Source organism: Arthrobacter sp. NQ4, from assembly GCF_029077345.1.
Taxonomy (GTDB): Bacteria; Actinomycetota; Actinomycetes; order Actinomycetales; family Micrococcaceae; genus Arthrobacter.
Genome location: NZ_JARETC010000013.1, coordinates 1 through 105243 on the forward strand (window position 1 = coordinate 1; position 105243 = coordinate 105243).

Genomic DNA, 105243 nt, shown 5'->3' on the forward strand with positions numbered 1-105243 from the left:
CAAAGGACATCGCCCCCGGGTCCTTCGTGAACCTCGGCATCGGCCAGCCCACCCTGGTGTCCAACTACCTCACCGAGGACCAGAACATCACCCTCCACACGGAGAACGGCATGCTCGGCATGGGCCCCGAAGCCAAGGGCGACCAGATCGACGAGGACCTCATCAACGCCGGCAAGATCCCCGTCACCGAACTCCCGGGCGCGTCCTACTTCCACCACGCCGACTCGTTCGCCATCATGCGCGGCGGCCACCTGGACATCTGCGTCCTGGGCGCCTTCCAGGTCTCCGCCACCGGCGACCTCGCCAACTGGCACACCGGCGCACCCGGGGCGATTCCCGCCGTCGGCGGTGCCATGGACCTGGCCACCGGCGCCAAGGACGTCTTCGTGATGATGACGCTCCTGACCCGTGAAGGCGCGTCCAAGATCGTGGACGCCTGCACCTACCCGATCACCGGCGTCGGCTGCGTCACCCGCGTCTACACGGACAAGGCCGTCTTCCTCACCGGCCCGGACGGCGTCACCGTCCGTGAAACCTTCGGCTGCACCCTCGAAGAACTCCAGGACCTGGTGCCCGTCCCGCTGAAGGCCACGCCCGCCGCCGGATGAGCCTGCGCCCGTCACCGCACCTAGGATTGGTAACCATGATTGACGCCGCAGGCACAGATACCCAGGCCGCCCCGCAGGCCAGCGACCAGTACGTCCAGTCGCTGGCCCGGGGCCTGGCCGTGATCCGCGCCTTCGACGCCGAGCGCCCGGTCATGACGCTCACCGAGGTGGCCTCGCGTACCAACCTGACCCGGGCCACGGCCCGCCGTTTCCTGCACACCCTGGTGGAGCTCGGCTACGTACGCACCGACGGCAAGACGTTCGCGCTCACGGCCAAGGTCCTCCAGCTGGGCTACGCCTACCTTTCGGGGCTTTCGCTGCCGCAACTGGCGCAGCCGCACCTGGAGGAGCTGTCCCTCAAACTGGGCGAATCCACGTCCGCGGCCGTGCTGGACGGCACGGATATCGCCTACATCGCGCGGGTGACCAGCCGCCGGATCATGACCGTCGGCATAACGGTGGGTACCCGGTTCCCGGCGTATGCGACGTCGATGGGCCGGGTGCTGCTTGCCTACCTGCCGCCGGCCGACCTTAAGGCGTACCTGGCGGCGGCCGAAATCAAGCCGCTGACGCCCCGCGCCCTGGGCACCGTCCCGGAACTGCTGAAGGTGCTGGACACCGTCCGGGCGCAGGGCTGGTGCCTCCTGGACCAGGAGCTGGAGCTTGGCCTCATGTCCGTGGCCGCCCCGGTCTATGACGGGGCCAAGGTGGTGGCGGCGGTGAACGTTTCGCTGCAGGCCCAGTCCGTGGAGGCCAAGCCGGATCCGCAGGCGTACCTGGCTTCGGTGGCGCAGGAGATCGTGGCCACGGCCAAGCTCATCTCCGCGGACCTCACTGCCCGCGGCTGACTTTATCCGGAGCTTAACTGAAGAGGACGACGGCGGGTGCTTCCCGCCGTCGTCCTCTTCAGTTTTGCGGTGTGGCTGCGAAGGCCGTTACTTTACGTGGTTGCCCAGCTCGCGGAGCGGGGTCTTTGCAGTTTCGCGCGCCCACCAGGCGCCCGCCACCGCGAGGATCGAGGAACCTGCCACGATCCAGGCTGCCGGTCCCCAGTTCGCCTTGTCGGCACCCACCAGGGCGGTGCCGAGCAGCGGGGTGAAGCCGGCGCACAGGATGCCGACCTGGAGTCCGATTGCCATGCCGGAGTACCGGACCTTGACGTTGAAGAGCTCGGAGAACCAGGCCGGGTAGATTGCGTTGGACATGGAGTAGGTGCCGGCGGTGATCAGCGTACTGGTCAGGAAGATCATGGGGATGTTTCCGGTGGAGATCACCCAGAAGTAGACAAAGATCATGGCGCCGGAACCGAGCACACCGCTGATGAAGATGGGGCGCCGGCCAAAGCTGTCGGACCAGCGTGCCATCAGGGGCTGGCTGGCGATCGCCAGCACGTTGCCCAGGATGCTGACCCAGAGCATGGTGGAGGCGGGGACGCCCACCGACACCGCATAGGCCAGGCCGAAGGACTGCATGAACGTGTTGGTGACGGTCTCGAAGGACATCAGCGCCACCTGGAAGAACTGGGCCGGGTGCGTCTGGAACATCTTGGCGAAGGGGAGCTTCACCAGTTCCCCGTGGTCGTGCTTTTCCTCAAAGACCTCCGGCTCCTCCAGCGAGCGGCGGACCAGGTAGGCGACGATCAGGACCACCAGGGAGAGCCAGAACGGGATCCGCCAGCCCCAGGCGAGGCGGTCCGCCTCGCTCATGGCGGCCACGGGCAGGAAGGCCAGGGACGCGAGGACGATGCCGGCGGAGATGCCGCTCATGGCGAAGCTGGCGAAGAAGCCGCGGCGGCCTTCGGGGGCTTCCTCCGTGGACAGCGCGGAAGCACCTGCGGTTTCCGCTCCGGCGGACAGGCCCTGCATCAGGCGCAGCACCACCAGCAGTGCCGGGGCCCAGTAGCCGGCTGCGTTGAAATCGGGCAGGGCGCCGATCAGGAAAGTGGCACTGCCCATGAGCACCAGGGTGAGCACCAGGGTGTTCTTGCGGCCGATCTTGTCACCGAGATGACCGAACACCACAGCTCCGAAGGGCCGTGCGACGTAGGCGACGCCGAACGTCGCGAAGGAGGCGATGAGGGCCACCGTGGGATCGCCGGCCGGGAAGAAGATCTTCGAGAACACAAGCGACGCGGCGGTGGCATAGATGAAGAAGTCGTAGTACTCCAGGGCGCCGCCAAGGAAGGCAGCCAGCGCGGCTTTCCGGGCGCGCTTGAGCTGGCGTTGTGCTTCAGGCGTTGACTGCGCCTGGGCTCCTGCTGCGATGTGGGTCATGGTGGGGTTCCCTTCCACGCTGAAGGTGGGGATCTGTCATTATTTGTACGCAATGCGAACAGGTGTGCGGAATGCGCCTAGAAAGAGGATACTAGGCCGTGACGCCAATCACAACGGCAAAAGGAAAGGTGCATCATGGCCGAACGACGCGGGCACGCATCCCGGCTGGTCCTGATCGGTTCCGCCGCCTCACAGGCCATGTCCCCCGGCCTGTGGAATCCGGTCCTGCAGGAACTCGGCAGCGGATGGACCTATGAGGCCTGGGACGTGGCGCCGGACGCCGATCTTGGCGCCGTCCGGCGCAGGCTCCTGGAACCGGACATCGTGGCGGCCAACGTGACCATGCCGCACAAGCACTGGGCGGCGGAAACCGCTGATGAAGCCACCGGGCCCGTCCAGCTCAGTGGTGCCTGCAACCTGCTGGTACGGCAGGACCGCCGGCTGGCGGGGCACAACACGGACGTTACCGCCGTGGGCGTCCTGCTGGAGGGCCGGTACCAGCGGCACGCGCTGTTGCTGGGTGCCGGGGGAGCAGCCCGGGCTGCCTTGGTCGCGCTGAAGGACACGGTAGGAAGAGTGTCCATTGCGGACCGCGATCCCCACGCGTCGGAGGAGCTGCTGGACCTCGCCAACGGCTTCGGCATCGAGGCCCAGGCCGTCACCTGGCAGGAGGCGCAGGACCTGGCGCCCGGGGCGTCCCTGATTGTCAATGCGACTCCTGTCGGGAAAAAGGCCACCGACGGTCCGGTCTGGGGCGGAGCCCGGCTGGCCCCCGATGCTGTGCTCTACGACTACGTCTACGCCGGCCATGCCACTGCCAGCGTGGAGCGGGCCATGGAGCTGGGGGTCCGGTGCACCGATGGGTGGGACCACCTCCGTGCGCAAGCCGTGGCCATGGTGCCCCTCCTCGGCCTGGACGGGCGGGCCCGCCAGCTGCTGGAGCAGACCCTGGGAGAGCTCCGGGAAAAGCACTGAAAGGCGGACGCGCCGAACGATAAGATCAAACAGGCACCGCAGGCCGGCAGGCCGGCGCAGGCACGCCAACCGTTCAGAGAGGAACAGCAACGTCAATGGAGGAGCAGGCAGCCTACTTCGTGAAGTCGGTTGAGAAGGCATTCGACGTCCTGCTCGCTTTCACTCCGGACCAGCCCCGGCTGACCGTGTCGCAGGTGGCTGCCCGGACGGACATGACCCGTGCCTCCGCCCGCCGCTTCCTGCTGACCCTGGCGGACCTCGGGTACATCCGCGCCGAGGGGCCGGCCTTCGAACTCACGGCCCGGTCCCTGGACGTCGGCCGTTCCTACCTCGCGGGCCTGACCTTGCCCAGGGTGGCCGAGCCCCATCTCAGGGACCTGGCGGCGGAGCTCAATGAAACAACAGCCCTGTGCATCCTCGACGGCGGCGACGTGGTCTACGTGGCCTGCGTGCCGTCTCCGGGGCTGCTCAGCGTTTCCATCACCGTCGGGACCCGCTTCCCGGCGTGGGCAACCTCCATGGGCCGCGTCCTGCTTGCCGGGCTGCCTGGCCCACAGCTGGAGGAGTACCTCCGGTCGGTCCAGCTGCGCCGCTTTACCGACCGCTCAATCGGCAGTGTGGAGGACCTCAGGGCAGAGGTGGAAGCGGCGCGGACCAGGGGCTGGTCCATGGTCTCCCAGGAACTCGAAGAGGGCCTGCGCGGTGTGGCCGTCCCGGTCCGCCGCGGAAACGAGGTTGTTGCCGCGGCCAATGTGTCCCTGCAGACACACCGGGCAGCGGCCCGGGATATCGAGGCAACGGTCCTCCCGCAGCTGACGGAGGCCGCGCGGCGCATTGCACTCGATTACGGCGGTCCTGCCGTCCGCGCCGTTTAATCCACGTACCGCAGCCCCGCCGCTTCAAGCGGTCCGCGCATGTTGTAGATGTCCAGGCCGAGCTCTCCTGCTGCGAAGCGCCCGCGCTTGGCTTCTTCGTTCTCTTCGCGTTTCCTGGCGGCTGCCGCTACTTCGGCGGCGCGGGCGGCGGGCACCACCACCACGCCGTCGACGTCGGCAATCACCACGTCCCCGGGGGTGACCAGTGCGTTGGCGCAGACCACCGGGACGTTCACGGAACCGAGCGTTGCCTTGACAGTGCCTTTGGAATTGATGGCGCGGCTGAAAACGGGGAAGTCCATGGCCTGGAGTGCTGCGACATCGCGGCAGCCGCCGTCGATGACCAGGCCGGCTGCGCCCTGTGCCCGGAGCGACGTTGCCAGCAATTCGCCGAAGAAGCCGTCCTCGCATTCCGTGGTGCACCCTGCCACCACCACGTCTCCGGGCCGGAGCTGTTCGGCTGCAACGTGCAGCATCCAGTTGTCGCCGGGCTGGAGCAGGACGGTGACAGCGGTGCCGCACAGGGTGGCGCCGGGGTAGACGGGGCGGATGTAGGGGCGCATGAGCCCCAGGCGGCCCATGGCCTCATGCACAGTGCTGACGCCGAACGCGGAGAGGGCCTTGACGGCGTCTTCCCCGGCGCGGGTGATATTGGTGTGGACCACGCCGAGTTCCTGCATCATTGTTCCCTCCGAAGGCATGTCACCGGCCCTGCTGCGTGAGCAGGGCGTCAAGGCGTGGATAAACGTTGCGTGCGTTGTGTTCCTGGATGGCGCCCAGTTCGGCCTCGTCAAGGCCGGCGTCGTCGATGTAGCGTGCCGTGTCGTCGAAGTGGTGGCCGGTCCACGGGTCGATGTCCCGGACCGCGCCGATCATCTCGGAGGCGAAGAGGATGTTCTGCGTCGGGATGACTTCCAGCAGCAGGTCGATTCCGGGCTGGTGGTAGACGCAGGTGTCGAAAAAGACGTTCTGCAGGAGGTGTTCTTCCAGTGCGGGCTTTCCCAGTGCCATGGCAAGGCCGCGGAAACGTCCCCAGTGGTACGGCACTGCGCCGCCGCCGTGGGGGATGACGAGTTTCAGGGTGGGGAAGTCCGCGAACAGGTCGCCCTGGATGAGCTGCATGAACGCTGTGGTGTCCGCGTTGAGGTAGTGCGCGCCGGTGGTGTGGAAGGCTGGATTGACGCTGGTGCTGACGTGGACCATGGCGGGGATGCCGTACTCCACCATCTTCTCGTAGACCGGGTACCAGTACCGGTCCGTCAGGGGCGGGGCAGTCCAGTGGCCGCCGGACGGGTCCGGGTTCAGGTTAAGGGCCACGGCCCCGTAATCCTCCACGCAGCGGGTCAGTTCAGGGAGGCAGGTCGCCGGGTCCACGCCGGGGGACTGCGGAAGCATCGCGGCCGGGACGAACCGCTCCGGATAGAGCATGCTGACCCGGTAGCAGAGTTCGTTGCAGATGGCAGCCCACTCGGCGGAAGTTTCAAACGACCCGATGTGGTGGGCCATGAAGGATGCCCGGGGCGAGAAGACGGTGAGGTCGATGCCGCGCTCGTCCATGAGCCGGAGCTGGTTCGCCTCGATGCTCGCCCGCAGGTCGTCGTCGGAGATCTTCACATCGGCACGGGATGGGGGCGGCGAGGCATCCTGCAGCGCTGCCACCTGGCGCTCGCGCCACTCCCCAAGGGCGGCTGGGGCCGTGGTGTAGTGGCCGTGGATGTCAATAATCATCGCGCATGCTCCTGGCAGGGGCGCCTGCAGAACGACGCCGTGCTAACTCGATAACCGCACAAGCAAATGTTGTCAGCAATATAGCTAACAATCAATGGTCAGCACGGGGTCCGGGCGGCCGGGTCTGGAGTACGCTGAATCCGGAAAATTGTCAGCAAAATTGGCAACCGGCTGAACAGGGAGATGGTGGGCTGTGGAGACCATGGACGGAACGGGCCGGACCCTCACCGCCGCCGAACTCGCGGAGCTGCTGCGCACCGCCATCGTCAGCGGCGAACTGGTCCCCAACCAGCGCCTGGTGGAAGGCGACCTCGCCGCCGAGTATGGAGCCAGCCGGGGAAATATCAGGGTGGCGCTCTCGGAGCTGAGCGTTGAAGGCCTCGTGGAACGCGTCCAGAACCGGGGCGCCAGGGTGCGCGCCGTCTCGGTGGACGAGGCCGTTGAGATCACTGAGGTGCGCGCAGCCCTGGAAGCCCTTTGTGCCCGCAAGGCAGCCGAACGGGCCACGGACAGCGACATCGCCGAACTGCAGGAGCTGGCAGCCCGGATGAAGGGCGCCGTGGACCGCGGAGACCGCGAGTCCTACTCGGAAGGCAACCAGGCGATGCACGAAAAGATCATTGCCATGAGCGGGCAAAAGACCGCCGCGGCAACCATCCAGCGGCTGCGCGGACAGGCGGTCCGCTTCCAGTTCCGGCTGGCGCGCCAGCCGGGGCGCCCGGCCGTCTCGCTCCCGCAGCACCTTGCCGTCATCGATGCCGTCTGCGCCCATGACGCGGACGCCGCCGCCGAGGCCATGCGCGTCCATCTCGAAAGCGTGGCGGACGCCATCCGCGCCAGCAACAAATAACCCGCCCGCCGCGCCAAGGGACGCCCAGCCCCGGGAGGACGCGCGCTGACAGGCGAATCGTTACCCACAAGCTCCCCGCCGACTACTCCCGCCGAGGGCCGCCGCGCTCTAGACTCAACCCAACTGCGTGCAGCAGAGCCGCTGCACAGCTCGTCAGGAAGAGGAGTCGGCGGGTGAAACTGGGGATTCCGCGGGAACGCAGGGAGGGCGAGCGGCGTGTCGCCGCCACTCCGGATACTGTCAGGGAGCTGGCGGGGATGGGACTGGACGTCCTGGTGGAAACCGGGGCAGGGGACGGCGCGGGACATGCCGATCCCGCCTACCAGCAGGCCGGCGCCACCATCGTCCCTGTACTGGACACCTCAGCCTTGGATGTCCTGGCCCACGTCCGGCCCCTTGACCCGCACACTGCCGCGTCCCTGCCAAGGGGAGCCGTGACGGTGGGCCTCGCGTCGCCATCGTCCGAACTGCCCGCGGTGCAGGCGCTCGCTGACACCGGAGTGACTTCCTTCGCCCTGGAACTGGTGCCCCGCATCTCCCGCGCCCAGTCCATGGACGCCCTGACCTCCCAGGCCCTGGTAGCCGGTTACCGGTGCGTCCTGGAGGCAGCCATCAGGCTTCCCCGGTTCTTCCCGCTGTACATGACCGCGGCGGGAACCATCCCGCCGGCCCGCGTCCTGGTGCTCGGCGCCGGCGTGGCAGGGCTGCAGGCCATCGGCACCGCCAAGCGGCTCGGGGCACGGGTCTTCGCCAACGACATCCGCCCCGCCTCCGCCGACGAGGTCGCCTCGATGGGCGGCACCTTTATCCGGCTGGACCTCGAAACCGCTGAAGCGGCCGGCGGCTACGCCAGGCAGCTGAGTTCCGACGCCGGCACGCGGCAGCGTCAGCTGTTGGCACCCCACGTGGCGCAGTCGGACGTCCTGATTACGACGGCGGCCGTCCCCGGGCGCCCGGCGCCCCTCCTGGTGACCCGCGGGATGGTGCAGGGCATGCGCCCGGGGTCGGTCGTCGTCGACCTCGCCGCCGAGTCCGGCGGCAACGTGGAGGGCTCCGTGCCCGGCCGGGACATCCCCATCCCCACCGCCGACGGAACGGGCCACATCACCCTGGTGGGGCTGAAAGACCCCGCCTCCGCCATGGCATCGGACGCCTCACGCCTCTACGCCAAGAACGTGGCCAACCTGCTGGCCCTCCTGGTCCGCGACGGGACCCTCGCGCTGGATTTCAGTGACGAAGTGGTGGCCGGCGCATGCCTCACCCACGCCGGGGAAGTGCGGCACCAGCCCACCGCGGACCTGCTGGCGGCACGGACGGCCACGGCTGCGGCCGGGCAGGAAGGAGCGCGCTGATGGACGGGATCGCGCTGCTGACCATCACCGTGCTGGCGGTGTTCGTTGGCTTCGAGGTGGTCTCCAAAGTCTCCAGCACCCTGCACACGCCCCTGATGTCCGGTGCCAACGCCATCCACGGGATCATCCTGGTGGGGGCCATCATTGTCGCCGGCCAGGCAGCGGACCCCTGGGTGCTCGCGGTGGCGCTGCTCGCCGTCGTCCTTGCCACGGCCAACCTGGTGGGCGGGTTCGTGGTGACGGACCGGATGCTGCACATGTTCCACGGCAAAAAGGACGCCGTGAAGGCGGGCGCCCAGCCCAAGGCAGGCAGCAAATGAGCCTCCTCGACCCCGTCTGGACTTCCCTGCTTTACCTCGCCGCTGCGGTCTGCTTCATCCTGGCCCTGCGCGGACTCAGTTCCCCGCGGACGGCCCGCCGCCGAAACCTGGTGGGGGCACTCGGTGCGCTGATCGCCGTCGTCACTGTCTTCCTGTCCGCCCGGCTGGAGAACATCCCCTGGATCCTGGCCGCCATCGCCGTGGGTTCCGCGGTGGCGGCGCCCGTGGCCCGGCGGGTGAAGATGACGCAGATGCCACAGCTGGTGGCGCTCTTCAACGGGGTGGGCGGCGGCGCGGCAGCCCTGGTGGCGCTCCTGGAGCTGGGGCATGCGGACAACCCCTGGATGCGGGTGGCGATCGTCTTCACGCTCCTGGTGGGGGCTGTGTCCTTCGCCGGATCAGGCATCACGTTCGCCAAGCTGCAGGAACTGATGACCACCCGGCCTGTCGTCTTTCCGGGCCTTCCCGTGGTGATGGCTGTGGTCCTCCTGGCCGCTATCGCCGCCGGCGTCGCCGTGGTCCTCACCGCTTCGCTGCCGCTCGCGGCGCTGTTGCTGGCCCTGGGCCTGGCCGCCGGCGTGCTGCTGGTGCTGCCCGTGGGCGGCGCCGATGTGCCCATCGTCATCTCGCTGCTGAACGCCTTCACCGGCCTGGCCGTCGCGGCATCGGGCCTGGTGCTGGGCAACGTCCTGCTGGTGGTGGCCGGCACCCTGGTGGGAGCCTCCGGCACCATCCTCACCCGTGCCATGGCGGCTGCCATGGGCCGCAGCGTGGCGGGCATCCTGTTCGGGGCTTTCCGGGGAGGTTCGACGGCGGGGTCCACGGCTGTGAGCGGGCGTCCGGTCCGCTCGTCTTCACCGGAGGACGTGGCAGTCCTGCTGGGGTACGCCCAGCGGGTGATTATCGTCCCCGGCTACGGGCTGGCGGTGGCACAGGGCCAGCACACGGCCGCGGAACTGGCGCTGGCCTTGGAAGCCCGGGGCATCGAGGTGGACTTCGCCATCCATCCCGTGGCCGGCCGGATGCCCGGCCACATGAACGTCCTCCTCGCGGAAGCCAACGTGCCGTATGAGTCGCTCAAGGAGATGGGCGAGATCAATCCGGAGTTCAAGACCACCGATGTGGCCCTGGTGGTAGGCGCCAACGACGTCGTGAATCCGGCCGCCAAGACGTCCTCCGGGTCGCCGATTTACGGCATGCCCATCCTGGAAGTGGCCCAGGCGCGGCAGGTGGTGTTCCTGAAGCGCTCCATGCGCCCGGGCTTCGCCGGCATCGAGAACGACCTGCTGTACGAACCCCAGACCTCCCTGCTGTTTGGTGATGCCAAGGACTCCCTGGCCCAGGTGCTGGGTGCGGTCAAGGCGCTGTAGGCCGCCGCGCTGCGCCGGACCGCCCCCGCGGCGGGATACCCTTCTTTCAGAAGCCTGCTTTCCATTCGCCATTAGAGGACGCCATGACTGAGACCAGCTCCACTTCGCCCAAACGTGCCGCCATCATCGTCAATCCCGCCAAGCCGGTGGACATCGACGTGCGCGGCCTGGTGGCCAAGCACTGCGTGGAAAACGGCTGGGGCGAAGCCATCTGGCTCGAAACCACCAAGGAGGACCCCGGGGTGGGCCAGGCCAAGGAAGCGCTGGCGCAGGGCGCGGACATCGTCATCGCGGCCGGCGGCGACGGTACTGTCCGTTGCGTCGCCGAGGTGCTGTCCGGCGGCGACACCCCCATGGGCCTGCTGCCCCTGGGAACCGGCAACCTGCTGGCCCGCAACCTGGGCATGGACGTCACCGACTACGACGGTGCCATGGCCGGCGCCCTGATCGGTACCGAACGGAAGATCGACGTGGTCCGCGCCCGCCGCAGCGACCCGGATAAGGACCAGCTGTTCCTGGTCATGGCCGGCATGGGTTACGACGCCACCATCATGGCGGACACCAATGAGGACCTGAAGGACAAGGTGGGCTGGCTCGCCTACGTGGACGCCGGGATCAGGAACCTGCCCGGCAAACCCGTCAAGGCCACCGTGGTGATCGACGGCAAGCAAGTGGTGCACCGGGGCGTCCGCAGCGTGATGGTGGGCAACTGCGGCAAGGTCCAGGGCGGCCTGGAGATCTTCCCGGACGCCAAGGTGGACGACGGCCTGCTGGACATTGCCGTCCTGGCGCCGCACCACGGCAAGCTGGGCTGGCTGTCCGTGCTGGCCGGCATCATCGGCAAGGGCAAGAACAGGGACACCGCCGTGGAGTACTTCCAGGGCAAGACCGTTGAGATCACGCTGGAGCACAAGGACGACTACCAGCTGGACGGAGACCACGAGGGCGAGGGCAAGCACGTGCTCATGACCATGGAGCCCGGTGCCCTCACCCTGCGCGTGTAGGGGCCTGCTGCTTCAGGGAGGTTTTGGGGCAGGTCCGCTAGGCCAGCAGCGTGCCCCAGCGTGGGTCCAGCAACGGCGCGCCTGCCAGTTTCAGGGCGTGCCAGAGGGTGACGGCCACGGAGTCCAGCACGGGAATGCCGGTGGCTTCCTCGATCTCTGCGGTGATGTTGGCTCCGTAAAGGTTGGTGCACAGGTACACCAGCGCGTCCGGTGCCGCGGCGGCGAGTTCCAGGGAGCCGGGGCGCATCTCGTCGTCGGTAACCCGGGCAAAGGACTCGTTGTCGGTGAGCCCCAGCGCCCGGTGGTCCACGGTCTTGATGCCTTCACGCTCGTAGGACGCGATGACCTGGTGGTTCACGTCCCCGGTATAGGGCGTGAAGAGGCCGATCCGCCCGGTGGCGAAGGCCCGGAAGGCCTCAAGGTAGGCCAGCGTGGAGGTGGTGGCCGGGATCCCGGTGGCGGCAGTGATCCCGCCGGCCAGTTCCTGGTCGTGGGCTGACCCCAGCCATGAACCCGAGGTGCCGTTCCAGGCAATCACGTCCACATCCGCCGTCGCCAGCAGCCTGGCTGCCTCCTCCATGACGGCGGGGTCGAACTGCCGGTTGGAGGAATCGTCCAGGGCGATGCGGGTGACCGGGATCCTGGTGAAGTGCACCGTGACATCGGTGCGGCTGCCCAGGATGCGGTAGGTCTGAGGTTCCAGGCAGGTGTTGGAGGACGGCACGATCATGCCGATCCTGCAGGGGCGTGTGGTTGCGGGCATGGGGGCTCCTAGAGGACGGCGGCAGGCAGGTGGGAGGCGTCGGCGGCGGCGGACTGGTGCTGCCGGAAGCCGTTGCGGTTGACGAAGCGGCCCACGGCGCCGGGGTCGTGGAAGCCGTCGGCGTCCAGGACCACGCGCCCGTTGGAGACCACGACGGCGGGCCAGCCCGTGAGTGCCTTCCCGTCGAAGGGTGAAAAGTCGGTTCCCATGTGCAGGGCGGCGCCGTTGACCGTGCGTTCCTCGGCAGGATCGAAGATGACCAGGTCGGCGTCGAACCCCTCGGCGATGCGGCCTTTGCCGGGGACGGCGTTGATCCGGGCCGGCTCCGCAGCGAATGCGCTGACGAACTGCTCAACGGTGGCGCCGGCGGAGGTCATGGCGGTGAACGTGACGGGCATCCGGGTTTCCACGCCGGGCAGCCCGTGGGGCATGGCGCGTACGTCATCGGTGCGCTCGCGCTTCTGGGAGAGGTCGTAGCAGGAGTGGTCGGAGGACATGGTGTGGATGGCGCCCGAGACCAGCCGCTCCTTGAGGGCGGCCACGGTTTCCGCGCTGCGCATGGGCGGGCAGCAGGCGAACCACTCGGGGAACGTGGAGGCGTAGACGGTGTCGTCCAGCGTGACGTAGTGCGGGCAGGTCTCGGAGTAGGCCTCGAGCCCGCGTTCCCGTGCCTGGGATACCAGGTCGACGGCGCCGGGCGTGGACTGGTGGACGAAATAGACCGGCGCGCCGGTGTATTCGGCCATGGCCAGGGTTTCCTTGACGGAGATCTCCTCGGCCAGTTCGGGCCGGGTCCGGTGCAGGTGTTCGATGCCGATCCGGCCGTCCTGGGCGTGCTGTTCGGTGCAGTCGGCGATGATGGGATCGTGCTCGGCGTGGATGTAGGCCAGGCCGTCCAGCCGCACCATTTCGCGCATCACCTTCAGGATGGTGCCGCCGTCGGCCATGGTGGTGCCGCGGTTGGTGGTGTACATCTTCACCGAACGGACGCCCTCGGCGGCCAACTGCTCCAGCTGCCACGGCACGGTTTCGTCCCAGCTGACCACGGCGCCGTGGAGGGCCACGTCGCAGCGTGACTGGGTGGCCAGTTCCTTCTTGTGCAGGACGGCGGCGAGCGGGGTTTCCTGGGCGTCGCGGGGGATGCCGAAGTCGATGATGGTGGTGGTGCCGCCCCACAGTGCTGCGGTGGATGTGGTCCGGTAGTCGTCGAGGGTGCGGAAGCGGCCGGTCACCTGCGCCACGTGGCAGTGTCCGTCCACGCCGCCGGGGATCACGAGCTTGCCCGTGGCGTCGATGGTGCGGTCTGCCGCCGGGGCGGGTTGGGCGGCGTCCACAAGGGCCGCGATCCGGCCTCCGGAAACCACGATGTGGGCTTCCTGGCGGCCGTCGCTGTTGACCACGGTGGCGTTGGCTATGACAAGTTCTGGCTGGTGGGACATCGGTGTCCTCCTAGGGTTTGGGTCGTGTGGTTCAGGCGGTGGGCTGGGGTGTGCCGGCGCGTTCCTGGCGGGCGGCGAGGGCCGCGTCCAGGTTGCCGGACAGGCCCTTGCGGTCCTTCGCCGGGGGCGGGGCGAAGGCTCCGGCGCGGTGGGTTCCGGACTGCAGTGCGGCCACGGCCTCCGCCATGCGGATCCCGGCGGAAATGCCGTCAACCACCGGGACGGGGATCTGGCCGTTGAGTTCGCGGGCAAGCCCGGCCAGCGGGGCGCCGGCGAGGATCACGACGTCGGCACCGTCCTCGGCCACGGCCTGCCGGCCCAGCGCCAGCAGGGTTTCCCGGAAATCCTGCTGCACGGAAGCGATGCTGGTGAGGGAGTCGTTGATGGAGCGGATGGAAGCCAGCCGGCCGGACAGGCCGAACCGCTCCACGCACTCGCGGTACCAGGGCTTGATCCGGTCCGAGATGGCGATGATGGAAAAACGGTGGCCCTGCAGGGCGGCTGCGCACAGTGCAGCCTCGGTGATGCCGATGACGGGGATGTCCGCCAGTTCCTTGAGGGCCGGCATGCCCGGATCCCCAAAGGCTGCCACCACCACCGCATCCACCGGGTCTGCTCCGGGGCGGGTGTGTTCGGCGATGATTTCGGCCACCGCGCCGGCGGCGATGAGGGATTCGAAGCGGGTCTCAATGTATTCGACGCCGTGGCCGGCCGTCCGGACAAGCAGTTCAGTGCCGGGGGAAGCGGATCGGAGCGCCTCGGATTCGATCAGCGCCGTGACATCTGCGCTGATGTTGGGGTTGATGACCAGGAGTTTCATTTTCTCTTCCGGTGGAATTCTGGTTCGGTCTTTTGGAAGTCCTCAGGGAACTGGTCCCGGTACTTTCCAATGTGGGAGGCGGACTGGGCGGCTGCCTTGTCCGGATCGCCGCTGGCGATGGCGGCATAGAGTTCGCGGTGTTCGCGGATGAGCTCGGGCAGGTCGCTGACGTGCCGGAACAGCCAGTGCATGCGGCCCTGGAGGGGCTCCAGCGCGGACTTGAGGAAGTTGTTGTCTGCGATGGCGGTGATGGCGTCATGGAATTCACTGTTGGCGCGGTGCGCCTCCATCACCGCCCCCTTGGCCAGGAACGCCTCCGCGTTGTCCAGCAGCCGCTCGAGGTAGGAAAGGTCGTCCCTGGTGGCCCGCTTGGCGGCGAGCCTGCAGGCCAGCACCTCCAGGGACTGGCGGACGTCGAAGAGGTCCTCCACATCCTTGGGGCTGAGGCTGCTGACTTCGGCGCCGCGGGCGCCGCGGTCACTGATGAGGCCTTCCTGGCGGAGCATGCGGAGCGCTTCGCGGACCGGCAACCGGGATACGGAGAATTCGGCTGCCAGGTCGCGCTCCACGAGCCGCGTGCCGGGAGCGTAGTGTCCTTCGAAAATCCGGGTGCGGAGGGTGTCCCGGACAGTCTCGCGGAGTGGGCGGTCCTTGTCCTGGGTCTCTTCTGCGGTCAGCATGATGCTCCATTCGGATTTTGTGCGGCACTGGTCCCGGCTGCGGGGGCATGTGTTTGCAGGTTTCCCTGCGAGGGTCAGCTTAGACAGGAAGCCGCTTGTTGTAGTTCAGGGTGAGCACTGATGCGCCCATGATCACGGCGGAACCCACAAAGTACAGCAGCGCCCAGGTGTAGGAGCCGGTGGCTCCCACGATCAGGCCGACGACGATGGGGGTGACGAAGCCGGAGATGTTGCCGCTGAGGTTCATGGCCCCGCCCAGGACGCCGGCGTTGGTGCGGCCGCCCAGGATGGAGGGGATGCTCCAGAACAGGCCCACCCAGCGCAGGAAGAACAGGACCACGGAGAGCAGGACCACGGCGGTGGTGGCGTCCGGGACAACGGTCACGCCCACCAGCCCCGCCACGACGATGGCGCTGGAGATGCCCAGGAGGGTCCGCATCACCAGGTTTGCGGAGGCGCCCGAGGCGCGCCACTTGTCGGCGATGGTGCCGCCGATGATTTCGCCGACGAACCCGGCGCCGAAGATCACCAGGGTGGACCAGCCGATGGTCTTCAGGTCGAAGCCCTTGGCCTGGGCCAGGTACAGCGGGCCCCAGGTCAGCAGGCCGTAAAAGACGCCGTTGAATCCCAGCCAGCCCAGGCACATGGCCCAGAAGGAGCGGAACTTCAGGTAGGGGAGCAGGCCGCGCTTGCCCTTGCTGCCGTCCATGGCTGCTTCGGCGTCCTCGGCAGCATGCGAGGCTTCGATGTAGGAGGCCTCGGCGTCGTTGACGCCGCGGTGCTGGCGGGGGTTGTCCCGGACGTACCACCAGACGGCCACGCCCATGAGGACGGTGGCGGCGCCGGCGATGACGAAGGACCAGCGCCAGCTGCCGGTGGAGGCGATAAGGCCGGCGATAATGATGCCGCCCAGCCCTGCTCCCAGGGGTGCGCCGGCGTCAAGGATGGTGGCACCGCGGCCCCGTTCGGACTTGTGCATCCAGATTGCGTTGAGCTTTCCGCCGGCAGGCATCACGCCGGCTTCGGTCACGCCGATTCCAAGCCGGGCGATGAACATGCTCAGGAAGCCGCCGGCCATGCCGGACGCCGCTGTGGCAGCACCCCAGCCGATGCAGGAAGCGGTCATGACCTTGCGGGGACCGAACTTGTCGATCAGCCAGCCCACGGGAACCTGCATCAGGGCGTAGGTCCAGAAGAAAGCGGACAGCAGCAGGCCCACCAACTCCGGAGCGAGGTTGAATTCCTTCTGGATGATGGGCAGCGCGACAGAGATGGAGCCGCGGTCGATGTAGTTGACGGAAACCAGAACGAGCAGGAGCAGGAACAACTTCCAGCGGACGGAGGTGCGCCGTTGCGTTCCGCCCTTTCCGGATTGTTCGGCGGTTTGGGGTGCGGCCTCGTCGGACGTGGCCGTTGTTTCGGTGTTTGGGATGGACACAGCTTCTCCTTCACGGGGAAGTTTACGGATGGGGAGGGTTCGAAAAGATGTGTGATGCGTCGCGGGCAGGATGGGGCCGGCCTGCGGAGGGGGAGCGGCCGCTGGACGATCCGGAGCGTGGAGCGGATACTCTTTTTGGGATCCCAATTTGGGATCCCAAAATCAAAGGTAGAAGTGACTCCCGCCACTGTCAAGGGGTTTCACGGTCCGATGAGCCCGGATGGCCTGCCAACGGATTGTGACTGCCCGTGGACCTAGGCGCGGGAGTCCTCGCGCCGGTGGGACAGGATCTCGGCAAGCTCCGCCAGACGGTGCGCCCGGGCCGACTCGGCCGGGGTGAACGGCTCGCCCGGCCGGGCAAAGGTGATGGGGCCATGCCAGGCCGTGGGGATCTTAAGCCGGGTGCCGTCGTCGGCCGCTTTGGTGCCGGCGTCCGACGGCGGCACAATCGTTGCGTGCAGCAGCTCGGCCACCGCCAGGGGCAGTTCCTCCGGTGCAGCCGCGATCCTCGAGGCAAGGCTCAGCGCCCTGGTCTGCCCGTCCGCCATGGCCAGCGCGGTGGTGGGCCAAACGTGCGAACGGCTCCCGCCGCCGTCGGCAAGCGCGGCCAGCAACTCACGCTCGCCCACGGTCCCTGGAGCCGAGAGCACGAACTCGTCCAGGACCCCTCCCGGCACCGGGTGGACGTGGATGCCGAGGATATTGGTATCCAGCCGGGACAGCGCCCGCGTGACCCGCTGCAGCGATCCCGGCTGGTCCTGGAGCATCGTCCGCGCCCGCCACAGCGCCGGGGCGGCGGCCAGCCGGCGGCGGTGCCGCAGCGCCGGGGCATGCAGCCAGCCGCGCAGGATCCGGGCGGCGGACGGCTCGGCCACCCAGATCACCAGGACCGTGGCGGTGAGGGTCAGCACCAGCACCTTCGCCACGTAAGGGAGGTGCGTCTCCACCACCAGCGCGTGCACCAGGAGCTCGATGGGCAGCATCGCTGCCACGTTCGCCAGGGTCAGCCGCGCCTTGGGCGGTTCCGGCATCCGGCCGCAGACTTCACAGCTCAGGTCAGCGGCGGGCGAGTTGTGCGGAGGGCGCTTCATGACTCAAGCATCATGGGGCGTTGTTTCCGCCGCATTGCCTCCCGATTCCGTTCATGGGAACGTGCCGGGCGGTCCCGGGGGTCTGGGCCGTAGGATTTACCAGGAACGTCAGCGCGGCCGCCACCCCGGAATCCACCCCCAAGGAAGGCGCTGCCCCCGTGAAGATGCTTGCTGAGATGTTCAGCATCGCCCCCGGCAACAAGGACCACCACCCGGCACTGAGGTGCGCCGTCGGCGTCTTCGTGCCCCTGATCACCCTGGTGCTGCTGGGCAGGCTGGACCTGGCAATCTTCGCGTCGTTCGGTGCCTTCACCGGAATCTATGGCCGCGGAGAGCCGCACGCCGTCCGTTTTGTGCTGCAGCTGCGCGCCGGGCTGCTGATGCTGCTGGTGATCCTCCTCGCCGCGCTCGCCGCCCGGATGGGTCCAGCCTGGGGCCTGGATGCCGCCGCGCACACCTGGCTGCTGGTCCTGGCCACCACCCTGGTGGCCGGCGGGTGTTCGGTGGCGATCTCCTGGCTGCGGCTGCGCCCGGCGGGCTCCCTCTTCCACATCTTCGCCTTCGCCGCCATCGCCTCCATTCCCAACCAGCCGCCGCTGTGGCAGGGCATGCTGGTCGCGGTCCTCACCACGGTGTTCGCCCTGCTCATCGGCTTCTCCTCCCGGATCCTTCCCAGTCACCGCACCCCTTGGGCCAGGCCTCCCCGCATCCGGCGGACCCCGGCGGAGAAGCGGACGGCGTGGCTTGAGGGTTTCGGCTACCTGGTGGCGGCAGGCCTGGCCGGCTCGTTGGCCACGTGGGCCGGCGGCCGGCTCGGCTTCGGCCACAACTACTGGGCCATGGTGGCCGCCGTGGTTCCGCTGGTGGGGCACACCACCAGGCACCGGGTGCGCCGCGGCATCCAAAGGATCATCGGCACGGTGCTGGGCCTGCTGGTCCTGGCAGCCGTCTTATTGGTGGGCCTGCAGCCCTGGCAGACGGTGCTGGTGATGGCGCTCTGCCAGTTCGGCGCGGAGATGTTCATCATCCGCCAGTACCTGGTGGCCCAGGTGTTCGTCACACCCCTCGCGCTGGTGTCCACGCTCCTGGTGGTCCCCGCCTCGGCGTCCATCCTGCTGCGGGACCGCATCATCGAGACCGTCATTGGCGCCGCCGTCGGCATCGCGGTGGTGCTCGCCCCCGGCGCGTGGCGGCGCCTGCGGCGCAGGCCGGAGCAGGGCCCGACGGCGGCCTGACAGCCGTCCGGTAAAAGCGCCTGTGGGTGCGCCCCGCCTTCGGTTCGTCCCGCCTTTGGTCCGCCGGGCGCGGTATGCTGGACTTCCCATTCAACGGAAGGGCGTGCGGCCGTGGCGAACTCAAGCTCGGGCGATTCGGTGGTGGACCGGATTGTGCGGCTGATCTCCGCCTTCCCCCAGGACGTCGCCGATCTCCGGTTGTCGGAGCTTGCGGAGCGGTCCGGCCTCCCCCTGACCACCACGCACCGGCTGGTGGGCCAGCTCGCCGGGCATGGCCTGCTGGAGACTGCCCCCGGGGGAACGGTCCGTCCCGGCCTCCGGCTCTGGGAACTGGTGAACCGCGCCTCTCCCGCTCTGGCGCTGCGCCAGGCCGCCATGCCCTTCATGGAGGACATCCAGCAGGTCCTGAACCAAAACGTGAACCTTGCTGTACTGGACGGCTGGGAGGCGCTCTTCGTGGAGCGGCTCTCCCGGCGCGGCTCGGTGGTCAACCGCGCCCAGGTGGCAGGCCGAATGCCTGTCCATATCTCGTCAGCCGGCCTGGCGCTCATGGCCCACCAGGACAGGGCGCTGCAGAACGAGTACCTCGGCCAGTTCCACGATCCCGACGGAAAGCTGACTGCCGATGACGTGCGGACCCTGCTCGCGGACACTTCGCGACAGGGTTTCGCGCAGCTGAAGGGCGTGGTTGACCCGGACACGTGGGGCATAGCCGTGCCCGTCCTTAACCGCCGCCGGCGCGCGGTGGCGTCTCTCGGCGTCGTGGTTCCATTGCGGGAAATGCGGCTGCAGGCGCTGGTTCCCGCGCTGCAGACGGCGGCCCGCGGCATTGCCCGCGGCCTCGCCGAGGCCTGATCCGGCCCCTCACACCACCCCCGGAATCCGTTGAACGGAATGCCTGTAACGCCGGTCACCCGGCCTGGCGCACACTGAACCCAGGCACCCATTCCGGCCCCACTCCCGGGCCCCGCAACGAAGCGAGACAAAGCCATGGCACGAAAAATCATCACCACCCAGGTAGCCATCATGGGAGGCGGTCCGGCAGGGCTGATGCTTTCCCATCTTCTGGCCAAGGCAGGCATCGAGTCCACGGTGATCGAGATCCGCAGCCACGAGGAAATCTCCCACACGGTGCGCGCCGGCATCCTGGAGCACGGAACAGTTAACCTGCTGGTGGACAGTGGCGTCTCGGACCGGGTGCTGCGCGACGGCGACCGGCACGACGGCATCGAGCTGCGCTTCAACAACGAGAGCCACCGCATCGACTTCAAGGACCTCGTGGGCGAGTCCGTGTGGCTGTACCCGCAGACGGACGTCTTCCTGGACCTCGCCGCACGGAGGAAGGACGACGGCGGCGACGTGCGGTACAGCGTCACCGACACCACCGTCCACGACCTGGAGGGCAGGCCGAAGGTCTGGTTCACCGATGCCGACGGCGTCGAGTTCGAAATCCAGGCCGACTTCCTGGTGGGCGCTGACGGCTCGCGCAGCCACTGCCGGTTCCAGATCCCCGAGGCCCACCGCAAGTGGTACTTCCACGAATACCCCTTCGCCTGGTTCGGCATCCTGGCCGAGGCGCCGCGCAGCTCCGACGAACTGATCTACGCCAACTCGGCCAACGGCTTCGCCCTGATCAGCCAGCGCACGGAAACCGTGCAGCGGATGTACTTCCAGTGCGACCCCAAGGAAAACGTGGCGGAATGGGATGACGACCGGATCTGGGCCGAATTCCGCAGCCGCGTCAACGGCAACGGCTTCGAGCTCAAGGAGGGTCCGGTCCTGGAAAAGATGGTCCTGCCGTTCCGCAGCTTCGTCCACACCCCCATGCGCCACGGCAACCTGTTCCTGGCCGGCGACGCCGCACACACCGTGCCGCCCACCGGTGCCAAGGGCCTCAACCTGGCCATCAACGACGTCAAGTTCCTCTTCGAGGGGCTGGACAGCCACTACAACTCCGGCTCGGACCGGCTCCTGGACACCTACAGCGACCGCGCCCTGGACCGGGTGTGGAAGGCCCAGCAGTTCTCCTACTGGATGACCACCATGCTGCACACCCCGGCCGATGCGGACGACTTCTCCCGCGCCCGCCAGCTCGGCGAACTGAACTCCGTGGTCTCCTCCCGCCATGGCAGGGCCTACCTGGCTGAGGCCTACACGGGCTGGCCCGCCTCCTCCTAGGGCATCCGGAGAAAGGACGACGCCGGCCGGCCGGGTGAGGCTTATATACCCACCAGCCGCCGGACAGCGGCGGCGATGGCGGCAGCGTCCGGCTGCTCGTCCCGCCTGACGGTGAGCAGGTGCAGCAGCACCCCGTCGCCGTAGTCGGCCACATCCCGTGCCCGCGCCCGCGCGTCCGGCACTCCCAGCCCGGCAAGCGCCTGTTCCAGGCCTCCCACCAGCTGGAAGTGGCCGGCCGTCACGGAGTCCGGCTTGTCCAGGGAAAGTGCCAGCCGGGCGCGGGTCAGGCCGGCGTGCCGGCCGGCAAGCATCACCACCATGGAGGCGAGCTGGCCTGCCAGTTCACCCACGTCCTTGGGCGGACCGGCAGGCCCCTGGTCCCGGAGGAGGGTGGCGTCCAGCTCCAGCAGCCGGCCCAGGACGGCGTCAACCAGGGCAGCGCGGTTCCGGTAGTAGTTGGACGTGGTGCCCTCCGACAGGCCTGCGGCGGTGTCCACGGCCCGGTGGGTGAGCCCCTTCATGCCCTTGTCCGCCACCACGGCCAGGGCGGCATCGAGCAACAGGGTGCGTCGGTCCGGCATGGATTCAGTGTAGTGGGACCCCTTCCGGATCACTACAAAAGTAGTAAAATGGCGCGCATGGAAACGATCACGATCGTTGGCGGCGGCATCGCCGGCCTGGCCCTTGCGGCAGCCCTGGATCCCAGCCGCTTCCACGTGACGGTGTACGAGAAACGGCCGGAACTGCCCACCGTCGGCAACGCCCTCGGGATGTGGCCCAACGCCCAGCGAGCCCTGGCCCGGCTGAGAATACTGGACCAGGCCCGGGCCGTCAGCCCGGTGCTGGGCAGCGGGTCGGTCCGCAATGCACAGGGTGAACCGTGGGTCACGGTCGATGCCGGGGAGATGTTCGGCATTTCCCGGATCGACCTGATCCGGCTGCTGGACGGCGCCGTGCCCGCCGCCGTACGCCGTGTCACCGATGCCGTGCAGTCAGTCCCCGCGGATGGCAGCCTGGTGGTGGGCGCTGACGGCGTCCACAGCATGGTTCGCCGTACGGGATGGGGCAGCGCCACCGATGCCCGCCTGACGCCCTACCTTGCCCTCCGGGGAACCCTCCCGACGCCGGTCGCTCAGGACGAGGTGGGCGAGTACTGGGGCCGCGGCGACCTGTTCGGCATGGCAGCCGCCCGGGGCGGGTCCTTCTGGTACGCCAGTTACCGGTCCGAACTTGGACCCTACGGAATCGATGTTCCGTTGGCGCTGGACCAGGCCCGGGAACGCTTCTCCGGCCACGCGCCTGCCATCCGGCGTGCCCTCGCTGCAGCTACCCCGGAGGAATGCCTCGTCCAGCGCCTGTGGACAGTGCCGCATCTGCGCTCCTACGTCAGCGGGCGGACGGTGCTCATCGGCGATGCCGCGCACGCCATGATGCCCACCCTTGGCCGCGGCGCCTGTGAATCGCTGGTGGACGCGGTGACACTGGCCGACCTCCTCAACAACGCGCCTCAAGGCCAGGAGCAGGCACTGCGCGCCTACAACAAGCAACGGAGACTCCGCACCCGCGCCGTGAGCGTGGCCTCCTCTGCACTCGGGCGTGTCGCCCTGGCAGACCGTGCCCAGCCGCTGCGCGACCGCGTGCTCAACCTGGCCCGGCGGCGGAACGCACGGACCGCCGTCGCCAGCGGTCCGGGGCGGTAGTCAGCGGACGGCGGCTGCCGGGCGCGTGGCGTCGTCCTCACCCGGCGCCTGTGCGCCGGGAAGTCCGGCGTCGGAGACCTGCAGGCCGGCCGGAGCTGCGGGAAGACGCTTCCTGCCCTTCCGCCGCCCTGACCTGCCGTACACGAGGTACATCGTCACCCCGGTGATCACCATCAGCAGCACCGTGTAGACAAAGGTGTTTGCGATGCCCTCCGTGCCCTCGGCACCGTCGGTGTTCGCCTTGATCACCAGGCCCAGGGGCTGCACCAGCGGATGGGCCAGGAAGATCGCCGTGTCGTAGTCGTCCAGCAGGCTGTTGAAGTTCAGGGCCGTGATGGCTGCCGCCGCCGGAAGCACCAGGGGCAGGAGGATCCGGCGGAAGACATACAGCGTCTTGGCGCCCATAATGGCGGCGGCCTCCTCCAGGGAAGAGTTCACGGCGGCAAAGGATGCCTTGAGCATCCGCAGGGTGAACGGGATCTTCACCGTGACGAAGGCGATGAGCAGGATCACCGTTGTTCCGGTGAGGACGGCACCGCCTACCAGCGGATTGGGGTGGTCGTAGCTGACAATCAGGCCCAGGGCCAGCAGCGCTGAGGGCAGGATCCACGGGATGTGCAGCAGGTACTCAAATGTTGAGGCCACCCAGTTTTTATACTTCTGCAGCAGCCGGGCCACAAAGAGCAGGCCGCCGACGGCGATGACGGCCGCCAGGGCGCTGTACACCACGCTGACGATGAACGGCCGCAGCCCGGACTGCTGAGTGAGGACACGGATGTAGTTGTCCAGTGTCAGGTTGGAAAACGAGAGCTGTCCGGTCTGGATGGCGGCGCCGTCGGCAAATGAATAAAGCACGATCAGCACCACGGGAAGCGTGTAGACGGCAAAGAGGAGATAGGCCACGGCGTGCACCGCCACGTTGGCTACGGGGTTGGCAATGTCCTGTTTCTGCAGCTCGGAAGACACCTTTGACACCGAAAAGTAGGTGCCGCCCTTCTCCAGCCGGGACATCACGGCGAGCATCACCATAGTGGCCAGGCCAAGGATCACGGCCAGCAGCGCCGCCAGGTCGCGTGAAGTGGGGCTGTTGGTGAACGTCAGGATCATCGGCGTGATGGTCTGGAAATCGCGGCCACCCAGCACCTGCGGGGCGCTGAGGGCGCCCAGGCCGGTGAGGAAGGACAGGATGGTGACGGCGAACAGCGTGGGCTTGAGCATGGGCAGGACGATGCGCCGCAGGATGGTCCAAGTGGAGGCGCCAAGGTTCCGCGCGGCCTCAATGGTCTGGTAGTCGATGCCTTTGAGGGCGTTGGCAACGAACAGCATGTGGTTGGTGGTGGTGGCAAAGGTCATGACCGCCAGCACGGCAAAGAACCCGGAAAACCAGCCGGGGTCCATGCCGGGGACAACCCGGACCAGCAGCGACGTGACAATGCCCTTGTCCCCGTAGATGAATTTGTACCCCGCCGCCAGCACGATGCCGCCATAGATGAAGGTGGAGGCATAGCCCAGGAAAAGGATCCTCGAACCCCGGATCCTGAAGTAATGCGTCACCAGGACGATGAAGACGCCCACCAGGTTGACGGTGACGGACAGCGCCACGGCCAGCAGGAAGCTGTTGGCCAGTGCCTTCATGGCCCGCTGGGAGGAGAACAGCTTCTCCGCGGCACGGCCCGAAAAGCTGCCGTCGGGGAAGAACGTGGCGATCAGGATGTTCACGTTGGGCCATACCAGGAACGCGGCGATGAACCAGGTAAGGATGACCCCCACCACCACGACGAACGGGGAGCGGACCATGCTGCGCACCGCGTTGTTGCCGCTCATGGCAGGGCAACCGCCTGGTCCTGTGCAAGCGCGGCACCGGATCCCGGATGGTACTGGAGGATGTGCCCGGGCTGGACGTAGACCGTTGTGGCCGTGCCGGCCTCAGGGTGCGCGGCGCCGTCTTCCCGGACCAGGAGGCGGATATCCGCGCCATGGCTGCGGACCACATACCGGCTGTGCAGGCCGTGGTAGGTCCGGGACACCACGGTGGCGGGAAGCCCGACGGCGGTCCCTCCGTCCGCCGGCCGGTCCAGGGAGGCCTTTTCCACGCGCAGGTAGGATCTGGCATCCGTGCTGAGGCCGGCGCCGGAGAGCCGGTTGACCTCCGCCACGAAGTCCGGCGTCAGGGCCGAGCTGTCACCAATGAAGTTGCAGACGAACTCCGTAGCGGCATGGTCGTAGATTTCCTGGGGCGTCCCAACCTGTTCCACCACGCCCTTGTTGAAGACCGCCACCCGGTCACTCATGGCAAGGGCCTCGTCCTGGTCGTGGGTAACGTACACGGTGGTGATGCCGAACTCGCTCTGCAGGTCCTTGAGCTGCTGGCGCAACTGGTGGCGGAGCTTGGCATCGAGGTTGGACAGCGGCTCGTCCAGCAGCAGGATCTTGGGCCGCAGCACCAGGGCGCGGGCAACAGCCACGCGCTGCTGCTGGCCGCCGGACAGCTCGGCCACGTTCTTCGCCAGCTGCTCGTCGCTGAGTTCCACGCGCCGTGCAATATCCCGCACAAGGCGGTCACTGTCGGCAGGTTTTTCCTTCCGGACCCGGAGTCCGAAGGCGATGTTCTCCCATACGCTCATGCTCGGGAACAGGGCATAGTTCTGGAACACCATGCCCACCTGCCGCTTGTCGCTGGGAAGGCGGGTCACATCCTTCCCGTCCACCCGGACCGTACCCCCGGCCGGCTGGATGAAGCCGGCCAGGGTGCGCAGCGCCGTCGTCTTTCCACAGCCGGAGGGCCCCAGGAGGGTGAAGAACTCACCCGGCTGGACATGCAGGTCCAGATGCGGAATGGCGGTGAAATCGCCAAAGGTAACTTCGATGTTTTCCAAGCGGATCATGGCAACCTGTCTGATGGAACGCGGGAACGGCGGCTGGCGGGACGGGTTACGTCATGTATTCGAGTTCGATCTTCTCCACCCAGGCGCCCATGTTCTTCTGGACGAAGTCCCAGTCGATGTCCTGCTGCTTGAGGCCGGCAAAGAAGTCCACCACCTCGGGGTTGGCCTTCGCCTGGGCGCTCTTGTTGACGGGCATGGAGTTGAACTTCTGCGCGAACTCGCCCTGGACGTCTGCGCTGCCGAACCAGTCGATGAACTTCTGCGCCTGCTCCTTCTTCTTGGTGCCTTTCACCAGGGCGATCTGCTCCACGGCAAGGGGGACCCCCACGGAAGGAATGACCGTGTCCACGTTCACTTTGAAGGACTTTTCGCGGTCGGCAATGATCGAGGACGGCATCTGGCCCATGTCCACGTCGCCGGCGGCGATCCGGGCGAACAGGTCGGTCTTGGCCACTGCGGGGCTGCCGTTCTTGAAGTACTGCTCAACCTGCTTCCAGCCGTCGTCGGAAATCCCCAGATCCCCGGAGTCGTCCCGGTACCGGGAGAGGATGCCGGCGAAAACCAGCTGCGCCGTGGCCGTGCCCAGGCCGATGACCCGCTCGTACCGGCTCTTGAACTCGTCCTTGGTCCACAGGTCCGTCCAGTCCTTCGGTGCGGCGTCCTTGGAGATCTTGTCCGAGTTGTAGCCCAGGAGGATGGCCTGCTTCACCAGGGGCCAGTACGTCTCCCCGTCGCCCAGGCCCTTGTCCACATCGCCCGCCCACGCGGGCTGGTAGGCCTCCAGCGCGCCCTCGTTCTTGACCTGCGAGAAGTACATGTTGTTCAGGCCGAATGCGACGTCGGCGATGGGGTTGTTCTTCTCCGCAATGAGCTTGTTGGTGGCATCGGCGCCCCCGGCCCCCACGATCTCGATCTTGAATCCGGCCTCGGCCGCCTTGGCGGCCAACCAGTCGCCCCGGCCCTCGCCGTTGGAGTTGGTGTAGATCACCAGGGTGTCCCCGGAGGCGCCTGCCGGAGCCCCGGAGGCTTCACCGGTCGAAGCGGGCGGGGTGGAAGCCCCGCCGCAGCCGGCGAGCAGGGTGGCGGCGACGGCGGCGGCAACCAAAGTCTTCAATGTACGCACGATCAGGACTCATTTCTGGACTGGAATCGGAGCATGTCCGCACAGCCTATAGCCGGGCATGACAAAAATCGGGCTGTTATAGCTATCGATTCGATAAACAGCCCGGCTGCTCACTTTGGTCCAGTCGGGGAAACGGCCGGGGCCCTCGGCGTGAACCGGGGGAAAACCTTGGCCGTGGGCGGCGTCAGTCCTTGACGGCGGTCACACTGAGGTGGTGGGTGGGGATCCTGTCCCTGTCGTAGGTGATTTCCGTATAGCCGTGCGGCTCGGGCTTGCCCTCCTGGTTCAGGTTCACGAAAACGATCTCCTCGATGGTGAGGATGCTCTGCCGGGTGATCATGTTGCGGACCTCGGCGCGCATGGTCAGTGAGGTCCGGCCAAACCGCGTGGCTGTCAGTCCCATTTCGATCAGGTCGCCCTGGACCGCGGAGCTGACGAAGTTGATCTCCGAAATGTACTTGGTGACTGCGCGGCCGTTTCCCAGCTGGAGGATGGCGTAGATGGCGGCTTCTTCGTCGATCCATTTCAGCAGGCTGCCGCCAAAGAGGGTCCCGTTGGCGTTGAGGTCCTCGGGCCGGACCCATTTGCGGGTCCGGAAGGTGATGTCTGCTGTTTCCATAGGCCGAGATTAGCCGAAGCCACTGCCCGCAATCCGAGTGTGACGGACCGGGTGCTAGGCCATGGCGGTCTGGGCGGCACTGTGGGCGTTGATGCGCTTGGCGTAACAGTGCGAGTGCTCCACGCCGATATAGGGCCCGAAGTTCGGGATGGGTTCGAACCCCGAATTCTCGTAGAAGTTCCGGCCGTCAGGCTGTGCCGATCCGGCTTCGGCTTTGATCCTGGTGATTCCCTGGCTGAATGCTTCTGCTTCCAGTGCCGCGAGGATGGAGCTGGCAACGCCGGAGCCCCGGGTGTACGGCAGCACGTAGAGCCGCTTGATTTCGGCCGTTGTTCCATCCAGGAGCCGGAGCCCGCCGCAGCCCACCGGTTGCCCCGATCCTTTGTCGTATGCCACCAGGAAGACAGCGCAGTCTGCTCCCGACGGCGGCGGCCCGGGCTCGTGGTCGGGCCGGCCAAAGCGGGCGTCGAGTTCGGCCTGCTGCGCGCGGCGAAGGTCCGCGCCAACGGGATTGGACCAGGAGACCTGCCGGATGTTGAGCCTGGGGTTGGTCTGCATATCTGCCTCGATTCGCCGGAGGGGTATGCCTGACAAGGCTAGGTGCGGGGAGTTACGCAGGTGTTTCCTGGCGGTTAGCACCTGGATAACGCCAGGAGCAGCCGTGAAGGGAAGTTACTTGGCGGTCTAGTTACCAGTTGGTCTAAAATGATCCCATGGCTTCTATGGGCAACGAGGGATCCGGCTACTGGTACGGACCCGACGGGCAACTGGACTACAGTGCGGCGGTACTCAAGGCCCTCCGGGACTACCGGGCGGCCGAGACCGAAATCCGCCGCAGCACCAGGGATTCCATGGGCATGGGTGAGACGGACATCCTTGCCCTGCGGTACCTGCTGAGGGTCCAGGCGTCCGGCAAGCAGGTTGTCCCCAAGGATCTCAGCCGGTTCCTCAATATTACTAGCGCTTCCACCACCTCGCTGATTGACCGCCTGGTGGCCAGCGGGCATGTCCGCCGGGAGGCGCACCCCTCCGACCGCCGCTCCGTGGTGGTGGTCCCCACGGTGGAGTCGGACAAGGAGGTCCGGGAGACCCTCGGTGCCATGCATCGCCGGATGATGGCGGTTGCGGAAGGCTTGACCGCAGAGGAGGCCCGAACTGTGGTCGACTTCCTCCAGCGCATGACCGAATCGCTCCAGGCGGCCGAAAGTGCGGAATTAAAAGTTCACTAGCCTGACTAGCTAGTTCGGCTAGTTATATGTAAGCTTACGATTGTTCCCAAAGTTGCTTCCCAACGGAGTCGTGAGTGTGTTGGTTTCTTCCACCGAAGTTTCACCGCGTGAGCCCGGCATGGCTGCGACCACCCCTGATGGGCTCCTGGACCTGACGCGATCCACCCTGGACGGCACCACAGCGCCGCAGGGAAAGGCCGCCGTCCATTGCGGTTCACCGATGCAGCTGGTGACCCCGGCACTCGGGTGGGAGCGCGCCAGCTACACCTTCGCCCCAACCAGTGCCGGAAGTACCGAACTTCCGCCTGTGTGGCGTTGCGCCTGCGGGTTCCAGCTCGATGCATGGACAACTGATTCCAGGGGCGCCCACCATACCGCAGCCTTTCCCGCATGAGCGCCACGGGGACGGCAGCGCCGGCGCTGCCGCATTCGTCGCTGAATGCCGCTGGGCCGCTGGCAGGCCGCTACCAGCTGAGGGAACGCCTGGGCAGGGGAGCAGCTGCCGAAGTCTTTCGGGCGGTGGACCTTGAGGGCGGTCCGGAGGTGGCCGTGAAGATCGCGGCAGCCAGCGGCCGGAAGCAGCATCAGCGGATCCGGAACGAAGCTTCCGTCCTCGCCGGCCTCACCCACCCATCCATCGTGAGGCTGCTGGGTCAAGGCGTGGTGGGCGGCGGCGGGACCCATGCGGGACGGCCCTATCTTGTGGAGGAGCTGGCCCTGGGGGCAACCCTGTCCGAAACCCTACGGCTGGAAAGCCCCACGCCCGCTGATGTGGCCCTCTGGGCCCGCGGCCTGTTCGGTGCGCTCGCGTACCTTCACTCCAACGGTCTTGTGCACCGTGATATCAAGCCCGCAAACCTGATGCTGAGCGGCCTGCGGAGAAGTCCTGTCCGGATCATCGATTTCGGAATTGCCACGGCCACCGGCTCGGCGCCCGAGCCCGGAATTTCGTCCGGCACAGTGCACTATATGAGTCCCGAGCAGGCATCCGGCGGGGCAGCGGCTCCGTCATGGGACGTGTACGCCATGGGGCTGGTCCTGTTGGAGCTCCTCACAGGCACCAAGGCGTTTCCCGGCACCGCCATCGAATCCCTCGTGGCCCGGACCCTGCGGTCCCCGGACGTCCCAGGCCACCTCGGCGGCTGGGTGCCCCTGCTGCGGTCCGTTACCGCCATGGATCCCCGGGAACGGCCGGCGGCGGCAGATGCCGCAGCGATGGCAGCCCGGCTTGTGCCCGGGGTGCCGTCCCGCAGCCCAAGCGTTCAAGGGGTCCGCGGGAGCCTGCCCGGCGGGATCGACGCCCGTCCGTGTCCCGCGCTGCGGGCACGTCCATCCCGGCGCCACCGGCAGCAGGCCTAGGGGGCGGCTACGTCCCGACCTGTCGGGTCCTCCGCGGTCGGGTCTGCCAGGGCAAGGCCGCCCACGGGGCTTCCGTCCCAGTGGAGCAGGGTCCAGCCGGTCGCCAGGCTGCCTTCGAGTGCCACGATTCCGGTGTTGGCCAGGACATGGCGGGCAGCGAACTCGTGGTCTGCGCCCTCGGCCCGCAGCCCCGCCCAGGTACGGATGGCGGCGCCGTGGCTGACCACTGCAACGGTGCCGTGCTGCTGGCGTTCCGCCCGCCCGGCCACCAGCGCGATGGCAGCATCGAACCTGTCGAAGAAGGCGTGGCCGTCGGGCCCCGCGGGCATGCGCCGGTCCAGGTCGCCCGCAGCCCAGGAGATCACGGTGCCCATGTAGCGCTTATGGGATTCGTGGTCGGTGAGCTTCTCCAGTGATCCGGCCTCGATTTCGTGCAGCCCTTCAAGCACCTCAACGTCAAGGGTGTGCAGGCGTGCCAGCGGTGCGGCCGTTATCTGCGTCCTGATCAACGTGGACGCGTACAGCGCTCCGATGCGTTCGTTGGCAAGGGCCCGCGCCATGGCTTCTGCCTGCCGTTCGCCGAGTTCGGTCAACCCGGGGCCGGGATGGTCGGTGTCCAGCTGGCCCAGCACGTTGCCGGGGGTTTCGCCGTGGCGGATCAGGAGCAACTTCATATTCCCAGTTTCCCACCCCCGGCTGGTAGCGGGCGCAAAGCGGAACTGTCCGTGGCGCTGCCGCTCCACAACGAAGGCGCCGGGCCCACATGAGCCCGGCGCCGCCGTCGTAAATTCCTGCCCTTCCGGCAGCCCTGCTGGCGCAGTGCCTACTTCAGGTGGTCCACCAGCTGGTCCGCGATGCCGGTGTACCGGCCGGGGGTGAGAGCCAGGAGGCGTGCCTCGGCCTCCGGGGAAAGGCCCAGGCCCTGCACAAACTCCTGCATGCGGGCGGCATCCACGCGCTGGCCGCGGGTGAGGTCCTTGAGGCGCTCGTACGGGTTTTCCATGCCTTCGACGCCTGCGATCGCCTCGGCCCGCATCACCATCTGGATTGCCTCGCCCAGGACCTCCCAGTTGGTGTCCAGGTCCGCTGCCAGGACGTCCTCGGCAACATCCAGGCGCTCCAGGCCCTTGGCCACGTTGGAAATGGCCAAAAGGGAGTGCCCGAATGCGACGCCGATGTTGCGCTGGCTGGAGGAGTCTGTGAGGTCGCGCTGCCAGCGGGAGGTCACCAGGGTGGCGGCCAGGGTGTCCAGCAGGCCGTTGGAGATCTCGAGGTTGGCCTCAGCGTTCTCGAAGCGGATGGGGTTGACCTTGTGCGGCATGGTGGACGAGCCGGTTGCCCCGGCCACCGGGATCTGCGCGAAGTAGCCAATAGAGATGTAGCTCCAGACATCGGTGCAGACGTTGTGCAGGATGCGGTTGAAGCGGGCCACGTCGGCGTAGAGCTCCGCCTGCCAGTCGTGGCTTTCGATCTGGGTGGTGAGGGGGTTCCAGGTGAGGCCCAGGCCTTCCACGAACGACTTGGAGACCTGCTGCCAGTCGGCGGCGGGGACGGAGGCCACATGGGCGGCGTAGGTGCCGGTGGCACCGTTGATCTTGCCCAGGTATTCGGTCTTCGCGATCCGATCCAGCTGGCGGGTCAGGCGGTGCGCGATCACGGCCAGTTCCTTGCCCAGCGTGGTGGGGGTGGCCGGCTGGCCATGGGTGCGGGACAGCATGGGGACCGCCCGGTTGTCCTCCGCCATCCTGCTGATCTGTGCCACCAGGGCGCGGGCTGCCGGGAGCCACACGTCCTCCACAGCACCCTTGACGCCGAGCGCGTAGGAGAGGTTGTTGATGTCCTCGGAGGTGCAGCCGAAGTGGACCATGGCGGTCAGGTTTTCAATGCCGATTGCGGGGAGGCGGCGGCCGATGTAGTACTCCACGGCCTTCACGTCGTGCACGGTCACGGCTTCGATGTCGGCGAGCTCCTGCACCGACGCTGCATCGAATTCGGTGACGATGGCGCGGAGCCGGTCCTGCTGTTCGGCGCTCAGGGGTCCGGCGCCGGGAAGGACGTTGTTGCCGGTCAGGTGGATAAGCCACTCAACTTCCACGGCCACGCGGTCCCGGTTCAGGGCGGCCTCGGACAGGTAGTCCACGAGGGGCGCGACGGCGGACTGGTAACGGCCGTCCAGGGGTCCAAGAGCGATTTTTTCCGATGACGCGGCGAGGGCCAGGCGTCCTGAGGGCGTACGGGTATCAGCTGTGGCGGCAGTTTCAGGCATGTGCTGATTCTTTCATGAAGTCCGGCAGCGCCTTAAGCGGATCGTCCACGTTACTTGTCCACATAGCCGACGGCGGCGCTTACGTGGGCAGCGGCGCGTGCCTAGCGTTGGGAGCAGCGCGGTTGGGGCGGATTGTCCGGCCGGGGAGGCCGGGACGGGCGGCGGGCAGGAAACCGGGTAGGAAGCTGGGACGGGGGGACGGTTTGATGGACGGGATATGGGGTGGCGGGCTGGGCATCAGCCTCGCAGTCCAGGAAGTAGGCAGGAAGGTGGCCCGGTCTTCGGACCGGACCGAAGAGGTGCTGTCGGGATTTCACCAGATCCAGCTGGAGGACTGGCAGTCGCCGGCCGGACAGGCATACCGGGATTCCGTGAGCCTTCAGGCGGTGGCAGTACGGCGGGCCCTGGACCGGATCCGGGAGGCTTCTGCCGCGGTGGCCGTCCATGCCCAGGCAGCCCTGACAGCCGATTGTCCAGCTGACGGACGGTTCTGATGGCGGACGCAACTCCCTCCGGCTCAGGCGGTCCCCTTCATGTTTCGCCGCCTCCTCCGGACGGGATCCTGACAATATCCGGAGGCGTGGGCGGCATTACGGTGCAGCTGGAGGAACTGGAGGCGGGGGCCGCGAAGCTGGATGGGCTCGCCAGGGGGCTCACCGCCGTTGAGGCGGAGCTTTTCGGGGCCTGGCAGGAGCTTTGTCCTTACCAGGACCAGCCCCGCGCCACAGGCTCCGCGGCGCTGATCGCGGTGGGGGAGGCGCGGGATGCGGTCCTGAAAGTCCGCCTGGAACTGCAGCGGATCAGTGGACAGGTGCGCAGCTGCAGGTGGGATTACGAAATGGCCGAATCCACTGCCCATATGCAGTGGATGCTCGGTCTGTCGGAACCGGACGTGGAACTGCAGAAGCACGTGGATTTCTGGCGGACAGGCTTCCTGAACGGTGATGCCACTGAATCAGTGCTGGCAAACGCCGTGACGGTCCTTCCCGGCATCAAACCGGCGGTTGGCTGGCTTGTCCCGTCGCTGCGCCCAGGCCCTGTAACAGTCAGGCAGGAAGAGCGCCTGCGCATCGACCTCGACGCCACCCCCGCCGGGCTGCTTGAGCGGGTCAGGCTGATTGAGGAGCGCGGCAGCGGCTACATCGAAGTTATCGAGGTGCATACCGGCGGCGGAAAGGCCTACGTCGTGGTGGTTCCCGGGACACAGATGAACGACGCCGACCACGGCACCAATCCTTTCGATCTTTCCGGCATTGTCGACGGGATGGGCAGCAACTCGGAACAGGTGAATGCCGCTGTCCTCCAGGCACTTCGGGCGGCCGGTGCGCAACCGGGAGCTGATGTGGTGGCGGTGGGATACAGCCAGGGCGGCATCCATGCCATGAACCTGGCGGCGGACGAGGACGTCCTCAGGGAGTACCGCATGAAGTACGTCCTGACTGCCGGATCTCCCGTTGCCCGCATCGCGCCCCCGCCGGAGGTCAGCACGCTTCACCTCGAACACCGCACGGACTGGGTGCCGGGCACTGATGGCCTGCCCAACCGGGACGCCCGGAACCAGGTCACCGTGACCGTGACCAATGACCTGTACGTGCGCGGCGGAGAAGACGCCGGCCTGGGGCCCGGGCACCGGCTGACCGGCTACGAGGAGGCGGCGGAGCTTGTGGGCGCCAGCAAGGATCCGTCGCTGGTCCAGTCCACCGCGGTACTGGGCGGGGTACTGGGCGCCGGCGGGGCGGCCACTGCCACCCGGTTTTCCTTGTCGAAGCCTCCGCCGCCCGCTCCGCCCATGGACCGGAGGGATCCCTTTTCCGGGCGGCCGCAGCCGGGGGCCAGGTAGGTGTTGATTCTCCTGGCTGTTGCCGCCCTTACGAAATCTGGGCGGCGTGCAATTCCACGCACCGGGTGGAGCGGGGCTGTTCGGGTTGCGGGGCAGGTGGGGAGGGCTGCGGGGCAGGCTGTGGAGGGGGTGCTGGAACGGGCGCCGGAGCGGGTGCCGGAGGGGCGCCCGGGCAGCGGTAGTTGTAGTCCAGGTTGTTCTCGGTGAACTGGGTTGTGGTGACGGTCCCGCCCGGGGTCAGGGGGTCGGACGCGCAATATTCCCTGGCGGACCAGGCCGAATCGGGGCCGGCCAGCCAGTTCCGGAGCGCGTATAGGTTGCTGCCAGGACTTACCCCGCCCACAATCTCGCCGAACTGGAAGGAAGTGGAATAGATCCCCACATCCGCGCCGGTCCCCTGCAGGTAGGCGGTCATGCCTTCCAGCTCAGCTGCATTGGCTGCCTTGTCCCATAACCAGCTGTTTCCGGTTTCAACATCCAGCCACCACAGCCGGCGTACCCCGCCGCCGTCCACCCCCTTCAGGATTGCGGCATCAACGGCAGCCATGGCGTAGCCGTGAACATAAGCGCAGGCCGGGGACGCGGTGCCGTCACACAATCCATACGGGTTGCTGACGGCGGCGCCACCGTAGGTGTTGTCTGCCGGCCACCATAACCCCTCCGCGGGCCCGGTTGCGGCCGTGTTCACATACACCGCCGCCGGCGTTCCACCGGCCGACTCCGCGCTCTGGTCCGCCCACGCCAGCTGGGCATCCAGGCACGGGTTGACCGTGTCCGGGCGGCCGCCGTTCACGCCCACGATCGCAAATGCCGGGGGCGCCGGAAGATCAGAGCCGCACTGCGGCCAGGAGATGTCATTGCCCAAAGGGCCGCCGCCCTGCAGGGCAGGGTCCGATTCTGCATGGGCGGGGTCGGCCTGCCATGTCATAAGCAGGCAGGCAGCGAGCAGCAACCTTATGGGCTTCATGGTGGGCCCCCGTTTTCCGGAACTGACAGCAACGGGCCTCTTGGGGCCCGGTTTGCAGCCTAGGCGGCTGGTCCCGTGGGGGTCATGGGTGGCAGGTACTGGAGTTTTTCCTGCTGTTCCGGGGAGCGGTACCTAGGGGGTACCTGTTCTCCGCCGTCCTCCTACTCGGGAGGGCAGGGCTTCCCGGGGGAGGGGCTCTTCGAAAGAGGGGCGATGCGCCGGGGAGTCAGCGCCGGCCGCCCGGCAGCAAACCCGCCACCAGGGACACCAGCGAGATGATGACCGCGGCCAGCAGCGCAGTCCAGAAGAAGGAATCGATCGTGAGGTGCACCGGCGTGTAAGTGCTGATCCAGGACGTCAGGTACAGCATGGCTGCATTGATGACGATGGCGAACAAGCCAAGGGTCAGGATGGTGATGGGAAGCGCGAGGAGCCGCACCAGCGGCCGCACGAAGGCGTTGACCACGCCAAAGATAAGGCCGATGAACAGGTAGGCCAGGACAATGCCGATCGTCCCGGTGTCCTGCGAAATGCCGGTCCTGGCTACGGCATCAGATGCCGCCGTGCTGGAGATGTCCATTCCCGGCAGCAGCCAGCTGGCCACCCACAGCGCTGCGGCATTGACGATGACCCGAAGGATGAATGAAGCCATGGCACCATGCTTCCATACCGTCCCATGGGGGAGGATGGCGGCGTGCCCCGATTTTTCGGGGACTGGCCCCCGGATTCCCACGGGACCTTGGACGTAGGCTAGGAGCCATGACTTCATCTGATACCAGGGCGGGCGGCATCGCACCCCGCCCGGTGCTGGACCGGCTGCCCCGCTACGCGGCAGGAAAACCGCCGGCCGCCGTCAGCGGTCTTGCCAGCTACAAGCTGTCCTCCAACGAAAACCCGCTGCCGCCCATCCCGGCCGTCCTCGAGGCCATCGCCGGCCAGACGGACTTCAACCGGTACCCGGACCCGCTGAGCAGCAAGCTCCGCGCGGCGCTCGCGGATTTCCTGGGCGTACCGGCGGAGGACATCGTCACTGGAGCGGGAAGCCTGGGTGCCCTGAACCAGATCCTGGCTGCTTTTGCCGGCCAGAACGAGGACGGCAAAGCGGACGAGGTCATCTATGCGTGGCGGTCCTTTGAGGCGTACCCCATCAGCGTGGGCCTGGCAGGCGCAGAGAGCGTACGCATTCCGGTGACCGCCGAGGGACGGCATGACCTCGAGGCCATGGCGGCCGCGGTGAGCGCCCGCACCAAAGTCATCCTGCTTTGCACGCCCAACAACCCCACCGGCCCTGCCCTTACTGCAGCCGAAACCGAAGCGTTTATCCGCTCCATCCCGGCAGACGTGGTGGTGGTCATCGATGAGGCCTATCAGGAGTTCGTCAGGGCGGAGGACGCCGTGGACGGGATCGACCTTTACCGGAAATATCCCAACGTGGTGGTGCTCCGTACGTTCTCCAAGGCGCACGGCCTGGCAGGGCTCCGCGTTGGCTACAGCGTCTCCAACCCCGGACTGACCCAGTACCTCAGGGTCGCCGCAACACCTTTCGCGGTATCCCAGATAGCCGAAAAGGCAGCAATCGTTTCCCTTGAGAACTACGCCCAGGTTGTGGAAAGGGTACAAAAACTCGTGGATGAGCGGACCCGGGTAACCGAGGGTCTCCGGGACCTGGGCTGGGCGGTCCCGGATGCCCAGGGAAACTTCGTCTGGCTCGCGCTTGGCGCCGAAAGTACTGCTTTCGCAGAGCTGGCGGGGACACGCGCCCTGTCCGTCCGGGCATTCGCCGGAGAGGGCGTGCGGGTCAGCATCGGAGAACCCGAAGCGAATACCCGATTCCTCCAGTTGTGTGCCGACTATACAAAGGCACCGGCAACTTCCTAGCACTTAACAAGTAGCCCTCCCGCTACTTACCGAAGATAAAGTTAGGATCAGTAAGCCAATGTATATGCCGTGCCGGGAATGTATTCCCCGTACGGCATATATCCCAGCGACATTGCATTGCATCCGGATGCGGCAAGCAAGGAGACGGTATGGGCACTCATCTGCCTTCCACCGAGTTCGACGGAACAGCGGTAGACGACCAGCGGGAAGCCGATGCTGAAGCCGTGATGGGCGAGCCCGCGGCCCAGATGGTGCAGCTACTCGGCCCCGACGGGAAACTGGGCACCGAGCCGGTCTTCAGCGACTACGCGGACAAGCTCACCCCTGAGGCCCTCCGCGGCCTGTACGCCGACATGGCCGCGATCCGCCGGTTCGACGTCGAAGCGACCGCCCTCCAGCGCCAGGGCCAGCTGGCGCTGTGGGTCCCGCTGACCGGCCAGGAGGCAGCACAGATCGGATCGGGCAGGGCCAGCCAGCCGCAGGACTACATCTTCCCCACCTACCGCGAGCACGGCGTGGCCCTCACGCGCAACGTGGACCTGGCCGAACTCCTGCGCCAGTTCCGCGGTGTTTCCAACGGCGGCTGGAACCCCAAGGACACCAACTTCCACCTGTACACGCTGGTCCTGGCTGCGCAGACCCTCCACGCCGTGGGCTACGCGATGGGGATCCAGCGTGACCAGAAGCTTGCCGCCGCATCTAACGCGGCAGGCAGGGAGCCGGATGCCGCCGTCATCGCGTACTTCGGCGATGGCGCCAGCTCGGAAGGCGACGTCCACGAGTCCATGGTGTTCGCTTCCTCCTACAAGGCCCCCGTGGTGTTCTTCTGCCAGAACAACCACTGGGCCATCTCCGTGCCCACCAACGTCCAGACCCGGGTTCCGCTGTCCAACCGGGCAAAGGGCTACGGGTTCCCCGGCATCCGGGTCGACGGAAATGACGTAATCGCCGTGCACGCAGTTACCGAGTGGGCCCTGGAGCACGCCCGCCAGGGCAAGGGGCCGGTCCTCATCGAAGCCTTCACCTACAGGGTCGGGGCGCACACCACGGCAGACGATCCCACCAAGTACCGGCAGTCGGCGGAGGAAGACGCCTGGCGCGCCAAGGACCCGCTTGCGCGCCTGGAGAAGTACCTGCGTGCCGAGGGCCTTGCGGACGACGCCTACTTCGCCAAGGTCAAGGCCGACGGCGACGAACTGGCCGCATACGTCCGGCGTACCGCCCACGACCTCGAAAACCCGGATATCCGGCAGGCCTTCGCCAACGTCTACAGGGAGGCCCACCCGCTGGTCGCCGAGGAACTGGCGTGGTTCGAGGAATACAGCGCAGGATTCGCCGGCGAGGAAGAGTCCGCCGGGCAGGCAGCAAAGGCAGGCCACTGATGACCACCATGACCATCGCGAAGGCCATCAACGAAGGCCTTCGCGCCACTTTGGCCGCACACCCCAAATCACTGCTGATGGGCGAGGACATCGGTCCGCTCGGCGGCGTCTACCGGGTCACGGACGGGCTGATCGGTGAGTTCGGCCCGGACCGCGTGGTGGACACCCCGCTGGCCGAGTCCGGGATCATCGGCACCGCCATCGGCCTGGCCCTCCGGGGATACAGCCCGGTCTGCGAGATCCAGTTTGACGGCTTCGTCTTCCCCGGCTTCAACCAGATCACCACCCAGCTCGCCAAAATCCATTCGCGCAGCAACGGAAACCTCAGCGTGCCCGTGGTCATCCGGATCCCATACGGCGGGGGCATCGGCTCCATTGAACACCACTCCGAATCCCCGGAGGCACTGTTCGCCCACACGGCGGGCCTGCGCATCATCACCCCGTCCAATCCGCATGACGCCTACTGGATGATCCAACAGGCCGTTGAATGCCAGGACCCGGTGATCGTCTTCGAACCCAAGCGCCGCTACTGGCTCAAGGGCGACGTTGATGTCGAGACACCCGGGCCGTCGGAGGATCCGTTCAAGGCCCACGTCCTTCGCGAGGGCACAGACGCCACCGTGGTGGCCTACGGCCCCCTGGTGCCCGTGGCGCTGGCAGCCGCGAACGCAGCGGAGGAGGACGGCAGGAGCATCGAGATCATCGACCTCCGGTCAATCTCCCCGATCGATTTCGACACCGTCACCGCCTCCGTCCAAAAGACCGGGCGGCTGATCGTCACGCACGAGGCTCCCACGTTCGGCGGAATCGGCGGCGAGATCGCAGCCCGGATCAGCGAGCGGGCGTTCCACTCCCTTGAGGCGCCCGTGATCCGCGTCGGCGGGTTCCATATGCCCTACCCCGTTGCCAAGGTGGAGGAAGACTACCTTCCGGACATCGACCGCATCCTGGAGGCGCTGGACCGCGCCCTCTCCTACTGAGGACACCATGACCCTGAACAAGTTCAACCTGCCCGACGTCGGCGAGGGCCTCACCGAGGCGGAAGTCGTCTCCTGGAAGGTCAAGCCCGGTGACACCGTCGCCGTCAATGACGTCATCTGCGAGATCGAAACCGCAAAGTCGATCGTGGAGCTGCCGTCCCCCTTTGCCGGAACCGTCACCGAACTGCTGGTGGAGGAAGGGGTGACTGTCGACGTCGGGACCGCCATCATCAGCGTCAGCGACGAAGTTTCCGGGGACCCGACCCCCGCCGATGTCCGCGCGCCGCAGGCCGTTCCCGCCGCCGGTACTCCCGCTGAATTTCCTGCCCAGCCGCTCTACGGCAAGCTGCCAGTGGATGCGGGGGAGGCCGGGAGCGCCGGTACCCCGTCCGCCGCTCCCCTGGTGGGGTCAGGACCCAAGGCCGACGCCGTCAAGCGGCGCCCGCGGAAGACTGCACCGGCGGCTGCCGTGACGGTCAACGCCCCCGAGGTTGAACCTGTCCAGCCCCGCACGCCCGCCGAGGTTTCCGCGGCGGAACCTGCCGCCGTCGACACCCGGCCAACCCTTGGCGGCACCATCACGGGCCTGGTCAACCGGGTGTTGGCCAAGCCCCCGGTCCGCAAAATTGCCCGCGACCTGGGCATCGACCTCGCCGACGTTGTTGCCACCGGTTCCCGCGGCGAGGTGACGCGCGAGGACCTGGTGAGCTACCAGGCGCAGCGTGACGCCGAACTGGACAAGGCGGACGGTTTCTGGGGCAAGGCCGGGAAGCCGCAGGACCAGCGCGTGGAAAGCATTCCGGTCAAGGGCGTCCGCAAGGCCACGGCAAAGGCGATGGTGGAATCAGCGTTCGCGGCACCGCACGTCAGCATCTTCGTGGACGTCGACGCAAGCCGCACCATGGAATTCGTCAAGCGCCTCAAGGCCTCCCGGGACTTCGAGGGCATCAAGGTCTCGCCGCTGCTGATCCTTGCCAAGGCCGTCATCTGGGCCGCCGCAAGGAACCCCAGCGTGAACGCAGCCTGGGTGGATAACGAGGACGGCAGCGCCGAGATCCAGGTCAAGCACTTCATGAACCTGGGCATAGCCGCGGCCACTCCGCGCGGCCTCATGGTTCCCAACATCAAGAATGCGCAGGACCTGTCCCTGAAGGAACTGGCCCTGGCGCTGAACGACCTTGCCACCACGGCCAGGGCCGGGAAGACCCAGCCGGCGCAGATGCAGGGCGGGACGCTGACCATCACCAACATCGGCGCCCTGGGCATTGACACCGGGACGCCCATCATCAATCCGGGCGAGGTGGCCATCGTTGCCTTCGGAACCATCAAGCAGAAGCCCTGGGTCCTGGACGGAGAGGTGATTCCCCGCTGGATCACCACCCTCGGGGGATCCTTCGACCACCGCGTGGTGGATGGTGACCTGTCCGCCCGCTTCATGGCCGACGTCGCAGCCATCCTGGAGGAGCCCGCGCTCCTCCTGGACTAGGGCGCCGGGTCAGGACGTGGCAATAGACAACGGGGCAATCCGGGTCAGGAACCGCACAGCCAGGTGGCTGACGGAGGTCTTCCAGCCTCCGGTGGTGGTTTCCCTGCAGCTGCTGATCAGCCCGCTGGCCCAGCCGGGTTTCCCGGGAACCATCGGCTACGGCGCGCTGGCGGCCCTCTTCGTGTGCGTGCTTCCGCTGATGGTGCTGCTGGTCCTGGTCAGGCTGGGCAAGGTCACGGACCACCATGTAAGCGACCGGAAGCAGCGTGCACCCGTGCTGCTGATGGCGCTGGGCTGCATCGCCGTAGGGCTGCTGGTACTGGGCGCCGTGGATGCGCCGGAGAGCGTCTTTGCGATGGTCCTGGCGGTGGTGGGCGGCGTGGCGGTACTGGCGGTGGTCAGTCCGTTTTGGAAGATGAGCGGCCACGCCGCTGCCGTGTCCTGCGCCGCCGTCGTATCCGTGCTGATGCTCGGCGCCGCGTGGGCACCGCTGCTGCTCCTGATCCCGGCAGTCAGCTGGTCACGTGTGGTTCTGCGGGCCCATTCCCTGGCCCAAGTGGTGGCCGGATCGCTCTTCGGGGGGCTGGTGATGGCCGGGATCTGGTGGGTGCTGCAGGGCTGGCTGGTGGCCTGAACGTTCAGGCTCCCAACCGGGCTTAGTAGGCGGCGTATGCGGTGAAAGCCTCGAGCATGGCCGGATCCGCGGTGGTTCCCAGCACAACAGCGGCGGCGGTCATCAGGCCACCCATGAGCGCGGCCATGCCGGCCCAGGCGCTCAGGAGCTTCCAGTCCTCGCGCAGGACGCTGCGCACGGTCTGCGGAAGCTGGAGCCCGGGGGTGATGAGGTTCGGTGCGCTGTCCAGGCTGCCGTCATCAAGGAGCGCAACCACCCGGTCATTGCTGCGGTCCACCCGCATGGAGCTGATGTGGTTGCCGTGGCGGGCCAGGAGGATGTCGTGGCCAACAAGCTGGCGGCGCTGCAAGGTGATCAAGGGGAGCCCTTCGCTGTGGGGTGGATTCGGCAGTGTCCACGCCTTTGGGGGCCCATCCAATTTTATCGTTGCGCCAGCAGCTGAATCGGTGATATTGCGGTGAGAACGGACACCCCCCGCAGCGATGTCCGCCACCACGGGGGGTGTCCTGCGTTACCCCAGGAGGGCTTCCGCGCGTTAGTCGGCGTCGTAGGTGTTGGCGATGTACACGTCGCACGGGGCGTTGTGGGCCACGCTGTTGGCCACGCTGCCAAGGACACGGCCGATGCCGTGCATGCGCCGGTTTCCCACGACGATCACGCGGGCATCCATGCGGACGGCTTCCTTGATGAGGGCGTCTGCGGGCCGTCCCCGGGCTGCGGAATAGGTGACCGGGACGTCGCGGCCCAGCGACTCAGCCACGGTCCGTGCCACCTGCTCTGCGGCGTCGGCATCGGACACGATCCACCGGTCGCTGCCGCTGCCGAAGACCTCGGTCCGGTCGCTGTCGAAGGCTGACACGACGTGCAGTGAAGCGCCCAGTCCTGCAGCCAGGTTCCTGGCCGACTCCGCCGCCCTCTTCGCGGTCTCGCTGCCGTCAACCCCTACAACGATGATTCCACCCATATGCATGCTCCTTTGCTCGGTTTTCGGCGTTCGTGTGGCTTACGCTACAGCGCCGCCATGGCTTCCTGCAGCACCGGCGCCAATCTGCGCACACCCTCGGCGATGGCGTCGGGGGGAACGGCGCTGAACGCGAGCCGCAGCTTGTTGGACGGTTCGTCCGACGGCGTGAAGGCGGCGCCGGGGATGAACACGACGCCGGCATCGATCGCCTTGTGCAGCAGCGGGTAGGTGTCAACGCCTTCGGGCAGGGTCACCCAGACGAAGAAGCCCCCCTGCGGGCTGGTCCAGGTGGTCCCCGCCGGCATGTACTCCTTGAGTGCTGCCAGCATGGCGCGGCAGCGTTCGGCATACAGCCCGCGGTAGGTTTCGATCTGGCCTTTCCAGTCGTAGTCGCGGAGGTAGGCGGAGACCAGCATCTGGTTCAGGGCCGGCGGGCAGAGCGTCACCGATTCCGCGGCGAGGTAATACCGGCGCTGCAGGTGTTCAGGCACCAGGGCCCAGCCGATGCGGAGGCCGGGGGCAAAGATCTTGGAGAAGGAGCCGAGGTAGATGACGTCGTCCGGGTTGGCGGCGCGCAGGGGAGGCAAAGGCTCACCTTCAAAGCGCAGCAGTCCGTAGGGGTTGTCCTCCAGGACCAGGATATTCGCCCTGCGGCATATATCGACCACCTGCTGGCGCCGTTCCCTGGCCAGCGTGATCCCGGAAGGATTGTTGAAGTTGGGGATGGTGTAGAGGAACTTGATGCTTTTGCCCGCAAGCTGCAGGGCCGCGATCCGCGCCTCCAGAAGCTCCGGGACCAGGCCGTACTGGTCCATCTCCACGGTCTCCACCCGCACCTGGTAGGCCTCAAAGGTGTTCAGCGCCCCCACGTAGGTGGGATCCTCCACCAGGACCACGTCTCCCGGATTGCAGAAGAGCTTGGTGGCCACGTCCTGGGCCGACTGTGAGCCTGCCGTGATCACCACGTTCTGCGGCAGGGCATCCAGGATTCCCTCGGCGGCCATGACCTCGCAGATCTGTGCCCGGAGCTCCGCGGTACCCTGCCCGGCGCCGTATTGAAGGGCCGTGAGTCCGTCGTCGGCAATGATTTTTGCCGCCGTCGCTGCCAGGCGGTCCAGGGGAAGTGACTGCAGGTACGGGCTTCCGCCCGCCAGGGAAACCAGTCCCGGCCGCATCGAGATGTCGAAAACATCCCGGACGGCCGACTGGCGGATGTTGGCCGCCCGCTCGGAAAACAGTCCCTCGTGGCGGTGGGCGGACGTGGCCGCGCGCTCGATCGCATCGATGGCTTCGGCGGGCAGAGTTCCGGCCGGGGCGTCAAGTGTTTCGTGGGTCACAGAGTCAGGATACAGCCCGTTGTTGCTTCCGAGGCAACATCTGTTTATACGCGATTTACGGCAGGCGGCGCGCTAATCCAGGCTCAGATAGTCCGACAGGCCTTCGCCGTTGATAAAGATGTCGGCCCTGATGGCACCTACGGCTTCGAGGGCGGTCTGGGTTAGCTGGGCCTCGATCCTGGGGAGGTCGCATGTTCCGCCCTGGTTCAGCGTTCCCGAAAGGTAAACGGTGACGGTGGTTCCGTCGAAGCTCCCGGAAAGGAACGTCAGCCGGGAAGAGCCCAGTGCGTTGTAGGCGTTCGCGGGCGGGCGGCCGCCACCCAGCAGGGCGCCGATTGCCGCCTTGAGCCGGGCGTCCCCGGAGCCTCCCGGCTGGGCGGAGCCAACCAGGCTGTCATTGCAGCCGAAGCGGACACCGTGCCTGCCGCCGTCGTCCACCATCACGAAATATGCCGTCACCGGGGGAGTCGCGGGCCCGGCGTTGGTGCCGGGGTCCGGAGGGGCCGTGGGACTGTCCGGATTTTCCCGCGCCGCTCCGGCCGTACCGGTGGAAGGGGTGGCCGGCGCCGTGGCGGGAAGGAGGGCCAGCGGGGCCCCGCTGGATCCGGCGCTGCCCCCGCTGGGCGTGCAGCCGGAGAGCAGGAGCGCCAGGCAGCCGGCGACCGCAGCCAGGGCACCGCGCCCACGCCCGTCCCCGCTCCATCTTTTTGCCATGCGGCACCGCAATCCGATCCGGTAGGTCCAGGGGATTAACGCTACGGCGGCGCCGGCCGGCGGAGATGTCCGCACGGTACCGGTTGAGACAAGAGTTGGTCACGGCAACACCGGATGCAGCAGCGCCCGGCACGCGGGCTGCGTGCCGGGCGCTGCGCCAGGGGGACTAGGCGGCGGGAGCTGCTGCGGCAAGGGTGTCGAAGATGCCCTTGATCTGCTCTACAACCTCAGCGTCGTCCTTGGGGTGGACTTCGGCGAAGCGCACCATGGAACCGGGGACGGCGAGCTTGACGTCCTCCAGGATCCGGGCACCTGCAATGCCGGCAGCCTTGCGGGCCTCATCCTGGGCCCAGACGCCGCCGTACTGGCCAAACGCGGTGCCGACGACGGCGGTGGGCTTGCCTGCCAGGGCGCCGGCGCCGAAGGGGCGGGACAGCCAGTCGATGGCGTTCTTCAGGGCGGCGGGAACCGTGCCGTTGTGCTCGGGGGTGACCAGCAGGACGGTGTCGGCTTCCTCGGCTGCGGCGCGCAGGGCTGCGGCGGCGGCAGGGACCTGGCCCTCGACGTCGATGTCCTCGTTGTAGAACGGGATGTTGCCCAGGCTCTCGTGGATCACCACGTCCACCTGCTCCGGGGCGTTGAGCTGGATGGCTTCGGCCAGCTTCTGGTTGGTGGACTCGGCGCGGAGGCTGCCGACAAGGGTAAGTACTGTGCTCTTGGTCATGGGAACTCCTGGCTAGGGGAGCGGCGGGGGCCGCTATCGGTCAAACTTCGGGCTCGCGGAGCCTTCACCAGACTAAACGGACCGTAGTCCGTTTATATTCCCCATGCTTACACTGTCTGTGTGAGTTCCATCCCAGTGCGGCCGGGAATGACCCCGGTAACGGCCGCGGAACGCAGCGATGCTGCCCGCAACCGGGAACGCCTCCTGCTGGCTGCCCGGGAACTGATCGAGCAGGGCGGAGCCGCTGCGCTCACCATGGACCGGCTGGCCGAACAGGCCGGCGTGGGCAAGGGCACCGTCTTCCGCCGCTTCGGCAGCCGGGCCGGGTTGATGCTGACCTTGCTGAACGACTCCGAGGCCGCGTTTCAAGCCCGGTTCCTGTTCGGACCGCCGCCACTGGGGCCAGGTGCTCCGCCGCTCGACCGGCTGATCGCCTTCGGAACCGAGCGGATCGCCTACGTGGTGGAATACGGGGACCTGGTGCTTGCTGCCGGAAATGCTTCCAGGGGAAAGTTCGAAGTACCTGCCGCCGCCCTCTGGGACCGGCATGTGGAGATGCTGCTGCGCGAAGGCGGGATGGATTCCCCGGAACCCTGGCTGATGGCCGGATCCCTCAACGCCACCCTCGATCCCGAGCGGCTCCTGCACCTGATCCGTGAACATGGCGTCACACGCGAACGGCTGGCAACATCCTGGCGCGACCTTGTGACACGGGTTGTCACGGGCGCGTAGGTTACGCGATGGCGTTCCCCCACGTCCAGTCATGCGGGCTTCACAGAACTATTCATAACGATCTGATACGGCGCGTCCAATTTCCGGGGATTCCCGCACTTTTCGGGTTGGGGCTTGTGATAGTTTCCTCTGGAATGTGACCCGCGACATAGTCCACCAGGACCTGCCCTAAGGGCTGCGGGAGGCCAGCTACCCGCTGGTGCAGGACCCGGTGAGGCGGCACAACCCGTGCTTGTCCGGGGAAGACGGAAGGATCCAGCAGCGCTCATGCTCAAGTACCTCGCCAAGCGCGGCATCACGTATGTGGTGATGATCTTCCTCACCACGTCCGCCGGCTACTTCCTGGCCGTCAGCTCGCTTAAGCCGGCGCTGCTCGAGCAGGAACGGATCCCCCGGCCCACCCCGGAGCAGGTGGCCAATTCCATGCGGCTGAAGGGCCTGGACCCGGACCTCAGCCCGTGGGAGCGCTACGTTGACTGGCTCACCGGAATCGTCACCCGCTGGGACTGGGGCCGCAGCCCCAACGGCGCCTACATCAACGCCGAGTTCGGGGACCGGGTCTGGATTTCCACCCGGCTTTTCCTGGCATCGATCATCCTGACCCTGGTCATCGGCGTCGCGCTCGGCGTCTATTCGGCGGCACGCCAGTACAAGTTCCAGGACCGGGTCATCACGTCCTACAGCTACCTCGCGTACATCGTGCCGGCGCCCATCGCCTACTTCCTGGTGCAGCTGGGCGCCATCAACATCAACGAATCCGTGGGCGACCGGATCTTCTTCGTCACCGGCATCTCCACCCCCGGCATCGCGCCGGGCTGGGCCCAGTTCGTGGACATGCTGGCCCACTATGCAGTCCCCACGGTTGCCATCACCCTTGTGGGGTGGGGCGCGTACCAGATTGCCCAGCGGCAATACCTGCTGGACAACGTGAACGCCGACTTTGTCCGCACCGCACGCGCCAAGGGGCTAACCCGCAACCAGGCCATTGCCCGGCACGCACTGCGCGTCTCCTTCATTCCGGTGGCCCAGAGCATCGCCTTCACCATCCCGGCCATCTTCGCCGGCGGCTTCTTCGCGGAAAAGATCTTCGCCTGGCCGGGTGTGGGGTCCTGGAGCATCGACGCCATCTCGCTGCAGGACGTCAACGCGGCCACGGCCACCTTGGCATACGGCTCCGTGATCTTCGCCCTGGGCGCCATCCTCGCGGACTTCGCCACCACGCTTGTCGACCCGAGAGTGCGGGTGCAGTAGCCATGACCAACCTGAACGCCGTTGACCCGGCAGCAGTGGCGCAGGACGCGCACCTGGAAAGCGCCGACGTCGTCATTGGCAAAACCACCATCATCTTCCGCCGCTTCCTGCGCAACAAGACCGCAGTGGCCGGCCTGGCCATCTTCCTGGCCCTGACCGTTTTCTCGTTCATCGGCGGTTTCTTCACCCAATGGGACAAGGAAACCATCGACCCCTTCAACATCGGCATGCCCCCGTCGGCCGACCACTACCTCGGGACGTCGCAGGCAGGGATCGACCTGTACGCCATGACCGTGGAGGGCACCAGGATTTCCATCCTGATCGGCCTGGTGGTGGGACTGGTGTCGGTCCTGATTGCCGCGGTCTACGGCTGCACCATGGCCTACTTCGGCGGCAAGGTGGACAAGGTCATGCTGTTCATCCTCGAAGCGCTGATCATGATGCCGGCGCTCCTGGTGGTTGCTGTAGCCACCAGCGGCGGCGGTGCAGGCCTGAAACGCGACCTGCCCTCGTGGCTTCTGCTCATCATCGTCCTGCTGGTGTTCAGCTGGATGGGCACCGCCCGCCTGATCCGCTCCATGTCCATGTCGCTGATGCAGCGTGACTTCGTCAAGGCGGCCCAGTACATGGGTGTCCCGCCGCGCCGGATCGTTTGGCTGCACCTGGTGCCGAACATCGGCTCGCTGCTGATCCTGGACATCACCCGCGGCGTCACCGCAGCCATCCTGGCCGAGGTCGCCTTCTCCTTCATCGGCATCGGCATCAAGGTCCCGGACGTGAGCCTGGGCGTGCTGATCGGCCAGGCCACCTCCCAGGTGCAGACCTTCCCCTGGATGTTCTGGGTGCCGCTCACCGTAATGTTCCTGCTGACCGGCTCCCTGGCCATGATGAACGACGGCCTGCGCGACGCCTTTGACCCCAGCTCAACTTCCAGCGGCAAGGCAAAGAAAGCCAAAACCCGGAAAATCACCGCGGAAAAGAAGGCGGCATGAGCAGCGAAACCACTACCGGAGCCACGGACCCATCGCGTCCAGCCGTGGAGCGCCTGCACGTGGCAGGGCTCCACGCCCCCGGCGACGCCGTCCTGTCCGTCCGCGACCTGAACGTCCGCTTCAATACGGAGAACGGCATTGTGCACGCCGTCAGGGGCGTCGACTTCGACCTGATGCCGGGCAAGACGCTGGGGATTGTGGGCGAATCGGGGTCCGGCAAGTCCGTCACCTCGCTGGCCGTCATGGGGCTCCTCCCGCCCACGGCCCAGGTCTCCGGCTCCGTCCGGCTCAAGGGCCGGGAACTGCTGGGCCTCAGCGACAAGGACATGTGCAAGTACCGCGGCAACGACCTCGCCATGGTCTTCCAGGACCCGCTGTCATCCCTCACCCCGGTGTTCACCGTGGGCACCCAGATCATCGAAGCGCTCACCATCCACCACCCCACCATGAGCAGGACGGCCAAGGAAGCCCGCGCCGTCGAACTTCTGGCCATGGTGGGGATTCCCAGCCCCAAGGACAGGCTGAAGGCCTTCCCGCACGAATTTTCCGGCGGCATGCGCCAGCGCGTGATGATCGCCATCGCCATAGCCAACAACCCCCGGGTCCTGATCGCCGATGAGCCCACCACGGCCCTGGACGTCACCATCCAGGCCCAGGTCCTGGAGGTGCTCCACACGGCGCAGGAGGAGACCGGCGCCGCCGTCGTCATGATCACGCACGATCTTGGCGTGGTGGCCGGGATGGCCGACGACATCATGGTCATGTACGCAGGCAGGCCGGTGGAAACCGGTGCCGTGGATGACATCTACTACAACCCGCGGATGCCCTACACCATGGGCCTGCTGGGCGCCGTGCCCCGCGTGGATGTGGCAGAGAAATCCTCGCTCGTTCCCATCGAGGGCATGCCGCCCAACCTGCTGCACGCCCCCACCGGCTGCTCGTTCGCTGCCCGCTGCCCCCTGGCCTCGGAGGCGTGCCTGGACGGTGAGCCCGCCCTGGCACCCGTTGACGACGGCGCCCGGCACCGCGCGGCGTGCATCAAGTCCGGCTCACTCGGCGGAACCGTGGATGTGCACGACGTATTCGCTGCGCCGCCCGTGCCGGTGTCCCGCTTCGATGCCATTCCCAGGGAGGAGCGGTCCACCGTCCTACAGCTCACGGACGTGCGGAAACACTTCCCGCTGACCAGGGGCGCCCTGATCAAGCGGAGGATCGGCACGGTTAAGGCCGTGGACGGCCTGAGCTTCGATATCCGCGAAGGCGAATGTTTCTCCATCGTGGGCGAATCCGGATCCGGAAAGACCACCACGCTGCTGGAAATCATGGAGTTCCACCCGGACCAGGACGGCGAGGTGGTCATTGGCGGCCTGAGCAACAAGCAGGCGGCCGATGCCCGGACCAAAGCCAAAATGCGGCGCGAACTCCAGATGGTGTTCCAGGACCCCACGGGCGCACTGGATCCGCGGTTCACGGTGTACGAAGTCCTTGCCGAGCCCCTGCAGAACGCGGGCATGGACCGGGCCGCGATCAGGAAGCGGATCATGGAGCTGATGAAGCTCGTGGGCCTGCAGCCGGACCACGTCAACCGCTTCCCCAACCAGTTCTCCGGCGGCCAGCGCCAGCGGATCGGGATAGCCCGCGCACTGGCCGTGAACCCCAAGCTGGTGGTCCTGGACGAGCCCGTCTCGGCCCTCGACGTTTCAGTTCAGGCCGGAGTCATCAACCTGCTGGACCACCTGCGCGCCGAACTGGGCCTGAGCTACCTGCTCGTGGCGCACGATCTCTCGGTGGTCCGCCACATCTCCAACCGGGTGGCCGTCATGTACCTGGGAAAGATCGTGGAGATCGGCGCCGTGGAACGGGTGTTCGACAACCCCCGCCACCCCTACACCCGCGCCCTCCTCTCCGCGATCCCCGTGCCGGATCCCCAGCTGGAACGCACCCGCGAACGCATCATCCTCCAGGGAGACCTGCCCTCGCCGCTGCAGGCACCGAAGGGCTGCAATTTTGCCACCCGCTGTCCCGTCTTCGCCGCACTCCCGCCGGCCAAGCAGGAGAAGTGCCTCACCCTTGAACCGCCCCTGGAAACGGCGTCCTCCGCCACGGACCAGCAGTTCGCCTGCTTCTTCCCGGACGGGGAGCTGGACGAGGACATGCTGGTGGTCCACGAACCGGTAGACCACCATGCGCCCTAGGATTTTTCGACCCCAAAGCACCACCACTCGCACCAATGAAGGGAAAACCATGAGGAAACTGAACAGGATCGGCGGAGCTGCAGCCGTTGCTGCGGCCCTGGCGCTGACGGCCTGCGGCGGTGGCGGTGCCAGCGGCCCCGAAACAGCCAAAGGACAGGAATCCGGAAGCGACCTGTCCAAGCTGATCAGCATCAACGAGAAGCCGGCGTCCGACCTCCAGCAGGGCGGCAAGGTCACCCTTCCGCTGGGCAACATCGGCCCGGACTTCAACGGATTCTCCAACAACGGCAACAGCGCGGACAACTCCGCCCTGCAGATCCCCATGAACCCGATCGCCATGAACAGCGGCGGCATCGGCGGCTGCTGGAAGGTTGACTTCAAGGGCAAGGTCACGCCCAACACGGACTTCTGCGAGTCGGTGGACAGCGTGGTCAAGGACGGCAAGCAGACCATCACCATCAAGGTGAACCCCAAGGCCACCTACAACGACGGCACGCCCATTGACGTCAAGGCCTTCAAGAACACCTGGAACATCCTCAAGAGCCCGGATGCCGGCTACGACATCGTCAGCTCGGGCGCCTATGAGTTCGTTGACTCCGTCGAGGCGGGCAGCAGCGACAAGGAAGTCATCGTCAAGACCAGCCGCCCGGTCTTCCCCGTGGATTCGCTCTTCTTCGGACTCATCCACCCGGCCGTCAACACCCCGGAGATCTTCAACGAGGGCTTCAACGGCAACATGCACCCGGAGTGGATGGCCGGCCCCTTCAAGCTGGACCAGTACGACACCGCCGCCAAGACGGTCACCATGGTTCCGAACGACAAGTGGTGGGGCCAGAAGCCGGTCCTGGCCAACGTGACCTTCCGCCAGCTGGAAACCAGCGCACAGATCGCCGCCTTCAAGAACGGTGAGATCGATGCCATGTCCGCCAACACCATCTCGCTCTACAAGCAGCTGGACGGCACCAAGGATGCGGACATCCGCCGCGGCCAGCGCCTCTTCGCCGGCGGCCTGAACCTGAATGCCCAGCGCATCACCGACGTCAACGTCCGCAAGGCCATCTTCGCTGCCGTGGACCGCGAAGCCCTCCGCAAGGTCCGCTTCAACGGCCTGAACTGGGAGGAGCCCAGCAGCGGTTCCATGATGCTCCTGCCGTTCTCGGAGTACTACCAGGACAACTACCCGGTCAAGGAAACCGGTGCCGATGCCGCCAAGAAGGTCCTCACTGACGCCGGCTACACGGCCAACGCCAACGGCATCATGGAGAAGGACGGCAAGCCCGCTGCCTTCAAGATCAGCAACTTCGGCGACGACCCCACCACCCTGGCCGTGGCACAGACCCTGCAGAAGCAGCTCCAGGCCGGCGGCATGGATGTGGGCATTGACCAGCGCGCCTCCGCCGACTTCGGCAAGGTGCTGGGCAGCCGCGAGTTCGACCTGAGCATCTCCGGCTACACCGTGGGCCCGGATGCCACCGACGCCGTCAAGCAGTACTACGACTCCAAGGTCAACGAGAACAAGCTGGGCGACGCCGAGCTGGACAAGAAGATCGCCGACCTCGCCTCCATCGAGGACAACGCAGCCCGCAACAAGGCAGCCATGGACGTGGAGAAGGAGCACATGGCCAAGTACTACTCCATGGGCGTGGTCTTCAACGGCCCGCAGATCTCCTTCGTCCGCACCGGACTGGCCAACTACGGTCCGTCCCTCTTCCAGAGCACCTCGCAGGTCCCGGACTGGACCACCATCGGCTGGGTCAAGAAGTAACCCCCCGCAGCCCGATCGACAAGCCGGCACCCCTGGTCTTCCAGGGGTGCCGGCTTCTTTTAGCCAGGCGTTTTAACCACGCGGGACCGGGGGTAGCGTTGCTTCCATGACCGGAACTGAAGGCGCCCCCCGCACCATCCGCACCGCCGTCGTCGGCTACGGGCTTGCCGGCAGCGTCTTCCACGCGCCGCTGCTGGCAGCCAACACCAGCTACTCGCTGGACGTCGTTGCAACGTCCGACGCCGGGCGGCAGGCAAGTGCCTCGTCCCGGCTTCCCGGGGTGGAGGTGGTGCGCGACGGCGCTGACGTCGTCAGGCGGGCAGCGGACCTTGACCTTGTGGTCCTGGCGACGCCGCCCATGACCCATTTCCCCCTGGCAAAGGCCGCGTTGGAGGCGGGGCTGGACGTGGTGGTGGACAAGCCGTTCGCGGTCACCAGCGCGCAGGGCGAGGAACTCATTGCGTTGGCGGGGCATCTGGGCCGGGTGCTCACCGTGTTCCACAACCGCCGGTGGGACGGGGATTTCCTGACCCTCCAAAAGCTGCTGGCGGCCCAGGCCCTGGGCCGGGTGACCCGGTTCGAGTCGCGGTTCGAGCGGTGGTCCCCGGCCATCGCCAAAGCCTGGAAAGCGCGGGCCACCGCTTCCGACGGCGGAGGCGTCCTGTTCGACCTGGGCAGCCACCTGATCGACCAGGCACTGCAGCTGTTCGGCCCGGCCACCATCCTCCACGCGGAACTGCAGGCGCGGCGGTCCGATGAGCGGGCTGACGACGACGTCTTCCTGGTCCTGCAACACCAGTCGGGAGTGATCAGCCACCTGGCCATGAACGTGCTGTGCGCCCAGCAGGGGCCGCGCTTCCGGGTGCTGGGTTCGATCGGCGGCTTCACCAAGAACGGCGTGGACCCGCAGGAGCCCTACATCGTGGCAGGTGGCAGCCCGCTGGACGGGGACTACGGCGTGGAAGCTCCGGAGTGGGCCGGGCTCCTGGGCCGCGACGGACACCTGGACCGTCTGCCCACCGAACGCGGGAACTACCCGGAGTTCTACCGCCTGCTGGCAGCCAGGATCCTCGACGGCGGAGCACAGTCATCCCTGCCCCTCCCCGTAAACCCGGAAGACGCCGTCGAGGTCCTCAAAATCATCGAGAGGGCCAGGGAGCTTGGGGTTAAATGACTCATCGATTGCTCCGTAGTTGTCGTTCCGGGGGTCCAAAACGACAAGTACGGAGCAATCGATGAAGGGGGGGCCTTAAGCGGAGACGAGCTCGTGCCAGTCAGCCACGAGGGGCAGGTTGTGGGCCTCGGACACGGAGTGGTGTGCCACGTGGCCCGCGGCGATGTTGAGGCCCGCAGCCAGGGCGGGGTCGCGGTCGAAGGCGGCCTTGACGCCCAGGTTTGCCAAGGACACCGCGTAGCGCAGGGTGACGTTGGTCAGCGCGTACGTGGAGGTGTTGGGTACGGCGCCAGGCATGTTGGCCACGCAGTAGAAGATGGTGTTGTGCACCTTGTACGTGGGTTCCTGGTGCGTGGTGGGGTGGGTGTCCTCGAAGCAGCCGCCCTGGTCCACAGCGATGTCCACCAGGACGGAGCCGGGCTTCATCCGGGCCACGAGGTCGTTGGTGACCAGCTTGGGGGCCTTGGCGCCGGGGATGAGGACGGAACCGATCACCAGGTCGGCGTCCACCACAGACTTTTCGATCTCGTACGTGTTGGAGGCAACGGTCTTCAACCGGCCCTGGTACTGGGCGTCCAGTTCGCGCAGGCGGTTGATGTTGATGTCCAGGATGGTGACGTCGGCGCCCAGGCCCAGGGCCATGGCTGCGGCGTTGGTGCCGGCAACACCGGCGCCCAGGACAACCACCTTGGCGGGGCGGACGCCGGGCACGCCGCCCATCAGGACGCCCTTGCCGCCGGCGGGGGCCATCAGGGAGGTGGCGCCGACCTGGACGGAGAGGCGGCCGGCAACTTCGGACATCGGTGCCAGCAGGGGGAGGGACCGGCCTTCCTGGACGGTTTCGTAGGCGATGGCGGTGACGCCGGAGTTGATGAGCTCCGTGGTGAGCTCCGGCTCGGCGGCCAGGTGCAGGTAGGTGAAGAGGATCAGGCCCTTGCGGAAGCGGTGGTACTCGGCCTTGATGGGTTCCTTGACCTTCATCACCATGTCGGCGCGGGCCCAGACGTCATCGGCCTCGTTGACGATCTCGGCGCCGGCGATCGAGTATTCCTCGTCGGTGATGCCCGAACCCAGGCCGGCCCCGCGCTCCACCAGCACGGTGTGCCCGTGGGTGAGGAACTCGTGGACGCCTGCCGCGGTGATGGCCACGCGGAATTCGTTGTTCTTGATTTCTTTGGGGACGCCGATGATCATCGTCTGCTCCAGTTTTTGGGGCCGGTAGGCCGAAAAGGCGGAAGGATTTTCGTGTTTCAACGATAAATCCCGCTGTGAGCCAGGCGACATGAACCCCATCGGATGCTGCACGCCAAACCGCGCCATTCCGCGGATTTCGGATCGTTCGCCTCGACACCTGTCGAGTCCTGAAGCGTCAGGTGTCGCCTCGTGTCCGTTCGTCCGCTGGGCCACCTGGGCAGTACTGTTGGCCCATGCAGCAGCAGGGTGTGGAACAGCTCGTCGAACAGGTGGCGCAGAAGCTGGGCCGTGGCCTTTCCCTTGAGGACCTGGACGGACTGCTGCTCGCCTACAGCTCCAACCAGTCCCATGCCGACCGCGTGCGGGTGAACTTCCTGTTGAGCAAGAAGGTTCCGGCGGACGTGAGCGCCTGGCAGCTCTCCCATGGCATTGCCACTGCCGTGCGGCCCGTGGTGGTTCCGGCCAACCCGGACCTGGGCATGCTGGGCCGGGTGTGCGTCCCGCTGATGGTGCGCGGCTTCCGGGTGGGTTACCTCTGGGTGCAGCAGGACTCGGCGGAGGAAAGCCCGACGGCGATCCTCACCCAACTGCCCGGCGTCAACCACGAGCTGGAGCTGCTGTCCGGGCTCCTGCTCGACTCGAACACGGCCGAATCCGAATTCCGGCGGGGCCGTGAGCGGGAATTCCTGGCCGCCTGTGCCGGAGAACCCAATGCCGTGGCCGCCGTGGCCGGGTGGAAGGAAGTCCAGGGCAGGGGTCCATGGCAGATGGTCACGGTGCTGGACGCGGACGGCTGGGCCAGCGGCCCGGACCCCATCGCGTCCACCCTGATCCACCGGTCCACCGCACTCCAGGCCACGGTGGGGGTGGACGCCGCCCTCTTCAGCGCCGGCACGGAGACGCATTCGGTGGTGCTGTTCCGCGAATCGACCGGCCGGGCCAACCATGCACAGGTCCTGGTGCACTACCAGCTGGAGCTGGCCAAGCGCTCCGGCCGCCCGGTGCACCGGATCATCCTGGGGATCAGTGAAGGCTTCGCCAAGACCCGCCAGCTCTCCGAGGCATACCGGCAGTCACGGATGGCGGCCCAGGCCGCCGCGGTGGATCCCCAGCTGGGCGAGCTGGTGGACTGCAGGGCCACCGGCGTGTACCAGTTACTCGCGTCCGCCGGGGGAGGGGTGGGGGCGTGGGCTGATTCCGGGTCGGTGTACTTCCGGATGCTCGAGGACCACGACCGCAACGGCGAGCTGATTCCGGTCCTGGAGCTGCTCTATGACAATGACGGCTCAGTCCAGGATGTGGCCACCAAGCTCCACCTGCACCGCAGCAGCATCTACAACAGGCTGGGGCGGATCCGGCAGCTGCTGGGGGTGGACCCGCTGAAGGGGATGCCCCGGCTGGAACTGCACGCCGCCCTCAAGATGCGGCGGTGGGCGGCGCGGCCCAGGATTTGATGGCCTCCGCCACCTGCCGCGGACGCAGGTGCTGGACCACATGTCCGGCGCGTTGGATCTCCACGAAGCTTCCCTCCGGCACCACCTGCGAGAGCCGGAGCGACCAGTCGGCGCCGGCCACCTGGTCGTGGTTGCCGCGCAGCACCAGGACGGGCACATTGATGCCGGCCAGCCGCCGCTCCGTGGGGTAGGCCATCATGACGGGGAGTTCGGTGAAGTACCAGCGCGGTCCGCAGCGGAAGTAGTCCGAGAAGACGAGCCAGTTGGAGGACGCGTTTTCGCGGAGGAGGGCGTCCAGGAAAAGCGCCAGCCCCTGCCGCTGCACGCTCCGGTACCGGGCGTCCACCACCGGCCCCATGAGCACCAGCCGGTGGGCCTGCCCCGGGGCGTAGAGGGCGGCTTCGATGGCGAACTGCACGCCCATGGAATGTCCCACCAGGATGTAGGAGCCAATGCCGCTTGCCTTCAGGGCCTGGGCGATGAAGGCGCCGTAGTCTGCAATGGACAGCGGCCGCTCCGGCCTGGGCGTCCCGGCGAAGCCCGGCAGGTCCAGCGAATACGTGGGGGCAACGGCGGAGAGTTCGCCGTGGAGGCGGCGAAGGTAGCGGTGGGAGACGCCGATGCCGTGGATGAGGACATAGGCGGGCGCGGCGGGGGCTCCGGCAGCGTCCGGTCCGGGAGGCGGCGTCCCGTGAGCCCAGAAGATGCGGCCATGCAAACCGTTTGCTTCCACGTCGGCAGAGTGAAGCGAAACGTCTTTCCGTCGCCGCGGCCACGTCATGCGGGGCCGCACTACCCGGCCGTGCCGGCGTGATCGCCGGCGTCCTTTTCGTGCTTGCGCTTTTGCTCCGCAAGCTTCTGCTTCCCAAGCCACGTCATGATGTCGGCCGTCCGGATCCGGCGGTGCGATCCGCGGTACTCCACCGGGATCTCGCCGCGGTCCGTCATGTTGCGCAGGTAGGTGTGCGAGATCCCGGCCAGTTCGGCCGCCTGGGAGGTGGTCAGCATCTCCTCCACGCTGCTCACGGTCACCGTTTCGCCGCGGCCCAGCCTGGCGAGGAGATCCACGACGGCGTCCCTCGCCTGTCCGGGCAGCCGGTGGACCGTTCCGTCCACGAACACGGTGATGTCATTGCTGTCCTCGAGGGCGCGCGTCAGGCTGCGGGCCTCGCCGGCGGGCAGGCCGGCCGTGACGCGGGGGGCTATCAGTGCCATGGACGTAGCCTATCCCGGGTGTGGCCGGCATGCCCGCGGGCGTCAGAGCCCCAGTTCCTCCAGGACCGGCAGCTTTTCCCGCACCCAGGCGCGGGCTTCGGTGGCGCTCGGCGCGGACAGGGCCAGCTTGGCCAGTTCCTGGGCCTCGGACAGGGTCACGGTCTTCAGGACCGCGGCCACCGCGGCAAGGGACCGCGCGGTCATGGACAGGGTGCTGACGCCAAGGCCGGTAAGGACGACGGCGAGGGCAGGATCGGCGGCAGCTTCACCACAGACGCCCACGGGCTTGTCGTGGCCCTCCGCGCGGGACCCCTCGACGGTCAGTCCCACGAGGCGCAGGACCGCGGGCTGCCAGGGGGTGTTCAGGTTGGCGAGCGGGCCGAGCTGGCGGTCGGCAGCCATGGCGTACTGCGTGAGGTCGTTGGTGCCCAGGCTGGCGAAGCTGACTTCGCGGAGGATGGCCTCGGCGGTCAGGGCCGCGGAGGGGACCTCCACCATGACGCCGGGGGTCTTGATGCCGGCGTCTGCGCACATGGAGGCGAAGCGCGAGGCTTCCTCCGCGGTGGAGATCATGGGGGCCATGACCCAGACGTCGGCCTGGGACTGCTGCTGGGCCAGGGCGATGGCTTCGAGCTGCCGGTCCAGGACGCCGGGGGTGGTGAAGTCCGTGCGGTAGCCGCGGACGCCGAGGGCAGGGTTGGGCTCCGTGGAATCGGTCAGGAAGGGCAGGGGCTTGTCCGCGCCCGCATCCAGCGTGCGCAGCACCACCTTCTTGCCGGGGAAGGCATCGAAAACGCTCTTGTAGGCAGCCGCCTGCTCTTCAACGGAAGGTTCGGTGTCCCGCTCCAGGAAGCAGAACTCGGTGCGGAAGAGGCCTACGCCCTGGGCTCCGAGCTTGGCGGCAGCTTCGGCGTCCTTGCCGCCACCCACGTTGGCGAGCAGTGGCACCTGGTGGCCATCCGCCGTCGTACCCGTGCCGGTGAACTCAGCCAGCAGCGACGCCGTGGCTGCCCAGGCTTCCGCCGTGGCACGGAGGGTCTCGTCAGGTTCGGCCGTGATGCTGCCGGCTGCGCCGTCCACGTAGACCTCGGTGCCGTCCGGGAGCTCGTCGACGCCCACGGCGGCAACCACGGCGGGCAGGCCGAGGGAGCGGGCGATGATCGCCGTGTGGGACTGGGGGCCGCCGCCGGCGGTGACCAGCGCCAGGACCTTGTTCGGGTCAAGGGTTGCCGTGTCCGCGGGGGCAAGGTCCTCTGCCACCAGCACGAACGGGGTGTTGGAGGCGGGGATGCCGGGTGCGGGGACGCCCCGCAGCGCGGCGACAATCCGGGCACGGACGTCCAGGACGTCGGTGGCCCGTTCGGCCATGTAGCCGCCCAGGTTGTGCAGCATCTCGGACACGGAGGAGCCGGATTCCCAGATGGCGCGTTCGGCAGAAACACCCCGGGCCACCAGCTTGGCCGCCCCCTTGATCAGCATGGTGTCCTTGGCCATCAGTGCAGTGGCTTCCAGGACAGCCTTGCCGTCACCGATGGCGTGCGCGGCGCGCTCCTTCAGTTCGTCGTGCACCGCCTGGGAAGCTGCCTTCAGCGCTGCGGTGGCTTCCTCGGCAGTGGTGTCCGGAGCCAGCTGTTCACCGGCGGGAGGCTCACTGATGGGTTTGGGCATCTGCCGGATGGTGCCGATGACGCGGCCTGGGCTGACGCCTACTCCTGGGAAGTTCTGCACTGAAGGTCCTCATTCTCTGCCGGTAGACAGGCCCGCCAAGTTCTCCGGCGCCGTGCCGGGTCCGCCGGAGGACTGCTACGTCCAGGGGCGGGAAACGTGCCTGAAAAAATTGTATGTGATTCAGTTCATATAGCAACGCTATAGGTGCTAGGGTAGCGGTTATGAGTTTGGATGGCCAGCTTCCCCCCAAAATGCGGCTGCTCCGTGCTGCCGCGGAACTGCTGGCAAATTCGGCGGGAGCTCCGGTCTCCACCCGCCAGATCACCCAACTGGCAGGGGTTTCGGCTCCCACCCTGTACCACCACTTCGGTGACAAGGAAGGTCTGTTCGACGCCGTCGTCGCCGCAGGGTTTGAGGAATATGTCGCGGGCGAAAGGGATTTCGCCCCCTCCGGACAGCCCCTTGAGGACATCCGGAGAATGTGGGACAACCACGTCCAGTTCGGCCTGAACCAGCCCGAGCTGTACCTGGTCATGTTCGGCAACATCCGTCCGGAAAGCCGTCCTGCCATCGTGGCGGATGCCGAGGCGCTGATGGAAGAGATGCTGAACAAGGCAGCGGCGGCGGGCCAGCTGAACGTCCAGCCCAGGGAAGCGGCCAGGTCCATCCTGGCGGCCAACGTGGGCGTGACGCTGATGCTGATTGCGGAACCCGCCACCGAACGCAACCTCGAACTGTCCACCATGACCCGGGACGCCATGATTTTCGCGGTGTCCGCCGAGCCCGCCAGCGGCCCGGCCCCGGGCGGCACCGGGAAGTCCTCGGTGGTGGTGGCAGCGATCGCCCTGAACGCCGCACTTCAGGCTTCGCACTCTGACCAGCTTTCCAGCTCGGAACTCAAGCTTTTCCTCGAATGGCTGCACCGGATCTCCACCAGCCCGGCCGGATAGCCCTACAACCCCGCATTACCCAGCAGTACGTCGTCGTAATCATCGGACCAATCCTGCGGAGCAGCAGGAATGACGGTTAGGAAATCACATGGCAACAGAGACAGTTGCAAAACCCCGCACCAGCGCGCGCGTGCACGTCCAAAAGTTCGGGACATTCCTGTCCGGCATGATCATGCCCAACATTGGCGCGTTCATCGCCTGGGGCATCATCACCGCCCTCTTCATCGAGAAGGGGTGGCTGCCCGTTCCGCAGCTCGGTGGTTTCGGCGAGACCGGCGGGAAGCCCAACATCGGCCTGGTAGGCCCCATGATCACCTACCTCCTGCCGCTGCTGATCGGCTACACCGGCGGCAAGATGGTCTACGACGTCCGCGGCGGCGTGGTGGGGGCCATCGGCACCATGGGCGTGATTGTGGGCGCCGGCATCCCGATGTTCATCGGCGCCATGATCATGGGCCCCCTGGGCGGCTGGACCATGAAGAAGATCGACTCCATCTGGGACGGCAAGATCCGCCCGGGCTTCGAAATGCTGGTGAACAACTTCTCCGCCGGCATCTGGGGCGCCCTGCTGGCACTGCTGGGCTTCTACGGCATCTCGCCGCTGGTCACCGCCTTCAGCACGGCCGCCGGCAACTTTGTCCAGTTCCTGGTGCAGAACGGCCTCCTGCCGCTGACCAGCATCTTCATCGAACCCGCCAAGGTCCTGTTCCTGAACAACGCCATCAACCACGGCGTGCTCACCCCGCTGGGCGTCCAGCAGTCCCTGGAGCAGGGCAAGTCCATCCTGTTCCTGCTGGAGGCCAACCCCGGTCCCGGCCTGGGCCTCCTGCTCGCGTACGCGTTCTTTGGCCGCGGCGCCGCCAAGGCCTCCGCCCCCGGCGCTGCCATCATCCAGTTCCTGGGCGGCATCCACGAGATCTACTTCCCGTACGTCCTGATGCGCCCGCTGCTGATCCTGGGCACCATCGCCGGCGGCATGACCGGCATCGCCACCCTGGCCATCACCAATTCCGGCCTCGTGGCCCCGGCCGCGCCTGGCTCCATCTTCGCCGTCCTGGCGCAGACCTCCCGCGACAGCTACTTCGGCGTGATCCTCTCCGTGGTGCTCGCGGCTGCCGTCTCCTTCCTGGTCTCCTCCGTCATCCTGCGCACCACCAAGCACAGTGACGAGGCGGACCTGGGCGACGCCACCGCCCGCATGGAGGCCATGAAGGGCAAGAAGAGCTCCGTTGCCTCCACCCTGACCGGTGCCGGCGCGGGAACTGCCGCTGGTGCGGCCGCCGGCCACGGCGGAGTGGGCATGCTCGCCGGCCCGGTGCGGAACATCGTGTTTGCGTGCGACGCCGGCATGGGCTCCAGCGCCATGGGCGCCTCGGTGCTGCGGAACAAGATCAAGGCGGCGGGATTCCCTGACGTCAAGGTCACCAACGCCTCCATCGCCAACCTCAGCGACACCTACGACGTTGTGGTCACCCACCAGGACCTGACCGAACGCGCCAAGCCGGTCACCTCCAGCGCCGTCCACTACTCGGTGGACAACTTCATGAACAGCCCCCGCTACGACGAGATCGTCGAGCTGGTCCGCGAAAGCAACACTGAAGGGGAAAAGTCCGACGCCGGCACCTCCCACGGTGCCCACGCCGCCGATGCCCCGGTGGACGCAGCCCCCGCTGCCGCGGGAGCGACGGCAGGCGGCGCAGCAGCCGCCACCGGAACCTCCGAGATCCTGGCCCGCGAGAGCGTGGTGCTGACCGGTAAGGCCACCACCCGCGACGCCGCCATCGACGAGGCCGGACGGCTCCTGCTGGCCCGGGGCGCCGTGGATGAGGGCTACATCGCCGCCATGCACGAGCGCGAGGAATCCGTGTCCACCTACATGGGCAGCTTCCTGGCCATCCCGCACGGCACCAACGCCGCCAAGGACCACATCCGCAAGTCCGCGGTGTCCGTCATCCGCTACCCGGAGGGCATCGACTGGAACGGCAAGGAAGTGAAGTTCGTGGTGGGCGTGGCAGGCATCAACAACGAACACCTGCACATCCTGTCCTCCATCGCCAAGGTATTCACCAACAAGGAGCAGGTGGCCCGGCTGGAGGCTGCCACGTCCGAGGACGAAGTCCTGGAGCTCTTCGGAAAGGTCAACGCATAGTGAAGGCAGTACATTTCGGTGCCGGCAACATCGGCCGCGGCTTCGTGGGCCTGCTCCTGCATGACGCAGGCTACGAGGTGGTGTTCGCGGACGTCGCGGAGGAACTCATCACCCGGCTTTCGCAGGCGGACAGCTATGCGGTGCACGAGGTGGGGGAGAACCCCGCCGTACGCACCGTGGACAACTTCCGGGCGCTGAACTCCAACGCCCAGGAAGCAGAGCTGGTCCAGGAAATCTCGACGGCGGACATCGTCACCACGGCGGTGGGCCCGCACATCCTGAAGTTCGTGGCGCCCGTGATCGCCAAGGGCATCGTCGCCAGGGAACCGGGGCTCGCGCCCCTCCAGGTGATGGCCTGCGAGAACGCCATCAATGCCACGGACATCCTGGCCAAGGAGGTTGCCTCGCAGCCCGGGGTCACCGCCGCAGTGCTCGACGGCAAGGCGGTCTTCGCCAACACCGCCGTGGACCGGATCGTGCCCAACCAGGAGGCCGGGCAGGGCCTGGACGTGACGGTGGAAACCTTCTACGAGTGGGTCATCGACCGCACCGCCTTCGGCGATTCCGTTCCGGTGATTCCGGGAGCCACCTTCGTGGATGACCTCTCGCCCTACATCGAGCGGAAGCTGTTCACCGTGAACACCGGGCATGCCTCTGCCGCCTACCTCGGCTTCGAAGCGGGCGTGGAGAAGATCTCGGACGCCATGGCGGACCAGGATGTGGCCGAGGACGTGCGGGCCGTGCTGGAGGAAACCAAGCAGCTCCTGGTGGCCAAGCACGGGTTCAGCAACGACGAGCAGGAGGCCTACGTCCAGAAGATCCTGGTCCGGTTCTCCAACCCGTACCTGCCGGACACCGTGAACCGGGTGGGCCGCGCCCCGCTGCGGAAGCTGAGCCGGCACGAACGGTTCATCGGCCCGGCGGCGGAACTGGCAGAACGCGGCGTCGTGCCGGAGGCCCTGCTGGGTGCCATCGCGGCCGCCCTGCGCTTCACCGATCCCGCCGATGCCGAGGCTACCGAGCTGGCAGCCATCCTGGCCTCCGCTGGCCCGGCGGATGCCACGGCGAAAATCACCGGGCTCGAGAAGGACCATCCGCTGTTCAATGCCGTTGCCACCCTGGTGGAGGAGCGGCAGGCGGAGCTGGCCAGCACCCCGGCCTGACACATCCCGGGACGCGCCATCACTTCCTGCACCCCCTGACGCAACGATCCATCAGATCCTGCCGGATTTCCGGCAATGCGCCATCAGCACGACGCCGGCACTCACGCGAGTGCCGGCGTCGTTCGCTTCCTGTGCAAGGCTGGGCAGGTGATCCCTGCCCAAGATGCCGTTCCTGCCCTGTTCACTGCCGACGTCGACGGCGGCACGTTCCGCCTCCGCCACGCCACCCGGGCCGACCTGCCCGCCATGGTGCGGCTGCTGGCCGACGATGCCCTGGCCGCCGGGCGGGAAACCGCGCAGGACATGGAACCTTACGAGCACGCCTTCGACGCGATAGCGGCTGACCGGAACCATCTGCTGGTGGTGGGCGAACTGGTGCCTCACGGCGAAGCCGCAGGCGCGGCAGTTGGCACCTTCCAGCTGAGTTTCCTGCCAGGGATCTCGCGGAAGGGTGCCTGGCGCTCGCAGCTCGAGGGCGTCCGGGTGGACGCGTCCCTCCGCGGCCAGGGGCTCGGGAAGCTGATGGTGGGCTGGGCGGCCGGGGAGTCCCGCAGGCGCGGCTGCAGCCTGATGCAGCTGACCACCCATCGAAGCCGCACGGCAGCCCAGCGGTTCTACCAGCAGCTGGGCTTCGAGGCCAGCCACGTCGGCATGAAGCTGGCCCTCTAGACATTGACTGTTAGGTACCCTAAATGTTAGGGTACCTAACGATGGATACCAACGATCCCCAGCTCCAGGAACTCGCCAGTGGGTTCCGCGAAGCCCTCCGCCACAGTGTCTACCTGGTCCGGCGCCTCGACGCGGACGGTGAACTCAGCGCCGCCCAGCTCAGCACGCTCAAGATGCTGCTCGGCGAAGGCCAGCGCGTCGGTGAAATTGCCCGGAACCTCGGGGTCCGCGTGCCCAGCGCCACCGAGCAGATCATCAAGCTCGAACGCGCGGGCCTGGCCCGGCGCGAGCCCGACCCGGCAGACTCCCGCGCCGTCCGGGTGATTCTCACCCCCGAAGGCCGTGCCGCCGTCGACGCCGCAAACACGCGGCGCAACCAGGTGATGGCCGACATCCTCAGCACCCTCACCGACCAGGACCGTAAAGCCCTGTCGGAGGCCCTGCCGGTCATCGACAAGATCAATGCATCCCTCCAGAACTGAACCAGCCACCCACGCTGAATTAGCCACGAACTTAGGAGTACCCTCCATGGACGGCCAGCTCGCAGAAACCCTGCCGGCACCAGAATCAACCCTGCAGGCCGAAAAGGCCTCATTCCTGAAACAGCCCAAGGCGGTGTGGGCCACCGCCCTCGCCGCAGTGTTCGCCTTCATGGGCATCGGGCTGGTGGATCCCATCCTCCCGGCCATCGCCACCAACCTGGACGCCAGCCCAAGCGAGGTATCGCTGCTCTTCACCAGCTACTTCCTGGTCACGGCGCTGGCCATGCTGATCACGGGTTTTGTGTCCTCGCGGATCGGCGGCAAGAAGACCCTGCTGATCGGCCTGGCCGTCATTGTCGTCTTCTCCTCGCTGTCCGGAATGTCCGCCAGCGTCGGTGAGCTGGTGGGCTTCCGCGCCGGCTGGGGACTGGGCAACGCCCTCTTCGTGGCCACCGCCCTCGCCGTGATCGTAGGCGTGGCCAGCGGCGGCGCCGGGACCGCCATCATCCTCTACGAAGCCGCCCTGGGCCTGGGCATCTCCCTCGGCCCGCTGCTCGGCGCCCTCCTGGGCGGCTGGCAGTGGCGCGCACCCTTCTTCGGCACCGCCGTCCTCATGGCCGCCGCCTTCATCGCCCTGATCGCCCTGCTGCCCAAGACCCCGCTGCCTGAGCGCAAGGTGCGCCTCCGCGACCCGCTGCTGGCGCTGGGACACAAGGGACTGCGGACGACGGCGGCGAGCGGCCTGTTCTACAACTACGGCTTCTTCACCATCCTGGCTTTCACCCCGTTCATCCTGGGCATGGATGCGTACGGCATTGGCGGAGTCTTCTTCGGGTGGGGCGTGGCCGTGGCGGTGTTCTCGGTCTTCGTGGCCCCGCCGCTGCAGGCCCGCTTCGGCGCGGTGAAGGTCCTGACGGGCACGCTGTTCCTGCTCATGCTGGACCTGGCCGGGCTGGGACTGGCTGCCGGGCACTCGGTTCCCGCCGTCGTCGTGCTGGTGATCGTTGCCGGTGCACTGCTGGGCGTCAACAACACCATCTACACCGAACTGGCCATGGGTGTCTCGGATTCACCCCGGCCGGTGGCATCCTCCGGCTACAACTTCGTCCGCTGGATGGGCGGCGCGCTGGCCCCGTTCGCGGCGGCCCAGCTCGGCGAGCACTTCGGCCCGCAGGTGCCGTTCTTCGCCGGTGCGGTGGCCATGGTGATCGCCATCCTGGTCGCGGTCGGCGGCCGGGCCTACCTGTCCTCGCACGAACCGCACGTCGTGTAACCGCCGCACGTCAGGCAATAAACAGCAAACCCTCCATCACGCCAGGTGATGGAGGGTTTGTTGTTTTCCGGCGGAAGCTGATGGGGCGTCGCCGGAAAGGTTGCCGAACGTGATGGGGCGTTACTTGGCTTTCGCCGAACCCTTCGGTACGAACAGCGTCTCCGCCTGCTCCAGGGACATGCCGTTGGTCTCCGGCACCTTGAACATGACGAAGAAGAAGGACGCGGCAGCGAACAGGGCATACATGGCATAGGTCAGCGGCAGGGACGCGGACGCCATGACCGGGAAGCTGAGGGTGATCACGAAGTTGGCCACCCACTGCGCGGCGGCGGCCAGGCCCAGGGCCCGGGCGCGGATCCGGGACGGGAAGATCTCGCCCAGGAGCACCCATACCAGTGGTCCCCAGGAGGCGCCGAAGCTGACGACGAACACGTTGGCCGCAACCAGGGCCACGGGACCCCACGCACCCGGGAGGGTGATGTTCTCGCCGGAGCCGGTGGCAGAGGAGAACGCCAGGGCCATGGCGCCCAGGGACACGGCCATTCCCACGGAGCCGGCCAGCAGGATGGGCCGGCGGCCCACGCGGTCAACCAGGGCAATGGCCACCAGGGTGACCAGGATGTTGGTGATGGACGTTGCCACCGAGATGGCCAGGGAGTCCTTCTCCTGGAAGCCCACAGCCTTCCACAAGGTGGTGGAGTAGTAGAAGATCACGTTGATCCCCACGAACTGCTGAAGCACGGACAGGACGATGCCCACCCAGACCACTGCCTGCAGGCCCAGGGTCTTGCCGCGCAGCGAGCCCTTCTGGCCGGCCACCTTGTCTTCCTCGATGGCGTCCTGGATCTCGCGGATGTGCCGGTCGGTGTCCTCGGCGGGGGCGATCGAGGCGAAGACCTTCCGGGCTTCCTCCTCCTTGCCCTTGAACACGAGGAACCGCGGGGACTCGGGCAGGGTGAAGGCAATCCAGCCGTAGACCACGGCCGGGACGGCGGCAGCGAGGAACATCCACCGCCATGCCTCAATGCCCAGCCAGAAGCGCTGGTCCGCGCCACCGGCAGTGGTGGCCAGGAGCGCGTCGGACAGCAGGGCGGCGAAGATGCCGGTGGTGATGGCCAGCTGCTGCAGCGAGGCCAGGCGGCCGCGCACCTGCCGCGGCGAAATCTCGGAAATGTAGGCCGGGGCGATGACCGACGCCAGGCCGATGCCCAGCCCGCCCACCAGGCGCCAGAACACCAGGTCCCAGACGCCGAAGGCGAACCCGGTGCCCAGGGCGCTGACCAGGAACAGCAGCGCGCCGAGCTTCATGGCGGGAATGCGGCCGTGCCGGTCCGCCACCTTGCCGGCCAGGAAGGCGCCGGCCGCGCAGCCCAGGAGGGCAATGGCCACGGCGAAGCCTGTCACGGCCTCGGAGAGCGCGAATTCTCCCTTCAGTGCATCCACGGCCCCGTTGACCACGGACGAGTCAAAGCCGAAGAGGAATCCGCCCACCGCCCCCGCGAGCGCCAGCCAGATCACCCGCCGCGGAATCCCGGTGGTGGTCTGCTCCTGTGCAGTGGGCATGGTTCTCCCTGGGTTTGGGGGTTTTATGGATGCGGTGCGGACGTCGTCGGCTGCGGTACCGGCCAAAGGGGCCGGCGCACACGCGCTAAACAGTGTGGCACGTCACCGCCTTAGGTTCCACTTGGCGCCCCTGTCCCCTTGAGCGGCTTTCCCCTTAAACGCCGGACGACGACGGCGGGCCGTGCCGCCGTCGTCGTCCGTTCAGTGCGCTCCCGGGCCACCTGCTAGTGCGCCGGAATCTCCATGCTGTCCCTGTCCTGCGGGGATGCTTTCTGGTCGGTCAGCTTCTTCCGGGGGAGGGCGAAGCTGATGAGGAACGCCAGGCCGGTCAGGGCTGCCGCCGTCAGCATCACCGTGTCAATGGACGTGGCGAACCCGTCGGTGATGGGCCTGGTCAGGGTGCTGTTGGCGGTGTGCAGCCAGCTGGTGTCGTTCAGGGAGTCGTTGGATGCACCGTTCTTGAAGAAGTCGTACAGCTTGGCGTTGGCCGGGTCCGACGCGATGGCGGGGTCCTTGAGCACGGCCAGGTAGGCGGGATCCGTGGCGGCGGCCTTCATGCTGTCGGCGATACGGCTGGCAGCCAGGCTGAACAGCATGGAGATGAAGACGGCGGTTCCCACGGCACCGCCCATGGAGCGGAAGAACGCTGCCGAGGAGGTCCCCACGCCCATGTCCCGCGGCGGTACCGAGGTCTGCATGGCCAGCGTGAGCGGCTGCATGCAGAAGCCCAGGCCCACTCCGAAGAACACCGCAATCAGGCCCGGCACCCACAGGTCCGTGTCCACTCCCAGCGAGAAGCCCATCACCAGGGCCGCCGCGGTCAGGATTCCGGTACCCATGATGGGAAAGATGCGGAACGTTCCGGAGGCTGAGATGGTGCGGCCGGCCGTGATGGATCCGAACAGGATGCCCACCGTGAAGGTGATCATCATCAGGCCGGCTTCGGTGGGGGTGAGGCCCTTCACGAGCTGGAGGTACATCGGGAGCATGGCGATGGCGCCGAACATGCCGATGCCGATGATGAAGTTCAGCAGCGAGGACAGGCCGAACGTGACGTTGTGGAAGAGCCGCAGCGGGATGAGTGCGTAGTCGCCGGCGCGTTTCTCCGCCAGCAGGAACCAGGCAATGCCCACCACGCCCAGGCCGTAGCAGAGGAAGGAGTTCAGCGAGGTCCAGCCCCAGGTGCGGCCCTGTTCGGCCACCAGGAGGAGGGGAACGATGGCCACGGTGATCGCTGCCGCGCCCCAGTAATCGATTTTCTGCTTGAGGTGCTTGGCGGGAAGGTGCAGGAACAGGAACACCACCGTCAGGGCCGCCAGTCCGATGGGAATGTTGATGAAGAACACCCAGCGCCAGCCGTCAAAGCCCAGGATGTTGGCGGAACCGGCGAACGCGCCGCCCACTACCGGACCCAGGACCGAGGAGATTCCGAACACGGACATGAAGTAGCCCTGGAACTTGGCGCGGTCCTTGAGCGAGACGATGTCGCCGATGATGGTCAGCGCCAGGGCCAGCAGGCCGCCGGCGCCCAGGCCCTGGATGCCGCGGGCGATGGCCAGTTCAGTCATCGAGTGCACGGACCCCGCGTAAAGCGAGCCCACCAGGAAGACGGCGATGGCGGCCAGGTACAGCGGGCGGCGCCCGAAAATGTCGCTCAGCTTGCCGTAGAGCGGGGTGCTGACCGTGGACGTGATCAGGTAGGCGGTGGTGGCCCACGCCTGCAGGGAGAGCCCGTCCAGGTCGTTGGCGATGGTGTAGATGGACGTGGAGACGATGGTCTGGTCAAGGGATGCCAGGAACATGCCCAGCATCAGGCCCACCATTACGGTGACGATCTGGCGTCGTGTCAGGGTTTCTCCGGCGCCTGGCGCGGCAGTGGCTTTGGACATGGGTGCTCCAAGGGAAGAAAAAGGATACAAGCAGCGATAGTTGCTTTCAGTAACTATCTTACCGGCTCTTTCTATTCCCCGCCGTGCGTATTTTGTTGCTGAAGCCTTTGCCCAAACGCCCCTACGGTTCCACGAGGATGCCGTCGGGATCGCACCAAACGGTGGCTCCGGGGCGGAACGTCACGCCGTCGATCACCACGTCCACGTCGACCTCGCCGGCTCCGGCCTTCTGGCTCTTCCTGGGGTTGCTTCCGAGGGCCTTGACGCCGAGGTCCAGTTCAGCGATTGCCAGCCGGTCGCGGATGGCGCCATTGATGACGACGCCGGCCCAGCCGTTGGCCACAGCGCTTTCGGCGATCATGTCCCCCATCAGGGCGGTGCCCAGCGAGCCGCCGCCGTCCACCACCAGGACCGCACCGTTCCCTGGCGAGCCGAGCGTGGACTTCACCAGGGCGTTGTCCTGGAAGCAGCGGATGGTCCGGACCGGACCGCTGAAATGGGACCTGCCACCCAAGGACTGGAACTGCAGGGACACCGATGCCAGTGCGTCGCCGCGCTCATCGTAGAGATCGGCAGTGTTCATGGCCGGAGCGGATCCGTTTCCTGCTGGTGTGGTCACGTGGCTCTCCTCGCGTGGTGGTGGACTGTGCACATTCGTCGCCCGGCGCAGGGCGGCGCGTTACCGCCCACGATAGTCTGATCCCACCGCCAACCGGCCGTACCAGGGGGAGCCAAACCAATGAGTGTGTCCAATACGCCCGCGCCGGACGGCACCTTCGCGGCCCAAACCCCGGCGGCAGCGCTCGCCGAACCGGTTGAGCGGGTCACTGCCCGCTGGGTGACCGGGCTGGTGCTGGTGAACGTGGGGATCAACGCCGCCTTCTTCGGCCCCATCAACGTCTTCATCGGCCAGCAGGCCATCAGCATCGATGCGCCTGCCAAGGAAGCCATCCTGTCCCTGGTCACGGCCTGCGGGGCCGCCGTGTCGCTGGTGGCCAACCCCCTCTTCGGCGCGCTGTCGGACCGGACCACGTCACGGTTCGGCCGGCGGGCGCCGTGGGTGCTGGCCGGGGCAGTGCTTGCCACCGCGGCGCTGCTGGCCATGTCCTTCTCGGGTGCCGTGGCGCTCATGGTTCTCTTCTGGTGCCTGGTGCAGCTGGGCGCGAACGCCGCCTACGCCGCCATCACCGCCGCCGTCCCGGATCGGGTTCCCGTGGTCCAGCGCGGGGGAGTGGGCGGACTCGCGGCAATGGGCCAGACCCTCGGCATCCTCACGGGGGCGGTCTTCGGCGCCGTGGTCTCCGGAAACTTCATGGTGGGCTACTGGCTCTGCGCGGGTGCGCTGCTGCTCTCCGTGCTGCCGTACCTGTTCCACCGGAACGACCCCGAACTTCCCAAGTCTGAACTGACGGCTTTCCGCCCCCTCGGTTTCATCAAGGGCTTCTGGATCAGCCCGCGGCGCTATCCGGACTTCGCGTGGGCCTGGCTGACCCGTTTCCTGGTCAATGTGGGCAACCAGCTGACCATCGTCTACCTCCTCTTCTTCCTGCGCGACGTCATCCACTTCGGGGATCCCGCCATGGGGGTGTTGGTCCTGACCGGCATCTATGCCGTGATGGTGATGATCACGGCCGTCGTCGCTGGGCCCTGGAGTGACAGGGTGGGGCGGCGGAAGCCCTTCGTCATCGGATCCTCCGCCACCATCGCCATGGCCGGTGCCATCATGGCGTTCTTTCCCGTGTGGCCCGGTGCGCTGGCCGGTGCCGCGGTCCTGGGCATCGGGTTTGGCGCCTACCTGGCCGTGGACTTTGCCCTGTTGACCCAGGTCCTGCCTTTCGCCATCAGCCGGGGCAAGGATATGGGCGTCATCAACGTGGCCAACTCGCTGCCGCAGGTGGTTGCTCCGGCTTTGGCGCTCCTGGCCGTGAACTACTGGGGCGGCTACCGGACCCTGTTCCTCACCGCTGCGGCAATAGGACTCCTGGGCGCGGTCTTTGTGGTGAAGATCCGGGGCGTCGGCTGACCCCTTGGGGGCCTGAAGATAAGGCCGCTGACTAATTAGGTCACGTGCCTGTGCCGTATAGTTGAACCGGGCTGCAGGGCGGTACGGAAGTGGGGGCGCTCCTGGCCGCAGTCCCTACGACACAACCCCGGAATGCTGATGCCCGAGACTTTTTCAGACCATCCGCCCATGGCCGCCAGGCCTTCCGCTCCACGCCAGCGCCTCCGCTACGCACGGATCCTTGATACCGCTGCCGGGTTTGCCCGCACGGGGCTGGATGCCGTGGAACTCTCCCAGGTCGCAGAAAAAGCAGACGTGCCGCTGGGCACGCTCTACCGCTACTTTCCGTCCCCCACCCATCTGATGCTGGCGCTGTACCGGCAGCAGCTGGACGAGCTGCAGGCAGGTTCCCGCGGCTCGTCCCCGCGCTTCCGGGGCCGCGCTCTTTCCGGCCTGCTGATGGAAATCTTCCATATGCGCGTCATGCAGCCCGCGGTGGAGCAATGCCTCAGCAGGGGCGTGTACCTGCCGGACAAAGACACCACGGACCTCCTGCGCGAGATCGACGCACTCAGCGAAAAGCTCGTGGCCGGCGCCTGCGGTGACGCCGTGGGAGCACGGGTCCTCCTCCTGACGGTCACTGGTCTGGTCCAGTCCGTGCGGAACCGCCGGCTGTCGCTCTTTGAAGCGGAGGAAGACCTCAAAAAGGCCTGCGGGCGGCTGTCCCCGGAAGCCGAGGCGGCGTTAACAGTGAGTCGATCGGCGTAACTGGTCTAGACCAAAACCCCGATTAAATCCGCCATAATCACGTGATGCGGGCCACATAAACCGCTGCCAAAACGTTTTTTCAGACGCCGCGGCTGTCAAGAGGTGCCATCCGGGCAGTTCGGGACTGCCTACCATGGAGGCACAGGAGCGGCAGGGCGGAAACATCCCCGGCGTTCCCACGGACCCGCCACCCCTGGGTTTCCTGTCGCACTACTTTTCCATGCTGGGCCCGCTGCCGGGTTCCAGTCCCATGTGCCGTGCGCCCACGGCAAGCACCAGGAGACAACGACGTGTCCATTGACGCAATTACCGCCGCCGACAACTCAGCAGCCACTGCCCTGACCGAAGACGAGATCTTCAGCGCCCACCAGGGCGGCAAGCTGTCCGTCACCAGCACTGTTCCGCTGTCCAACAAGCGGGACCTGTCCATCGCCTACACCCCGGGTGTCGCCGAGGTCAGCCGCGCCATCCACGCCAAGCCCGAACTCGCCCGCACGCTGACCTGGGCCGAGCGCCTGGTGGTCGTTGTCAGCGACGGCACTGCCGTCCTGGGCCTGGGCAACATCGGTGCCAGCGCCTCGCTGCCCGTCATGGAAGGCAAGTCCGCCCTGTTCAAGACCTTTGGCGACCTTGACTCCATCCCGCTGGTCCTCAACACCACCGACGTGGACGAGATCGTCGAAACGCTGGTCCGCCTGCGCCCCAGCTTCGGCGCCGTCAACCTTGAAGACATCTCGGCTCCGCGCTGCTTCGAGCTTGAGGAAAAGCTGATCGAAGCCCTGGACTGCCCGGTCATGCATGATGACCAGCACGGCACCGCCGTCGTTGCCCTTGCCGCGCTCACCAACGCAGCCAAGGTGACCGGCCGCGGCCTGGAAGGGCTGAAGGTTGTGGTGTCCGGCGCCGGAGCGGCAGGAATCGCCGTCGCCGAAATCCTCCTCGCAGCCGGTATCACCGACGTGGTCCTGCTGGACTCCCGGGGCGTCATCAGCAGCGGCCGGGAGGACCTGGCCGCCAGCCCCGGAAGCAAGAAGGCGGACATCGCCGGCCGCAGCAACCCCCGCGGCATCACCGGCGGCCCCGCCGAAGCCCTCGCTGGAGCCGACGTGTTCATCGGCGTCTCCTCCTCCAAGCTGGACGAGGCACACCTGGCCACCATGAACCAGGACGCCATCGTCTTCGCCCTCTCCAACCCGGACCCCGAAGTCCTGCCCGAGGTTGCCGTGAAGTACGCCGCCGTCGTGGCCACGGGCCGCAGCGACTTCCCCAACCAGATCAACAACGTCCTGGCGTTCCCGGGCATCTTCCGCGGTGCGCTCGACGCAGGGGCCCGCCGCATCACGCCGGCCATGAAGCTGGCCGCGGCCCGTGCCATTGCCGAGCTTGCCGCCGAGGACCTGTCGGCGGACTACATCGTCCCCAGCCCGCTGGACCCGCGCGTGGCCCCGGCGGTTACCGCCGCCGTCGCCGCAGCGGTGGAAGCGGAGTAGGACTCCTTTCCTCCGGAACCACGACGGCGGTGCCTCCTTCCCCGAAGGAGGCACCGCCGTCGGGCGTTAAGGCGCTGAACCGGGCCACCTAGACTGGGCATCATGAGCTCCGAGACCGTGGTGACCATCCTGTGCGGCCTGGCGATCCTGGTGGGGGTGGCCGGCACGATCATTCCCGTGCTGCCCGGGAGCGTGCTGATCGGTGTCAGCCTGCTGGCGTGGGCCATCTGGGGCGGTGCCGGGACGGCGGGCTGGGTGGTGTTTGCGGTGGCCATGATTTTCGTCGCCGCGGGAATGACGGCAGGTGCCGTCCTGACCGGCAGGAAACTCAAGCAGCACGCCATTCCCAGCCGCAGCATCGTGGTGGCCTTGGTTGCGGGAGTCGTGGGGATGTTCATCATCCCCGTGGTGGGGCTCTTCGTGGGCTTTGCTGCCGGCCTGCTGGCCAGCGAGTTCCTCCGCACGCGGAACTTTACGACGGCGGCGAGGTCCAGCTGGGCCGCCCTGAAGGCCACCGGCGTGGGTATGCTCGCTGAATTCGGGCTCGCCTGCCTTGCTGCCAGCACCTGGGTGATCGGCGTGTGGATAGCAGCCGCCAACGGGTGACGCCGTTGCGCCGGCACTGCGGCGCGGGTACAACCTAGGTATGACCCAGCCAGCTTCAGCAAAAGGCCGTGCGTCGGCAGAGGATCTTGTCCACGCCTGGATGGAAAAGTACCAGGCGGCCTGGAACAGCAACGGCGCCGATGACATCCGCGCCCTGTTCACCCCTGACGCGGTCTATGAAACCCGTCCCCACGATCCGGAACCCTGGCGGGGCGACGAGGGGATCGTCGAAGGCTGGCTCGCCGCACGCGACGAGCCAGCCGACTGGACATTCAGCTGGGAGCTGCTCGGATGCGACGGCAACACCGCCTTTGTCCAGGGCGTCACCGCCTACTCGGGCGGCCGCCCCACGTATGACAACCTGTGGGTCATCAGGTTTGACGGGTCCGGCCGGGCCTCCGCCTTTACCGAATGGTTCATGGCCAGGAACTGACTGCCCTGGGGCCCGGACTGGGGAGGGGGCTCTGAACTCACGGTTAGCATTTAAGGATGAGCGCCGGGGAGACTGCACCGATCTACTGGGACAGCCGCGATCTCACCCCTTTCGGACAGGCACAGCTGCGCACTCCGGTCCGTGATCTCGCCGGGGGAGTGGGTGGCCTGCTGACCGGTGTCCTGGGTGGGCGGAACCCCGCATTGCTGTCCATCGACGGCGAGGTGCCCCGGCTCAAGCGGCTGATGCCCAAGCCTGCCAAAGCGGTCCACGAAGCCGTCTTCACCAGCCGCGAGCCGGAACGGCTGATCACCCTGGCGCGCGCCTACCCCGGATGGGCCGGGCTCTGCTACCTGATGGCCGGGCTGCTGGTGTACAAACACGGCGGCTATCTGCGTGCTTCCGAGCTCCTTCAGCGGGGGCTCACCACCAGGAACGACGATGAAGCCAACAGGTACTCCTCCACCTACCTCACCAGGATCGTCACGCGGATCGAGCTGGCTGAGCGGGTGGAGATCCCCGTCCTGTTCAGCGAGGAATCGGTGTTCCTGGCCCTGGCCCACTCGCTGCGCGAGACCGGCCGCACCGAGGCTGCGCTCGACTCGCTGACCGGGCTGCCGCCGTCGCTTCCCATGGCCCTGGCCCGCTGCTCCCTTGCCCTCAGCCTGGGCCGAAGCCGCACGGTCATCGACTGGACGGAGGGACTGCTGAACGCGGACGACCTCTCCGCTGCCCTGCTGCTGGTCCGTGCCCGTGCCCTGCGGAGGGAAGGCCGGCTGGACGCGGCCCACCAGGCGATCGCCGAGGTCCTGCGCCGCCGCAAGACGCACCTTGCGCTGCGCAATGACGCCTTGACGGACCGGGCGCTGCTGGTCCTGGAATCGAGCCGACGCTCGCTGAATCCGCGCGACTGGGGACGCCGGCGCGGTGACCCTGAACCCCAGCGGGAGCTGGAGGCTCCGGCGCCCATCCGCAAGGATGAGGAAATGCGCCGGATCTGGGAGCAGGACTGGAGGGAACTCAGCGGGGATTAGGACCCGTTGGCCTATGAGTGGTTGGCCAGGAAGGGCAACAGTTGCTCGCCGAGCAGCACAGTCCCCAGGACCACCATGATGATGCCGCTGGCCAGGGTTACCGCGCGCGCTGCGCCGGGCCTGCTCTGCAGCAGCGTGCGCGACAGCAGGGCCACCACCGTATAGACCAGGCCCGCCAGCGCCACGAACGTCATGCCCAGGAGGCCCGACTGCACCGGCACGGGCAGCGACGCATCGGCGCTGACGAACTGCGGAATGAGGGCCACATAGAAGAGCAGGCCCTTGGGGTTGATACCGCTGGTGCCCATGCCCTGCAGGAAGGTGCGCAGCTGGGTTCCCGGCCCGACGGCGGCATCCGCACTGAAGCTCGCACCGCGCCAGGAGCGCAGGGTTCCCACCCCGAGCCACAGCAGGTACCCCGCGCCGGCCAGGGTTATCCAGCCAAGGACGCCGGGCATGCCGGCCAGCACGGCGGCCAGGCCGGCCACGAGCAGGGCGGTGTGCAGGACGTAGCCGCCGCAGAGCCCGGCCACCGCGGGCACGAAACTGCGCTGCCGGAGTCCGGCCGCGATGGTGTACGCCCAGTCCACTCCAGGCGTGCAGGCCAGGGCTGCGGCCACCACCAGGAAGGCCAGGAACAGCTGCGGATTCATCGGTTTCTCCTGTCGAACGTCTCTCAGGAGCAACCATAGGAAGAATGGCACCAAAAGTGCTGTCCCTTTTTCGCCCGCCTCGCAGCAGAGGCAGTATGTTTATTGCGTGCTGGACAACATCGACAGAAATATTTTGCGACACCTTCAGGAAGATGGCCGGATGACCGCCACCGCCCTCGCCTCGAAGGTGGGCCTGACCGTGGCGCCCTGCCATCGGCGGCTGCGGGACCTGGAGCAGTCCGGAGTCATCCGCGGGTATAAGGCGGACGTTGACCCCGCCGCGGTGGGCCTGGGATTTGAGGCAATCGTCTTCGTCACGCTCCGGCAGGTGGACCGGCCCACGATGGAGATCTTCGAGAACCGGGTGGCGGACAACCCGAACATCGTGGAGGCCCAGCGGCTGTTCGGATCCCCGGACTACCTGCTCAAGGTCATCGCGGCGGACCTGCCCGCCTACCAGCGCTTCTATGACACCGAACTCACATCGCTGCCCGGCGTCGAGCGGCTGACTTCAACACTCGTCATGAAGAACCTGAAGTCCAACGCCGGACCGCCGGTCTAGGCGTGGCCCGGCGGGTCAGGGTGCGGGGAGGACGTGGACGATGATCACCTGGGTGTCCTTGCTGCCGTCGTAGCGGAGATCGTAGTTCACCACCAGCCCGGTGCCGGTCCCGGGCGTGATGGAGAAGTCGCTCTTGGAGCCGGGGTCCGCCTGGGTGCTGCTGATCCATTCCTCGGCCGCATCCGCAGCTATCCCGTACCGCTGCACGCCGTCCCTGATCAGCTCGAAGTACTCCTCGGGTGAGCCGGCGGTGAGGAAGTAGGTCACCTCGCTGAAATCCGTGCGCGAGTCCGTGGTGTTGAAACGGATCCGGTCCGTTTCGGCCGTGATCTCACCGCTGGGCGCCAGGATGCTGAGGCTGATCTTGCCTAAGTCCCGGGTGTTGATCTCCGGGCCGTAGCTGTCCTTGGTGACCCGCACTGCCTCCTTCTCAAGGCGCCCCGAACTCATGTCCAGGCGGGCCGTCCGGCTGTTGCGGATGCTTTCCACACCGGCGGCGTCAAGTGTGGAGAACGAAGAGGTTTTCACGGTGCTCCCTGCAGAAGATGAAGTGGCGGTGGTGGGATCGGCCGGAGCCGGCGCGGCGGCCTGGCAGCCGGTCAGGACAAGGAGGGACATCAGGGCACTGGCGACGGCGGCACACCGCCCGGGTGCGGCGATGCGGTGGGTGGCAGTCACTGGTGGACCTCCGCGTCGAAGCCGTCAAGGAACCGGTCCATGATACCGGGAATATTGTTGGTGGGCCGGTATTGGGCCACCCTCCCGTTGAAATCGGAACCGATAATCTGTGCAGCACCCTCGGGGTCCGTGGCCAGAAGGTGCTGGTAGGCGGGGAGGGTGTCCTGCCTGATGAGGTTCCAGCGCTGGTCCGCGTTGGCGATGTTTCCGTCCGGGAAGCCGGTGGTGAAGTCGGTGCGGAACTGGGCGGGATTGTCCCAGCTGGTGAAGGGGATGTTTTCCGGCCCCGGGCTTTCCACGCTGAAGGTGTAGGGAAACACCTCGGGGTAGCTCCTGGCTCCCGGGATGGATGGTTCCCCGGCGAGCGTGACCATGTACGTAACCGCTTCGCCTCCGGGGTGGCTGCGCATGGCGTCGTAGTCGTCCGCGATGATTTCGTTTTGTTCGCGGTAGAGGAGTGTGGTGTTGCCCTCGCGAACCTGGCTGGGATCGCCGGAATCGATCTGCGCCCACGCGTTGGCCGTGGCCTGGTCGATGGCGCCCGAGTCGCGAAGACGGTTGATCTCCGCGATGCCGCCGTCCATGTACGCCTGGTGCTGGCGGGCTTGGTCCAGGAAGATTTCCTTGTTCATGTCCAGCATGCTGGTCTCATAAAAACGGATTTCGTCGTCCGTCATGCCTGCGAGCTGTTCCAGCTGGTCAAGGACCGGGAGCGGGATGTCAGAGGCGGGGTTGTCGGTGATTTGCTGGGCCAGGTCCCGCAGCATGGCCATGTCCCGGAAACCGCCGGCGAAGGACGGGCCAATCATGTTGGCCATGCCTGCCCACTGCAGATCGGGATTGGCAAGGTAGGCGCGGCCGTAGAAGTCATAGACCTTGGCGATGGTCTCCCAGTTGTATTCCGTGCCCTTGGACGTGTCCCAGTCGGCTGGATCGATGCCCATCGCCAGCATCGCCTGCCCGTTCCAGTAGTCGTTGAGGAAGTCCTGGTACCCCTTGGAGTTCTTGCTGATGAGGCCCGAGTCCGCGGCGGCATCCATGGCGGCTTTGGCAGCTTCAGGGTTTGCCTGGGCCCACCGGCGGAACTCGTCGCTTTGCAGGTAGGCGCGCCGCTCGGCAGGCGTCATGGCGGTGAGGATATCCGTCAGGTCCTGCGCGCTTGCCCCGCCGGTCCCGCCAGCCCCGCCGGTCCCGCCAGCCCCGCCGGCTCCGGACCCGCCGGCGCCGCCCGGACCGCTGGTGCTTGCCTTCTCTTGTTCGTCCGCATTGGCCAGGAGCGTCCTGGCTGCTGATTCAAGCCCTGACGTGGCCGACCTCAGCAGTTTCGCGTGCGATGCCGTCCACTCGCTGCGGAACCTGTCGCCGTCGCGCCCTTTCCAAAGGCCGGAGCCGATGCTGCTGCCGAGCTGCTGCCCCAGGGCATTAAGCCGGTTGGCGCCGGCTGACAGCTCCTTGGCCAGTTGCCGCAGCTGCGCCACATCCGCGCCGTAAAAGTTCCCCGCCATGTTGTCCCCCTGTTGGCTCTTCCGTGCCAGCCTAGCCGGGCAGCCTGCGGGCGGCGATGGGGAGAGGTTCCCTGTGGGCCGCCGGCTATTCCGGCCGGCCTTTCAGGAGCCCGGTGGTCCGGTATGGGATGACCTCGCGAAGGAACATGCTCGTGGAGGTACGGACAATGCCCGGGCAGAGCCGGATCTCCTCGGACACCCGGTACAGATCGTCCGGGCTCTTGGCCACCACGCGGATCAGCAGGTCGGTGTCCCCGGCAGGGGCATGGCATTCCAGCACTTCCGGGATGTCGCGCAGCGCCGCGATGGCCTCGTTGAGGTGGCTCTGGTCCAGTTCAGCGCTCACGGCGGCGGCCACGCCGCGGCCCAGTGCCGCTGGGAGCACCCGGCTGCTGTTGGGGCGGAGGGCTCCGGATGCCGCCATCCGCTCCAGCCGGCTTTGGACGGTTCCCCGGGCAAGGCCCAGGCGTTGCGCGAGCACCATGATGGGAACCCGGGGATCCTCGTCAAGGGCGCTGAGGATGCGCCGGTCGGTGTCGTCCAGTTCCTGCAATCTGATCATTTCCTGTCGCTGGGAACTCCATGGATTGGTCAGTCTGACCAACTGAAGTACTGGTGGTTGTCCCAACTGTAGGGTGTCTGCTGAAATAGTGGCAACAAGGGCAAAAGCTACCGCTGGTTCCCCGCAGGCTACAGGTTCCCCGGCACACCACCCGGCCCCTGGACACCGTTTCCCGCAAGGAGGCTGCCGCTGATTGAGGCTTGTTCACACCACGCTCATTCTGCAAACACGGCAAGAGCCCCTGAGCTACCGACGCCCGGTTCCCGGAAGTCATCGGTAGCTGAGGGGCTCTTGTGTGCTTCCGTCTAGGGTTGTTCCATGACTTCCGCCGGCCGCTTTGCCCCCAGCCCATCGGGTGAACTCCATGTCGGGAACCTTCGAACCGCAATCCTCGCCTGGCTTTTCGCCCGCTCCACCGGCCGCCGATTCCTGCTGCGGGTGGAGGACCTGGACCGCGCCCGCGCCGGTGCGGAAGCCGTGCAGCTGCGTGACCTGGCGGCGGTGGGCATCACCTGGGACGGGGAGGTGGTGCGACAGACCAGCCGCGGACCCATTTACGCCGAGGCGATCAACCGGCTTCAAGCGGCGGGGCTGACCTACGAATGCTTCTGCACCCGCCGTGAAATCCAGGAGGCGCCGTCCGCGCCGCACGCTCCACAGGGGGCCTACCCCGGCACCTGCCGCAACCTGGACCGGGCAGAGCTCGACTACAAACGGTCCACCCGGCCGGCGGCCATCCGGCTGCGCGCCGACGTTGATGACTACACGGTGCAGGATGTCATGCACGGGACGTTCACCGGCGTCGTGGATGATTTCGTGCTGCGCCGGAACGACGGCGTGACCGCCTACAACCTTGCCGTTGTGGTGGATGATGCCGCGCAGGGCATTGACCAGGTGGTCCGCGGCGACGACCTGCTCCCGTCCACGCCCCGGCAGGCCTACCTGGCCTCCCTCCTGAATATTCCCGTACCGGAATATGTGCATGTGCCCTTGGTGGTGAACCGCGACGGCGTGCGGCTGGCCAAGCGCGACGGCGCGGTCACGCTGGCGGACCTTGGCCAAGCCGGCGTAACAGCCCGGGAGGTGCGGAACCTGCTGCTGGAGTCCCTGGGATTGCCCGCCGGAACACTGGACCAGGCCCTGCACGCCCTCGACCCGGCACAGTTGCCCCGCGAACCCTGGGTGTGGCCAGGGATGGAGCGTCCGCCGGCTGGCTAAGCTTGGTGGATGTCAGACGAGCAGATTCCGGCCCAGGGCCGGACGCCAACATTCACGGTGGAAACCGCCAAAGTCCTCGCCGAGGTGGCCCACAACCGGCAAAAGGACAAGCTGAAGCGGCCCTACCGGGACCACGTCCTGGCCGTCGGAGATGCCCTGGCGGACTTCGACGACGAGATCCGGATCGCGGGCTACCTTCACGACATTGCCGAGGACACGCCGATGACACGGCAGGCCCTGCTGGAGATGGGCGTCCCTGAGCGCTCCGTGGACATCATTGAGCGCGTCACCAACCGGTTGCACAGCAACCCCGACGATTACCAGTCCGGCATCCGTGAGATCGCCGAGGACCATGACGCCGCCTTGGTCAAGATCGCCGACAACGCGCATAACTCGCTGCCTGAGCGTGTCGAGGCGCTGGCGGCGAAGTGGCCGGACAAGCCTCCGGTGACCAAGTACCGGGATGCCCGGCCCGTGCTCTATGCCGCCGTGGAGGTGGACGAGGTACGGAAGATCCTGGCGCGGGTCAATCCCTGGCTGCTGGAGGAATTCGACGCGCAGCTGGACGAGGCGGACGACACTGACTACGAGAACCTCCGCTACGACACCGGACCCGGATTCCGCTCCATGTAGACCAGGAACTCCTCCGCGAACCGGCGGACGCCGTCCCATTCCGTATAGATGTAGTCCCGGCCGGTATCGGTATCCGGGCTGCCCTGGCTGCTGACGATCCTCTTCATCAATATGCGCTTCAGGAACCCGTACTGGGTGTAGAGGAGTGCACCGCCGAACATCGCCACCTTGTCCGGCCGCCAGCCGGTGCCGTCCTCGAATTCCGCGACGTTCTTTTCCGCGTCCTCCGGGTCGCCGTGGGCTGAGAGGCTGACCGAGAACAGGGCGGCCGGCAGGTTCTGCAGGGCGGGCAAGTTCCTGCGGACAAAATCGGCCACGTAGCCTTCGTGCTTTCCGGCATGGACCGAGGCGCCCACCATGACGGCGTCATAGCCGTCCGGGAGGTCGTGGTCAGCGTGCTTGAGGTCCAGTGTGTCGGCCTGGTGGCCGTGGGCCTGCAGCACGTCGGAGATGTAGTCGGCGATGCGGGCCGTCTGGCCCTCCGAGGTTCCGTACGGGATCAGGATCTTTGCCATGGGCACCACTTTGGCGGTGCGCAGCAGCCGGGCAAAGAGGCAAAGGTCCCCCACGCCCCGGCCGGAAGGCCGGCAGGCTACACCCGTCCCAGGGCTTCGATGTCCTCCAGGAAGTCCGCCTGCACCTCGGCGCTCACGGTCGTCCGGGTATCACCAATGGCGTCGAGGTAGTCCTGGGTTGAGGGACCCTTCCGGACCGCCTCCCGGACCGAAACGTCGCCTCCCGAGGCCAGCCCGCCGTCGTCGTACACTGCTTTCTCCAGGGCCCGCTGGGACGCGCTGCGGGCCGCGTACTCAATGTCCGCCGGCGAAAAGCCCTCCGTGCGTTCCACGAGCAGTTCCACGTCAACGGCGTCCACCACGGCCGCGGGGATGAAGCGCTGCCACATCGCCTCCCGCGCCTGCCGGTCCGGCAGCCCAATGGGAATGACGTAGTCGAACCGGCCGTGGCGCAGGAACGCCGAGTCCAGGGCGCGGATGAAGTTGGTGGCGCAGACCAGGAGCCTGCCGGGCTGTTCGCGGAACGCGGGGATGATCTTCAGCAGCTCGTTGGTGACGCCCTGCAGCGGCGACGGCGGATCCCCGGCACGCTGGGAGGCGATCTCCTCCACCTCGTCGATGAACACCACGGCGTGCTCCAGCTCGGCGATCTCCAGGAAGGTTTCGCGGAGCGCGCCGGCAAGCCCCTGGGGATCGCCGGCCAGCCGGGAGGGGAACACTTCCACGAACGGCCATTCGAGCCGGGACGCGATGGCCTTGGCGAAGGTGGTCTTGCCCGTGCCGGGCGGGCCGAACAGGACGACGGCGCGCGGCGGCACCACGCCGAATTCATCAGCCAGGTCCGCCTCGGCGAGCGGAAGCACCAGGCGGCGTTCGAGCAGTTCCTTTTCCTTGCGCATGCCGGCCACGTTTTCCCACAGGTCGCGGGCCAGGACGCGGCCGCCGAGCTGGCCGAGGGCGCCCAGCTCCTGGCGCTGGACCGGGATGGTGCGTTCGAAGTAGCGGAGGTTCTTCTTGAGTGCGAAGCCGCGGCCCAGGAAGGCCTCCACCCGGGTTTCGGATTCCGGCATCAGCGCCGAGAGCTTGTTCAGGCCGTGCGGGGCCATGCGGTTTTCGACGGCGGCCAACAGTGAGGTGCCGATGCCGCGGCCGCGGTACTCGGGCAGGGTGGCCAGGAACACGATCCAGCCCTGGTCGTGGGCGGCACGTCCGACGGCGGCGCCCACCACCTGCTCACCCAGCACCGCCACCACGGCGTGGTCCTTCTCGCAGGAGGCGAGGACCTCGGACAGGGCGTAGACGGGCTCGACGTTGTTGGCCTTCAGCGTCTCCCACAGGTGCAGGATGCCGTCCAGGTCAGCCGAATGGAAATCCCTGATCCGCCAGTTGGTCATGGGTCTACTCCTGTTGGTTCGTCGTTGAGCCAGCCGTGTTCGGGTCAGCGTTTGGCACCTGGAAGTGAGCTTATGCGAACCCGTCGCCCGGGAGGGTTGCGGCGGCGTTGCATGACTTCCTTTCAGAGGCCCAGCGCGTCCATGGTGTGGCGCAGGGTGTCCGCGGAGTGCCGCAGTGCCGCCAGTTCGCCGTCGTCCATGGGCGTTTCCAGGACGCGGTGCACGCCGCCGCGGCCCACCACGCTGGGCAGGGACAGGGCCACCCCGGAGATACCGTGAAGCCCCGACAGGACGGTGGAAACCGGCAGGACGGCATTGTCGTCGCGCAGGAGCGCCTCCACGATGCGGGCGCCGGACAGGCCGATGGCGTAGTTTGTGGCGCCCTTGCCGGCGATGACCTTGTAGGCGGCCTGCACCACTTCCGTGGCAGTGCCGGCGAGGTATTCGGGCGTGAAGATCCGCTCGCCGCCTTCTGTCCACTCGCGGATCGGCACCGGGCCAATAGTGGCGCCGGACCAGAGCGGGAATTCGGTGTCGCCGTGCTCGCCCACCATGCTTGCGTGGACGCTGGAGACGGAAACCCCTGCCCGGCGGGCCAGCAGCCAGCGCAGCCGGGACGTGTCCAGAACGGTGCCGGAGGAGAAGATCCGTTGCGGGGGCAGTCCGGAAATACGCTGGGCCGCCACCGTCAGGACGTCGCACGGGTTGGTCACCAGGACATAGACGGCGTCCGGTGCCCGCTCAAGCAGCGGCGGCATCAGCTGTTCCAGGATCCGCACATTGGTGCCGGCCAGGTCCAGCCGGCTCTGGCCCGGGTTCTGCTTGGCGCCGGCCGTGATGACCACGACGTCGGCGCCTTCCGTGACAGCGATATCCCCGCCGCCCGCAACCGTGGCCGACGCCGCAGCGAACTGGCTGCCATGGGCAAGGTCCAGGGCTTCCGCCTCCGCCTTGGGCGCGTTGACATCGAACAAGGCGATGCTGCTGGCCGAACCACGGATCAGTGCCGCGTATGCCAGCGAAGTGCCGACGCTGCCGGCGCCCACCACCGCGAGTTTGGATCCTGGCATGATGCCCTTCCTTCCCGGAGTCGTTGAGTGTGTCCTACCCGAAGAGTAGCGTGGCCCACATCACTCAACATCCCCTTTAGGAGCCACCATGCCACATCTGGGACGCCGGCTCGCAGCTGTTACTGCGGCGCTGGCGATGAGCGTCACCACGGGGGCCATCAGCCCCGCTTCGGCCGATCCGCGGCAGACAGACAAGGACCCCACGGCCACCGGCTACGGCGGCGCGGTCAGTACGGTGGACCCGGAAGCATCAGCGGCAGCCATCGAGGTCCTCCGCAAGGGCGGGAACGCGGTGGATGCGGCCGTTGCCGCGGCAGCCACGCTTGGAGTCACCGAGCCGTACAGCGCCGGGATCGGTGGTGGCGGCTATTTCGTCTACTACGACGCCAAGTCCGGAAAGGTCAGCACCATCGACGGCCGGGAAACGGCGCCGGCAGGAATCAAGCAGGATGCCTTCATCGATCCCGCCACCGGCAAGCCGTACCGGTTCACCCCGGAGCTCGTCACCAGTGGCGTCTCCGTGGGCGTTCCCGGTACGCCCGCCACCTGGGAGCGGGCACTGGAACGCTGGGGCAGCATCAGCCTGGGGGACGCACTGAAACCTGCCATCAAGGTGGCAGACCGCGGGTTCGTGGTGGATGAGACGTTCCGCAGCCAGACCGCAGACAACCAGGCGAGGTTCGAGGCCTTCACCTCCACCAAGGACCTGTACCTGCAGGGCGGTAAGCTGCCCGAAGTGGGCTCGGTCTTCCAGAACCACGACCTCGCGGACACCTACCGCCTGCTGGCCCGCAAGGGCATGGGCGCGTTCTACACCGGCCCGCTCGCGGAGGAAATCGCCAAGACGGTCCAGAACCCGCCCAAGTCCCCGGACACCAAGCTCCCCGTCCCGGTGGGTTCCATGACCACCGATGACCTGGCCGGCTATGAAGCCCTGGACCAGGACCCGACGCACGTGAACTACCGCGGCTATGACGTTTACGGCATGGCACCTTCAAGCAGCGGCGGCACCACGGTGGGGGAGTCGCTGAACATCCTGGACGTGTTCGACCTGCCGGCACTGAAGAATGACCAGCCGGCCGTGCTGCACCACTATCTGGAGGCCAGCGCCCTGGCCTTCGCGGACAGGGGAAAATATGTGGGTGACCCCGCCTTCGTGGACGTGCCCACCGAAGCGCTGACCGATCCCGTCTTCGGCAAGGAACGCGCCTGCGAGCTTGACCCCAACCATGCGGCACCCAAACCCGTGAAGCCCGGCAACGTCACCTCCTACGACGGAAGCTGCCCGGCGGAACCGGCCGCGCTCGCCGATGAGAAGGACACGGAGAACATCTCCACCACCAACATGACCGTCTCGGACAAGTGGGGCAACGTGGTGGAGTACACGCTGACCATTGAACAGACCGGCGGCTCCGGCATGGTTGTTCCCGGCCGCGGGTTCCTGCTCAACAACGAGCTCACCGACTTCTCCACGGTTTACAGCGCCGAGGACCCCAACCGGATTGAGCCGGGCAAGCGGCCGCGGTCGTCCATGTCGCCCACCATCCTGCTCGAGGACGGCAAGCCGTTCCTGGCACTGGGCTCCCCGGGCGGCTCCACCATCATCACCACGGTCCTGCAGACCATCGTCAACCGCATTGACCTGGGCATGAGCATCCCGGATGCCATTGCGGCCCCCCGGGCTTCCCAGCGGAACACCGAGAAGGTAACCGCAGAGCCGGCGTTCATCGACAAGTACGGCCCGGCCCTGACGTCCCGGTTCGGCCACATCCTGACGCCGTCGGGTGACTCGTTCACGTCCGCCTCGGAGATCGGGGCCGCCACCGCCATCGAGTTCCTCGACGACGGACGGACCCTGGCCGCAGCCGAGCCGGTCAGGCGCGGCGGCGGATCAGCCATGGTGGTCAAGCCGTCCAAGTGACGGGGTGAGCCACCTTTAAACCCCGACGGCGGCACTTGGGTTCCGGACTTCCAGAACCCAGGTGCCGCCGTCGGACGTTTAAGGCAGTTACTTCTTGAAGGTGTCAGCCGCCGCGTTGGCCACCACCGGGGACGTCCCGGTGAAGCCTTCGCGGGTTTCGGCGATTTGGCGGATGCGGTGGCGGCAGGCGTACCAGCCGAGGACCATGAGGACGGACGCGATGGCGGTGACGAGCATGGTCAGGGGTGAGTCGATGAAGACCATGATGAGGACGCCGACGAGGAAGAGCAGGGAGAGGTAGCCGGTGTAGGGGGCGCCGAACATCCGGAAGGAGGGGCGTTCGACCCAGCCTTTGTCGGCCCAGCGTTTGAGCTGGATCTGGCACAGCACGATGGTGGCCCAGGTCATGATGATGCCGACGGAGGCGATGTTCAGGACGATTTCGAAGGCTTCGGCCGGGACGAGGTAGTTCAGCGGGACCCCGAGGAGGGAGACGACGGCGGTGATGGCGATGCCGCCGTACGGGACGCCTGCCTTGTTCATGCGGGAGGCGAACTTGGGCGCGGAGCCGTTGACGGACATGGAACGCAGGATCCGGCCCGTGGAGTAGAGCCCGGCGTTCAGGGAGGACAGGGCTGCGGTGAGGACCACGAGGTTCATGATGACGTCCACGCCCTGGACGCCGATGGAGCCGAAGAACGTCACGAAGGGGCTGACGCCTTTTTGGTAGGAGGTGAAGGGCAGCAGCAGGGCCAGGAGGATCACGGAGCCGACGTAGAACACGGCGATGCGGAAGACCACGGAGTTGATGGCCTTGGGCATGATTTTTTCGGGGTTCTCGGTTTCGCCGGCGGCGGTGCCGACGAGTTCGATGGAGGCGTAAGCGAACAGGACGCCCTGCATGAGGATGATCATGGGCAGCAGGCCGTTGGGGAAGATCCCGCCGTTATCGGACAGGAGGCTGATGCCGACCTGCTGGCCGTCCACGGGGGTGCCGAAGATGACGAAGTAGGTGCCGATGATGAGGAAGGCGACGAGGGCGGCGACCTTGATCAGGGCGAACCAGAATTCCATTTCGCCGAAGACCTTCACGGAGACCAGGTTCAGGGCCAGGACCACGACGAGGGCGGTCAGTGCCCAGGCCCACTGCGGGACATCGGCCATCCAGGGGACGTAGTTGCCGAAGAAGTGCATGTAGAGGGCGGCGGCGGTGATGTCCACGATGGTGGTGGTGGCCCAGTTGATCCAGTAGAACCAGCCGGAGACGAACGCGGCTTTTTCACCGAAGAATTCACGGGCGTAGGAAACGAACGAGCCCGAGGAAGGCCGGTGCAGGACCAGTTCGCCCAGCGCGCGCAGGATCAGGAACGCGAAGAACCCGCACACCGCGTACGCGATGACCAGGGACGGGCCCGCGGCGTTGAGACGGCCGCCGGCGCCCAGGAACAGGCCGGTACCGATCGCACCGCCAATCGCGATCATCTGGATCTGCCGCGGCTTCAGGTTCTTGTGGTAACCCTTGTCCTCCGCGTGCAGGGAGGTCTCGGACGCATGCGCGTGACCACCATCAATCAAGTGGTCTGGAAGGGGAGTATTAGTCATGGGGGTGTCCTTCGGGGAGCAGTTGGGGGACTACTTGCTGAGGTTTGCCAGGCGTTCGGGGCTCAGGAGTTCCTGGAGCTGGGCGTCGGTGAGGAGCCCGTGTTCCAGGACCAGCTCGGCCACGCCCTTGCCGGTGGCAAGTGCTTCCTGCGCGATGGCCGTGGCCGTGGTGTAGCCGAGGTGGGGGTTCAAAGCGGTGACCAGGCCGATGGACTGCTCCACGGTGCGGCGCAGGTGGTCGGTGTTGGCGGTGATTCCCCGGATGCAGCGGGCCGTAAGGGTGCGGCAGGCTGCCTCGAGGTGGGAGATGCTCTTGTGGAGGCTGTGGACAATGATCGGTTCGAAGGCGTTGAGCTGCAGCTGCCCGGCCTCGGCGGCCATGGTGATGGTGACGTCGTTGCCGATCACCTCGTAGGCCACCTGCGAGACCACCTCCGGGATGACCGGGTTGATCTTGCCGGGCATGATGGAGGAGCCGGACTGCACGGCCGGCAGGTTGATTTCACCGAAGCCGGCACGCGGGCCGGAGGAGAGCAGGCGCAGGTCGTTGCAGATCTTGGACAGCTTCACGGCAACGCGCTTGAGCACGCCGGACAGGTGCACGAAGGCGCCCACGTCCTGGGTGGCTTCGATGAGGTCCACGGCGGTCACCAGGGGCAGCCCGGTGATCTCCGCCAGGTGCCGGCAGGCTGTTGCGGCGTAGCCGGCAGGGGCGTTCAGGCCGGTGCCGATGGCGGTGGCGCCGAGGTTGATCTCGTGGATCAGCAGCTCGGCCTCCGCCAGGCGCAGCCGGTCCTCGCCGATGGTCACGGCGTAGCTGCCGAACTCCTGGCCCAGGGTCATGGGCACGGCGTCCTGGAGCTGGGTGCGGCCCATCTTCACAACGGTGCGGAATTCCAGTGCCTTGGCAGCGCAGGCATCCTCGAGTTCTTCGAGGGCTGCCAGCAGTTCCCGGGCGGCGAAAATGGTGCCCAGCTTCACGGCCGTGGGGTACACGTCGTTGGTGGACTGGCTGAGGTTGACGTGGTCGTTGGGGTGCAGCCGGGCGTAGTCGCCCTTGGGGTGTCCCAGGATTTCCAGGGCCCGGTTGGCGATGACCTCGTTGGCGTTCATGTTCGACGACGTCCCGGCACCGCCCTGGACGACGTCCACCACGAACTGGTCGGCCAGGCGGCCGGCCATGACGTCCTGGCATGCCTGCTCGATGGCGTCGGCGCGTTCGGCGTCCAGCAGGCCGAGCTCGCGGTTGGTGCGGGCGGCGGCCAGTTTCACGGCGGCAAGCCCGCGGACCAGGTGCATGTTGGAGGACAGCTTCTGGCCGGTGATGGGAAAGTTCTCCACGGCGCGGAGCGTGTGCACGCCCCAGTAGGCGTGCACGGGCACGTCCCGGTCGCCGAGGAGGTCGTGCTCGGACCGGACCTGTGCGGGTGCGGCGGTTTCGATGGTTGTCATGGTGTCCTTACAGGGCTTCGTTGACGGGTGCGGACAAGTGATTCAGGAAGTCGGTGGCCAGCAGCCGGCCCACCTCGTGGCCGCCGCCCAGCACCGGGGCCGTGGCGATGCCGGCAAGCGGCTCCGTCTCCACGCCCAGCGCCTCCAGCAGGCGGACGGTGGCGGGCATCCGGGCGCGGTCGCCGCCGTCGGAAATCTTGACGGCCACGGCACTGCCGTCGGGCAGGCCCACCAGCTGCACGCCTTCAAAGCCGTCCTTGGCCACGGCCCCGGGAAGCAGGCGCATCAGTGCGGTGACGTCGCGGCCGTCCCCGGCCACCATCCCGGGGTGCTGCTGCATGGCGAGCCCGACGGCGGCTTCCGGGCTGCCGTCGTCGTCCGCTGCAGCCTGGGCGATCCGGCCGAAGGCGCGGGCCATGCCGCGCAGCGTGAGGGCGAACAAGGGAGTGCCGCAGCCGTCGGTGCTGACGGCGGCCGGCTCCTCGCCGGTGAGGTCGGTGACGGTCCGGGCCACCAGCTGCTGCAGCGGATGGGAGGCATCGAGGTAGCCCTGGACGGGCCACCCGTTGATCAGGCAGGTGGCCACCATGGCAGCGTGCTTTCCGGAGCAGTTCTGGGTGATCCGGGTAGCGCTGCCGCCGGTGCGGAGCCAGTCTTCCCGTTCGACCGTGCCGTAGGGCAGGTCGGTGCTGTTTTCCAGGTCCGTGGGGGCAAGTCCGTGCACTTCGAGGATGCGCAGCGCGCCGTCGCGGTGTTCTGCCGCACCTGAATGGCTTGCCGCGGCCAGTGCCAGGAGGTCGGCGGGAAGCTCAAGGCCGGCGCGGACCATGGCCACTGCCTGGAGGGGTTTGAGCGCTGACCGGGGGTAGAACGGTGCCAGGGGGTCCCCTGCCGATGCCGCCACTGTGCCGTCCGCCGCGAGGGCAAGCGCGGAGCCGTAGTGGACACTTTCCACGAGGCCGTCACGGACGGCGGCGACCAGTGGGGTGTGCTGCGGCAGGGACAGCCCGGCCGGGGCAGCAGTGTGGGCAGCAGAAAACACGGGGGATGGCATGGGGTCCTTGGGAGGGTTGGTTGGATCTTGCTAGCTGTTGAGGATGGAGTCCAGGGCCACGCCCACGGCCTCCAGGTGGTGGGCCATGGCGGCGCGGGCCTCTTCCGCGGAGCCTGTCTCGATGGCGGCAAGGATCTGCTGGTGCTCAATATCGGAAGCATGTTGGCGGTCTGCCACCATGTTCAGGGTCTCGGATTGATGCGCCAGCGCGTCCCGGATGTCAGCCACGACGCTTGCGAACACTTTGTTGCCGCTGGCGCGGGCGATGGTGGCGTGGAAGGTGGAGTCCAGGGCTACCCAGGATTCGGGATCCGTTTCGGTGGCCATGGCACCCATGATGTGGCGGAGGGTGTCCAGTTCCTCCTCCGTTCGACGCTCTGCGGCCAGTCCGGCGGCGGGAATTTCGATGTGGGGGCGGGCTTCGGTAAGGTCGCGGGCGGAGTACTGGCCCAACGTGAGGTCGTTGGCCACCTTGCTGGCAATGACAAAGGTGCCCTTGCCGGTCCGGGTGACCGTCAGGCCCAGGGCGGTGCAGGAGCGGAGGGCTTCCCGGATCACCGAGCGGCTTACTCCGTACTGCTGCGAGAGGGTGGCCTCGGAGCTGAGTTTGCTCCCCACCGGGATGTTGCCCGTTTCGATGTCTTGGCGGATGGCGTTGAACACCGCCTCGGCAGCGCTCAGCCGGGCAAGGGGGCGGAACGATGCAGGCTGTCCTGCTGTCCGGCTGTCTGACAGGTCCACGCCTTAAATATGGCACTGGTCACAGTTGCTGTCAAACCCTTCTATGAATTCGGGCCCTTGTCCCGCCCTTGGCTGGCCGGGCGCCGCCGTTGCTGCCGCCGTCGTGAACGGACATGCCAGGCGACGAGCGCCGCCACCGCCACTAAGGCGATCACGACGGCGAGGTCCCGGCCCACTGCCTGGGCGACGGTCTCGTACGAGTTGCCGGCGAGGAAGCCCAGCAGGACGAAGCCGATGCCCCAGGCCACGCCGCCCGCAGCGTTGTAGGCGATGAAGCGGCCGTAGGGCATCCGGGACGTGCCGGCCAGGGCGGGCATGACGGCGCGGAAAAAGGCGGTGAAGCGGCCCAGGAACACAGCGGACCCGCCTCTGCGCCGGAGGAAGTCCTGAGCGTTTTCCAGCCTCCCGGAGTGGCGGGCCAGCAGCCTCGTCTTCATAAGCCGGCCGCCCAGGTGCTTGCCCACCTCGTAGCCCACGCTGTCGCCGATGACGGCCGCGCACACCACCAGGGCCATCATGGTGCCCAGCTGCACTTCGCCCCGGCTGGCCACCACTCCGCCCAGGACGGCGGCGGTTTCACCGGGGATGACGAAGCCCACGAACAAGGCGTCCTCCGCGAATACCAGGCAAAAGACGGCGATGTACGCCACAAGCGGGCTGACGTTCAGGAGTCCGTCAATGAAGCCCGTCATGACAGTGGATCAGGCCTGGGGTGCCGGGACGGGGCCCAGTTTCGCCAGGAACGGTATGCGGGCCAGCAGCGCCAGGCCAAACCGGTTCCACAAGCCTGTCAGGAACGCCGCACCGGTGGCTGCCGTGAGGAAGGACGCCGTGACGTCGGTGGGATAGTGCACCCCGAGGTAGACGCGCGAGAATGCGACGGCAACCGCCACGACGATCCCGATAATGGCCGCGGGCCGCTGCCACTTGGTGCCGCGGGCCAGCAGGTAGACGGAGATGGCCAGCGCGGAGGCCAGTGCCACGTGTCCGCTCGGGAAGCTGTCCGTTCCCGGTTCGGGGATCAGCGGGTTGAACAGGGCGGTGGAGTCCGGCCGGTGCCTGGCCACGAGTACTTTGAACAGTTCGCTGCTGACCCAGCCTCCCGCAGCGACGAGCCCTGTGGCAACCGCGTTGACAGGACTCCGGCGTACCAGCAGCAGGTACAGGCACAGGGCGGCGATCATCAGCACGCCCCCTGCCGGGCTGAACACCACATTGATGAACATGGCCACACCCGTCAGCGGCGCCGTGTGGTCATGGCTTAGCTCGGCATCCACGGACATGTCCGCGGACGTCAGCGCCGGAATGAACCGCAGGGCCAGGCCGGCGGCCACGATCAGGACAGCCGCCGTGACCGGCACGGCAATCCAGTGCCGGAGCTGGGGCAGGGCCGCCATGCGTACGGCTGCAGCCTCTGCTGGGGATGCCGCCCCGGGGGTGCGGTTGGTGTGGGACGTCAAGGTTCAGCCTGGTTCTTTCGCCGGTCCGGGTACCTACGAGTATGCGCCCGCGTGGCTGAAAGAACCCTGTGAACTCGGTTGCGATTTCACCCGGCCTGAACCGCTCGTGCCCGGCCCTCGATGTCACGGAGGATGCTGAACAGCTGAACAACTTTCTCGTCTCCAAACAGGACGTCCGGCCCCGAGGGGGCCAGTTCGTTGTAGGGCGAATCGAAGAGTGCGGACGGTGGAACCCTGCCGTTGTCCACAAGGTGGTTGGTCAGGACCTGTAGGAAGTCGAGCTGCTGTGAGGTGAGGGTGGTCCCGGCAACAAAATCTTCCAGAGCTTCCTGCACTGCCTCACGGTCCAGGCCGACAAGGGACCGCACGTAGAGCCCAAGCCCATCAGCGGCTGCACGGGTGAGGTCCTCGGGTGTGCCCAGCCCGCTTTCCAGCAGGATCCGCTCGAGCTCGGAAAGGTCCAGTGCGGTCAGCTGCTTGTTGCGGCGGAGCCGCTGGATGGAGGCGTGCTCCTGGTACTGGTCCAGATACTGGCGGATCTTGTCGCGGTACCGGGCCAAGTCCACGTGGCCGTTGCTGGCGCCGGCAAGCTCAATTTCCTCCAGCTCGCCCAGTTCATCCTGGAAGTGGGTATAGACGACGTTACGCCGGCGCTTCTCGATCAGGTGCACCAGCTCGCGCAGCTTCAGCCGGATCACTTCCAGCCACTCGACTGAAACAGATTCCCACTCCTCGTCATTGAGGATTGCTTCCACCAGCTGGAGTTGCGCTGCGATGGCGGGGACGTTCGGCTGGTCCTGCAACGCCGCGGCTACTGCCTGGACTTTGGTCCGCAACGGCCCAAGAGGCTTGCCCTGCAGCGATGCCAGCTCGGTTTGAAGCATGAGGAAGTCGAAGCGCTTTGCCTCTTCGGTGTCGGGCAGGGCGCCTATGGAAGCGAGTCTGGCCACGCGGGTTTCCAACGCCTCGAAGTCTTCGATATCCAAGTCGTCCCATGTCTCTGGTTCGGCAAACCGGTCCACCCATTTGCGGGCGGGTTTGACCAGGAAGTTGTCGCGGGGCAGCCGGTCCACGGTGTGTTGGAGGGACTTTCTCAGATCGATCACGAAGGGAACGTTCGCGTCCCAGGTGAGGTCCGCCGTTGTCCGCAGCAGCTGGACGCGGGTAGCGAAGGTGCTTTCTGCGAGGGACTTTCCCACTGAACCCTCGTTGCCCGCCATGCCCGCATTGAAGAACTCCGCGTTGCGGCACAGGTCGAAGATGAAGAAGTCTTCCTTGTCTTCGCCCAGTCCGTAGAGGTTGGGGCAAAGCCGGGTGCCGCGGCCCACCATCTGCCAGAACTTGGTCTTGGACCGGACCATTTTGAAGAAGACAAGGTTAACGGCCTCGGGAACGTCGATGCCGGTGTCCAGCATGTCCACGGAGATCGCGATATGCGGATTCTTATCGCGCTCCGAAAAGGCATCAATCAGGTTTTGGGCGTACTTGACCTGGTGGGTGATGACTCTGGCGAAGTGGCCTTTCAGGTGCGGGTAGTTCTTGTCGAAACGTTCTTCAATGAACTGGGCGTGAAGGTTGTTCTTGGCGAAGATGATGGTCTTGCCCAGCCGGTCCCCACCGGCGACCCTGTGGCCGTGCGTCATGAGGACTTCCAGCGCCTTGTCCACAGTGTCCGCATTGAAGAGCCAGGAGTTCAGGGCGTTGGCGTCCACGGAGTCCGGGATTTCGCCTTCCTCATCCCATTCAAGGTCGTCCCAATGCTCCTTTTCGGCTTCGGGAAGGTCGTCGTAGGAAATCCCTTCGTACGGGAACTTCAGCGGGACCGGAACCACTCGCGGTGGAACAAGATACCCCGCATCAATGGCCTCATTAAGTTCGTACGCGAACGTGGGGACGTTGTCTTCAATGCCAAAAAGACTGTAGGTGTTGCGGTCCACTTCCGACTGAGGAGTGGCGGTAAGCCCGACCAGAAGTGAGTCGAAGTAGCTGAAGATGGCGCGGTACTTCTGGTACACCGAGCGATGCGCCTCATCCACCACAATGAGGTCATAGTGGCCAATGCCGAACCTGCGCTTTCCCAGCTTTCCCTCGGTCTGGTTGATGAGGTTCATCATTGTGGGGTACGTGGCCACGTGGATGCGGCTGTCCGCCTCTTCGCCGGAACCCAGAATGACGGGCCCCGAGCCGGGCAAGTGGGTCTTGAAGGCGTTGGCGGCCTGCTTCACCAGGGCTACGCGATCCGCGAGGAAAAGGACGCGCTTGGCCCAGTTCGCTTCCTGCAACAGTTTGGTGAGCGCGACGACGGTACGCGTTTTGCCGGTCCCCGTCGCCATGACCACCAGTGCCTTGCGTTCAAACTGGTTCTCGTAGGCTTCCGCCACCGATCGGATGGCGTTGTGCTGGTAGGGACGTTCGACGATGGCATCGTCAATCTGCTCCTGCGCCAGAGGCTTGCGTGTCTGCCTCCGGTTGACGAGGAGCTGCAGCTGGTCGCGGGTGTGGAAGCCCTGGACCTTCCGTTCCGGGTACATGAAGTCGTCCCAGATCCAGGTGTCGTAGCCCGAGGTGTAGTAGATGACGGGCCGCCGGTTGTACCGGCGCTCGAGGCAGTCCGCGTACAGCTTGGCTTGCTGCTTTCCTACGTGTGGGTCCTTGGTGGTGCGCTTGGCTTCGACGACGGCGAGCGGCAGCCCGTCCGCACCCCAGAGGACGTAGTCCACGTAGCCGGTACCGGCCAGGGCGCCGCTGGCGGTGGGCATGGTGTCCACCTGGAATTCCCGGTCTTCCGGGTTGTCGAGCGGCCATCCGGCCTCGTTGAGGTCCCAGTCGATGAGGTGCCGGCGGGTCAACGCTTCGTCGTAGTCGTGCAGGTCCGGGACTTTTTGGTTCTGTTGCTTTGTGGCGGCGACTTCGGCCCGGAGCTGCTGCAGTTGTGCTTCCAGGCTTGCCGATTTTTCGGCTTCGCTTGCATGGGCCTCGCGGCTGGTCTTGAGTTGCTCTTCGAGTTTCTGCAGTTGTTCGGGGGTTTGCTGCGGGGACGGTGCTGCGGTCGCGGGGGCGAGGCGGCCGGTGTCGAACGCTAACGACGGCGGCATTTGGCTGCCGCCCTTCGCGTAGTTCCGGGCGAGCCAGTAGCAGACGTGGTGCAGTTCCCGTAGGACGATCTCCGCGCCTTGGGCGCTGGGGTTGACTGGGTTGTGCACAGCGTTGTTTCCGGCTTTGCGGATGATGGTGAGCTTGCTTCCGATGGCGCCGCCCACCAAAGCCTTGAACGATGGTTCGTTCAGAAGAGCGTTGAGGTCTTCCTTATAGGGGAGGGTGAGTGTGCGCTCCGCCTTGTAGAGCCACTCGACCAGCCGCTCAAGGGTGTACCGGGAATAGAACATCGAAGCCCGAGGGTCGATGCGGGCGAACTTCTCGGCCCGGCGGGCGTGCTGGGCCAAGTCTGGCCAGTCGTCCAGCATGAAGCCAAAGTTGCTGTTCACTGCCGCTGCCCCCATGCAGCCTTCTCCGATCCCACGATGCGACGTTTGGCACTAGTCAACCACGCCTCTGACAGCGGCGGGGAATGCTCAACGGGCAAAGTGTGCGCCCGACGGCATTTCGTGGTCCGGGACTGGCTCGATCATGCGAAGGTCCTGAGCCTCGCTGTCGGGCACTCTGGACCCGCATAACAAGTCCGCCAAGCTTTTGGGCGCCGAGATCAGGCCAAGAATGACGGCTTCGGCAGCTACATATCTGGTTGCGTCGATCCGCTGTCTGGCCAAGCCCCCGCAGACGAGGACGGCCGAGATCGCAAGGGTAATGACCAGGATATTGGTTCCACGCGAGACGGCGAGGACGGCGATGAACCACAGAGTTGCGGAGGAACGACTTGATTTGGATCGCCGACCTTGTAAGACGACAACTGTTGCGGCAGCGATAATCAGGATGATACAAAGTCCTGGCGTAAGCCACGACCTCTCCGCAACCCAACTTTGGCCGATCTCGAACCAAGGTATGGAAGCGCCGAAATAGTCACTGCTCAGCGATGACAAGACCGCAAGCGGCGGCTGTCCGCCACTCAAGAAAGCGGCCAACGCAAGCGCTGAGGCGCCGAACGTATAGAACGAATTGATACGGCCTTCGAACTTCTTGTCGAGCCCCGTGAGAATTTCCGAAATCATATGACCCAGCCCTTTCGTGTGATGGCTGGAACCTATCGGGCCGGGGCGACATTATGGGCGCCTTTTAGCCTTCTACTCGAAGAAGTCCTCGTCCAGCTCAACTACGTCGTAGCTCTGCTTTACCTGCACGCCCACACGGTATTTGATCATCAAGCCGACCAGACGGGCGGAGTCGATGAGGATGATCCGTGACGGGACGTTCTCGGCGTATTGCCGGGCGCCCGCCGTGAAGGTGCTGGTGGTGATGAACACGCCGCGGGACGCTCCCACGCCGTGGAGCGCGCCTACGAAAGCCTGGATGGTTTCGCGGCCTACGGTGTTGCCGTCGGCGTAGCGTTTGGCCTGGACGTAGATTCGGTCGAGCCCGAGGGCGTCCTGATCGATGACCCCATCCACGCCACCGTCCCCGGTACCACCGATGCGGCGGCCGCGCTGTTCGGCACCCCCGTAGCCCATTTTTAGAAGGAGCTTGACCACAGCTTCTTCGAAGAAATCCGGATGCCCCTCACGGAGCCGGGCGAGCAGTGAAACTCCTACTTCTGCATGGATGCGGTTGATGCCGTCCTCGATTTGCTCGACGGGCTCCAGTTCGTCGGTCGCGACTGCTTCTGTGGCGGCTGCCTGCGAAGATTCTGTTGGTTTTTCGGACTTGGGCCAGTACTTGGCGAAGATCTCGTGGGCCTGGCTGTAATTGATACCGTCAGGATTCTCCTTGAGCCATCGCCGGCCTTCGTCCGTGATGCAGTAGTGCCCCTTCGTCGGGCGGTCGATCCAGTTGGCCCGGGTGACGTGGCTCAGGACCCAGCCCATCCGCTGCTCGTATCGGAGGCCGCCCGAGTTCAGTGTCTCAAGACGTGCTGACTCTGAGAGGCCTGCTTTGTCCGCGGCCTGATGAAACAGGTCCTTGCGGTGCAGCGTCCGGCCGTCCTCAAGCGCCTCCAGGACGGGAACGATGAGTGCCGGCCAAATCGGTACCTCGGTTGCCAACGACTCAGTTGCTGTTTCGGACATTAGAGTTCCCCCTTGAACGCGCGGTGTTGAAGTGACGCAAAAAGTGCCTCCAGTTCGGCTAGATGCTTGCGGTGGATATCCTTCAAGCGCTCGACTGCAGATACCCGTCTTGCGAACTTCTGCTGGAGCTCCAACGGGGGTGTTGGCATCGGCATGCGTGCAAAACGTGCTGCTCCCAGATGAGCGATGCTTGAGGTCTTGCTGCTGATCTTGGCAAACTCACCGCGATGGAAGTAATAGAGGAAGGTGGCTAGTGCAAACTCGGGGACAATCAGACCTGGATCCGCAACATAGCGGACGAGTGTGTTCTGGAAGCAGCAATCTTCAATCTCATCTCGCCACATGGCTGGACGGCCGACGAGTTCCGTGCTCTGTCCCTCGTTCAGCAAGATATCGCCATAGTTGAGCTGGTACGCCTTAAAGTCCTTTTCGTCGAAGTCCATTTGCAGTACGTCGCTGAGATCCAACTCGTTGAGCTTCACATTGGCGACGCGCATATAAGGTCGTGTGTGGTTTCCGCTTTGGTACTTCGGTGCCCTCTGTCGCCCAAGTTGGACGAGGCCGGTGCTACCAACAGTGGCTGCAGTGTCGACAAGAAACTGATCAAACATGGCGTGGAAAATCGACTGGATGAGGCTGTCGAGGTGGGCGAGTGTTTCGCGGCGCTTGATGCGGAGCTCGTCAGCCTTGTCCAGAATCGCCGCAATCCGCCGCTGCTCGTCGAGGGGTGGGAGTGCGGGGACCTCCAGATCCAAGAAGTCTTTGACGGAGGAACGGCGGCGCCGGGGAACTGAACCAAATGCAATGTTGTCGTAGGCGCTAATCAGCTGCCGACTCAGTACCAGCCGCTCGACGTAGCCAGCATGATTTCCCGGCGATAGGCGAAATGTTGGGTAGAGCGGCGAGATCACTCCGTTTGCGAAGTGACCATTTCGCGCTATTGCTCCAGCCCACAAAAGATATGGGTTAAAGGCGAAATCGTCGAGTTCTATATACTTGTATCCGCTGACATCTTCTGTGGCGAGTCTCTTGTTGAAGCGGTCGGCCTGCCTGACGAATCCATTCCGTTCAGTCAGCGTAAGGACCTCAGGATTGGAGCCTTTGGGCGGCTTGGCCTTGAATTCCTTGAGGATACTTCCCAGCCGAACTTTCACTTCAACAGCTCCCGCAGCTCTGACATGCCCTCGGCGATTTCGGCCTCAAGCCCTTCCAAGGCAGCCAGGATCTCCTCCGGCTCCGCGTGCTCGACATCTTCGTGCACGATCTCCTTGTACCGGTTCAGGGACAGGTCGTAGTCGTTCGCGGCGATCTCCGAAAGCGGCACACAGAATGACTGATCCGTGCGCTCCCGCTCAAGCTCCGTCGTCGTGCGTTTCTTCCAGCGGGTCAGGACGTCGGGAAGGTCGGACGAGCCGAGTGGCGTGCGCTTGTCGTCGAGGCTGAAGCCGTCGGACTTCACGTCGTAAAACCAGACGTTGTCGGTGCCGCCGGAGTTGGTCTTGGTGAAGAACAGGATGGCGGTGGAGACACCTGCGTACGGTTTGAAGACACCGGAAGGAAGCTTCACCACGGCGTCGAGCTTGTGGCCCTCAACGAGCGTCTTCCGCAGGGACCTGTGCGCTCCGGTGGAGCCGAACAGGACGCCGTCGGGAACGATGACTGCGGCCCGGCCGCCGGGCTTGAGCAGCTTGAGGAACAGTGCCAGGAACAGGAGTTCGGTCTTCTTTGTCTTGACGACCTTCAGGAGGTCTTTGGCCACATTGTCGTAATCGAGGCTCCCGGCGAACGGGGGGTTGGCCAGGATGAGGTCGTACTTTTCTTCCTCGTCCGCGTGGAGGTCGGCCAGGGAATCGCGATAGGAAATATCCGGGTTTTCGACTCCGTGCAGCAACATGTTCATCGAGCCGATGCGCAGCATGGTCGAGTCGAAGTCGTAGCCGTGGAACTGCTGGTGGTGGAAGAACTTGCTGGTTTCCGCATTAGTGAGCAGGTTGGGGTTGTTGTCCCGCAAGTAGTGGCCTGCCTGGACCAGGAACCCGCAGGTGCCGGATGCGGGGTCGCAGATTGCTTCCAGCGGCTTGGGCTCCGTCATCGCGACCATCAGATCGATGATGTGCCGTGGCGTCCGGAACTGACCATTGGTCCCTGCCGATGCGAGCTTGGAGAGCATGTACTCGTAGAGGTCACCCTTGGTGTCCTTGCCGTCCATGTTGATGCTGTCCACAATGTCCACCACCTGCTTGAGAACGCCAGCGTTGGGGACCTTGAACTGCGCATCCTTCATGTGATGGCTGTAGGTGGAGTCCTCGCCGTTGGACTGCTTGGGCAACTCGTTGCGCAGGAACGGGAAGACGCTTTGGGAGAACACGGAGAACATCTCGGACTGCGAGAAGTCCTTGAACCGGGACCAGCGGAGATCTGAGTAAGGCCTTCCCTGCGGGTCCAAACCGTCTGGGAAGATTGCGTTCTGCAGAGGCTGGCCCAGCAGGTTGGCTCGCTTCTCTTCGCGGGTCTGGTTCTCGTCGAGCCGCTTCAGGAACAGCAAGTAGGTGATCTGTTCGATGACTTCCAAGGGGTTGGAAATTCCGCCGCTCCAGAACGTATTCCAGACCTTGTCGACATGGGACTTGATTTCACCTGTGATCACCCATGCGAGTTTAGTGGTCCGGGGCGACAGCGGGGGCCACCAACCAGTCGCCTGCCGTTTGTGTGAAGATTTGCCCTATGGATGATGCAGAACCGAACCTTGCCCTCTACGTGGAGGGTGAGTCAGCCCTTGTTGCCGGAACGCCCGAAGCCGTTACTGAGCTGTTCCGAAAGCTGGATGTCCAGCCAGAGGCGACTTCGAACTTGGGGAGCGCCCTAACGGACATGCTTGCCCTTGCTGCTGGCGTAGCTGGGGCGTTTTCAAGCGCGGGCATTAGTGGAAATTCTTTCCAGATGACATCGGAATCCTACGCCCGCTACCTGCAATTGGCGGGTTCAACTAAAGAAAAGTTCGGCATAGTCAGCGGCGTTTTGAGGCAGCCCGACGGCACCATCGACACTGTGGTTGAGCTAATGGGCTCTACTCCCAATCCTGCTGCAATGGTGAATCCCTATGTCTTGGCAGCAACTTTGGCTATTAGGACGGCCATCCACAGTTTGGAGGTGCAGCTCAAATCGATCGACGCCAAGCTGGATGTCGTCCTCCGGGATGCCCGCAACGAAGCGCTAGGCAACATCCAGGGGACCAGCCACATTCTGGACAAAGCTTTTGGCTATTTTGAAGACACCGGCATGCTTAGCGACACGCTGTGGGATCAAGTGGCGGGCCAATCAGCACAGCTTGCCCAAATGCAAGCTGTGGCGTTGAACCACATTGATGGGATAAGCGAAGGGCTTGAGGCCCGAGGATTTGGGAAACGACTCAATGCCGCCCAATTCGCAGCCTCCGGGGAGCTTCAACACTGGCTCATCATTACGGCCGTCGCCCTGACCAACATGGTCCGCATGGATTCGCTCGAGATTGTCCGTGGAGCTGCCGAAGGAAACGCGGTTGCCCACGCGGAGCACGTTGAGCGGTCTCGCAAGCGCAGGCGCGACGCCACGAAGGCCAAACTGCAACGGCTTGCCGAAGCTGCCGCTAAGGCTGCCAAAGCAGACATGATGTCCCGCGTAATGAACCCGCTGGAGATGCCCAAGCTGTACGACTCAGTTGCCGAGATCAACAGACTCCTCAAAGCATTCTCCGATGCCTATGACATGCCCTTGAACGTTGAGTTTCAGCGGAAGGAATGGCACGAGTCGGTCATGGAGCTGGGACAAGCGGCTGGCACCACTGTGGCGGGCGCAGTGAGTGCCGTGGCCGGGGGTGTGGCGGCAGCACCCAAAGCGATCGCGGGAGGAGTGGAGGACGGGATCCTGCACGTGGCCAAGAGCATTGAGGAGCGGCGGAAGGTCGAGGCGGACGACTGACCGGGAGAATTTAGGTCAGCACGGCCGCCAGGTCTTACCGCCCGGAGCGTAGCACCGCGGCCCGGTGTACTTGGTGGAGGGCGCGGGCGGCACATACGGTTGCGGAGCTGGCGCCACGTAGGGTGCTGGGTTTGGTGCCGGTGCGGGCAGATTGCGCAGGCGTTCCGCCTCAGCTGCCGCTTTCCGCGCTGCTTCATCCGCTGCGGCCTTTGCTGCGGCCGCAGCGGCAGCCGCCTCGTCTGCTGCCTTCTTCTCTGCCGCAGCTCGTTCCTCTGCTGCCTTGCGTTCGGCAGCCGCCCTTGCTTCAGCCGCCACACGCTCCTCCTCGGCTTTCTTCTCTGCCGCGGCCAGGGTGGCTTTCAGGGCCTTCGTATCTTCCGCCTTCGTTTCTGCGGCGGTAATTTTCTTATCCAGGTTCGATACGTGCTTGGCCAACACGGCAGTTGAAAGCCCTGCCCACAGAAGGGCGCGCTCCGTTGCTTTGTCCCCGTTGAGGACCTTCCGGAGTGCCTTCGCCGCGGCCACTTTGGCTGCGAGTACGCCTGCGGCCGTACCCGCCGCGGCAGAGGTTGTTGCCGGTGAAGCCGCGGTGGCGGCTTCCAAGCCCTTTGTAGTGTCAGCCAACTGAGCCGGAAGGGTACAGTCAATGCTCTCGGAGAAGAGCCCGGCCTTAGCCGCTCTGGCCTCTTCGTATGCGGCTGTTACTGGCGGGAGGAATTTTCTGTTGCCGCCGTACTCGACCGGGATCCCCAGTCCCTGCTGCGCAATCTTGGCATTGACCAGGGAACCGTCAGCTGTGAAGACTCCAGCGAGAGTCCTGCCGTACTTGTCGTGGCGCTCAGCGTCGAATTCAAGCCTGACTTGGGTTCCCTTCGGGAGCAGGCCCTCAAGGTACTTTGAGGCCTCAGGGCCGAGGCACTCGACGGGTTGGTTTGGATCCTTGGTTTCAGGGGTGTCAATGTTCAGCAACCGAATCGTGTGGTCGCCATTGTTGACGGAAACCACCACCGTATCCCCGTCGACCACGCGCACCACGGTGCCGGTGCCGGCGTTGGCAGCCGCACTCGCCGCCAACGATCCTGCGACCAGGCCCGTGGCCGCCAGCGAAGCAATGATGAGTTTCTTCATGCCAAGTTCCCCCGAGTTGCAGCAGGAAACGAGGCCGATCGAATGCTCTACCTCGGAGAATCCTGAGTGTCTACTCCACTAATGCTGAAGATGGAGAAGCAAGGATTCATCAAGAGAGGCTCAAGGAACGCGCAGTTTTCTTCGTGCGGCAGACCGCGCGCTAAAGGTGCTGGATGCCCGCCCGCTGCATCGCATCACGATAGGTTTCGACGCTCTTGGCGAGAAGCTCTTCCTGCTTGGCCTCGGAAACAGCAAAGGCCCTGCCGCCGAGGGCGGAGGCCTTGTAGATTTTGATGCCGCTGTTCTTCAGCGATGAGTGGTAGGTCTTCTCAAAGAGGGTCAGGAATGTGGACGCGTCCGCGCCGTGCGCGATGATGGCCGAAACGCGGGAATTGATCTTCAGGAACTGGCGGAACGGGCGGAGCCCATCGGTCTTTTCCTGGACACTCAGCGCGGAGGGGCTGCCGCTCTCACGCACCCAGGGGTAGGCATTCCACGGCATGACGTAGCGGGGGTCCAGCTCGGCCAGCTCATAGATCTGCGTGGCGCGTCGGGCAGCTTCGTCGTCGTTGTTGTGGGAGACGAACCCGGACTCGGTCCCTTTGCCGGGGCTGGCCTGGAGGCTGATGATCCTGCATTCGTCCTCGTCGTGGACGGGGTCGATATAGGGGACAGTGGAACCAGGCTTTTTTTCCATCAGCTCATCGCAGAGTTGGGTTACCTTCGCGATATTCGGTTCCTGTAGCAGGGCCTTTTTTTCGTCCCAATCAATCGTCACGATTTCTCCCTTGGCAGCGAGGCGTCCAGAATCAGGCGTCCTATGTCACTCTACGCTTCCCCGGGAAAGGGTGGACACACCGAATTCCGCACTACCCTTCCCGGTGCCGGGCAGCGGGCGCGGGATGGTTACTGCCGCCCACGCAGGTGCTGGTTTTGAAGTTCGTCGAACTGCTCGTCGGTCAGTTCGTCGAAGGCGCCTGCTTCCCTCTTGTCGCTGCGTGAGAAGCGGATGAACATGAGGATGATCAGCGGCAGGTCCAGCACCTCGCAGATGAACCACAGCAAATTTCCGGCGAACTGCTGGTCCTGGAGAGCGTCCCGGAACCACCATTGGGGGTTGGGAACGGACATCACGTGGTCGAGCACCTGGCCGTTGAGGCTCAGCAGGATGCCGGGGACCGCATCGATCAGCAACTCGATGAACACGAACATGAATTCAAGGGTCAGGTAGGCGCTGGAGCGCTGGAAATCGGACTCTTCGATGATCGGCAGTGCCATCAGCATGCCCAGCAGCGGCACGCCAACGGTGAGGAGGGCGCCTGCCACGGGGTCGGTCCGCAGCGTGAAGAAGGCCGGCGTGAGGAACGTGGAGAAGAGGGCCAGTCCCAGCAGGGGCGCGCCAAATGAATTGCTGACGAACCGTACGGGCCTGCTGGACAGGACCTTGTCCAAGGCTGTTGTGCCCTTGGCCGGCAGTGCTGCCCGCGCGAGGGTTAGCGGTTTGCCCAGGCCGATCAGCAGCGGGACGACAAAGAGCAGCAGGGATATTTTGATGGTGAAGGCCCACCGCTGCTGCGCTCCGTATACCCCAGTGAACCCGCAGGTGAGGATGATGAATGAGCCCAGACCCAGGACGTAGAACGCCACCGCCCGCCACACTGGCCATCCCTGACCCCGGCGCGCGGCTGACCGTATTCCCCAGCCGTACAGAATGCCGGCCGCGGCGGCGAAAGCCACGGCGGCCCAGTCGAACTGCCAGGAAGAAACAAGGATCTCAAGGGGTGGCACGCGCCAAGGTTAGCCCCCGTTCCTGAGAGCCGCATGACCGTGTGCCTCCTGCAGGTGGGGTGCCGGGGAGTGGTGGTGCTGTGGAGTGGTAGGTGTGGCCCGTGGGGGTGGTGGTTGCAACCGTATGCCGTGGGCCGGGGATGGTTTGTGCGGCCCAGCCTGGGGTTTCTTTGGTGTGGTTGCAGGCTTCGCAGAGGCCTTGGCCGTTTCCGGCGGTGGTGGGTCCGCGGTGGTGCCAGGGGGTGACGTGGTCGTGGTGCCTGATGGGTGCGTCGCAGTAGGGGGTCCGGCAGGTGTCGTCCCGGATTTGGAGGAAGCGTTTCAGTGCTGGCGGGAAGAGCCGGGCTGTGGAGTCCATGGCCGCCAGCTCGCCGGTGCCGGGGGCGGTGTAGAGCCGGCGGACCCAGAGGTTGAGGTCGGTCTCACCAGGGGCTGTGAGGGCGATGGTTCGTGCCTGTTCGGCGGGGATGGTGCCGTAGCCGGGCAGTCGTGCGGGTTCGGCGCCGGCCTGCAGGAGGGTGTGGTCGGTCATGACGAGCTGGATCTGGACCCCGTTGATCCCGCCGGGGGTGCCGGTGACGCGTTCGACGAGGGTGTCGGCCATGACCTGGCCCCGGGACCGGTGATCCCCGTTCGAGCGGGCGGTGTCGGCGTCCCGGCACAACGCGGCGTACGCGGCGACGCCCTGGGCGGCGGGGAGCAGGGCGGTCAGGCAGGTCATGGTGTCCGGGGCCGGGCGCAGGCTCACGCACCGTTCGCCCATGGCCCGGCTGGCGCGCTTCGCGACCGAGGCGGGGTCCCGCCGGTACGCGTCGGCGCGGACCGCGGCGATGATGGCCCTGTCGCCCAGGCCGTTCAGGGCGCCGGTGTCGGCGGCGAGTTCCTCATCCACCCCGGCCCGGTCCTCGGTGCTCAGGCAGATGGTGTCTTTCACGATCAGCGTGGCCCGCCACTCGCTCAACAGGCCGGTCCGGAA

100 protein-coding genes are annotated in these 105243 nt (G+C 66.2%); 47 read left to right on the top strand and 53 right to left on the bottom strand.

The features are described from left to right. Both PUN51_RS17715 and PUN51_RS17720 read left to right on the top strand, forming a co-directional pair. Positions 1-608 (top strand): 3-oxoacid CoA-transferase subunit B (locus PUN51_RS17715; RefSeq protein WP_275181960.1); only part of this gene is annotated, 608 nt, incomplete at its 5' end. A gap of 35 nt (positions 609-643) precedes the next feature. Further along, a complete protein-coding gene (locus PUN51_RS17720; protein WP_224023797.1) occupies positions 644-1456 on the top strand; it encodes an IclR family transcriptional regulator domain-containing protein in 813 nt (270 codons plus the stop codon). Positions 1457-1543: 87 nt separating this feature from the next. On the opposite strand, the gene PUN51_RS17725 is transcribed toward PUN51_RS17720, so the two are convergent. After that, complete coding sequence (locus tag PUN51_RS17725) at positions 1544-2881, bottom strand: MFS transporter (RefSeq protein ID WP_159629585.1); 1338 nt, start codon at positions 2879-2881, stop codon at positions 1544-1546. Between the two features lie 135 nt (positions 2882-3016). On the opposite strand from PUN51_RS17725, the gene PUN51_RS17730 reads away from it, so the two are divergent. After that, positions 3017-3856 carry a shikimate dehydrogenase family protein gene (locus tag PUN51_RS17730; RefSeq protein WP_275181961.1) on the top strand — a complete coding sequence of 280 codons (840 nt, stop codon included), beginning with the start codon at positions 3017-3019 and terminating at the stop codon, positions 3854-3856. A gap of 95 nt (positions 3857-3951) precedes the next feature. Continuing rightward, positions 3952-4731 carry an IclR family transcriptional regulator domain-containing protein gene (locus tag PUN51_RS17735; RefSeq protein WP_159629588.1) on the top strand — a complete coding sequence of 260 codons (780 nt, stop codon included), beginning with the start codon at positions 3952-3954 and terminating at the stop codon, positions 4729-4731. Here PUN51_RS17735 and ligK read toward each other — a convergent pair. Together ligK and PUN51_RS17745 are read right to left on the bottom strand one after the other, a co-directional pair. Then, positions 4728-5411: a 4-carboxy-4-hydroxy-2-oxoadipate aldolase/oxaloacetate decarboxylase gene (gene ligK, locus PUN51_RS17740; protein WP_159634988.1), complete on the bottom strand. Its 684-nt coding sequence runs from the start codon at positions 5409-5411 to the stop codon at positions 4728-4730. The genes PUN51_RS17735 and ligK overlap by 4 nt on opposite strands. A 22-nt stretch (positions 5412-5433) precedes the next feature. Next, a complete protein-coding gene (locus PUN51_RS17745) occupies positions 5434-6459 on the bottom strand; it encodes an amidohydrolase family protein (protein WP_224023793.1) in 1026 nt (341 codons plus the stop codon). A 202-nt stretch (positions 6460-6661) separates the two neighbouring features. Between PUN51_RS17745 and PUN51_RS17750 the strand changes: the two genes are divergently transcribed. From PUN51_RS17750 to PUN51_RS17770, 5 genes are all read left to right on the top strand, one after another. Continuing rightward, the gene (locus tag PUN51_RS17750; protein ID WP_224027240.1) at positions 6662-7309 is read left to right on the top strand and encodes a GntR family transcriptional regulator; all 648 of its coding nucleotides are present in this window, start codon (positions 6662-6664) and stop codon (positions 7307-7309) included. A 173-nt stretch (positions 7310-7482) separates the two neighbouring features. Then, the gene (locus PUN51_RS17755) at positions 7483-8661 is read left to right on the top strand and encodes a Re/Si-specific NAD(P)(+) transhydrogenase subunit alpha (RefSeq protein WP_224023791.1); all 1179 of its coding nucleotides are present in this window, start codon (positions 7483-7485) and stop codon (positions 8659-8661) included. Next, the gene (locus tag PUN51_RS17760; RefSeq protein ID WP_159629594.1) at positions 8661-8981 is read left to right on the top strand and encodes an NAD(P) transhydrogenase subunit alpha; all 321 of its coding nucleotides are present in this window, start codon (positions 8661-8663) and stop codon (positions 8979-8981) included. Before PUN51_RS17755 ends, PUN51_RS17760 begins: the two co-directional genes overlap by 1 nt. Then, a complete protein-coding gene (locus PUN51_RS17765) occupies positions 8978-10351 on the top strand; it encodes an NAD(P)(+) transhydrogenase (Re/Si-specific) subunit beta (protein ID WP_275181962.1) in 1374 nt (457 codons plus the stop codon). Before PUN51_RS17760 ends, PUN51_RS17765 begins: the two co-directional genes overlap by 4 nt. Positions 10352-10434: 83 nt before the next feature. Beyond that, on the top strand, positions 10435-11355 hold the full coding sequence (locus tag PUN51_RS17770; protein WP_275181963.1) for a diacylglycerol/lipid kinase family protein: 921 nt from the start codon (positions 10435-10437) through the stop codon (positions 11353-11355). Positions 11356-11392: 37 nt separating this feature from the next. On the opposite strand, the gene PUN51_RS17775 is transcribed toward PUN51_RS17770, so the two are convergent. The 6 genes from PUN51_RS17775 to PUN51_RS17800 all read right to left on the bottom strand — a co-directional run bounded on the left by PUN51_RS17775 (position 11393) and on the right by PUN51_RS17800 (position 17586). Further along, positions 11393-12118 carry a maleate cis-trans isomerase family protein gene (locus tag PUN51_RS17775; RefSeq protein ID WP_275181964.1) on the bottom strand — a complete coding sequence of 242 codons (726 nt, stop codon included), beginning with the start codon at positions 12116-12118 and terminating at the stop codon, positions 11393-11395. An 8-nt stretch (positions 12119-12126) separates the two neighbouring features. Further along, positions 12127-13557, bottom strand: coding sequence for an amidohydrolase family protein (locus PUN51_RS17780; protein WP_275181965.1), 1431 nt, complete (start codon positions 13555-13557; stop codon positions 12127-12129). 31 nt (positions 13558-13588) lie between these two features. Then, positions 13589-14377 (bottom strand): aspartate/glutamate racemase family protein, encoded by a 789-nt coding sequence (locus tag PUN51_RS17785; RefSeq protein ID WP_275181966.1) that lies wholly within the window; start codon positions 14375-14377, stop codon positions 13589-13591. Continuing rightward, the gene (locus PUN51_RS17790) at positions 14374-15057 is read right to left on the bottom strand and encodes a GntR family transcriptional regulator (RefSeq protein WP_159629601.1); all 684 of its coding nucleotides are present in this window, start codon (positions 15055-15057) and stop codon (positions 14374-14376) included. The genes PUN51_RS17785 and PUN51_RS17790 overlap by 4 nt, the downstream gene beginning before the upstream one ends. A gap of 79 nt (positions 15058-15136) precedes the next feature. Next, a complete protein-coding gene (locus PUN51_RS17795) occupies positions 15137-16495 on the bottom strand; it encodes an MFS transporter (RefSeq protein WP_275181967.1) in 1359 nt (452 codons plus the stop codon). Positions 16496-16749: 254 nt separating this feature from the next. Continuing rightward, positions 16750-17586 (bottom strand): amino acid-binding protein, encoded by an 837-nt coding sequence (locus PUN51_RS17800; RefSeq protein WP_159629604.1) that lies wholly within the window; start codon positions 17584-17586, stop codon positions 16750-16752. A 158-nt stretch (positions 17587-17744) separates the two neighbouring features. On the opposite strand from PUN51_RS17800, the gene PUN51_RS17805 reads away from it, so the two are divergent. From PUN51_RS17805 to PUN51_RS17815, 3 genes are all read left to right on the top strand, one after another. Next, a complete protein-coding gene (locus tag PUN51_RS17805; RefSeq protein ID WP_159634991.1) occupies positions 17745-18821 on the top strand; it encodes an FUSC family protein in 1077 nt (358 codons plus the stop codon). A 111-nt stretch (positions 18822-18932) separates the two neighbouring features. Then, positions 18933-19676: an IclR family transcriptional regulator gene (locus tag PUN51_RS17810; RefSeq protein ID WP_275181968.1), complete on the top strand. Its 744-nt coding sequence runs from the start codon at positions 18933-18935 to the stop codon at positions 19674-19676. A 135-nt stretch (positions 19677-19811) separates the two neighbouring features. After that, positions 19812-20999, top strand: coding sequence for a 4-hydroxybenzoate 3-monooxygenase (locus PUN51_RS17815; protein ID WP_224023775.1), 1188 nt, complete (start codon positions 19812-19814; stop codon positions 20997-20999). Between the two features lie 41 nt (positions 21000-21040). Here PUN51_RS17815 and PUN51_RS17820 read toward each other — a convergent pair whose 3' ends face one another. Continuing rightward, on the bottom strand, positions 21041-21580 hold the full coding sequence (locus PUN51_RS17820; RefSeq protein WP_159629609.1) for a TetR/AcrR family transcriptional regulator: 540 nt from the start codon (positions 21578-21580) through the stop codon (positions 21041-21043). 57 nt (positions 21581-21637) lie between these two features. Here PUN51_RS17820 and PUN51_RS17825 point away from each other — a divergent pair, with 57 nt between their 5' ends. After that, positions 21638-22699, top strand: a complete 1062-nt coding sequence (locus PUN51_RS17825) for an FAD-dependent monooxygenase (RefSeq protein WP_275181969.1) — start codon at positions 21638-21640, stop codon at positions 22697-22699. On the opposite strand, the gene PUN51_RS17830 is transcribed toward PUN51_RS17825, so the two are convergent. The 5 genes from PUN51_RS17830 to PUN51_RS17850 form a co-directional block, all read right to left on the bottom strand. After that, positions 22700-24523 (bottom strand): ABC transporter permease, encoded by a 1824-nt coding sequence (locus PUN51_RS17830; protein ID WP_275181970.1) that lies wholly within the window; start codon positions 24521-24523, stop codon positions 22700-22702. Continuing rightward, the gene (locus PUN51_RS17835) at positions 24520-25584 is read right to left on the bottom strand and encodes an ABC transporter ATP-binding protein (protein ID WP_275181971.1); all 1065 of its coding nucleotides are present in this window, start codon (positions 25582-25584) and stop codon (positions 24520-24522) included. Before PUN51_RS17835 ends, PUN51_RS17830 begins: the two co-directional genes overlap by 4 nt. A gap of 46 nt (positions 25585-25630) precedes the next feature. After that, positions 25631-26707 (bottom strand): extracellular solute-binding protein, encoded by a 1077-nt coding sequence (locus PUN51_RS17840; RefSeq protein WP_275181972.1) that lies wholly within the window; start codon positions 26705-26707, stop codon positions 25631-25633. A 184-nt stretch (positions 26708-26891) separates the two neighbouring features. Next, positions 26892-27326 carry an acyl-CoA thioesterase gene (locus tag PUN51_RS17845; RefSeq protein ID WP_275181973.1) on the bottom strand — a complete coding sequence of 145 codons (435 nt, stop codon included), beginning with the start codon at positions 27324-27326 and terminating at the stop codon, positions 26892-26894. Between the two features lie 54 nt (positions 27327-27380). Then, on the bottom strand, positions 27381-27884 hold the full coding sequence (locus PUN51_RS17850; protein ID WP_224023768.1) for a GNAT family N-acetyltransferase: 504 nt from the start codon (positions 27882-27884) through the stop codon (positions 27381-27383). Between the two features lie 155 nt (positions 27885-28039). Here PUN51_RS17850 and PUN51_RS17855 point away from each other — a divergent pair, with 155 nt between their 5' ends. The 3 genes from PUN51_RS17855 to PUN51_RS17865 all read left to right on the top strand — a co-directional run bounded on the left by PUN51_RS17855 (position 28040) and on the right by PUN51_RS17865 (position 29914). Next, positions 28040-28555 carry a MarR family winged helix-turn-helix transcriptional regulator gene (locus tag PUN51_RS17855; RefSeq protein WP_159629622.1) on the top strand — a complete coding sequence of 172 codons (516 nt, stop codon included), beginning with the start codon at positions 28040-28042 and terminating at the stop codon, positions 28553-28555. A 118-nt stretch (positions 28556-28673) separates the two neighbouring features. Then, positions 28674-28949, top strand: coding sequence for a hypothetical protein (locus PUN51_RS17860; RefSeq protein ID WP_224023766.1), 276 nt, complete (start codon positions 28674-28676; stop codon positions 28947-28949). Next, complete coding sequence (locus tag PUN51_RS17865) at positions 28946-29914, top strand: serine/threonine-protein kinase (RefSeq protein ID WP_224023764.1); 969 nt, start codon at positions 28946-28948, stop codon at positions 29912-29914. The genes PUN51_RS17860 and PUN51_RS17865 overlap by 4 nt, the downstream gene beginning before the upstream one ends. Here the strand turns inward: PUN51_RS17865 and PUN51_RS17870 are convergent. Continuing rightward, the gene (locus tag PUN51_RS17870; RefSeq protein ID WP_224023762.1) at positions 29911-30588 is read right to left on the bottom strand and encodes a histidine phosphatase family protein; all 678 of its coding nucleotides are present in this window, start codon (positions 30586-30588) and stop codon (positions 29911-29913) included. The two genes, PUN51_RS17865 and PUN51_RS17870, sit on opposite strands and share 4 nt — an antisense overlap. A 149-nt stretch (positions 30589-30737) precedes the next feature. After that, positions 30738-32180 carry an adenylosuccinate lyase gene (purB, locus tag PUN51_RS17875; RefSeq protein WP_224023760.1) on the bottom strand — a complete coding sequence of 481 codons (1443 nt, stop codon included), beginning with the start codon at positions 32178-32180 and terminating at the stop codon, positions 30738-30740. A 206-nt stretch (positions 32181-32386) separates the two neighbouring features. Here purB and PUN51_RS17880 point away from each other — a divergent pair, with 206 nt between their 5' ends. Beyond that, positions 32387-32674, top strand: coding sequence for a hypothetical protein (locus PUN51_RS17880; RefSeq protein ID WP_224023758.1), 288 nt, complete (start codon positions 32387-32389; stop codon positions 32672-32674). Between the two features lie 86 nt (positions 32675-32760). Continuing rightward, entirely contained in the window at positions 32761-34020 is a 1260-nt protein-coding gene (locus PUN51_RS17885; RefSeq protein ID WP_224023756.1) for a hypothetical protein, read from the top strand. A 28-nt stretch (positions 34021-34048) separates the two neighbouring features. On the opposite strand, the gene PUN51_RS17890 is transcribed toward PUN51_RS17885, so the two are convergent. Beyond that, on the bottom strand, positions 34049-34987 hold the full coding sequence (locus PUN51_RS17890) for a hypothetical protein (protein WP_275181974.1): 939 nt from the start codon (positions 34985-34987) through the stop codon (positions 34049-34051). Positions 34988-35213: 226 nt separating this feature from the next. After that, the gene (locus PUN51_RS17895) at positions 35214-35639 is read right to left on the bottom strand and encodes a phage holin family protein (protein ID WP_224023752.1); all 426 of its coding nucleotides are present in this window, start codon (positions 35637-35639) and stop codon (positions 35214-35216) included. 107 nt (positions 35640-35746) lie between these two features. Between PUN51_RS17895 and PUN51_RS17900 the strand changes: the two genes are divergently transcribed. The 5 genes from PUN51_RS17900 to PUN51_RS17920 all read left to right on the top strand — a co-directional run bounded on the left by PUN51_RS17900 (position 35747) and on the right by PUN51_RS17920 (position 41347). Next, a complete protein-coding gene (locus tag PUN51_RS17900) occupies positions 35747-36865 on the top strand; it encodes a histidinol-phosphate transaminase (RefSeq protein WP_275181975.1) in 1119 nt (372 codons plus the stop codon). 149 nt (positions 36866-37014) lie between these two features. Next, complete coding sequence (gene pdhA / locus PUN51_RS17905) at positions 37015-38247, top strand: pyruvate dehydrogenase (acetyl-transferring) E1 component subunit alpha (protein ID WP_275181976.1); 1233 nt, start codon at positions 37015-37017, stop codon at positions 38245-38247. Then, complete coding sequence (locus PUN51_RS17910; protein WP_275181977.1) at positions 38247-39227, top strand: alpha-ketoacid dehydrogenase subunit beta; 981 nt, start codon at positions 38247-38249, stop codon at positions 39225-39227. The genes pdhA and PUN51_RS17910 overlap by 1 nt, the downstream gene beginning before the upstream one ends. 7 nt (positions 39228-39234) lie before the next feature. Next, positions 39235-40713, top strand: coding sequence for a dihydrolipoamide acetyltransferase family protein (locus tag PUN51_RS17915; RefSeq protein WP_275181978.1), 1479 nt, complete (start codon positions 39235-39237; stop codon positions 40711-40713). A gap of 16 nt (positions 40714-40729) precedes the next feature. Beyond that, on the top strand, positions 40730-41347 hold the full coding sequence (locus PUN51_RS17920; protein WP_159629646.1) for a phosphatase PAP2 family protein: 618 nt from the start codon (positions 40730-40732) through the stop codon (positions 41345-41347). Between the two features lie 22 nt (positions 41348-41369). Here PUN51_RS17920 and PUN51_RS17925 read toward each other — a convergent pair whose 3' ends face one another. The 5 genes from PUN51_RS17925 to PUN51_RS17945 form a co-directional block, all read right to left on the bottom strand. Further along, entirely contained in the window at positions 41370-41705 is a 336-nt protein-coding gene (locus PUN51_RS17925) for a hypothetical protein (protein WP_159629648.1), read from the bottom strand. A 177-nt stretch (positions 41706-41882) separates the two neighbouring features. Next, the gene (locus PUN51_RS17930) at positions 41883-42311 is read right to left on the bottom strand and encodes a universal stress protein (protein WP_159629650.1); all 429 of its coding nucleotides are present in this window, start codon (positions 42309-42311) and stop codon (positions 41883-41885) included. 44 nt (positions 42312-42355) lie between these two features. Then, positions 42356-43648, bottom strand: coding sequence for an aminotransferase-like domain-containing protein (locus tag PUN51_RS17935; RefSeq protein ID WP_224023743.1), 1293 nt, complete (start codon positions 43646-43648; stop codon positions 42356-42358). Positions 43649-43720: 72 nt separating this feature from the next. After that, positions 43721-44362, bottom strand: coding sequence for a GerMN domain-containing protein (locus PUN51_RS17940; protein WP_224023741.1), 642 nt, complete (start codon positions 44360-44362; stop codon positions 43721-43723). A gap of 166 nt (positions 44363-44528) precedes the next feature. Further along, a complete protein-coding gene (locus PUN51_RS17945; RefSeq protein ID WP_159629654.1) occupies positions 44529-45086 on the bottom strand; it encodes an NAD(P)H-dependent oxidoreductase in 558 nt (185 codons plus the stop codon). Positions 45087-45206: 120 nt separating this feature from the next. Here PUN51_RS17945 and PUN51_RS17950 point away from each other — a divergent pair, with 120 nt between their 5' ends. The 6 genes from PUN51_RS17950 (at position 45207) to PUN51_RS17975 (ending at position 53195) form a co-directional block, all read left to right on the top strand. After that, positions 45207-45818, top strand: coding sequence for a TetR/AcrR family transcriptional regulator (locus PUN51_RS17950; protein ID WP_374114974.1), 612 nt, complete (start codon positions 45207-45209; stop codon positions 45816-45818). A 267-nt stretch (positions 45819-46085) separates the two neighbouring features. Further along, positions 46086-47069 carry an ABC transporter permease gene (locus tag PUN51_RS17955; RefSeq protein ID WP_224023739.1) on the top strand — a complete coding sequence of 328 codons (984 nt, stop codon included), beginning with the start codon at positions 46086-46088 and terminating at the stop codon, positions 47067-47069. 2 nt (positions 47070-47071) lie between these two features. Beyond that, positions 47072-48061 carry an ABC transporter permease gene (locus PUN51_RS17960; protein ID WP_275181979.1) on the top strand — a complete coding sequence of 330 codons (990 nt, stop codon included), beginning with the start codon at positions 47072-47074 and terminating at the stop codon, positions 48059-48061. Next, positions 48058-50256, top strand: a complete 2199-nt coding sequence (locus PUN51_RS17965) for an ABC transporter ATP-binding protein (RefSeq protein WP_224023735.1) — start codon at positions 48058-48060, stop codon at positions 50254-50256. The genes PUN51_RS17960 and PUN51_RS17965 overlap by 4 nt, the downstream gene beginning before the upstream one ends. 49 nt (positions 50257-50305) lie before the next feature. Further along, on the top strand, positions 50306-52021 hold the full coding sequence (locus tag PUN51_RS17970) for an ABC transporter family substrate-binding protein (RefSeq protein ID WP_224023733.1): 1716 nt from the start codon (positions 50306-50308) through the stop codon (positions 52019-52021). Between the two features lie 106 nt (positions 52022-52127). Then, on the top strand, positions 52128-53195 hold the full coding sequence (locus tag PUN51_RS17975) for a Gfo/Idh/MocA family protein (RefSeq protein ID WP_224023731.1): 1068 nt from the start codon (positions 52128-52130) through the stop codon (positions 53193-53195). 75 nt (positions 53196-53270) lie between these two features. On the opposite strand, the gene ald is transcribed toward PUN51_RS17975, so the two are convergent. Further along, positions 53271-54389, bottom strand: a complete 1119-nt coding sequence (gene ald / locus PUN51_RS17980; protein ID WP_275182015.1) for an alanine dehydrogenase — start codon at positions 54387-54389, stop codon at positions 53271-53273. Positions 54390-54622: 233 nt separating this feature from the next. Here ald and PUN51_RS17985 point away from each other — a divergent pair, with 233 nt between their 5' ends. After that, positions 54623-55843: a PucR family transcriptional regulator gene (locus tag PUN51_RS17985; RefSeq protein ID WP_159629666.1), complete on the top strand. Its 1221-nt coding sequence runs from the start codon at positions 54623-54625 to the stop codon at positions 55841-55843. Here PUN51_RS17985 and PUN51_RS17990 read toward each other — a convergent pair. Genes PUN51_RS17990 through ptsP form a run of 3 tightly spaced genes read right to left on the bottom strand, consistent with a single transcriptional unit; the run spans position 55806 to position 58786 of the window. Beyond that, complete coding sequence (locus PUN51_RS17990) at positions 55806-56624, bottom strand: alpha/beta fold hydrolase (RefSeq protein WP_275181980.1); 819 nt, start codon at positions 56622-56624, stop codon at positions 55806-55808. The two genes, PUN51_RS17985 and PUN51_RS17990, sit on opposite strands and share 38 nt — an antisense overlap. 11 nt (positions 56625-56635) lie before the next feature. Beyond that, the gene (locus tag PUN51_RS17995; RefSeq protein WP_224023726.1) at positions 56636-57058 is read right to left on the bottom strand and encodes a helix-turn-helix domain-containing protein; all 423 of its coding nucleotides are present in this window, start codon (positions 57056-57058) and stop codon (positions 56636-56638) included. A gap of 42 nt (positions 57059-57100) precedes the next feature. Continuing rightward, entirely contained in the window at positions 57101-58786 is a 1686-nt protein-coding gene (gene ptsP, locus PUN51_RS18000) for a phosphoenolpyruvate--protein phosphotransferase (protein ID WP_159629671.1), read from the bottom strand. Between the two features lie 161 nt (positions 58787-58947). Between ptsP and PUN51_RS18005 the strand changes: the two genes are divergently transcribed. The 6 genes from PUN51_RS18005 to PUN51_RS18030 all read left to right on the top strand — a co-directional run bounded on the left by PUN51_RS18005 (position 58948) and on the right by PUN51_RS18030 (position 65412). Continuing rightward, positions 58948-59676, top strand: a complete 729-nt coding sequence (locus tag PUN51_RS18005) for a TetR/AcrR family transcriptional regulator (RefSeq protein ID WP_159629673.1) — start codon at positions 58948-58950, stop codon at positions 59674-59676. A gap of 88 nt (positions 59677-59764) precedes the next feature. Then, a complete protein-coding gene (locus tag PUN51_RS18010) occupies positions 59765-61825 on the top strand; it encodes a PTS mannitol transporter subunit IICBA (protein WP_275181981.1) in 2061 nt (686 codons plus the stop codon). Further along, complete coding sequence (locus tag PUN51_RS18015; protein ID WP_275181982.1) at positions 61825-62988, top strand: mannitol-1-phosphate 5-dehydrogenase; 1164 nt, start codon at positions 61825-61827, stop codon at positions 62986-62988. The genes PUN51_RS18010 and PUN51_RS18015 overlap by 1 nt, the downstream gene beginning before the upstream one ends. A gap of 177 nt (positions 62989-63165) precedes the next feature. Further along, complete coding sequence (locus tag PUN51_RS18020) at positions 63166-63657, top strand: GNAT family N-acetyltransferase (RefSeq protein ID WP_275182016.1); 492 nt, start codon at positions 63166-63168, stop codon at positions 63655-63657. A 41-nt stretch (positions 63658-63698) separates the two neighbouring features. Beyond that, a complete protein-coding gene (locus tag PUN51_RS18025; RefSeq protein WP_275181983.1) occupies positions 63699-64139 on the top strand; it encodes a MarR family winged helix-turn-helix transcriptional regulator in 441 nt (146 codons plus the stop codon). Between the two features lie 46 nt (positions 64140-64185). Next, a complete protein-coding gene (locus PUN51_RS18030; protein ID WP_275181984.1) occupies positions 64186-65412 on the top strand; it encodes an MFS transporter in 1227 nt (408 codons plus the stop codon). Positions 65413-65532: 120 nt separating this feature from the next. On the opposite strand, the gene PUN51_RS18035 is transcribed toward PUN51_RS18030, so the two are convergent. The 3 genes from PUN51_RS18035 to rraA all read right to left on the bottom strand — a co-directional run bounded on the left by PUN51_RS18035 (position 65533) and on the right by rraA (position 69447). After that, positions 65533-66975 (bottom strand): sugar porter family MFS transporter, encoded by a 1443-nt coding sequence (locus PUN51_RS18035; protein WP_159629683.1) that lies wholly within the window; start codon positions 66973-66975, stop codon positions 65533-65535. A gap of 224 nt (positions 66976-67199) precedes the next feature. Next, positions 67200-68864, bottom strand: a complete 1665-nt coding sequence (locus PUN51_RS18040; RefSeq protein WP_275181985.1) for an MDR family MFS transporter — start codon at positions 68862-68864, stop codon at positions 67200-67202. A gap of 121 nt (positions 68865-68985) precedes the next feature. Further along, the gene (gene rraA / locus PUN51_RS18045) at positions 68986-69447 is read right to left on the bottom strand and encodes a ribonuclease E activity regulator RraA (RefSeq protein WP_224027236.1); all 462 of its coding nucleotides are present in this window, start codon (positions 69445-69447) and stop codon (positions 68986-68988) included. A gap of 156 nt (positions 69448-69603) precedes the next feature. On the opposite strand from rraA, the gene PUN51_RS18050 reads away from it, so the two are divergent. From PUN51_RS18050 to PUN51_RS18075, 6 genes are all read left to right on the top strand, one after another. Next, complete coding sequence (locus PUN51_RS18050) at positions 69604-70887, top strand: MFS transporter (RefSeq protein ID WP_275181986.1); 1284 nt, start codon at positions 69604-69606, stop codon at positions 70885-70887. Positions 70888-71025: 138 nt separating this feature from the next. Beyond that, positions 71026-71634: a TetR/AcrR family transcriptional regulator gene (locus PUN51_RS18055; protein ID WP_275181987.1), complete on the top strand. Its 609-nt coding sequence runs from the start codon at positions 71026-71028 to the stop codon at positions 71632-71634. Between the two features lie 290 nt (positions 71635-71924). After that, the gene (locus PUN51_RS18060; protein WP_275181988.1) at positions 71925-73124 is read left to right on the top strand and encodes an NAD(P)-dependent malic enzyme; all 1200 of its coding nucleotides are present in this window, start codon (positions 71925-71927) and stop codon (positions 73122-73124) included. A gap of 102 nt (positions 73125-73226) precedes the next feature. Next, positions 73227-73730, top strand: a complete 504-nt coding sequence (locus tag PUN51_RS18065; protein ID WP_275181989.1) for a DUF456 domain-containing protein — start codon at positions 73227-73229, stop codon at positions 73728-73730. Between the two features lie 40 nt (positions 73731-73770). Continuing rightward, positions 73771-74163 carry a nuclear transport factor 2 family protein gene (locus PUN51_RS18070; protein ID WP_275181990.1) on the top strand — a complete coding sequence of 131 codons (393 nt, stop codon included), beginning with the start codon at positions 73771-73773 and terminating at the stop codon, positions 74161-74163. A gap of 56 nt (positions 74164-74219) precedes the next feature. Beyond that, entirely contained in the window at positions 74220-75197 is a 978-nt protein-coding gene (locus PUN51_RS18075; RefSeq protein ID WP_275181991.1) for a hypothetical protein, read from the top strand. Between the two features lie 11 nt (positions 75198-75208). On the opposite strand, the gene PUN51_RS18080 is transcribed toward PUN51_RS18075, so the two are convergent. Beyond that, positions 75209-75850: a LysE family translocator gene (locus PUN51_RS18080; RefSeq protein WP_255173671.1), complete on the bottom strand. Its 642-nt coding sequence runs from the start codon at positions 75848-75850 to the stop codon at positions 75209-75211. Positions 75851-75956: 106 nt separating this feature from the next. Between PUN51_RS18080 and PUN51_RS18085 the strand changes: the two genes are divergently transcribed. Next, positions 75957-76412, top strand: coding sequence for an Lrp/AsnC family transcriptional regulator (locus PUN51_RS18085; protein ID WP_082006995.1), 456 nt, complete (start codon positions 75957-75959; stop codon positions 76410-76412). A gap of 15 nt (positions 76413-76427) precedes the next feature. On the opposite strand, the gene PUN51_RS18090 is transcribed toward PUN51_RS18085, so the two are convergent. The 3 genes from PUN51_RS18090 to PUN51_RS18100 all read right to left on the bottom strand — a co-directional run bounded on the left by PUN51_RS18090 (position 76428) and on the right by PUN51_RS18100 (position 79157). Next, complete coding sequence (locus tag PUN51_RS18090) at positions 76428-77090, bottom strand: hypothetical protein (RefSeq protein WP_374114976.1); 663 nt, start codon at positions 77088-77090, stop codon at positions 76428-76430. Beyond that, positions 77087-78595: a WXG100 family type VII secretion target gene (locus tag PUN51_RS18095; protein WP_275181992.1), complete on the bottom strand. Its 1509-nt coding sequence runs from the start codon at positions 78593-78595 to the stop codon at positions 77087-77089. Before PUN51_RS18095 ends, PUN51_RS18090 begins: the two co-directional genes overlap by 4 nt. 85 nt (positions 78596-78680) lie before the next feature. After that, positions 78681-79157 carry an Lrp/AsnC family transcriptional regulator gene (locus tag PUN51_RS18100; RefSeq protein ID WP_275181993.1) on the bottom strand — a complete coding sequence of 159 codons (477 nt, stop codon included), beginning with the start codon at positions 79155-79157 and terminating at the stop codon, positions 78681-78683. Between the two features lie 318 nt (positions 79158-79475). Here PUN51_RS18100 and gluQRS point away from each other — a divergent pair, with 318 nt between their 5' ends. After that, on the top strand, positions 79476-80375 hold the full coding sequence (gene gluQRS / locus PUN51_RS18105) for a tRNA glutamyl-Q(34) synthetase GluQRS (RefSeq protein WP_275181994.1): 900 nt from the start codon (positions 79476-79478) through the stop codon (positions 80373-80375). Between the two features lie 9 nt (positions 80376-80384). Next, entirely contained in the window at positions 80385-81008 is a 624-nt protein-coding gene (locus PUN51_RS18110; RefSeq protein ID WP_224023703.1) for an HD domain-containing protein, read from the top strand. Here the strand turns inward: PUN51_RS18110 and PUN51_RS18115 are convergent. The 3 genes from PUN51_RS18115 to PUN51_RS18125 all read right to left on the bottom strand — a co-directional run bounded on the left by PUN51_RS18115 (position 80975) and on the right by PUN51_RS18125 (position 83987). After that, positions 80975-81523, bottom strand: coding sequence for a flavodoxin domain-containing protein (locus PUN51_RS18115; protein WP_275181995.1), 549 nt, complete (start codon positions 81521-81523; stop codon positions 80975-80977). The genes PUN51_RS18110 and PUN51_RS18115 overlap by 34 nt on opposite strands. A 77-nt stretch (positions 81524-81600) precedes the next feature. Next, on the bottom strand, positions 81601-82917 hold the full coding sequence (locus PUN51_RS18120; protein ID WP_275181996.1) for an ATP-binding protein: 1317 nt from the start codon (positions 82915-82917) through the stop codon (positions 81601-81603). 122 nt (positions 82918-83039) lie between these two features. Further along, the gene (locus PUN51_RS18125; RefSeq protein WP_159629711.1) at positions 83040-83987 is read right to left on the bottom strand and encodes an L-lactate dehydrogenase; all 948 of its coding nucleotides are present in this window, start codon (positions 83985-83987) and stop codon (positions 83040-83042) included. A gap of 88 nt (positions 83988-84075) precedes the next feature. Here PUN51_RS18125 and ggt point away from each other — a divergent pair, with 88 nt between their 5' ends. Further along, the gene (gene ggt, locus PUN51_RS18130) at positions 84076-85908 is read left to right on the top strand and encodes a gamma-glutamyltransferase (protein WP_224023694.1); all 1833 of its coding nucleotides are present in this window, start codon (positions 84076-84078) and stop codon (positions 85906-85908) included. Between the two features lie 87 nt (positions 85909-85995). Here the strand turns inward: ggt and PUN51_RS18135 are convergent, their stop codons facing one another. From PUN51_RS18135 to PUN51_RS18185, 11 genes are all read right to left on the bottom strand, one after another. After that, complete coding sequence (locus PUN51_RS18135) at positions 85996-87510, bottom strand: amino acid permease (RefSeq protein ID WP_275181997.1); 1515 nt, start codon at positions 87508-87510, stop codon at positions 85996-85998. Positions 87511-87540: 30 nt separating this feature from the next. Continuing rightward, the gene (locus PUN51_RS18140; protein WP_224023690.1) at positions 87541-88962 is read right to left on the bottom strand and encodes an aspartate ammonia-lyase; all 1422 of its coding nucleotides are present in this window, start codon (positions 88960-88962) and stop codon (positions 87541-87543) included. Positions 88963-88969: 7 nt separating this feature from the next. Continuing rightward, entirely contained in the window at positions 88970-90016 is a 1047-nt protein-coding gene (locus tag PUN51_RS18145) for an asparaginase (RefSeq protein WP_275181998.1), read from the bottom strand. Between the two features lie 30 nt (positions 90017-90046). Next, the gene (locus tag PUN51_RS18150) at positions 90047-90757 is read right to left on the bottom strand and encodes a FadR/GntR family transcriptional regulator (RefSeq protein WP_275181999.1); all 711 of its coding nucleotides are present in this window, start codon (positions 90755-90757) and stop codon (positions 90047-90049) included. Between the two features lie 41 nt (positions 90758-90798). Further along, entirely contained in the window at positions 90799-91449 is a 651-nt protein-coding gene (locus PUN51_RS18155) for a DedA family protein (RefSeq protein WP_224023684.1), read from the bottom strand. Positions 91450-91458: 9 nt separating this feature from the next. Next, complete coding sequence (locus tag PUN51_RS18160) at positions 91459-92217, bottom strand: phosphatase PAP2 family protein (protein WP_275182000.1); 759 nt, start codon at positions 92215-92217, stop codon at positions 91459-91461. An 86-nt stretch (positions 92218-92303) separates the two neighbouring features. Then, the gene (locus PUN51_RS18165) at positions 92304-95717 is read right to left on the bottom strand and encodes a DEAD/DEAH box helicase family protein (RefSeq protein WP_275182001.1); all 3414 of its coding nucleotides are present in this window, start codon (positions 95715-95717) and stop codon (positions 92304-92306) included. Between the two features lie 72 nt (positions 95718-95789). Further along, positions 95790-96383, bottom strand: coding sequence for a hypothetical protein (locus tag PUN51_RS18170; RefSeq protein ID WP_275182002.1), 594 nt, complete (start codon positions 96381-96383; stop codon positions 95790-95792). A 72-nt stretch (positions 96384-96455) separates the two neighbouring features. Further along, the gene (locus PUN51_RS18175) at positions 96456-97394 is read right to left on the bottom strand and encodes a restriction endonuclease (protein ID WP_275182003.1); all 939 of its coding nucleotides are present in this window, start codon (positions 97392-97394) and stop codon (positions 96456-96458) included. After that, positions 97394-98548 (bottom strand): restriction endonuclease subunit S, encoded by a 1155-nt coding sequence (locus tag PUN51_RS20790; protein ID WP_275182004.1) that lies wholly within the window; start codon positions 98546-98548, stop codon positions 97394-97396. The genes PUN51_RS18175 and PUN51_RS20790 overlap by 1 nt, the downstream gene beginning before the upstream one ends. Beyond that, a complete protein-coding gene (locus PUN51_RS18185) occupies positions 98545-100041 on the bottom strand; it encodes a type I restriction-modification system subunit M (RefSeq protein WP_275182005.1) in 1497 nt (498 codons plus the stop codon). The genes PUN51_RS20790 and PUN51_RS18185 overlap by 4 nt, the downstream gene beginning before the upstream one ends. Before the next feature lie 77 nt (positions 100042-100118). Here PUN51_RS18185 and PUN51_RS18190 point away from each other — a divergent pair, with 77 nt between their 5' ends. Beyond that, complete coding sequence (locus PUN51_RS18190; RefSeq protein WP_275182006.1) at positions 100119-101351, top strand: hypothetical protein; 1233 nt, start codon at positions 100119-100121, stop codon at positions 101349-101351. Between the two features lie 15 nt (positions 101352-101366). Here the strand turns inward: PUN51_RS18190 and PUN51_RS18195 are convergent, their stop codons facing one another. From PUN51_RS18195 to PUN51_RS18210, 4 genes are all read right to left on the bottom strand, one after another. Beyond that, positions 101367-102479: a thermonuclease family protein gene (locus PUN51_RS18195; RefSeq protein WP_275182008.1), complete on the bottom strand. Its 1113-nt coding sequence runs from the start codon at positions 102477-102479 to the stop codon at positions 101367-101369. 160 nt (positions 102480-102639) lie between these two features. Then, positions 102640-103257, bottom strand: coding sequence for a uracil-DNA glycosylase (locus PUN51_RS18200; protein ID WP_275182009.1), 618 nt, complete (start codon positions 103255-103257; stop codon positions 102640-102642). Between the two features lie 128 nt (positions 103258-103385). Continuing rightward, positions 103386-104267 carry a cytochrome c oxidase assembly protein gene (locus PUN51_RS18205; RefSeq protein ID WP_275182010.1) on the bottom strand — a complete coding sequence of 294 codons (882 nt, stop codon included), beginning with the start codon at positions 104265-104267 and terminating at the stop codon, positions 103386-103388. Beyond that, positions 104254-105243: HNH endonuclease (locus PUN51_RS18210; protein ID WP_275182012.1), on the bottom strand; the 990-nt coding region annotated here is incomplete at its 5' end. The genes PUN51_RS18210 and PUN51_RS18205, both read right to left, overlap by 14 nt.

Coding starts and splice junctions, on each gene's coding strand:
- PUN51_RS17720 (WP_224023797.1), top strand. CDS start 644: ATGATTGACGCCGCAGGCACAGATACCCAGGCCGCCCCGCAGGCCAGC.
- PUN51_RS17725 (WP_159629585.1), bottom strand. CDS start 2,881: ATGACCCACATCGCAGCAGGAGCCCAGGCGCAGTCAACGCCTGAAGCA.
- PUN51_RS17730 (WP_275181961.1), top strand. CDS start 3,017: ATGGCCGAACGACGCGGGCACGCATCCCGGCTGGTCCTGATCGGTTCC.
- PUN51_RS17735 (WP_159629588.1), top strand. CDS start 3,952: ATGGAGGAGCAGGCAGCCTACTTCGTGAAGTCGGTTGAGAAGGCATTC.
- ligK (WP_159634988.1), bottom strand. CDS start 5,411: ATGCAGGAACTCGGCGTGGTCCACACCAATATCACCCGCGCCGGGGAA.
- PUN51_RS17745 (WP_224023793.1), bottom strand. CDS start 6,459: ATGATTATTGACATCCACGGCCACTACACCACGGCCCCAGCCGCCCTT.
- PUN51_RS17750 (WP_224027240.1), top strand. CDS start 6,662: ATGGACGGAACGGGCCGGACCCTCACCGCCGCCGAACTCGCGGAGCTG.
- PUN51_RS17760 (WP_159629594.1), top strand. CDS start 8,661: ATGGACGGGATCGCGCTGCTGACCATCACCGTGCTGGCGGTGTTCGTT.
- PUN51_RS17765 (WP_275181962.1), top strand. CDS start 8,978: ATGAGCCTCCTCGACCCCGTCTGGACTTCCCTGCTTTACCTCGCCGCT.
- PUN51_RS17770 (WP_275181963.1), top strand. CDS start 10,435: ATGACTGAGACCAGCTCCACTTCGCCCAAACGTGCCGCCATCATCGTC.
- PUN51_RS17775 (WP_275181964.1), bottom strand. CDS start 12,118: ATGCCCGCAACCACACGCCCCTGCAGGATCGGCATGATCGTGCCGTCC.
- PUN51_RS17780 (WP_275181965.1), bottom strand. CDS start 13,557: ATGTCCCACCAGCCAGAACTTGTCATAGCCAACGCCACCGTGGTCAAC.
- PUN51_RS17785 (WP_275181966.1), bottom strand. CDS start 14,377: ATGAAACTCCTGGTCATCAACCCCAACATCAGCGCAGATGTCACGGCG.
- PUN51_RS17790 (WP_159629601.1), bottom strand. CDS start 15,057: ATGCTGACCGCAGAAGAGACCCAGGACAAGGACCGCCCACTCCGCGAG.
- PUN51_RS17800 (WP_159629604.1), bottom strand. CDS start 17,586: ATGAAGCGCCCTCCGCACAACTCGCCCGCCGCTGACCTGAGCTGTGAA.
- PUN51_RS17815 (WP_224023775.1), top strand. CDS start 19,812: ATGGCACGAAAAATCATCACCACCCAGGTAGCCATCATGGGAGGCGGT.
- PUN51_RS17820 (WP_159629609.1), bottom strand. CDS start 21,580: ATGCCGGACCGACGCACCCTGTTGCTCGATGCCGCCCTGGCCGTGGTG.
- PUN51_RS17825 (WP_275181969.1), top strand. CDS start 21,638: ATGGAAACGATCACGATCGTTGGCGGCGGCATCGCCGGCCTGGCCCTT.
- PUN51_RS17830 (WP_275181970.1), bottom strand. CDS start 24,523: ATGAGCGGCAACAACGCGGTGCGCAGCATGGTCCGCTCCCCGTTCGTC.
- PUN51_RS17835 (WP_275181971.1), bottom strand. CDS start 25,584: ATGATCCGCTTGGAAAACATCGAAGTTACCTTTGGCGATTTCACCGCC.
- PUN51_RS17845 (WP_275181973.1), bottom strand. CDS start 27,326: ATGGAAACAGCAGACATCACCTTCCGGACCCGCAAATGGGTCCGGCCC.
- PUN51_RS17850 (WP_224023768.1), bottom strand. CDS start 27,884: ATGCAGACCAACCCCAGGCTCAACATCCGGCAGGTCTCCTGGTCCAAT.
- PUN51_RS17855 (WP_159629622.1), top strand. CDS start 28,040: ATGGCTTCTATGGGCAACGAGGGATCCGGCTACTGGTACGGACCCGAC.
- PUN51_RS17860 (WP_224023766.1), top strand. CDS start 28,674: ATGGCTGCGACCACCCCTGATGGGCTCCTGGACCTGACGCGATCCACC.
- PUN51_RS17865 (WP_224023764.1), top strand. CDS start 28,946: ATGAGCGCCACGGGGACGGCAGCGCCGGCGCTGCCGCATTCGTCGCTG.
- PUN51_RS17870 (WP_224023762.1), bottom strand. CDS start 30,588: ATGAAGTTGCTCCTGATCCGCCACGGCGAAACCCCCGGCAACGTGCTG.
- purB (WP_224023760.1), bottom strand. CDS start 32,180: ATGCCTGAAACTGCCGCCACAGCTGATACCCGTACGCCCTCAGGACGC.
- PUN51_RS17880 (WP_224023758.1), top strand. CDS start 32,387: ATGGACGGGATATGGGGTGGCGGGCTGGGCATCAGCCTCGCAGTCCAG.
- PUN51_RS17890 (WP_275181974.1), bottom strand. CDS start 34,987: ATGAAGCCCATAAGGTTGCTGCTCGCTGCCTGCCTGCTTATGACATGG.
- PUN51_RS17895 (WP_224023752.1), bottom strand. CDS start 35,639: ATGGCTTCATTCATCCTTCGGGTCATCGTCAATGCCGCAGCGCTGTGG.
- PUN51_RS17900 (WP_275181975.1), top strand. CDS start 35,747: ATGACTTCATCTGATACCAGGGCGGGCGGCATCGCACCCCGCCCGGTG.
- pdhA (WP_275181976.1), top strand. CDS start 37,015: ATGGGCACTCATCTGCCTTCCACCGAGTTCGACGGAACAGCGGTAGAC.
- PUN51_RS17910 (WP_275181977.1), top strand. CDS start 38,247: ATGACCACCATGACCATCGCGAAGGCCATCAACGAAGGCCTTCGCGCC.
- PUN51_RS17915 (WP_275181978.1), top strand. CDS start 39,235: ATGACCCTGAACAAGTTCAACCTGCCCGACGTCGGCGAGGGCCTCACC.
- PUN51_RS17930 (WP_159629650.1), bottom strand. CDS start 42,311: ATGGGTGGAATCATCGTTGTAGGGGTTGACGGCAGCGAGACCGCGAAG.
- PUN51_RS17940 (WP_224023741.1), bottom strand. CDS start 44,362: ATGGCAAAAAGATGGAGCGGGGACGGGCGTGGGCGCGGTGCCCTGGCT.
- PUN51_RS17945 (WP_159629654.1), bottom strand. CDS start 45,086: ATGACCAAGAGCACAGTACTTACCCTTGTCGGCAGCCTCCGCGCCGAG.
- PUN51_RS17955 (WP_224023739.1), top strand. CDS start 46,086: ATGCTCAAGTACCTCGCCAAGCGCGGCATCACGTATGTGGTGATGATC.
- PUN51_RS17960 (WP_275181979.1), top strand. CDS start 47,072: ATGACCAACCTGAACGCCGTTGACCCGGCAGCAGTGGCGCAGGACGCG.
- PUN51_RS17965 (WP_224023735.1), top strand. CDS start 48,058: ATGAGCAGCGAAACCACTACCGGAGCCACGGACCCATCGCGTCCAGCC.
- PUN51_RS17970 (WP_224023733.1), top strand. CDS start 50,306: ATGAGGAAACTGAACAGGATCGGCGGAGCTGCAGCCGTTGCTGCGGCC.
- PUN51_RS17975 (WP_224023731.1), top strand. CDS start 52,128: ATGACCGGAACTGAAGGCGCCCCCCGCACCATCCGCACCGCCGTCGTC.
- ald (WP_275182015.1), bottom strand. CDS start 54,389: ATGATCATCGGCGTCCCCAAAGAAATCAAGAACAACGAATTCCGCGTG.
- PUN51_RS17985 (WP_159629666.1), top strand. CDS start 54,623: ATGCAGCAGCAGGGTGTGGAACAGCTCGTCGAACAGGTGGCGCAGAAG.
- PUN51_RS17990 (WP_275181980.1), bottom strand. CDS start 56,624: ATGACGTGGCCGCGGCGACGGAAAGACGTTTCGCTTCACTCTGCCGAC.
- PUN51_RS17995 (WP_224023726.1), bottom strand. CDS start 57,058: ATGGCACTGATAGCCCCCCGCGTCACGGCCGGCCTGCCCGCCGGCGAG.
- PUN51_RS18005 (WP_159629673.1), top strand. CDS start 58,948: ATGAGTTTGGATGGCCAGCTTCCCCCCAAAATGCGGCTGCTCCGTGCT.
- PUN51_RS18010 (WP_275181981.1), top strand. CDS start 59,765: ATGGCAACAGAGACAGTTGCAAAACCCCGCACCAGCGCGCGCGTGCAC.
- PUN51_RS18025 (WP_275181983.1), top strand. CDS start 63,699: ATGGATACCAACGATCCCCAGCTCCAGGAACTCGCCAGTGGGTTCCGC.
- PUN51_RS18030 (WP_275181984.1), top strand. CDS start 64,186: ATGGACGGCCAGCTCGCAGAAACCCTGCCGGCACCAGAATCAACCCTG.
- PUN51_RS18035 (WP_159629683.1), bottom strand. CDS start 66,975: ATGCCCACTGCACAGGAGCAGACCACCACCGGGATTCCGCGGCGGGTG.
- PUN51_RS18040 (WP_275181985.1), bottom strand. CDS start 68,864: ATGTCCAAAGCCACTGCCGCGCCAGGCGCCGGAGAAACCCTGACACGA.
- rraA (WP_224027236.1), bottom strand. CDS start 69,447: ATGAACACTGCCGATCTCTACGATGAGCGCGGCGACGCACTGGCATCG.
- PUN51_RS18050 (WP_275181986.1), top strand. CDS start 69,604: ATGAGTGTGTCCAATACGCCCGCGCCGGACGGCACCTTCGCGGCCCAA.
- PUN51_RS18055 (WP_275181987.1), top strand. CDS start 71,026: ATGCCCGAGACTTTTTCAGACCATCCGCCCATGGCCGCCAGGCCTTCC.
- PUN51_RS18065 (WP_275181989.1), top strand. CDS start 73,227: ATGAGCTCCGAGACCGTGGTGACCATCCTGTGCGGCCTGGCGATCCTG.
- PUN51_RS18070 (WP_275181990.1), top strand. CDS start 73,771: ATGACCCAGCCAGCTTCAGCAAAAGGCCGTGCGTCGGCAGAGGATCTT.
- PUN51_RS18075 (WP_275181991.1), top strand. CDS start 74,220: ATGAGCGCCGGGGAGACTGCACCGATCTACTGGGACAGCCGCGATCTC.
- PUN51_RS18080 (WP_255173671.1), bottom strand. CDS start 75,850: ATGAATCCGCAGCTGTTCCTGGCCTTCCTGGTGGTGGCCGCAGCCCTG.
- PUN51_RS18095 (WP_275181992.1), bottom strand. CDS start 78,595: ATGGCGGGGAACTTTTACGGCGCGGATGTGGCGCAGCTGCGGCAACTG.
- PUN51_RS18100 (WP_275181993.1), bottom strand. CDS start 79,157: ATGATCAGATTGCAGGAACTGGACGACACCGACCGGCGCATCCTCAGC.
- gluQRS (WP_275181994.1), top strand. CDS start 79,476: ATGACTTCCGCCGGCCGCTTTGCCCCCAGCCCATCGGGTGAACTCCAT.
- PUN51_RS18110 (WP_224023703.1), top strand. CDS start 80,385: ATGTCAGACGAGCAGATTCCGGCCCAGGGCCGGACGCCAACATTCACG.
- PUN51_RS18115 (WP_275181995.1), bottom strand. CDS start 81,523: ATGGCAAAGATCCTGATCCCGTACGGAACCTCGGAGGGCCAGACGGCC.
- PUN51_RS18120 (WP_275181996.1), bottom strand. CDS start 82,917: ATGACCAACTGGCGGATCAGGGATTTCCATTCGGCTGACCTGGACGGC.
- PUN51_RS18125 (WP_159629711.1), bottom strand. CDS start 83,987: ATGCCAGGATCCAAACTCGCGGTGGTGGGCGCCGGCAGCGTCGGCACT.
- ggt (WP_224023694.1), top strand. CDS start 84,076: ATGCCACATCTGGGACGCCGGCTCGCAGCTGTTACTGCGGCGCTGGCG.
- PUN51_RS18135 (WP_275181997.1), bottom strand. CDS start 87,510: ATGACTAATACTCCCCTTCCAGACCACTTGATTGATGGTGGTCACGCG.
- PUN51_RS18140 (WP_224023690.1), bottom strand. CDS start 88,962: ATGACAACCATCGAAACCGCCGCACCCGCACAGGTCCGGTCCGAGCAC.
- PUN51_RS18145 (WP_275181998.1), bottom strand. CDS start 90,016: ATGCCATCCCCCGTGTTTTCTGCTGCCCACACTGCTGCCCCGGCCGGG.
- PUN51_RS18155 (WP_224023684.1), bottom strand. CDS start 91,449: ATGACGGGCTTCATTGACGGACTCCTGAACGTCAGCCCGCTTGTGGCG.
- PUN51_RS18165 (WP_275182001.1), bottom strand. CDS start 95,717: ATGGGGGCAGCGGCAGTGAACAGCAACTTTGGCTTCATGCTGGACGAC.
- PUN51_RS18170 (WP_275182002.1), bottom strand. CDS start 96,383: ATGATTTCGGAAATTCTCACGGGGCTCGACAAGAAGTTCGAAGGCCGT.
- PUN51_RS18175 (WP_275182003.1), bottom strand. CDS start 97,394: ATGTCCGAAACAGCAACTGAGTCGTTGGCAACCGAGGTACCGATTTGG.
- PUN51_RS18190 (WP_275182006.1), top strand. CDS start 100,119: ATGGATGATGCAGAACCGAACCTTGCCCTCTACGTGGAGGGTGAGTCA.
- PUN51_RS18195 (WP_275182008.1), bottom strand. CDS start 102,479: ATGAAGAAACTCATCATTGCTTCGCTGGCGGCCACGGGCCTGGTCGCA.